Annotated in this window: 104 protein-coding genes, 4 tRNA genes, 1 pseudogene and 1 riboswitch (2 of these 110 running past the window's edge); of the genes and pseudogenes, 39 read left to right on the top strand and 70 right to left on the bottom strand. The window is 49.2% G+C overall.

What is annotated here, in order from left to right:
* Both H8K38_RS12510 and H8K38_RS12505 read right to left on the bottom strand, forming a co-directional pair.
* A protein-coding gene (locus H8K38_RS12510; protein ID WP_186885159.1) for a TonB-dependent siderophore receptor crosses the window boundary here: on the bottom strand, positions 1-1,100 show its 5' portion. 1,591 nt of this gene lie to the left of the window's left edge; only the first 1,100 of its 2,691 coding nucleotides appear in the window; it begins with the start codon at positions 1,098-1,100; its stop codon lies beyond the left edge, outside the window.
* A gap of 212 nt (positions 1,101-1,312) precedes the next feature.
* Positions 1,313-2,017, bottom strand: a complete 705-nt coding sequence (locus H8K38_RS12505; protein ID WP_186885158.1) for a FadR/GntR family transcriptional regulator — start codon at positions 2,015-2,017, stop codon at positions 1,313-1,315.
* A 378-nt stretch (positions 2,018-2,395) separates the two neighbouring features.
* Between H8K38_RS12505 and garD the strand changes: the two genes are divergently transcribed.
* From garD to H8K38_RS12460, 9 genes are all read left to right on the top strand, one after another.
* Entirely contained in the window at positions 2,396-3,949 is a 1,554-nt protein-coding gene (gene garD / locus H8K38_RS12500) for a galactarate dehydratase (protein WP_186885157.1), read from the top strand.
* A gap of 164 nt (positions 3,950-4,113) precedes the next feature.
* Positions 4,114-4,938, top strand: a complete 825-nt coding sequence (locus H8K38_RS12495) for an NAD(P)-dependent oxidoreductase (RefSeq protein ID WP_186885156.1) — start codon at positions 4,114-4,116, stop codon at positions 4,936-4,938.
* A 110-nt stretch (positions 4,939-5,048) separates the two neighbouring features.
* Positions 5,049-6,614: an ATP-binding protein gene (locus H8K38_RS12490; RefSeq protein ID WP_186885155.1), complete on the top strand. Its 1,566-nt coding sequence runs from the start codon at positions 5,049-5,051 to the stop codon at positions 6,612-6,614.
* Positions 6,611-7,297 carry a response regulator gene (locus tag H8K38_RS12485; RefSeq protein WP_186885154.1) on the top strand — a complete coding sequence of 229 codons (687 nt, stop codon included), beginning with the start codon at positions 6,611-6,613 and terminating at the stop codon, positions 7,295-7,297. The genes H8K38_RS12490 and H8K38_RS12485 overlap by 4 nt, the downstream gene beginning before the upstream one ends.
* Positions 7,298-7,681: 384 nt before the next feature.
* The gene (locus H8K38_RS12480) at positions 7,682-8,632 is read left to right on the top strand and encodes a toll/interleukin-1 receptor domain-containing protein (protein ID WP_186885153.1); all 951 of its coding nucleotides are present in this window, start codon (positions 7,682-7,684) and stop codon (positions 8,630-8,632) included.
* 129 nt (positions 8,633-8,761) lie between these two features.
* The gene (locus tag H8K38_RS12475) at positions 8,762-9,286 is read left to right on the top strand and encodes a hypothetical protein (protein ID WP_186885152.1); all 525 of its coding nucleotides are present in this window, start codon (positions 8,762-8,764) and stop codon (positions 9,284-9,286) included.
* A 441-nt stretch (positions 9,287-9,727) separates the two neighbouring features.
* Positions 9,728-10,189 carry an RDD family protein gene (locus H8K38_RS12470; protein ID WP_186885151.1) on the top strand — a complete coding sequence of 154 codons (462 nt, stop codon included), beginning with the start codon at positions 9,728-9,730 and terminating at the stop codon, positions 10,187-10,189.
* Between the two features lie 79 nt (positions 10,190-10,268).
* Entirely contained in the window at positions 10,269-10,556 is a 288-nt protein-coding gene (locus tag H8K38_RS12465; RefSeq protein WP_186885150.1) for a hypothetical protein, read from the top strand.
* Between the two features lie 366 nt (positions 10,557-10,922).
* Complete coding sequence (locus tag H8K38_RS12460) at positions 10,923-12,800, top strand: potassium transporter Kup (RefSeq protein WP_186885149.1); 1,878 nt, start codon at positions 10,923-10,925, stop codon at positions 12,798-12,800.
* A gap of 72 nt (positions 12,801-12,872) precedes the next feature.
* Here the strand turns inward: H8K38_RS12460 and H8K38_RS12455 are convergent, their stop codons facing one another.
* Positions 12,873-13,733: an SDR family oxidoreductase gene (locus H8K38_RS12455; protein ID WP_186885148.1), complete on the bottom strand. Its 861-nt coding sequence runs from the start codon at positions 13,731-13,733 to the stop codon at positions 12,873-12,875.
* Positions 13,734-13,820: 87 nt separating this feature from the next.
* On the opposite strand from H8K38_RS12455, the gene H8K38_RS12450 reads away from it, so the two are divergent.
* Positions 13,821-14,228 (top strand): helix-turn-helix domain-containing protein, encoded by a 408-nt coding sequence (locus H8K38_RS12450; RefSeq protein ID WP_255422949.1) that lies wholly within the window; start codon positions 13,821-13,823, stop codon positions 14,226-14,228.
* 1,633 nt (positions 14,229-15,861) lie between these two features.
* Positions 15,862-16,212 (top strand): annotated as a pseudogene (locus H8K38_RS18705) (methyl-accepting chemotaxis protein); the annotation flags it as partial.
* A gap of 364 nt (positions 16,213-16,576) precedes the next feature.
* Here H8K38_RS18705 and H8K38_RS12440 read toward each other — a convergent pair.
* From H8K38_RS12440 to H8K38_RS12385, 12 genes are all read right to left on the bottom strand, one after another.
* Positions 16,577-16,948 carry a MerR family transcriptional regulator gene (locus tag H8K38_RS12440; protein ID WP_186885146.1) on the bottom strand — a complete coding sequence of 124 codons (372 nt, stop codon included), beginning with the start codon at positions 16,946-16,948 and terminating at the stop codon, positions 16,577-16,579.
* Between the two features lie 9 nt (positions 16,949-16,957).
* Positions 16,958-17,371: an integration host factor subunit alpha gene (locus H8K38_RS12435; protein WP_186885145.1), complete on the bottom strand. Its 414-nt coding sequence runs from the start codon at positions 17,369-17,371 to the stop codon at positions 16,958-16,960.
* 41 nt (positions 17,372-17,412) lie between these two features.
* A complete protein-coding gene (gene pheT, locus H8K38_RS12430; protein ID WP_186885144.1) occupies positions 17,413-19,839 on the bottom strand; it encodes a phenylalanine--tRNA ligase subunit beta in 2,427 nt (808 codons plus the stop codon).
* Between the two features lie 48 nt (positions 19,840-19,887).
* A complete protein-coding gene (gene pheS / locus H8K38_RS12425; RefSeq protein WP_186885143.1) occupies positions 19,888-20,904 on the bottom strand; it encodes a phenylalanine--tRNA ligase subunit alpha in 1,017 nt (338 codons plus the stop codon).
* 126 nt (positions 20,905-21,030) lie between these two features.
* Positions 21,031-21,390 carry a 50S ribosomal protein L20 gene (gene rplT / locus H8K38_RS12420; RefSeq protein ID WP_186885142.1) on the bottom strand — a complete coding sequence of 120 codons (360 nt, stop codon included), beginning with the start codon at positions 21,388-21,390 and terminating at the stop codon, positions 21,031-21,033.
* A 29-nt stretch (positions 21,391-21,419) separates the two neighbouring features.
* On the bottom strand, positions 21,420-21,617 hold the full coding sequence (gene rpmI, locus H8K38_RS12415) for a 50S ribosomal protein L35 (RefSeq protein WP_038493025.1): 198 nt from the start codon (positions 21,615-21,617) through the stop codon (positions 21,420-21,422).
* 156 nt (positions 21,618-21,773) lie between these two features.
* The gene (gene infC / locus H8K38_RS12410) at positions 21,774-22,295 is read right to left on the bottom strand and encodes a translation initiation factor IF-3 (protein WP_186885293.1); all 522 of its coding nucleotides are present in this window, start codon (positions 22,293-22,295) and stop codon (positions 21,774-21,776) included.
* 71 nt (positions 22,296-22,366) lie between these two features.
* The gene (gene thrS / locus H8K38_RS12405; RefSeq protein WP_186885141.1) at positions 22,367-24,277 is read right to left on the bottom strand and encodes a threonine--tRNA ligase; all 1,911 of its coding nucleotides are present in this window, start codon (positions 24,275-24,277) and stop codon (positions 22,367-22,369) included.
* 215 nt (positions 24,278-24,492) lie between these two features.
* Positions 24,493-24,569, bottom strand: a tRNA-Val gene (locus H8K38_RS12400).
* 154 nt (positions 24,570-24,723) lie between these two features.
* Entirely contained in the window at positions 24,724-26,958 is a 2,235-nt protein-coding gene (locus H8K38_RS12395) for a bifunctional (p)ppGpp synthetase/guanosine-3',5'-bis(diphosphate) 3'-pyrophosphohydrolase (protein WP_186885140.1), read from the bottom strand.
* Between the two features lie 8 nt (positions 26,959-26,966).
* Positions 26,967-27,317, bottom strand: a complete 351-nt coding sequence (locus H8K38_RS12390) for a RidA family protein (RefSeq protein WP_186885139.1) — start codon at positions 27,315-27,317, stop codon at positions 26,967-26,969.
* Between the two features lie 8 nt (positions 27,318-27,325).
* Positions 27,326-28,141 (bottom strand): alpha/beta fold hydrolase, encoded by an 816-nt coding sequence (locus H8K38_RS12385; protein WP_255422948.1) that lies wholly within the window; start codon positions 28,139-28,141, stop codon positions 27,326-27,328.
* Between the two features lie 183 nt (positions 28,142-28,324).
* Between H8K38_RS12385 and H8K38_RS12380 the strand changes: the two genes are divergently transcribed.
* The gene (locus H8K38_RS12380) at positions 28,325-29,119 is read left to right on the top strand and encodes a 3-hydroxybutyrate dehydrogenase (protein WP_186885137.1); all 795 of its coding nucleotides are present in this window, start codon (positions 28,325-28,327) and stop codon (positions 29,117-29,119) included.
* A gap of 61 nt (positions 29,120-29,180) precedes the next feature.
* Here the strand turns inward: H8K38_RS12380 and H8K38_RS12375 are convergent, their stop codons facing one another.
* Complete coding sequence (locus tag H8K38_RS12375; protein ID WP_186885292.1) at positions 29,181-30,809, bottom strand: electron transfer flavoprotein-ubiquinone oxidoreductase; 1,629 nt, start codon at positions 30,807-30,809, stop codon at positions 29,181-29,183.
* A gap of 363 nt (positions 30,810-31,172) precedes the next feature.
* Here H8K38_RS12375 and H8K38_RS12370 point away from each other — a divergent pair, with 363 nt between their 5' ends.
* Positions 31,173-31,949, top strand: coding sequence for an SDR family oxidoreductase (locus H8K38_RS12370; RefSeq protein WP_186885136.1), 777 nt, complete (start codon positions 31,173-31,175; stop codon positions 31,947-31,949).
* A 250-nt stretch (positions 31,950-32,199) separates the two neighbouring features.
* On the opposite strand, the gene H8K38_RS12365 is transcribed toward H8K38_RS12370, so the two are convergent.
* Positions 32,200-32,760 (bottom strand): LuxR C-terminal-related transcriptional regulator, encoded by a 561-nt coding sequence (locus H8K38_RS12365; RefSeq protein ID WP_186885135.1) that lies wholly within the window; start codon positions 32,758-32,760, stop codon positions 32,200-32,202.
* Positions 32,761-32,944: 184 nt separating this feature from the next.
* Here H8K38_RS12365 and H8K38_RS12360 point away from each other — a divergent pair, with 184 nt between their 5' ends.
* Together H8K38_RS12360 and H8K38_RS12355 are read left to right on the top strand one after the other, a co-directional pair.
* A complete protein-coding gene (locus H8K38_RS12360; RefSeq protein ID WP_186885134.1) occupies positions 32,945-33,646 on the top strand; it encodes a CoA transferase subunit A in 702 nt (233 codons plus the stop codon).
* A gap of 18 nt (positions 33,647-33,664) precedes the next feature.
* On the top strand, positions 33,665-34,306 hold the full coding sequence (locus H8K38_RS12355; protein WP_186885133.1) for a CoA transferase subunit B: 642 nt from the start codon (positions 33,665-33,667) through the stop codon (positions 34,304-34,306).
* Between the two features lie 74 nt (positions 34,307-34,380).
* Here H8K38_RS12355 and H8K38_RS12350 read toward each other — a convergent pair whose 3' ends face one another.
* The 28 genes from H8K38_RS12350 to H8K38_RS12215 all read right to left on the bottom strand — a co-directional run bounded on the left by H8K38_RS12350 (position 34,381) and on the right by H8K38_RS12215 (position 62,767).
* Positions 34,381-34,947 carry an NUDIX hydrolase gene (locus H8K38_RS12350; RefSeq protein ID WP_186885132.1) on the bottom strand — a complete coding sequence of 189 codons (567 nt, stop codon included), beginning with the start codon at positions 34,945-34,947 and terminating at the stop codon, positions 34,381-34,383.
* The gene (locus H8K38_RS12345; RefSeq protein ID WP_370587096.1) at positions 34,940-35,251 is read right to left on the bottom strand and encodes a DUF2818 family protein; all 312 of its coding nucleotides are present in this window, start codon (positions 35,249-35,251) and stop codon (positions 34,940-34,942) included. The genes H8K38_RS12350 and H8K38_RS12345 overlap by 8 nt, the downstream gene beginning before the upstream one ends.
* Positions 35,252-35,263: 12 nt before the next feature.
* A complete protein-coding gene (gene nuoN / locus H8K38_RS12340; RefSeq protein WP_370587095.1) occupies positions 35,264-36,739 on the bottom strand; it encodes an NADH-quinone oxidoreductase subunit NuoN in 1,476 nt (491 codons plus the stop codon).
* Between the two features lie 86 nt (positions 36,740-36,825).
* Positions 36,826-38,319, bottom strand: coding sequence for an NADH-quinone oxidoreductase subunit M (locus H8K38_RS12335; RefSeq protein ID WP_186885131.1), 1,494 nt, complete (start codon positions 38,317-38,319; stop codon positions 36,826-36,828).
* Positions 38,320-38,345: 26 nt separating this feature from the next.
* The gene (gene nuoL / locus H8K38_RS12330; RefSeq protein ID WP_186885130.1) at positions 38,346-40,391 is read right to left on the bottom strand and encodes an NADH-quinone oxidoreductase subunit L; all 2,046 of its coding nucleotides are present in this window, start codon (positions 40,389-40,391) and stop codon (positions 38,346-38,348) included.
* 82 nt (positions 40,392-40,473) lie between these two features.
* On the bottom strand, positions 40,474-40,782 hold the full coding sequence (gene nuoK / locus H8K38_RS12325; RefSeq protein ID WP_186885129.1) for an NADH-quinone oxidoreductase subunit NuoK: 309 nt from the start codon (positions 40,780-40,782) through the stop codon (positions 40,474-40,476).
* Between the two features lies 1 nt (position 40,783).
* On the bottom strand, positions 40,784-41,416 hold the full coding sequence (locus H8K38_RS12320; RefSeq protein ID WP_186885128.1) for an NADH-quinone oxidoreductase subunit J: 633 nt from the start codon (positions 41,414-41,416) through the stop codon (positions 40,784-40,786).
* 16 nt (positions 41,417-41,432) lie between these two features.
* Complete coding sequence (gene nuoI, locus H8K38_RS12315) at positions 41,433-41,921, bottom strand: NADH-quinone oxidoreductase subunit NuoI (RefSeq protein WP_186885127.1); 489 nt, start codon at positions 41,919-41,921, stop codon at positions 41,433-41,435.
* A 12-nt stretch (positions 41,922-41,933) separates the two neighbouring features.
* Positions 41,934-43,004 carry an NADH-quinone oxidoreductase subunit NuoH gene (gene nuoH / locus H8K38_RS12310; RefSeq protein WP_186885126.1) on the bottom strand — a complete coding sequence of 357 codons (1,071 nt, stop codon included), beginning with the start codon at positions 43,002-43,004 and terminating at the stop codon, positions 41,934-41,936.
* The gene (gene nuoG / locus H8K38_RS12305; RefSeq protein WP_186885125.1) at positions 43,004-45,310 is read right to left on the bottom strand and encodes an NADH-quinone oxidoreductase subunit NuoG; all 2,307 of its coding nucleotides are present in this window, start codon (positions 45,308-45,310) and stop codon (positions 43,004-43,006) included. Before nuoG ends, nuoH begins: the two co-directional genes overlap by 1 nt.
* 32 nt (positions 45,311-45,342) lie before the next feature.
* Positions 45,343-46,638 (bottom strand): NADH-quinone oxidoreductase subunit NuoF, encoded by a 1,296-nt coding sequence (gene nuoF / locus H8K38_RS12300; protein WP_186885124.1) that lies wholly within the window; start codon positions 46,636-46,638, stop codon positions 45,343-45,345.
* Positions 46,638-47,126 carry an NADH-quinone oxidoreductase subunit NuoE gene (gene nuoE, locus H8K38_RS12295; protein ID WP_186885123.1) on the bottom strand — a complete coding sequence of 163 codons (489 nt, stop codon included), beginning with the start codon at positions 47,124-47,126 and terminating at the stop codon, positions 46,638-46,640. Before nuoE ends, nuoF begins: the two co-directional genes overlap by 1 nt.
* Before the next feature lie 34 nt (positions 47,127-47,160).
* A complete protein-coding gene (locus tag H8K38_RS12290) occupies positions 47,161-48,414 on the bottom strand; it encodes an NADH-quinone oxidoreductase subunit D (protein WP_186885122.1) in 1,254 nt (417 codons plus the stop codon).
* On the bottom strand, positions 48,414-49,010 hold the full coding sequence (locus H8K38_RS12285) for an NADH-quinone oxidoreductase subunit C (RefSeq protein ID WP_186885121.1): 597 nt from the start codon (positions 49,008-49,010) through the stop codon (positions 48,414-48,416). The genes H8K38_RS12290 and H8K38_RS12285 overlap by 1 nt, the downstream gene beginning before the upstream one ends.
* 29 nt (positions 49,011-49,039) lie before the next feature.
* Positions 49,040-49,516 carry an NADH-quinone oxidoreductase subunit B family protein gene (locus tag H8K38_RS12280; RefSeq protein WP_186885120.1) on the bottom strand — a complete coding sequence of 159 codons (477 nt, stop codon included), beginning with the start codon at positions 49,514-49,516 and terminating at the stop codon, positions 49,040-49,042.
* 6 nt (positions 49,517-49,522) lie between these two features.
* Positions 49,523-49,882, bottom strand: coding sequence for an NADH-quinone oxidoreductase subunit A (locus tag H8K38_RS12275; protein WP_186885119.1), 360 nt, complete (start codon positions 49,880-49,882; stop codon positions 49,523-49,525).
* 112 nt (positions 49,883-49,994) lie between these two features.
* Positions 49,995-50,079 (bottom strand) — tRNA-Leu (locus tag H8K38_RS12270).
* An 85-nt stretch (positions 50,080-50,164) separates the two neighbouring features.
* Positions 50,165-50,530 carry a preprotein translocase subunit SecG gene (gene secG / locus H8K38_RS12265; RefSeq protein WP_186885118.1) on the bottom strand — a complete coding sequence of 122 codons (366 nt, stop codon included), beginning with the start codon at positions 50,528-50,530 and terminating at the stop codon, positions 50,165-50,167.
* Positions 50,531-50,588: 58 nt separating this feature from the next.
* Complete coding sequence (gene tpiA / locus H8K38_RS12260) at positions 50,589-51,338, bottom strand: triose-phosphate isomerase (protein WP_186885117.1); 750 nt, start codon at positions 51,336-51,338, stop codon at positions 50,589-50,591.
* Positions 51,339-51,528: 190 nt separating this feature from the next.
* The gene (locus H8K38_RS12255; RefSeq protein ID WP_186885116.1) at positions 51,529-52,509 is read right to left on the bottom strand and encodes an NAD(P)H-quinone oxidoreductase; all 981 of its coding nucleotides are present in this window, start codon (positions 52,507-52,509) and stop codon (positions 51,529-51,531) included.
* 97 nt (positions 52,510-52,606) lie between these two features.
* Positions 52,607-54,751: a polyribonucleotide nucleotidyltransferase gene (gene pnp / locus H8K38_RS12250; protein WP_186885115.1), complete on the bottom strand. Its 2,145-nt coding sequence runs from the start codon at positions 54,749-54,751 to the stop codon at positions 52,607-52,609.
* A 218-nt stretch (positions 54,752-54,969) separates the two neighbouring features.
* Positions 54,970-55,239 carry a 30S ribosomal protein S15 gene (rpsO, locus tag H8K38_RS12245; protein WP_186885114.1) on the bottom strand — a complete coding sequence of 90 codons (270 nt, stop codon included), beginning with the start codon at positions 55,237-55,239 and terminating at the stop codon, positions 54,970-54,972.
* Positions 55,240-55,357: 118 nt separating this feature from the next.
* A complete protein-coding gene (locus H8K38_RS12240; RefSeq protein WP_186885113.1) occupies positions 55,358-56,896 on the bottom strand; it encodes a 2-isopropylmalate synthase in 1,539 nt (512 codons plus the stop codon).
* Between the two features lie 356 nt (positions 56,897-57,252).
* Positions 57,253-58,119 (bottom strand): CDP-diacylglycerol--serine O-phosphatidyltransferase, encoded by an 867-nt coding sequence (gene pssA / locus H8K38_RS12235; RefSeq protein WP_186885112.1) that lies wholly within the window; start codon positions 58,117-58,119, stop codon positions 57,253-57,255.
* Positions 58,120-58,232: 113 nt separating this feature from the next.
* Positions 58,233-58,961, bottom strand: coding sequence for an SIMPL domain-containing protein (locus H8K38_RS12230; protein ID WP_186885111.1), 729 nt, complete (start codon positions 58,959-58,961; stop codon positions 58,233-58,235).
* Positions 58,962-59,484: 523 nt separating this feature from the next.
* Positions 59,485-60,501, bottom strand: a complete 1,017-nt coding sequence (gene ilvC, locus H8K38_RS12225; RefSeq protein WP_186885110.1) for a ketol-acid reductoisomerase — start codon at positions 60,499-60,501, stop codon at positions 59,485-59,487.
* A 57-nt stretch (positions 60,502-60,558) separates the two neighbouring features.
* The gene (ilvN, locus tag H8K38_RS12220; protein ID WP_186885109.1) at positions 60,559-61,050 is read right to left on the bottom strand and encodes an acetolactate synthase small subunit; all 492 of its coding nucleotides are present in this window, start codon (positions 61,048-61,050) and stop codon (positions 60,559-60,561) included.
* A gap of 1 nt (position 61,051) precedes the next feature.
* The gene (locus tag H8K38_RS12215; RefSeq protein ID WP_186885108.1) at positions 61,052-62,767 is read right to left on the bottom strand and encodes an acetolactate synthase 3 catalytic subunit; all 1,716 of its coding nucleotides are present in this window, start codon (positions 62,765-62,767) and stop codon (positions 61,052-61,054) included.
* Positions 62,768-63,294: 527 nt separating this feature from the next.
* On the opposite strand from H8K38_RS12215, the gene H8K38_RS12210 reads away from it, so the two are divergent.
* From H8K38_RS12210 to H8K38_RS12150, 13 genes are all read left to right on the top strand, one after another.
* Positions 63,295-63,867, top strand: a complete 573-nt coding sequence (locus H8K38_RS12210) for an RNA polymerase sigma factor (protein WP_186885107.1) — start codon at positions 63,295-63,297, stop codon at positions 63,865-63,867.
* Complete coding sequence (locus H8K38_RS12205) at positions 63,864-64,280, top strand: DUF3619 family protein (protein ID WP_186885106.1); 417 nt, start codon at positions 63,864-63,866, stop codon at positions 64,278-64,280. The genes H8K38_RS12210 and H8K38_RS12205 overlap by 4 nt, the downstream gene beginning before the upstream one ends.
* A gap of 2 nt (positions 64,281-64,282) precedes the next feature.
* Entirely contained in the window at positions 64,283-64,999 is a 717-nt protein-coding gene (locus tag H8K38_RS12200; protein WP_370587094.1) for a DUF3106 domain-containing protein, read from the top strand.
* A gap of 3 nt (positions 65,000-65,002) precedes the next feature.
* A complete protein-coding gene (locus H8K38_RS12195) occupies positions 65,003-65,515 on the top strand; it encodes an RDD family protein (protein WP_370587093.1) in 513 nt (170 codons plus the stop codon).
* Between the two features lie 65 nt (positions 65,516-65,580).
* Positions 65,581-66,252, top strand: a complete 672-nt coding sequence (locus tag H8K38_RS12190; RefSeq protein ID WP_186885105.1) for a TetR/AcrR family transcriptional regulator — start codon at positions 65,581-65,583, stop codon at positions 66,250-66,252.
* Positions 66,249-66,830, top strand: coding sequence for a TIGR00730 family Rossman fold protein (locus H8K38_RS12185; RefSeq protein ID WP_186885104.1), 582 nt, complete (start codon positions 66,249-66,251; stop codon positions 66,828-66,830). The genes H8K38_RS12190 and H8K38_RS12185 overlap by 4 nt, the downstream gene beginning before the upstream one ends.
* A 146-nt stretch (positions 66,831-66,976) precedes the next feature.
* On the top strand, positions 66,977-67,186 hold the full coding sequence (locus H8K38_RS12180) for a DUF3460 family protein (RefSeq protein WP_186885103.1): 210 nt from the start codon (positions 66,977-66,979) through the stop codon (positions 67,184-67,186).
* A gap of 99 nt (positions 67,187-67,285) precedes the next feature.
* Entirely contained in the window at positions 67,286-68,062 is a 777-nt protein-coding gene (locus H8K38_RS12175; RefSeq protein WP_186885287.1) for a ScpA family protein, read from the top strand.
* A 34-nt stretch (positions 68,063-68,096) separates the two neighbouring features.
* Positions 68,097-68,936, top strand: coding sequence for a pantoate--beta-alanine ligase (gene panC / locus H8K38_RS12170; protein WP_186885102.1), 840 nt, complete (start codon positions 68,097-68,099; stop codon positions 68,934-68,936).
* Positions 68,936-69,823, top strand: coding sequence for a cobalamin-binding protein (locus H8K38_RS12165; RefSeq protein ID WP_255422946.1), 888 nt, complete (start codon positions 68,936-68,938; stop codon positions 69,821-69,823). Before panC ends, H8K38_RS12165 begins: the two co-directional genes overlap by 1 nt.
* 160 nt (positions 69,824-69,983) lie before the next feature.
* Positions 69,984-70,868 (top strand): EamA family transporter RarD, encoded by an 885-nt coding sequence (gene rarD / locus H8K38_RS12160; protein WP_186885101.1) that lies wholly within the window; start codon positions 69,984-69,986, stop codon positions 70,866-70,868.
* A gap of 127 nt (positions 70,869-70,995) precedes the next feature.
* Positions 70,996-71,093, top strand: a riboswitch (TPP riboswitch).
* A 58-nt stretch (positions 71,094-71,151) separates the two neighbouring features.
* Positions 71,152-73,287, top strand: coding sequence for a TonB-dependent siderophore receptor (locus tag H8K38_RS12155; RefSeq protein ID WP_186885100.1), 2,136 nt, complete (start codon positions 71,152-71,154; stop codon positions 73,285-73,287).
* A 669-nt stretch (positions 73,288-73,956) separates the two neighbouring features.
* Positions 73,957-75,702, top strand: coding sequence for a methyl-accepting chemotaxis protein (locus H8K38_RS12150; protein WP_186885099.1), 1,746 nt, complete (start codon positions 73,957-73,959; stop codon positions 75,700-75,702).
* Between the two features lie 126 nt (positions 75,703-75,828).
* On the opposite strand, the gene H8K38_RS12145 is transcribed toward H8K38_RS12150, so the two are convergent.
* The 10 genes from H8K38_RS12145 to pepN all read right to left on the bottom strand — a co-directional run bounded on the left by H8K38_RS12145 (position 75,829) and on the right by pepN (position 86,468).
* Positions 75,829-77,286, bottom strand: a complete 1,458-nt coding sequence (locus tag H8K38_RS12145) for a Ppx/GppA phosphatase family protein (protein WP_186885098.1) — start codon at positions 77,284-77,286, stop codon at positions 75,829-75,831.
* Between the two features lie 98 nt (positions 77,287-77,384).
* On the bottom strand, positions 77,385-78,293 hold the full coding sequence (locus tag H8K38_RS12140; protein WP_186885097.1) for an SAM-dependent methyltransferase: 909 nt from the start codon (positions 78,291-78,293) through the stop codon (positions 77,385-77,387).
* A gap of 155 nt (positions 78,294-78,448) precedes the next feature.
* Positions 78,449-78,524: transfer RNA gene (locus H8K38_RS12135), tRNA-Lys, on the bottom strand.
* Positions 78,525-78,577: 53 nt separating this feature from the next.
* A tRNA-Lys gene (locus H8K38_RS12130) sits at positions 78,578-78,653 on the bottom strand.
* Positions 78,654-78,724: 71 nt separating this feature from the next.
* Positions 78,725-79,498, bottom strand: coding sequence for a tol-pal system protein YbgF (ybgF, locus tag H8K38_RS12125; protein WP_186885096.1), 774 nt, complete (start codon positions 79,496-79,498; stop codon positions 78,725-78,727).
* Positions 79,499-79,601: 103 nt separating this feature from the next.
* Positions 79,602-80,138 (bottom strand): peptidoglycan-associated lipoprotein Pal, encoded by a 537-nt coding sequence (gene pal, locus H8K38_RS12120; RefSeq protein WP_186885095.1) that lies wholly within the window; start codon positions 80,136-80,138, stop codon positions 79,602-79,604.
* 33 nt (positions 80,139-80,171) lie between these two features.
* Positions 80,172-81,398, bottom strand: a complete 1,227-nt coding sequence (gene tolB / locus H8K38_RS12115; RefSeq protein ID WP_223827021.1) for a Tol-Pal system beta propeller repeat protein TolB — start codon at positions 81,396-81,398, stop codon at positions 80,172-80,174.
* Between the two features lie 66 nt (positions 81,399-81,464).
* Positions 81,465-82,433 (bottom strand): cell envelope integrity protein TolA, encoded by a 969-nt coding sequence (gene tolA, locus H8K38_RS12110; protein WP_186885093.1) that lies wholly within the window; start codon positions 82,431-82,433, stop codon positions 81,465-81,467.
* A 230-nt stretch (positions 82,434-82,663) separates the two neighbouring features.
* Positions 82,664-83,665 carry a class 1 fructose-bisphosphatase gene (locus H8K38_RS12105; RefSeq protein ID WP_186885092.1) on the bottom strand — a complete coding sequence of 334 codons (1,002 nt, stop codon included), beginning with the start codon at positions 83,663-83,665 and terminating at the stop codon, positions 82,664-82,666.
* A 124-nt stretch (positions 83,666-83,789) separates the two neighbouring features.
* Positions 83,790-86,468 (bottom strand): aminopeptidase N, encoded by a 2,679-nt coding sequence (pepN, locus tag H8K38_RS12100; RefSeq protein ID WP_186885091.1) that lies wholly within the window; start codon positions 86,466-86,468, stop codon positions 83,790-83,792.
* A gap of 298 nt (positions 86,469-86,766) precedes the next feature.
* Between pepN and H8K38_RS12095 the strand changes: the two genes are divergently transcribed.
* The gene (locus H8K38_RS12095) at positions 86,767-87,396 is read left to right on the top strand and encodes a DUF4136 domain-containing protein (protein ID WP_186885090.1); all 630 of its coding nucleotides are present in this window, start codon (positions 86,767-86,769) and stop codon (positions 87,394-87,396) included.
* A 10-nt stretch (positions 87,397-87,406) separates the two neighbouring features.
* Here H8K38_RS12095 and H8K38_RS12090 read toward each other — a convergent pair whose 3' ends face one another.
* The 4 genes from H8K38_RS12090 to H8K38_RS12075 form a co-directional block, all read right to left on the bottom strand.
* Entirely contained in the window at positions 87,407-89,584 is a 2,178-nt protein-coding gene (locus tag H8K38_RS12090; protein ID WP_186885089.1) for a DUF1631 family protein, read from the bottom strand.
* Positions 89,585-89,666: 82 nt separating this feature from the next.
* A complete protein-coding gene (locus tag H8K38_RS12085) occupies positions 89,667-89,804 on the bottom strand; it encodes a hypothetical protein (protein WP_186885088.1) in 138 nt (45 codons plus the stop codon).
* A gap of 11 nt (positions 89,805-89,815) precedes the next feature.
* The gene (locus tag H8K38_RS12080; RefSeq protein WP_186885087.1) at positions 89,816-90,790 is read right to left on the bottom strand and encodes a quinone oxidoreductase; all 975 of its coding nucleotides are present in this window, start codon (positions 90,788-90,790) and stop codon (positions 89,816-89,818) included.
* Between the two features lie 8 nt (positions 90,791-90,798).
* Entirely contained in the window at positions 90,799-91,710 is a 912-nt protein-coding gene (locus H8K38_RS12075) for a DMT family transporter (RefSeq protein ID WP_186885086.1), read from the bottom strand.
* Between the two features lie 509 nt (positions 91,711-92,219).
* Between H8K38_RS12075 and H8K38_RS12070 the strand changes: the two genes are divergently transcribed.
* The 9 genes from H8K38_RS12070 to H8K38_RS12030 all read left to right on the top strand — a co-directional run bounded on the left by H8K38_RS12070 (position 92,220) and on the right by H8K38_RS12030 (position 100,327).
* On the top strand, positions 92,220-92,945 hold the full coding sequence (locus tag H8K38_RS12070; RefSeq protein WP_186885085.1) for a YebC/PmpR family DNA-binding transcriptional regulator: 726 nt from the start codon (positions 92,220-92,222) through the stop codon (positions 92,943-92,945).
* A gap of 1 nt (position 92,946) precedes the next feature.
* Positions 92,947-94,221: a phosphoribosylamine--glycine ligase gene (gene purD / locus H8K38_RS12065; RefSeq protein ID WP_186885084.1), complete on the top strand. Its 1,275-nt coding sequence runs from the start codon at positions 92,947-92,949 to the stop codon at positions 94,219-94,221.
* A 95-nt stretch (positions 94,222-94,316) separates the two neighbouring features.
* On the top strand, positions 94,317-95,216 hold the full coding sequence (hemF, locus tag H8K38_RS12060; protein ID WP_186885083.1) for an oxygen-dependent coproporphyrinogen oxidase: 900 nt from the start codon (positions 94,317-94,319) through the stop codon (positions 95,214-95,216).
* Positions 95,207-95,893 (top strand): nicotinate (nicotinamide) nucleotide adenylyltransferase, encoded by a 687-nt coding sequence (gene nadD / locus H8K38_RS12055; protein WP_186885082.1) that lies wholly within the window; start codon positions 95,207-95,209, stop codon positions 95,891-95,893. Before hemF ends, nadD begins: the two co-directional genes overlap by 10 nt.
* Complete coding sequence (gene rsfS, locus H8K38_RS12050) at positions 95,883-96,587, top strand: ribosome silencing factor (RefSeq protein WP_186885081.1); 705 nt, start codon at positions 95,883-95,885, stop codon at positions 96,585-96,587. The genes nadD and rsfS overlap by 11 nt, the downstream gene beginning before the upstream one ends.
* A 90-nt stretch (positions 96,588-96,677) precedes the next feature.
* Positions 96,678-97,148: a 23S rRNA (pseudouridine(1915)-N(3))-methyltransferase RlmH gene (gene rlmH / locus H8K38_RS12045; protein WP_186885080.1), complete on the top strand. Its 471-nt coding sequence runs from the start codon at positions 96,678-96,680 to the stop codon at positions 97,146-97,148.
* Between the two features lie 23 nt (positions 97,149-97,171).
* Positions 97,172-97,789, top strand: coding sequence for a nucleoside triphosphate pyrophosphatase (locus tag H8K38_RS12040; RefSeq protein ID WP_186885079.1), 618 nt, complete (start codon positions 97,172-97,174; stop codon positions 97,787-97,789).
* 12 nt (positions 97,790-97,801) lie between these two features.
* Positions 97,802-99,268 carry a ribonuclease G gene (gene rng / locus H8K38_RS12035; RefSeq protein WP_186885078.1) on the top strand — a complete coding sequence of 489 codons (1,467 nt, stop codon included), beginning with the start codon at positions 97,802-97,804 and terminating at the stop codon, positions 99,266-99,268.
* Positions 99,269-99,289: 21 nt separating this feature from the next.
* A complete protein-coding gene (locus H8K38_RS12030) occupies positions 99,290-100,327 on the top strand; it encodes an acyltransferase family protein (RefSeq protein WP_186885077.1) in 1,038 nt (345 codons plus the stop codon).
* Here H8K38_RS12030 and H8K38_RS12025 read toward each other — a convergent pair.
* The 8 genes from H8K38_RS12025 to H8K38_RS11990 form a co-directional block, all read right to left on the bottom strand.
* A complete protein-coding gene (locus tag H8K38_RS12025) occupies positions 100,313-101,521 on the bottom strand; it encodes an acetate/propionate family kinase (RefSeq protein WP_222610838.1) in 1,209 nt (402 codons plus the stop codon). The two genes, H8K38_RS12030 and H8K38_RS12025, sit on opposite strands and share 15 nt — an antisense overlap.
* A complete protein-coding gene (locus H8K38_RS12020) occupies positions 101,518-102,942 on the bottom strand; it encodes a bifunctional enoyl-CoA hydratase/phosphate acetyltransferase (protein WP_223827001.1) in 1,425 nt (474 codons plus the stop codon). Before H8K38_RS12020 ends, H8K38_RS12025 begins: the two co-directional genes overlap by 4 nt.
* Before the next feature lie 62 nt (positions 102,943-103,004).
* On the bottom strand, positions 103,005-103,784 hold the full coding sequence (gene fabI / locus H8K38_RS12015) for an enoyl-ACP reductase FabI (RefSeq protein WP_186885076.1): 780 nt from the start codon (positions 103,782-103,784) through the stop codon (positions 103,005-103,007).
* A gap of 81 nt (positions 103,785-103,865) precedes the next feature.
* Positions 103,866-105,023 carry an ABC transporter permease gene (locus tag H8K38_RS12010; RefSeq protein WP_186885075.1) on the bottom strand — a complete coding sequence of 386 codons (1,158 nt, stop codon included), beginning with the start codon at positions 105,021-105,023 and terminating at the stop codon, positions 103,866-103,868.
* Positions 105,024-105,040: 17 nt separating this feature from the next.
* Positions 105,041-106,195, bottom strand: a complete 1,155-nt coding sequence (locus H8K38_RS12005) for an ABC transporter permease (protein WP_186885074.1) — start codon at positions 106,193-106,195, stop codon at positions 105,041-105,043.
* The gene (locus H8K38_RS12000; RefSeq protein ID WP_186885073.1) at positions 106,192-108,204 is read right to left on the bottom strand and encodes an ATP-binding cassette domain-containing protein; all 2,013 of its coding nucleotides are present in this window, start codon (positions 108,202-108,204) and stop codon (positions 106,192-106,194) included. Before H8K38_RS12000 ends, H8K38_RS12005 begins: the two co-directional genes overlap by 4 nt.
* A gap of 14 nt (positions 108,205-108,218) precedes the next feature.
* Positions 108,219-109,331, bottom strand: a complete 1,113-nt coding sequence (locus H8K38_RS11995; RefSeq protein WP_186885072.1) for an HlyD family secretion protein — start codon at positions 109,329-109,331, stop codon at positions 108,219-108,221.
* Between the two features lie 119 nt (positions 109,332-109,450).
* Positions 109,451-110,782 (bottom strand): TolC family protein, encoded by a 1,332-nt coding sequence (locus tag H8K38_RS11990; RefSeq protein WP_186885071.1) that lies wholly within the window; start codon positions 110,780-110,782, stop codon positions 109,451-109,453.
* Between the two features lie 187 nt (positions 110,783-110,969).
* Between H8K38_RS11990 and H8K38_RS11985 the strand changes: the two genes are divergently transcribed.
* On the top strand, positions 110,970-112,835 hold the full coding sequence (locus H8K38_RS11985) for an alpha/beta hydrolase (protein ID WP_186885070.1): 1,866 nt from the start codon (positions 110,970-110,972) through the stop codon (positions 112,833-112,835).
* A 108-nt stretch (positions 112,836-112,943) separates the two neighbouring features.
* Here H8K38_RS11985 and H8K38_RS11980 read toward each other — a convergent pair whose 3' ends face one another.
* From H8K38_RS11980 to waaF, 3 genes are all read right to left on the bottom strand, one after another.
* Positions 112,944-113,903 (bottom strand): DUF808 domain-containing protein, encoded by a 960-nt coding sequence (locus H8K38_RS11980; RefSeq protein WP_186885069.1) that lies wholly within the window; start codon positions 113,901-113,903, stop codon positions 112,944-112,946.
* Positions 113,904-114,006: 103 nt separating this feature from the next.
* Entirely contained in the window at positions 114,007-114,600 is a 594-nt protein-coding gene (locus H8K38_RS11975; protein WP_186885068.1) for a Crp/Fnr family transcriptional regulator, read from the bottom strand.
* Positions 114,593-115,343, bottom strand: the 3' portion of a protein-coding gene (waaF, locus tag H8K38_RS11970; RefSeq protein WP_186885067.1) for a lipopolysaccharide heptosyltransferase II. It continues 305 nt past the right edge of the window; the window shows 751 of its 1,056 coding nt (coding positions 306-1,056); its start codon lies off the right edge, out of view — the gene reads right to left on this strand; it ends in the stop codon at positions 114,593-114,595. Before waaF ends, H8K38_RS11975 begins: the two co-directional genes overlap by 8 nt.

Below are 115,343 nucleotides of genomic sequence, written 5' to 3'. Positions count from 1 at the left end.
GTCAGAGGTTCGCCCTTCAGACCAGCAACTGCAGGTACACCACCGCTACCGCCCGGATACCATTTGCTGCTTGACGGTAATTGCGCCGTCACACCATTCGCAGCCAGACTTGTTGTTGGATTTTTAGTGCCCAGGATGTATTCCTGTCCGCGCATGTAATCCACCGTCAAGGTGTGATCTTCATTGAAGCGTTTTGTGAATTTGGTGTAGAACGTCACCTGCTCATTGCCGTACAAAGCACTACCGTACGCAGCATCGTTCAAAATACAAGTATTTTTTGCACCTTGTATCGAATATGGTGATTGGCAACCTGAAGCGTAGTAAGGATTTTGTGCGTTTTTATTTGTTGCGGTCGTGAAGTTGGCAGGCATCGAATAACCGCCACTACCCAATGCGGGTGCACGACCAATACTCGTCAGAATATCATTTGTACTTAATTCGGCGCGATCTGATGCCGCCAGACGACTGCGACGATGTGCGTCAACAGTGGCATACCAGTTCCAGCCATCTTGTGCCAGGTTGCCGAAACCGACAGTTCCGCTGATACGCTGCTCATCTGCACCGCCATTTTTTTGTGGCTGTACCAATTGCGCAGATATCGTTTTACCTTCAAATGTGCGTTTGGTGATGAAGTTAACTACGCCACCGATCGCATCCGAACCGTAAATCGAGGAAGCACCATCACGCAATATCTCTACGCGTGCAATCGCACTCATAGGAATCACATCCAGATTGGCATAGCCATCGGCAATCGCTTCGTTCGCCAGACGACGGCCATTCAACAACACCAGCGTGCGGTTAACACCCAAACCACGCAGATTGATGTTTGTACCTGAGCCTGCATTTGAAGGTGCCAGCGATGCTGATTCCGGCAATGCCATCATCAGATCGGCAAGTGTGGTCATACCACGTTTTTCCAGCTCTTCACCAGTCACCATCGTGACAGGCAACGATGCCTCGGTAGCCAGACGACGGATAGAAGACCCCGTGACTTCTACCTTTTGTATTTCTTCTGCCTGCACCTGATTGACCAGCGTCAGAACAGCAATACTGACGCTGCTCAGCATAAATGCGGAACGGCTCGTTACTTTCTTTTTCATTCTAATGTCTCCTCAAACTCCTATTTTTCATCAACGATGTCACTCCCGGTTTTGGTGGTGAGTGACTTGTCTGGAGCACCTCGCGTACTCCGTGCCGCTGCGACGAAGATGAGTACACAAAATATCAGTGTCTCACCGGGGTCTCAGCCGGTCGAAAAATCGGTAGTCTCTACCGCTAAAACTGGCAAATGTGTCTTTGCCTTATCAGTGTTTCAGCCGCGAGAAAAAGTTCTGGTTACACGTTCCAGATGCGCCCGCATCGCTTTGCGGGCAGCCGCCGGATCATGTGAGGCAATCGCCTCCAGAATGTTTCTATGGTCCGTCAATGTTTCATGACGTAATTCCTCTGTCTGAAAATGCTCCTTCAATTTGTGCCATAAGCGGCCACGTTGATTCCATAAATACTCGACAGCACCGACTAACGCGCTATTACCTGTTGCTCTGGCGATGGACAGATGAAAATTCCTGTCCGCACTTTCATTACTGGCGTAATTCGCGTGATGCGCCTCCATCTCCAGTACCGCTTTTAAAATGTCGTCAATCGCCGAATCAGTCGCCACACGTGCCGCAATCGCTGCGACTTCTGATTCAATCAAACGCCGTGCCGATAACACTTCAAATGGCCCGGCACCGACTTCAGGCAAATGCGCCTCTGATTCAACCACCTGACTGACATACACACCAGAACCACCACGTACTTCAACAGTACCGCTCAGCTCAAGTGCAATCAGTGCTTCACGTAAGGACGCGCGTGATACGCTGAGCTTTGTTGCCAGATCTCGCTCAGATGGAAGACGCTCACCAGGTTTGATTTCTTCTTCAGCAATCAATCCCTTAATCTTGTCTGCCACGACGCGATACAGGCGCGGCTCATGAGAAATTGCCTCGTTTTGTCCCGCATTATTTTTTTTATTCATTTTTTGACGACCTTATCAACATAACAGCCAGTCATTTTTTGTTCGGTCAGGCCATTCTAATTTGGTCTGACCAAAACATCAATCTGGACTAGCCAAAAATTTATCATAGTGGCATACTCACCACAAATTCGGCACCAAAGATTATAGCGAAACGGCCGCAGCACTCCCAGAAAAAATGCGATAAACCATTGAATTTAAATGAAATTAACTCTAAAAATTCAACTAATCTACAAAATTACGCATACCTGATCCAATAAAAATATTTTGTGACATCGGCGCATTTCGGTCTATCCAGTTATCATCTGGCCTGACCAATTTTTTAAAATTTTGCGCTAGTCAAAAAATAACACCAACGCAAAACCAGGCAAAGGATATTTCATGCAGCTTACTTCCGAGCAAAAACCCTTGTATATCAAGATGCACGACGATGACAACGTCGCCATCGTCGTCAATGATGGCGGGCTGCCGGCACATACCGTGTTCCCCTGCGCTCTGGAACTTGTTGATCATGTTCCTCAGGGACATAAAGTTGCGTTAACGGATTTACCCGAAGGCAGCGCCATCCGGCGTTATAACGTGACGATTGGCTATACCAACACTGATGTAAAACGCGGTCAGTGGCTCAATGAAACATTGATACGCATGCCGGATGCCCGCGTACTCGACAATCTGCCGATTGCGACCGTATCGCCAACACCGTTGCCGCCGCTTGAAGGCCATACGTTTATGGGCTACCGGAATGACGATGGCAGCGTAGGAACGCGTAATATCCTCGCTATCACCACGACGGTGCAATGCGTATCAGGTGTGGTCGAACATGCAGTCAAACGCATCAAAGCAGAATTACTGCCGGATTTTCCAAACGTTGATGACGTTATTGGGATTGAACACACCTATGGCTGCGGTGTTGCGATTGATGCGCCGGGTGCAGAAATCCCGATTCGCACCATCAGAAATATCGCCCGCAACCCGAATTTCGGCGGACAGGCAATGGTCGTCAGCCTCGGTTGTGAGAAATTACAACCAGCCAAACTATTCCCTGCCGGTAGTTTCCCGATTAAGAATGAAGCGCAGCCTCCCGTTGTTTGCCTGCAAGACGCTGCGCACGTTGGCTTTCAATCGATGATTCAATCCATCATGGAACAGGCCAAAGCGCAGTTGACGATACTGAATCAGCGTCAGCGCGTGGTATGCCCTGCTTCTGATCTGGTCGTCGGTGTGCAATGCGGTGGCAGCGATGCTTTTTCCGGCGTGACCGCCAACCCCGCAGTCGGTTTTGCCACCGACTTATTAGTCCGTGCTGGTGCCAGCGTGATGTTTTCCGAAGTGACAGAAGTGCGCGACGGCATCGATCAACTCACTTCACGCGCCACGAGCCCGGAAGTCGCCAACGCCATGATCAGGGAAATGCAATGGTATGACGATTATCTGAAACGTGGCGGTGCAGACCGCAGCGCCAACACGACGCCGGGAAACAAAAAAGGCGGGCTCTCCAACATCGTTGAAAAAGCGATGGGTTCCATCGTCAAATCAGGCTCATCGCCAATTTCAGGTGTGTTATCGCCCGGCGAAAAACTTCAGCAGCGCGGCCTGATTTACGCAGCAACACCTGCCAGTGATTTTATTTGCGGCACCTTGCAAGTCGCAGCCGGAATGAATCTGCATATCTTCACCACAGGCCGCGGCACGCCTTATGGTCTTGCACCAGTACCAGTAATTAAAGTAGCGACACGCGATGATCTGGCGCGACGCTGGCATGATCTGATGGATATTAATGCCGGTAAGATTGCGACTGGCAACGCCACCATAGAAGATATAGGCTGGGAACTTTTCCATATGATGCTCGATGTCGCCAGCGGTAAAAAAACCTGGGCTGAACATTGGAAACTCCATAACGCTCTGGTCTTGTTCAACCCGGCACCAATTACCTGATTGTTGATCGCTGATCGCAATCTATGCTGCTGACAGACCGATTTCAATGCGCTGTCAGCAGAAATTACAGCGGCGGCTCAGGTCAATTAAACGCATCACAAACACATCATTGACTGACACTATTCATTACACAAAACATTACACAAAATAAAAAAGAGGAAACTATGGACAAGCAAGTTGTAGCAAAACCCTTTCACCGCATCTTACTGACCGGTGCCGCTGGCGGTCTGGGAAAAATTCTGCGCGAAAAACTGAAAGACTGGACGGAGATTTTACGTGTCAGCGATCTGGCTGATCTGGGTGCTGCGCAAGAAGGCGAAGAAGTCGTGCAATGCGATCTCGCCGACAAAGCAGCGGTAATGGATCTGGTGAAAGATGTAGAACTGATTCTGCATTTCGGCGGCATCTCTGTTGAAGCCAGTTTTGAAGACATCATGCGTGCCAATATTCAAGGCACCTACAACATCTACGAAGCAGCGCATCACCATAAAGTACGCCGCGTGATTTTCGCCAGCTCTAACCACACGATCGGTTTTTACAAAACCACTGATTTCATTGATGCGACAATGCCACCGCGTCCTGATGGCATCTATGGTGTCAGCAAATGTTTTGGTGAAAGCCTGTCCCGCTATTATTACGACCGTGTTGGTATCGAAACCGTGTGCGTACGCATAGGCTCCGCCTTCCCTGCACCGGCCAATCGCCGCATGCTGACGACCTACCTGAGCTACGACGATTTAGTTGAATTACTGCGTTGCGCAGCCTTCACTCCACGCGTCGGCTACACCATCGTATTCGGTGTCTCCGACAATCGTGAAAAATGGTGGAGTAATCACGCGGCATCGCATCTGGGCTACGAACCAAAAGACAGCTCAGATAAATTTGCGCATTTATTCCCGGATACAGGTCGCTATCCGGATGCCGATGATGTCGGCAGCACGTATCAGGGCGGCGGCTTCATTCTGAGCGGCCCACAATACAAACCATAAGCTGCAACAACAGCGCCAGCTGTGCGATCAACTGGCGCTGACATTTCCGCGATTGAATCAGTCAGAAAATCCTGATGCGTTCTTAATATCGTCTATGGTACGCTGCTCAGATGAACAAAATCACTGAGCTCCTGCAGCGACCGCACTCTCCGTTAAGAGATAGCTTTTCTATCTTTTTACTGCTGGCATCAGCCAGCGGCGTCAACGCATTGATTGACCCTTATGTGTCACTCACCAGTCAATCTATGATTTATGTGCTGGCGGTCGTTATCGCTGCATACAGTCTAAGCTGGATTTACTCTGTCACCTGCGCCCTCGCCGCGGTGGCCGCGCTGAATTTCTTTTTTGTCCCGCCCCGTTGGACGTTCAGAATAGATCAATCGGAACATTTCATTGCACTGATCACGATGCTGGTGCTGGCCCTGGTGATTCATCGCCTGACATCCGGTTTGCGCCGCGAAACTGAGATCGCGCATCTGAATGAGCAACGTGCACGACAATTACAACATCTGGCGGTACGACTCGCCGCATGCAATACCGCTGACGATATTTCCGGTTTAGGCCAACAAGCGTTCGACGATTCTTTTTCCGGCGTCAACCTACTTGGTCTGAACGACGCCAGCGGAAAACTACATTGCCGCAATGAGCTGCCCGCAACCATACGCGATGGCATGGCATGCTGTATGAAAGAAGGTACCGTCATCGGCGCAGGCACCAATCGCTGGTCTGATCTTGACGCATGGTATTTACCCATAGCAGATAGTCATCCGCATGGACAAATGCTGGGTGCCGTATGCATACAATCCGTTTCGGCAAATGACAGTAGCGGCCGCCAGCACGCCGAAGCGCTTTGTACGATACTGGCGCAGGCGCTCTTGCGATTAAGCCTGAACGCCAGCATTCTGGCTGCGCAACGCGAAACAGAGCGCCAGCAATTACAGGGCATATTTTTAGCGGCGGTCTCACATGATTTACGAACGCCGTTAGCCGTCGTCGTCGGTGCCGCATCCGCGCTGCAACTTCAGCATGCCAAACTCAGCGTGGCTGAACAAGAACACCTGCTCGACAGCATCATCAAAGAAGCCGGATATTTATCGGCACTGACAGAAAACACCTTACAACTAGTGCGTCTGGAAAACACGCCGCAATCACTGGTGCGGGATTGGGAATCGATAGAAGAAATCATCGGCAGCGTGCTGGCGCGGGTGCGTCAACATGACACTGACAAACGCATTCAGCTCGAGCTTCCGAAAGGCCTGCCATTGGTCAGAGTCGATCCGGTTTTGATTTCGCAACTGCTGGCGAATTTGCTGGAAAACGCCCTGAAATACACCGATGGCGACATACAACTGCGCGTCAGCATTCAGGGCGCACAAGGTTCTGATGAACACAACGCCGATCAGCATCAGCAATGGATGCTGATCTCGGTGAAAGACAGCGGCAAAGGCATACCGGAACACGAACAACTCAGCATTTTTGAACCCTATGTGCGCGGCGATCACACCGATCGCAGCAGCCAGCGCGGCTCCGGACTCGGGCTCGCCGTTTGCAAGGCCATCGCAACCGTGCATGGCGGCAATCTGGTGCTGAACCAGCCGCAGGAAGGCGGCAGCGAATTCAGCTTGCAGTTGCCATTAGATGCGCAACCACCCGCAGTAGCAGGAGAGTTGTCATGAGCATCCGCGTGTTAGTGGTGGAAGACGACAAAGAGATACGCTCACTGATACAAGCGTCGTTGTCTGTCGAAGGTTTTACTGTGCAAACCGCTGTCTCTATCAGCGAGGCCAGCGCCATCTTAAAACATGCGCTGCCAGACGTCGTCGTGCTTGATCTTGGCCTGCCCGACGGCAATGGCGCAGACCTGGTGCGCCATGTGCGCAAGCAAAGCAATCTGCCGATTCTGATTGTTTCAGCCAGACATCAGGAAACCGAAAAAATTGCCCTGCTGGATGCAGGCGCAGACGATTATCTGACGAAACCATTCAGCGTCGGCGAAATGCTGGCGCGCATCCGGGTCGCCTTGCGCCACCGGGGAACCAACGTGCCCGCCGCCACGACCGAATACACGCTGGATGGCTTACACATCGATCTGAGCACCCGCCTGGTCGAACGCCACGGCCAGGTTCTGCATCTGACCAAAACCGAATTCAGCTTACTCGCACGCCTGGTGCGCAGCAGCGGCAAAGTCGTCACGCACCGCCAGCTACTGGTGGATGTCTGGGGCGAAGAATTCATCGACCACACGCATTACCTGCGACTCTACATGGCACAACTGCGCGCCAAAATCGAAGACAACCCGACCGAACCCCGCTACCTGCTGACAGAAACCGGCGTCGGCTATCGCCTGGCCGCCATCTAGCACTCGCATCGCTGACTGACGCAAGCCACTCAAAACACCCAAAATATACTCCACGGGGTATGTTTACAAGCCCAATGTTTCTGCAGGGATTAAGGGTGTTTTATTAAAAACAGGGGGGAGTATGCAGAATGAGAGCATTTTCCCCACAGATTTTGGCGCATGCGTCTGTGCGCCTAACTGATGTGATACCCCGAAATATTTGAGCATGCGACGAACGCGGGCAAGTTCCTGTTGTTACACTGTATTTTTAATCAGTAAAACGAAAAAAAACTAGACCAGATAAGGCCTTGCGACACATTGGAACTTGTTGCTTATTTTTCATTCATCTGTTATTTTGCCATTTTGCACTTTAAAACAAGTTAGACCTCGCATATACAGATCATCATGTCCACCGTCTTTCTCTCATTTTCGAATCAGGATCGCGGCTTTGCTCAGCCACTAAGGCATGCGCTGACGAGTCTTGGTCACAAGGTGTGGTCATTTGATGAACAAGTCGCGCCCGGCGATCGCTGGCAAGATGCAATCTTCGACCGGCTAAAAGAAGTCGATGCGGTTGCAGTCATAGTTTCAGAAGCCTCATCCACGAGCGGATGGATACATCATGAGCTAGGAGCTGCTGTTGCATACGCGCGAGAACGTGGGCGCCCGGTCATTATTCCTATCGTCCTTGGAGACGTGCAATTGCCCGCGAACTTGGCGCAGTTCCAGGGCATCTTCGTCCGAGGTGACAGTGCGGATGACGTAGCTTTAAAAATCGCGGAAGGCCTTGAGCGCATTTCTGGGATCGAGCTCGCGAAGGAAGAGAAGAGAAAGGAAGTCAGCAAGCACGTCGAATCAAGTGCAGCCGACTTCATCCAGAAGTCGCTTGAAGAATTGCGGGGACGGGAGAGAACATACCAACGCTGGGCATACATTTGGTACGGTCTAGCCTACGTCACGTTACTAGCAACGGTTGCCTTCGGAGTATGGCGAGTACTGGTCAAAGGCCCATCAACAACAGATTGGCCAGCACTTGTTGAGTTGATGGTTACTGGTGTCGTAGTTGTCGGCCTGCTGATTGCCCTTGCGAAGTACGCCTTCTCACTCGGCAAATCATTCATGGTGGAAGCTTTACGCAACGCAGATCGACGGCACGCGATCTCCTTTGGCGAGTTCTACCTACGGGCTCATGGCTCTGCCGTCGACTGGACGGAGGTGAAGGATGCATTTCAGCATTGGAACATCGACAAAGGCTCTCAGTTCATTGGGCAGCAAGCAACTGATCTCGATCCACAAATCTTCGCTATGGCCGTCGAAGTCGCAAAAGCAGTGCTGTCACGCGAAAAAGGCAAATAGCTCGGCTATGTCTAACTGGTCGTTCAACACGGACGCCACGGCAGGGCATGCCTTCGGCATTCTCATGGCCTGCCGCGGTGCCCTCCGCGCTTCGCGCTCCGGCGCCGGTTAACTATGGCGTTAATACTCATGAATGCAGAAGATACTGAGAAGTCGTTTCGCAAGCTGCTGAAAGAATCTGGAAAAACGCTAAGGGCTCTTTCTCCAGCCGACTTACTTTTTGTAGTCGGTGATTTTTGGCTCTCAACAACGCCAGAAGGTTTGCGTGAAGAAAATGGCGATGGTTTGGTTGCGTATTTTGAGTTAACAAGTAGAGGGAAAGGCATACAGTATGAATTTGGTGTAAACCGAATCATGTGTTTTCCTCCTGCCCCAGAACAATACTCCGCATGGTTGCCCGCATTGAAGCTGCGTTGTTCGCTAGGATATAAAGCGACTGCGGAAATTTTCCAATTAAAAGCGCCAGTTAGTACCTTTGGTTGTTGGGATAAAACCAAGTCGAAAGATTTTTTCGATTCAGTTACCAACTCACCCCAGTTTCAGCTAATTAAATCTTATACTCACTTTTCGTCAGGTGTTGCACTATCAGAGTGCGATGCTCCTTGGGGAAATCCCGAACATTCAACTAAAGGATTTGAATGGGCAAAGACATGAAGAGTATTAACTCAACAATCGACTCGGACGCTTTGCGCCAGTCATCTCAGCGTTGAACAGCAATGCGACGACTGCTCGACCACGAACTTCCTTTGACCCAGCACCTGCTTGCCGTAGGCGCCAGACTTGAGCGTGCGGAGCAGTTGCTGGTCGAACCTCTCGGGAAGTTTGCGGATCGGAGGCGTGTCGGCTGATCGGGAGCTAGGTCGGAAAGTAGCCGAAGTGCACTTCTCCGATGCCGATGGGACTGCTGTCATCGCTGCGCTGAACGTGGACGTCGACGACCAACTCTTTGAGATCGACATTTGGAAAGTCGATTTTTCGGCATTGCAGAGGTGGCCCTCGCAGCACGAGGTATCGCAAATGCTGTTCAACCCTTCGCTCTAGCGGACGGCTTCGCCGCCCGCTGAGCTGTGACGTTAGCTATCAAAGGAGAGTTGTGTGTATCAAGAAGAAGAACTTGAATATGTCGGATTTTGGGCTCGTGTTGGAGCAGCACTGATTGACACAGTTTTAGTTGGAGCCATTACTTGGCCTGTTTTAACTTGGTTTTATGGTGAGTCATACTGGACTGGCGGTGAATTGATCAAAGGGCCGATGGATTTTTTCCTTTCGTGGGTAGCGCCGGCAGTTGCCGTTGTTTTGTTCTGGGTGTCAAAACAAGCGACACCGGGGAAAATGGTGATTTCCGCAAGGATCGTTGATTCAAAAACTGGAGAGGCACCAACACCCGGGCAGTACATCGGTCGATACCTCTCGTATTACGTTTCTATTATTCCTGCATTCCTTGGCTTAATCTGGGTTGGAATTGATCACAAAAAACAAGGGTGGCACGACAAGCTCGCTGGCACCGTCGTCGTCAGAAAGAAACGCGCCTCCCAACCAGTGTCATTCGATGACTAAGCATTTTGCCGAGAGGTGCAGCCCACAAGCTACGCTGGGGGCTTCACTTCATGGCTTTGCAGTCAAACCGTAGGCACAAATGACTATCGCATTCGCCGCCATTCTTGCCATCATCATCGCAGGCATCGCTTATGTGCGTGGGCTGCGTTCTCATCCGGACGCGAAGCGCTCTAACGCCGGCTGGTATGGGCTTGGTGTGCTGGCTTTGCTGTTTGCTGGGCTATGGGCTTCAGGCAACGCTGGCAATGAAAGCGAAGCATACGGCTTTGGCATTGCCATTTTTCTGGCTGTTCCTGTCATGCTTTTGATCGGTGTCGCCTCGGCTATCGGAAAAGCGATACGCAAGCGCAAAGACCGAAAACAATGAATCACGGCCTTCACACCTGCCTCTGACAACTGGTAAATGCCCCGTCAAGGTACAAGAAATTAATCAATCGTGCTGGCGCGGGGAACCCGCCTGCAGTCATGTATCCGGCATCTGAGGTGGAATCTGTTGTGTTCGTTGCCGACATAGAATTTGACTGATTATTGCGCCGCTCGCTGGTGTAAGAAAGACTGGCAGGCGCAAACCTGCGCACCTCGCCAGAAGCTGCGCCAGTGCGAGGTGTGGGCTGTGTTGTTGGAAAAGCGCACGACTGACACAGTTACTAATGCATTCCTGATTATTTCCTTATGCTTTCCTGATGCCTGCCGCGGCATAGTGCATTTCTGTTCATTGAATTTCGGGATTTGTATGAGTCAACATTCTGGCCGCGAAAGCATTGCTGCCCTCACCCTCGGTGCGCTGGGCGTGGTCTATGGCGATATCGGCACCAGCCCTTTGTACACCATGAAAGAGGTATTCAGCCCCGCGACGGGCGTGCCTTTGGATACCACGCATCTGATCGGTGCGGTGTCGGTTATCTTCTGGGGGCTGATGATGGTGGTGACGCTGAAGTATGTTCTGCTGATCTTACGTGCCGATAACCGCGGCGAAGGCGGCATCATGGCGCTCACCGCATTAGCTGCGAAAGCGGCTGGTGATACGGGGCAGCGGCGTTTAATTCTGTTGCTGACCGGTGTCTTCGGTGCGTCTTTATTTTATGGCGACAGCATTATCACGCCAGCCATTTCTGTACTGAGTGCGGTCGAGGGTTTAGAGGTGGTGTCGCTGGGATTTAAGCCCTATGTCTTACCGATCTCTATCGGCGTATTGATAGCCTTATTCGCCGTGCAGCGCTACGGCACATCCGTGGTCGGTAAATTGTTTGGCCCTGTGATTGTGATCTGGTTTGCTGTGTTAGCCGTCGCGGGCATCAGTGAAATCATTGTGCAACCGGCGATTCTTGCTGCACTGAATCCCTTGAACGCGATTCGTTTTTTAAGCTCACAGGGTTGGCATATTTTTATTGTGATCGGTGCGATCGTGCTCGCGTTTACGGGGGCCGAAGCGCTGTATGCAGACATGGGGCACTTTGGAAAACGCCCTATCCAATTAGCCTGGACTGGCATGGTTTTACCTGCGCTGGCGATCAACTACATGGGACAGGGCGCTTTGCTGATGCGCGATCCGTCGGCGATTGAAAACCCGTTTTTCCGCTTATTCCCAGAGCATTTTTTAATACCCGCCGTGGTGCTGGCAACGATCGCCACTGTCATCGCTTCGCAAGCGGTTATTTCAGGTGCGTATTCGATGACCAAGCAGGCGGTTCAGTTAGGGCTGCTGCCGCGTATGCAGGTGAACTTCACTTCGGCGAAAGAGATGGGGCAAATTTATATGCCCGGCGTGAACTGGTTGCTGCTCGTTGGCGTATTGCTTGCCGTTGTCGGCTTTGGCAGCTCCTCCGCGATGGCGGCTGCCTACGGGATTGCCGTGACGGTGACGATGATGATTACGACTATCTTAACTTTTTTCGTGATTCATCACGGCTGGAAAATGCCGTTTGCTTTGGCAATCACAGCGACCGGCGTATTTTTAACCTTGGATGTTTTGCTGGTCGTCGCGTGTTCGCTGAAATTTTTGCAGGGTGGATGGTTTCCTCTGGCGATGGGCGTTGCGATCTTTCTGGTGATGGCGACCTGGAGACGTGGCCGCGAATTATTGATCGACAGCATACGCAAAGGCGACCCTGAGTTATTGCCGTTCGTGACCGCCTTATCCGGTGACAACACGCCGCGCGCATCGCGGACTGCGGTGTATGCAGTCGCGAACCCTGATACGGTGCCACAAGCCTTATTACATAATCTGAAGCACAATCAGGTGCTGCATGAACGCAATATTATTTTGACGGTGAAGTTTCATGATGTGCCGTGGGTGCCATTTGAAGAGCGGGTACAAGTCGAAGCCTTAGCTCCTGGTTTCTGGAAAGTGAAACTGAACTATGGCTTTAAAAATACGCCGGATATTCCGAAAGCGCTGGAGTTGTGCAAGGCACATGGCCTGACCTTGAATATGTTTGAGATTTCGTATTTCCTTAGCCGCGAAATCGTTGTGCCAACCAAAGGAACAGGGATGGCGCACTGGCGGGAAATTTTATTCGCGCTGATGTCGCGTAACTCACTGAGTGTCGTCGATTATTTCCATCTGCCGAATAATTGCGTGATCGAACTTGGTACCCGGGTGCAGATTTAAGTCAAAAAGTATTTTCAGCAGAATGCAGCCAGCCGTCGATAAACATGATGATGACTGGCTGCATTCCTATTTTCAGGATGCCGACGCGACAACCGCTTTGACCAATACTGGCAATGCCGTAGTTGGGCGTGCGATCAGTTTGCTCAATTGATGGCTATCATCAAACAGACCCCCCTTCGATGCACCGACATCAGACTCGGCCAGCAACACTGCCACCGGTTCAGGCAGACCCGCACTCAGCAAGGCCTCTTTGTAAGCGCTTTCCGGCAAATTCTGATAAGCCACTGTTTTAGCTGATTGCCGCGCGATTTCTTGCGCCAGCTCTTGCAGAGAATACGAGTCATCCCCTGCCAACTCATAAATCCGCCCGGCCTGATTTTCACTGGTCAGCACGACTGCCGCGGCCTCTGCATAATCAGCGCGGGCAGCTGATGAAATGCGACCGTCTCCGGCACTTCCCAGCAAGACACCGTACTGTAAAGCCGCTGGCACGCTGGCGAGATAGTTCTCGGTATACCAGCCATTTCTTAACAGAACGACTGGCAAACCAGAAGCCTGCAGCAGTTGCTCGGTTTCCTTGTGTTCGGCAGCCAGCGGCAATGGGGAAGAATCTGCATGCAAAAGACTGGTATAGGCGATCAGCTCAACACCGGCGTTTTTCGCCGCATCGATCACGGCTTTATGCTGAGCAACGCGCTGCCCGATTTCACTGCTGGAGATGAGCAGTAATTTCTCACCTTTTTTGAATGCACTGGTCAGCGTTTCAGGGCGACTGTAATCGATCTGCCGCACCTGTACGCCGCGCCCGGCCAAATCACTGACGCTGTCTGGCTTACGTACCGCCGCAACGATCTCACCGGCTGGAATTTTTTTCAATAAGGCTTCTATCACTAAACGACCAAGCTGGCCGGAAGCACCTGTGACGACTATCATGGCAAATCCCTTTGTAAATTGAGTAGGAGCAGGCATAATAGCGCCTTAGCTAACTAAAAGTAAGTACGCACAAAAAGGTAAGTAAGAATGAAAATGAAAGCGGTCGAAATACCTTTTGCACCGAGCCTGGCAGACAGAATGCAGCGCGGCGATCTGTTCACCGAGAAATGTCCGTCCAGAGAGATTCTTAAACACGTCACCAGTCGTTGGGGCGTATTGCTTCTGGTGGCGCTGTTAAGCGGAACGCAACGCTTCAGCGATTTACGGCGCAAGGTCAATGGCATCAGTGAAAAAATGCTGGCGCAAACCTTACAGTGGCTGGAAGCGGATGGCTTCGTTGAGCGGATTTCTTATCCTGTCGTGCCGCCGCATGTGGAATACACGCTGACGCAATCCGGCACCGAAATCGCAAAAAAAGTAGAAGCGCTGGCAGATTGGATAGAGTTGAACCTGCCGGAAATTATCGCGGCACAAAATCAAAAAAGTGAGCAATAGGCAAATCTGCTAGCGGCTCATACCAATCGCATTTTTCACTTCACTCAAAACGGGTCTGGCCTGAGTGCCCTCCCCGTTTGATTCGCGCGGCATCAGTCCGCTGATCTGGCGCCGATTCACACTCCGCAGTGAGTCCGCCGGACAATTCAAGGCGCGTCTGAACACGCTTCCCTAAGGTCATAACGAAGTCATATTTAAGAACTATTCTCACGTTAAATATGTTTCCTCCATGCATTTTTCCTTTAAGAAAATCGTGCTCAAATTCCTCTCTCCCGCCATTCGTCTGACGCAAGGTTTTCGCATCGGGCATAAGGTCGCGTTCATCGCCGCGGCGTTTTCTATTCCTCTCTTCATTGTTCTGACGCTGCTCTTCATAGAAATGCGGACAGAGGTCGGTATTAGCAAAGAAAAGCAATTCGCCATACAGCAGATACACGGATATCAGGATCTGGAAACCCTGATACGGAAACAAAGGGCATTGCAGCATCTGCAGCTCAATGGCAATAAACAAGTTGCCGATGCGATCAGCTCAAATCAAAAGCAAATTGCCGATAGCCTGAAAAAGCCGGACGTTAACGACGACATAAAAAAACGCTGGCAAGATCTGATTGGCCAGCAAGCCAGCTTAAAGTCTGCCGTCAGTTTTACCGAATACACCAAATTATCAGAGCGCTTGAATCAGCAAATTCAGGAGCGTGCTTATGCTTCCAAGCTCGCCCTCGACAGCGATTTCGTCACTCATGAACTGGCGAATATCTATCTGAGCGGCATTCCCTCCATCGCAGAGAAAATCGCAGTGATGTCCGCCCGTGGCGCAGCATATATCGACACTGGCTTATTTGAAGGTGGCGAAGATGTGATGCTCAATTCGTTGCAACTGATGGCGAAATACGAGTTAGTGCAGTTGCGACAAAGAGTGGATTCACTGGAAAAAAGCAATCCCGATTATCAAACGGAATTCCGCTCGCTTAAAACAGCGATCGGCGTTTCGGAACAATATCTGGAAAGAGCCAAAGATGAAGTTCTGTCTTCAGTCAATCAAAGCTCAGGAAACGCATTTTTAAAAGCCGGCGATGAAACGCTGGTAAATCTGAACGCTGCGAGTAACACCGTATCCACGCTGATTGATCAGCGCCTGACGCGTCACGCGCAACAATTGAATCAGAAAATAGCCAAAATGTTTTCTGCACTCATGTTACTGGTGCTGATCGCCAGCTATTTTTTGCTCGGAATCTATTTCGCACTGTCGAGAGATATCAAAACACTGACTGAAAATATCGAAAAAACAGCATCGGGAGATTTAATTCAGATGCCTGAACGCAGCGGGCAAGATGAGCTGGCGCAATTGATTAACGCGGTCACAAAAATGAATCAGGGCTTGAGTCACCTGGTACAAAATATCCGTACTGGCGCTGAAAACGTCAACAACATTGCCCATCATATCCATAATGAAAATGCAGAGCTTGCCAACCGTACTGAAACGCAGGCTGGCTCTCTGCAACAAACAGCAACCTCAGTCGAAGAACTGACCAGCACAGTAAAAGAGAATGCCGGCAATCTGGCGCAGGCAAGCAGCCTCGCCAATACATCCGCAGAGCACGTGCAACAAGGCTTGCAGGTTATGGATAAGGCCATTGTATCGATGCAATCAGTCACATCCGGTACGCGCAAAATTGCGGAAATTATCGGTGTGATGGATGGCATTGCATTCCAGACCAATATCCTTGCACTCAACGCGGCAGTTGAAGCAGCCAGAGCCGGACAGGAAGGGCGTGGCTTTGCAGTAGTCGCCAGCGAAGTCAGAAATCTCGCGCAGCGCAGCGCGAATGCCGCCAAGGAAATCAAGTCCTTAATCAACACATCAAGCGAAGCAGTACAACACGGTAACAACATGATAGATTCGGCAGGAAAAACGATGCAGGAAATCGCCGAAAATATCGCCCAAGTGACCGATCTGATCCGGCATGTGGCAGATGTGAGCCGGGAACAAAGCATGGGCATTTCCAGCGTCAATGAAGCAATCGCCGCCATTGACGAGATCACACAACATAATGTCAGCCTCGCAGATGAGGGAGCGAAATCAACCGCGAGCCTGGAGGATCAGGCATCAGCACTGATTGATGCAGTCAGTGTATTTAAAATCTACCAAAGCGACATTCATGTGGAACATGAAGAACAAGGTCAATTGCTGAGATTAAAACAACAGAAAAGGAAAATTGAATTGAAAACGGCAGAAACTCAAACTGAATCTGCCGTAGTACGATTGCGTACAATCAAGAGGTAATAATAAGGAAGTAAAGCATCAGGAAGTAAAACATCCGAGGGCAATCACTCTGCCCTTCGGTTTTTTACGGGGTGAGCAGATTCAGTATGGAACGTAGCTCATCACGGATGTAGTGCAGATCCACCGGAGTTTCCACCACTTCGTCAGTTTCCTGGATACGCCCGGCGGCGCTGCCGAGTTTATTGCGGGCACCGTTAATCGTGAAGCCCTGCTCATACAAAAGTTCGCGGATACGACGTATCAGAAGCACTTCATGATGCTGGTAATAACGACGGTTGCCCCGGCGTTTTACCGGCTTCAGTTGCGAAAATTCCTGCTCCCAATAACGCAAAACGTGTGGCTTAACGCCACACAATTCGCTTACTTCTCCAATCGTGAAATAACGCTTGGCCGGAATCGGTGGCAAGGTCACTGTTTCGATTTTAATTTCAGTCATGAGAATCTTTTAAGCAGCATGAGCCAATGGTTGACCGCTGATGTCATCCACCATACCCTTCAATTTCTGGCTGGCATGGAAGGTGACAACACGACGGGCAGTAATCGCAATTTCTTCGCCCGTCTTAGGATTGCGCCCGGGACGCTGTGGTTTGTCTCTTAACTGAAAATTACCGAAGCCGGACAACTTCACCGCTTCGCCACGTTCCAGTGCATCACGAATTTCATCGAAAAAGGTTTCCACCATATCTTTAGCTTCGCGTTTGTTGAGGCCGACCTGCTCAAACAACAGCTCGGCTAACTCAGCTTTAGTTAAAGTGGGTAACTCTTTTTCCGCTTGAGAACGCGCCCTGGCCTCCAGCATCGCACGATTTAAATCGGCATCCAGCACCGATTGAAATTCAGCGGAATTTACGTCATTCATTATCAAACTCATCTAGTCTATACGGGCGTAAGCCAATCATCTTAGCGCAGCTTGGCAGCAAACTTCAAGCCTGCGGCCTGAGTCAATGCGGTCATTGCGGCTTCAACCTTGTCATCTTGCAATGTAGCTTGAGTATCTTGTAAGCTAAAGCGGAAAGCAAGACTTTTCTCATCTGCCTCCAAGCCCTTACCACGATATTCATCAAACAAAACAATAGCTTGCACAATTTTACAGGCTTCGTTCCGGCCTATTTCAGCGCTAAACACATCGATCATCTCCTGCACGGAAACGGATTGTTTAACCACAAGAGCAAGATCCCGCTTCACAGCCTGGAATTTCGATATTTCCTGATAAACCGGAACATTGACGGATTGCAAAGCTGCTGTATCGATTTCAAAGACAACCGGCGCCAGCGGCAAATCGTATTTTTGTTGCAAGCGTGGATGCAGTTCACCGATAAAGCCAACAATCTTGCCGTCACATTCAATGCTGGCACTACGGCCCGGATGCAAGGCAACGTGTTCATTTTTGATGAAACGCACAGCTTTTGGCGCAAACAAAGCCTCGACATCCGCTTTCACATCAAAGAAATCAACATTACGCGTTGCCACACCCCATTGTTCTTCAACGACAGGGCCATAAGCGAGTCCGGTCAGATGCTTAGGTTGGCGATAACCCGCGACTTCCAGCGGACCGTCCTGTACGGAGGAGTCGGGCAAGTAAACAGCACCGATTTCAAAAACACGGATACGGCTGACTTTACGATTCAGGTTATAGCGGGCATTCGCTACCAGGCTGCCGATCAGATTGGTACGCATCACACTCATCTGACTGGCGATAGGATTCAATAACTTCACAGGCTGATCGTTACCGGCAAAGTCTTTTTCCCAGGCTTCTTCAACGAAGCTGTAGTTAACCACTTCCTGATAATCCATATCAGCGACCAGAGAGCGCAAATCAAACAGCGAGCGTTGATTTTCCGGCGCGATCAGCATGGCGTTCGCGGCAACCGGAGGTAAAGCCGGAATATTCTCAAAACCGTAAACGCGCGCGACTTCCTCAATCAGATCTTCTTCGATTTCGATATCGAAACGATAGGACGGCGGCGTCACCAGGAATTCACCTGTCTGCTGCGTAAATTGCAATCCCAGACGTTTGAAAATATCGGCGATGACCTCATCAGTCAACGGCACGCCGATGACTTTTTGTGCCCGTGCGGTACGTAATTTCACCGGCAAACGTTGCGGCAAATTAATAATCTGATCATCAACCGGACCCAGTTTTACCTGTTCACGGCCACCACAAATCTCAACGATCAAAGCACTGATACGTTCGATATGTTCGACGATATTTTCAAAATCGACGCCACGTTCAAAGCGATGTCCGGCATCGGTAGAGAAATTAAAACGACGGCCCCTGCCCTGGATTGCCTGTGGCCACCAGAAAGCAGCTTCGAGGTAAATGTTTTGCGTATCCAGAGAAACAGCGGTCGAATCGCCACCCATGATGCCGGCCAGAGATTCGATTTCTTTTTCATCCGCAATCACGCCGACCCATTCATCGACCTCAACTGTATTGCCATTCAGCAGCTTCAGTGATTCACCTGCTTTACCCCAGCGCACATTGAGTCCGCCATGGATTTTATCGAGATCAAAAACATGCGATGGACGCCCCAGTTCAAGCATCACATAATTGGAAATATCAACAAGCGCAGAGATAGGGCGCTGTCCGCTGCGCTCAAGGCGTTGTTTCATCCAGTCTGGGGTCGGTGCTTTCGCATTGACGCCACGAATCACGCGACCGCAGAAACGGCCACACAGATCAGACGCGGAAACTTTCACCGGCAACACTTCCTGCAAGGATGGCGCAATGACATCCGTCACAGGCATCTGCAAAGGCGTTCCGGTCAGGGCAGACACTTCTCTTGCAACACCTAAGACGGATAAGCAGTCAGCCTTGTTCGGTGTGAGCTTGATCGTAAACTTCAGATCATTCAACTCATAATAATCACGGAAATTCTGGCCCACTGGCGCGTCTGACGGCAATTCCATCAAGCCGCCATGGTCTTCAGACAATTTCAATTCGCGTGCAGAACACAACATGCCTTGCGATTCAACGCCGCGCAACTTGCCTACCTTAATCACGAACGGCTTACCGTCAGCCCCCGGAGGCAAAACCGCGCCAGCTGTTGCACAAGGCACACGCATGCCAACGCGGACATTCGGCGCTCCGCAAACGATATTCAACAATGTGCCGGTGCCTACATCAACCTGGCACACATTTAAACGATCAGCATCGGGATGCTTGACGATTTCACGAATCTCCGCAACCACGACATTGTTGAAAGGAGGAGCAACAGGCTCCACTTCTTCGACTTCCAAACCTGACATGGTCAACAGATGAGACAATTCATCCGAAGTCATCTTCGGATTGACCATGGTGCGGAGCCAGTTTTCAGAAAATTGCATAATTCAGCCGTCTATTGTTAGATGCTTGAGCTCAGATTGCTCAAAAAATTAGTTGAATTGCTTCAGGAAGCGCAAATCGCCCTCATAGAACAAGCGCAGATCGTTGACGCCGTAACGCAGCATCGTCAGGCGCTCAAGGCCGGAACCAAACGCAAAGCCTATGTATTTTTCAGGATCGAGTCCCATGTTGCGGATCACAGCAGGATGCACCTGACCAGAACCCGATACTTCGAGCCAGCGACCTTTTAAAGGCCCGCTGCCGAAAGCGATATCAATTTCGGCTGATGGCTCGGTAAATGGAAAATAGGAAGGTCGGAAGCGTACCTGCAAATCGTCTGTTTCAAAAAACGCTTTTACAAAATTCAGATAGACACCTTTCAGATCCGCGAAGCTGATATCTTCAGCAATCCATAAGCCCTCAACCTGATGGAACATCGGGGAGTGTGTCGCGTCGCTGTCAACACGATAAGTGCGGCCAGGTGCAATAATTTTGATTGGTGGTTTGCTCATGCGCGCATATCGCACCTGCATAGGGCTGGTATGCGTACGCAGCAGCAATTGCTTACCCTGACTATCCTTACCATCAATATAGAAAGTGTCCTGCATAGAGCGGGCAGGATGATTTTCAGGACTATTCAAAGCAGTAAAATTGGTCCAGTCGGTTTCGATCTCAGGGCCGTCAGCGACGTCAAAACCAATTGAACGGAAAATTTCTTCAACGCGCTTCCAGGTGCGCATCACAGGATGAATGCCACCGATACCACGGCCGCGTCCGGGGAGTGTCACGTCAATCGCTTCGGCATTTAAACGCGTCTGCAATTGCGCGTCTGCCAAAGCATCGCGACGCTCAGTTAAAGCATTTTCGATTTTGACTTTAGCAGCATTAATCACCGCACCCTGCACTTTGCGCTCATCCGGAGACAATTTCCCCAGACTCTTCATCTGTTCGGTAATCTGGCCACTTTTGCCCAGGTACAATGCCTTAGCATTTTCAAGTGCGGCGGCATCCGGTGCCGCGAGAAAATCAGCACATGCCTGGCTGACGATTTGATCTAAAGGGTTCATGCGTTGTTCCCGCTTACTGTGAAGCTGAAATAATGAGCTGAAAACAAAACGGGGCATAGGATTCAACCTCTGCCCCGCTTGATATAGCGATGTTTAACACATCGCAACGACTACAAATTACTTTGATTACGCAGCCAGGTTGGCTTTAACTTGATTAACAATCGCAGCAAACGCTGGTTTGTCCATCACAGCCATGTCAGCCAGTACTTTACGGTCGAGTTCAATGGAGGCTTTTTTCAAGCCGTTCATGAACACGCTGTAAGTCATACCGTGTTGACGGGTTGCTGCGTTAATACGAGTGATCCACAATGCGCGGAATACGCGTTTTTTATTGCGGCGATCGCGGTATGCGTATTGACCTGCACGCATAACTGCTTGCTTAGCAATACGGAATACTTTACTACGACGACCACGGTAACCTTTAGCAAGGTTCAGAACTTTCTTATGACGGGCACGAGCGGTAACCCCACGTTTTACTCTAGGCATAATAACTCCTTAAAATAGTGAGTATGAGGTTAAGCGGTAGGCATCATGCGCATGACTGATGTCACGTCGGACGCATTGATGTTACGTGTACCACGTAATTGACGTTTGTTCTTTGTGGTCTTTTTAGTCAAGATATGGCGCTTGAAAGCGTGACCACTCTTTACTGTTCCACCTGGACGTACACGAAAGCGCTTCTTAGCAGAGCTCTTTGTTTTCATTTTTGGCATAACACTATCTGTCGTTGACGACAGCTCCGGTTTTATATGATGGTAGGTGGCAGCAATAAACGCTACTCTTGGATGCCTACTTCTCACTTATTGTGATCTGTTCCTGACGAAACAGATCTATCGTAATACCCGTACCAAACAAGTACTACAAAATACTTATTTCTTTTTCTTAGGTGCCAGAATCATGACCATCTGGCGCCCTTCCATTTTTGGAAACTGCTCTACCTGGCCGTAAGGCTCTAAATCAAGCTTCAGGCGCTCAAGTACACGCATACCGATTTCCTGATGCGCCATTTCACGACCACGAAAACGCAAAGTAATCTTTGTTTTATCGCCGTCATCCAGAAACTTGACCAGATTACGCAGCTTGATGTTGTAATCACCATCATCTGTACCAGGACGGAACTTCACTTCTTTCACCAAAATGACTTTTTGTTTCAGTTTGGCTTCGTGAGCTTTTTTCTGTTCCTGGTATTTAAACTTGCCGTAATCCATCAAACGACAAACAGGAGGCTGGGCAGTGGGTGCAATTTCCACCAAATCCACATTAGCCTCTTCGGCCAAACGGAATGCCTCACTCAGTTTAACGATACCCAGAGGTTCATTATCAACGCCGGACAAGCGCACTTCAAGCGCGGTAACTTCCCCGTTGATACGATGTGTTCTTTCGGTAGCTATTGCAGTTTCCTTTAAAAAATTAAATCTTTACCGTGCCAATCTCGCTTAAAGCAAGATTGCGGACTGATCTGTTAAACCTTAGTGTCTGCTTCGTTTTTTAAACGAGCTATGAAGGCATCAAGAGGCATTACCCCCAGATCCAGATTGCCACGCGTACGCACAGCGACTGTGTTTGCATCTCGTTCTTTATCACCTATTACTACTATGTAAGGCATTTTTTGAATAGAGTGCTCGCGTATTTTATAGGTAATTTTCTCATTACGCAAATCCGTGTTAACTCTAAACCCTTGTTTCTTCAGGATTTCAGCAACAGATTTTGCGTATTCTGCTTGCGACTCCGAGATATTTAACACGGAAACTTGCACTGGAGATAACCACAAAGGCAAAGCGCCGGCATGGTTTTCAATCAAAATTCCGATGAAGCGCTCCATAGAGCCAACAATAGCGCGATGCAGCATTACCGGCACTTTGCGACTGTTATCATCAGCCACATATTCAGCACCCAGGCGACCCGGCATAAAAAAGTCGACCTGCATAGTACCGACTTGCCAAGGACGACCCAAGCTATCTTTCAGGTGGTATTCGATTTTCGGACCGTAAAATGCGCCCTCACCCGGCAACTCTTCCCAATCAGTCACACCGCAAGCGCGCAAGCCAGCGCGCAGCGTTTCTTCAGCGGTATCCCAGACTTCGTCACTGCCAATGCGATTTTCTGGCCGCAAGGCGAGTTTGATTGCAATATTTTTAAAGCCAAAGTCGTCATAGACCTTCATTGCCTGAGGGTGAAAAGCAATTACCTCATCCTGAATTTGTGCCTCTGTACAGAAAATATGTCCATCATCCTGAGTAAAGCCGCGCACACGCATAATTCCGTGTAAAGCACCGGACGGCTCGTTGCGATGACACTGACCGAATTCACCGAACCGCAATGGCAGATCACGATAACTCTTCATTCCAGAATTGAAAATCTGCACATGTCCAGGGCAATTCATCGGCTTCAACGCATAAGAGCGATTTTCCGACTCTGTGATAAACATATTGTCTTTATAGTTATCCCAGTGCCCGGTTTTACCCCACAGACTACTGTCGAGAATCTGCGGACCTTTCACTTCCTGGTAACCACAATCCTGATAAACCTTGCGCATGTATTGCTCTACTTGCTGCCAGATAGTCCAGCCTTTCGCATGCCAGAACACCAGGCCCGGAGCCTCATCCTGAAAATGGAATAAATCCAGCGACTTACCCAGCTTGCGGTGATCGCGCTTTTCAGCCTCTTCCAGCATGTGCAGGTATTGCTCCTGATCTTCTTTTTTTGCAAACGCAGTACCGTAAATACGCTGCAACATTTCATTCTTAGAATCGCCACGCCAGTAAGCACCTGCAAGCTTCATCAATTTAAAGACTTTCAGCTTGCCAGTGGATGGCACGTGCGGCCCACGACACAAATCAGTAAAAGTACCCTCGGTGTAAAGAGAGACATCCTGATCAACAGGAATCGACTCAATAATTTCTGCCTTATACGCTTCACCGATCGATTTAAAGTAAGCAACAGCCTCATCTCGCGGCAACACCTTGCGGACAACTTGCTCATCTTTTTTAGCGAGCTCAGTCATTTTCTTTTCTATCGCGAGCAAATCCTCAGGAGTAAATGGACGCTTATAAGAAAAGTCGTAATAAAACCCGTTTTCGATCACAGGACCAATTGTCACCTGCGCATCGGGAAATAATTCTTTTACCGCGTAAGCCAGCAAATGCGCTGTCGAATGACGAATCACATCCAATCCATCCGCATCTTTGTCGGTCACAATTGCCAACTCAGCATATCGCTCAATCAGGAATGAGGTATCCACCAATACGCCATCAACTCTGCCAGCGAGCGCCGCCTTTGCCAGGCCAGCACCAATACTGGCAGCAACTTGCGCCACGGTTACAGGCGCATCAAATTGACGTTGCGAACCATCAGGAAGTTTTACTGAGACCATGTCACTCTCCATAGTGGCAGAAGTTTGCCGAAATTTGCAATTAGAAAATAAAGACGAAAAAAAAGCACGGCTAGCCGTGCTTTTTCAAATTTGATACAGACGAAAAAGATCCTCGACTAGAGTCGCTCCCAAACCATTTGCGTGGTAGTTCGCGGTGTCATAACCAGGATGCCTTTCTCGCTCTTATCTAAAATACTTATATTTTTTGAATTCATTGGTAGACACGATTGGACTCGAACCAACGACCCCTACCATGTCAAGGTAGTGCTCTAACCAGCTGAGCTACGCGTCTAAAGAAACCGAAGTATAGCAGAGACCCGCGAACAATTACTAGCCCTGAACCGAACTTTTTCTAAGAACCGGACAAGTACTTGTATTTTTCTCCGTATGTATTCCAGCGCCGGTAGCAACACTTTGAGGGCAACCGCATTCGCCCCCCACTTGCATTATTGCCTCCGAACCTCAAGCACTCCACTTACTTCACGTATTGTCGTCAATGCTTTCTGCAATTGCGAAGTGCCGCCGATTTCAGCAGTAAACGACATCCGAGCCTGCGATTTTGCACTCTGTGTATTTACGCCAACCACATTAATTTTTTCCTTAGAAAAAACCTCAGAAATATCGCGCAACAATCCCTGCCTGTCCTGCGCCAATACAAAAATATCGACAGGATAAACCGTATCCTTACCGTGCTCACCCCAAGTCGTCTGTATCACCCGTTCGGGTGCTTTATTACGCATTTCTGCGAAGTTTTTGCAGGTAAGCCGGTGAATGGAAACGCCCTTACCTCGGGTGACAAACCCAACGATATCGTCCGGCGGTGCGGGCTTACAACAACGCGCCAACTGCGTCATCAATCCATCAGTTCCGACAACCAGTACGCCAGATTTCGCACCTTGCGTAACACTTGATGCGCGACTCTTATTGGTGATATTCAGATCATCAGGTATTTCGACCGGGCTATCCCTGAGCACTGTTTCTATCTGTCTGAGACTGAATTCCTCTTTACCGACAGACAGCAACAAATCATCCAATGCGGCAAAGCCCAGCTTCCGCGCCAACTCCTCAAGATTAACGGCAGTCTTACCTTCACGCTGCAAAGTTTTTTCGACCAGAGCCCGCCCCGATGCCAGGGTTTCCTGCTGATCAATAACATTAAACCACGCACGAATTTTGCTACGGGTACGGGTACTGACCGAATACTCGGAATGAAGCCAGTCTCTCGATGGGCCAGACTGCGCAGATCCTGCCTTCAGCGTAATGATTTCAACGGTCTGCCCATTCTGCAGACGCGTGTTTAACGGCACCATCACGCCATCGACTCGGGCACCGCGACAACGATGACCAACGTCTGTATGCAACTGATAAGCAAAGTCAACCGGTGTCGCCTCTCGCGGCAATTCGATCACTCTTGCCTGCGGCGTCAGAACATAAATCCGCTCATCCAGACTTGCAGACTTCAGCTTTTCCACCCACTCTCTTTGTATGTCTTCGTGCTCAACAACCGCATCAGCAACCTCACTTTTCCAGGCAAGTAACTGTCGCAGCCAGGCAATTTTTTCGTCATATTCTTGTGCCGTGAAGTTAGAGCCGCCACTCTCTTTATAACGCCAATGCGCAGCGACTCCATATTCCGCGAACTGATGCATTTCTTTCGTACGAATCTGTACCTCAAGTGGCCGGCCATCCTCAACAACAACGACTGTATGCAGAGATTTATAGCCATTCGATTTTGGGCGGGAAATGTAATCGTCAAATTCTTTAGGAATCGGTGCCCAGACGTTGTGCACAAGTCCAAGTACGGTATAACAATCCTTAATATCATCAACCACGACTCGGAACGCGCGCACATCATAGAGTTCGTCAAAATTAACTGACTTACCCTTCATCTTTTTCCAGATACTGTAAATATGCTTAGGACGGCCAGACACCTCGCCTTTGATACCTGCGTTTTTCAATTCAGAGGTTAAACGTGCCAATGCCGTTGCAACGAAACTCTCGCGCTCCACACGCTTTTCTTCCAGCATTTTGGCTATGCGCTTGTATTGTGCAGGTTCAAGAAAGCGGAAGGATAAATCCTCAAGCTCCCACTTCAGTTGCCAGACGCCCAGCCTGTTTGCTAGCGGCGCATACAGGTTCATCGTCTCGCTGGCATATTGCTGTGTAGCGCTGTCTTCGCGCTTGCACTCGGCAAAATAGCGCAAAGTAGTCACCCGTGACGCCAACCTGATCAACACCACCCGCATATCGGTTGCCATTGCCAGCATCATTTTGCGCAACGTTTCCATCTGCGCTGCAGCTTTCTCGGCCGCATCCTTGCCATGACCGACATCATGATGGGTTAACGCGGTCTCCCGGAGTTTCATCAGGCGCCGGATGCCGCTGACCAGATCTGCAATCTCTTGTCCGTAACGGGCTTCGATTTGCTCGGCCGCGATCGGGCTTAATTCAGGCAATTCGAACAATAAAGCAGCAATACGTGAGTCTATATCAGTGCGCAACATCGCCAGTGTGGAAGCCACTCCACGCACAAACTGCAACGCATTCTGTCCGGTAATTACGTCTTTTTCCGCATAAAACGGCGTAACAAATTCGAGTGCAGAAATGAGTCTATCTTTCTCTGCTTCTGAAAGACCTTCCAATAACTGTGATTCTGATGCGGCAACTGATGTCGATACCATACAATTCTTTATTTTTGCGCTGCTGTTACAACGATTTCTATCAACCAATCAGGATTGGCAAGTCGGGCTTCTACGGTCGCACGTGGCGGTGAATTATTTTCTGCAACCCACTCATCCCAGACAGTATTCATCTCGCCAATTTGACTGATGTCAGTCAAAAAAATCTGACAAGAGAGTATCCGAGATTTATCACTCCCTGCCTCCGACAACAGGCGATCGACATGACCGAGTACCTCTTTAGTCTGGCCAGCAATGCCCTGACTCACATCTTCCGGGATCTGCCCCGCCAGATAAACAATGCCATTACATATCGCCACTTCAGATAAGCGCTTACCAACGTGCAATCTCTTTATTTCCATCACTCACTCTATTTTTCATTTAACAAAAAATTACGCACCAGTTTAATTTGCTCTTCACTGACAAAAGTTGGGGCATGCCCGACGTGGGGCACCTCTATCAACTGCGCACATGGGCCGCGCTTCGTCATTGCAAGCGCAGTATCTGCTGTCAGCAAATCAGATTCAGCACCGCGCACCAGCAAAGTTTCACAACGAATCGCATCGTAAGCAGCCCAGAGCATCGCCTGCCCTGCAGCGATCATTTCAGGCGTCGTCGCCATAAACACTTCCGCCAATGACAGATCATAATGCTTGCGCCAATGACCATCGGAAGTCTGGCGCAAGACATCATGTGCCAATTTACTCCACTGAGCCTCAGTATGCTCACCAAATGAAAGCGAAATCGTCTTAATGTACGCGGCAGCCTCTTCGAAAGTACGGAACTGTAAATCCTCACCAATGTAAGTGCCGATTCGTAACAAAGCCTCAGGATTCAGCGCCGGCCCTACATCATTCAAGATCAGCTTACGTATCGGGTTACCTTCCAACGAAGCAATTCCCATTCCTATGAGCCCGCCCATCGAGGTACCGAGCCAATCGACAGTTGTTGCTTGCAAACGGGCCAGCAAGGTCACCATGTCACTGACGTATTGCGGCAACTGATAGTGCAAGGGATTGCGCAGTCGGCCAGAATAGCCGCGACCGACAACATCTGGACAGACAACCCGGTAATGCGAAGACAAAGATAGCGCGACAGCATCAAAATCGTCGGCAACCCGCGTCACACCATGCACGCAGATCAGTACATCGGTATTAGCAGGATCCCCCCACTCTTTGTAGGACATGGTATGCAGTCCCGATGGAGACAAGCATTGAACGGTATTGCGCCTTGGATGCATGAGGCATTCCTCTGAGATAGTATTTTTACTACTGCTAGTAACTCACATTTTACCGATCGTTACGCTTAAAATCATTCACATTCGCTTTGTTACGCATGCTTTTTTATATAACTAATGTCAGGAGTCAACATGCAAGCATCTTTTTTACGTGGAAAAACAGCACTGGTAACGGGCTCAACCTCAGGAATCGGCTTGGGTATTGCGCATTCGCTCGCTGCCGCGGGCGCAAACATTGTATTTAACGGCTTTGGTGATCCGAATGAGATTCAGGCAATTCAGAAAGCCACTGAAGAAAAATTCAGCGTCAAAACGGCTTATCACAATGCCGATATGAGTAAAGCCAGCGAGATTACCGCCTTGATGGCATTTGCCAGCACAACATTTGGTTGTGTCGACATACTGGTGAATAATGCCGGCATTCAATATGTTGCCAATATTGAGGATTTTCCGGTCGAAAAATGGGATGCCATTATTGCGATTAATCTGACCTCCTGCTTCCATACGACAAGGCTGGCATTACCGTATATGAAGAAAAAAAACTGGGGGCGCATCATTAACCTGGCGTCGGTGCACGGGTTGGTCGCGTCAGCACAGAAGTCTGCGTATGTTGCCGCTAAACATGGCCTCATCGGGCTGACAAAAACAACGGCGCTCGAAAACGCGCAAACGGGAATTACCTGTAACGCGATTTGCCCGGGATGGGTACTGACGCCATTAGTACAAAAACAGGTTGATGCCCGCGCCGAGCGAGACAACATCAGCAATGAAGTGGCAAAAAAAGCGCTGCTCGCGGAAAAGCAGCCTTCAGGAGAATTCGTGACTCCGGAACAACTGGGGGCTCTGGCAGTGTTTTTCTGCAGCGATGCAGGAAGTCAGATCAGAGGTGTCGCCTGGAATATGGATGGCGGCTGGGCAGCACAATAACTTTATCGCTTGTGTTCTTTATAAAAAAAGCCGCTGTTTGCTAACAGCGGCTTTTTCAGTTTTACATATTCGGGTAGTTAGGCCCACCACCACCTTCTGGGGTAACCCATACGATGTTTTGCGTCGGATCTTTAATATCACAAGTCTTACAATGAACACAGTTTTGTGAATTGATCTGCAAGCGATCCTTACCATCATCTGTCTTCGTAAATTCGTAGACACCTGCTGGGCAGTAACGCGCTTCTGGCCCCGCATATTTCGCCAGATTCACGTCAACCGGAACGTTACTATTTTTCAAAGTCAGATGAATAGGTTGATCTTCAGCATGATTCGTATTGGAGATAAACACAGAAGATAAACGATCAAACGTCAGCTTGCCATCAGGCTTCGGATAATTGATTGGCTGAAACTCAGAAGCTGGACGCAAACACTCGTGATCGGCATGCGTATGTCTCAAGGTCCACGGTGCTTTGCCACCAAAAACGACCTGATCAATTCCGACCATTAATGTGCCGAGTACTAAGCCTTTACTCATGGATGGTTTGAAATTACGTGCTTTATGCAATTCCTCATGCAACCAAGATGCCTCAAAAGCTGCACTGTATGCAGTCACTTCATCGTATTGGCGATTTTCACCTAAAGCATCAAACACCGCATTTGCAGCTAACATCCCTGTCTTGATCGCAGCGTGACTACCTTTGATGCGGCTGGCGTTCAGGAAACCGGCATCACAACCGATTAATGCACCGCCTGGGAAAGTCAGCTTAGGCAATGACTGCAAGCCACCCGCTGTAATCGCACGCGCACCGTACGCAATCCGCTTCCCCCCTTCAAAGAACTGACGGATTTCCGGATGGGTTTTATAACGCTGAAATTCTTCATACGGCGAGAGATACGGATTTTCATATCCAAGACCGACCACATAACCGACTGCGACCTGGTTATTTTCCAGGTGATACAGGAAAGAACCGCCATAGGTAGCATTGTCCAGCGGCCACCCGGCCGTGTGAATTACCAGACCAGGCTTATGCTTAGCCGGGTCAATTTCCCACAATTCTTTAATACCGATGCCATAAGTCTGAGGGTCTTTACCTGCATCCAGCGCATATTTTGCGATCAGTTGCTTACCAAGATGTCCACGTGCACCTTCAGCAAACAAAGTATATTTTGCATGCAACTCCATACCAAGCTGGAATGCCGGTCCTGGTTCACCTTCACGATTTACGCCCATATTGCCGGTCGCAACTCCTTTTACCGAGCCATCGTCGTTATACAGGATTTCTGCAGCCGGAAAGCCGGGGAAAATCTCCACACCCAATGCTTCAGCCTGCTGCCCAAGCCAACGCACGACGTTGGCCAGCGAAATTACATAGTTTCCATGATTTTGGAAACAGGCAGGCAACATCCAGTTTGGTGTTTTATAAGCCTTGGTTTCAGATAAAAATAAAAAACGGTCTTCAGTCACTTCTGTGTTCAGAGGGGCGCCAAGCTCTTTCCAGTCAGGAAAAAGCTCGCTCAGCGCCTCTGGATCCATTACCGCCCCGGAAAGAATATGCGCACCAAGCTCGCCGCCTTTTTCCAGCACGCATACGGAAACTTCATTTCCTTTTTCCACTGCGAGTTGCTTGAGTTTGATCGCAGCAGACAAGCCTGCAGGACCGCCGCCGACAATAACGACATCGTACTCCATCGCATCGCGGGGACCGTACTGTTCAAGAATGTTTTGGGTCATGACTGTAATCGCTTTAAAATATTTTTCGAACGAACGTGCTAAATTAATCAACGCATGTTAGCTGTTGATCTGCCATTGCGCAAGCAGCCGATTAGATGAAGACATCCATTGCGGAAAGCTGGTACTGAGTGTTGGCGAAAGATAATTATCGCAGAGCAGTGTTTAGCATGCATCAATTAAAGCGATGAATCTCTCCGAACTATCAATGAAAAGACGGAGCGTGCTAAATTCTGGGTAACACAGAAAGACGCTGTATGTCATGATCATGATAGTGCATTAAACAGAATACTGAGTTTATCCAAATTTTTGCAGGAGATACTGATGGGAATAGAAATTAATTTTGAAGGAAAAGTTGCACTGATAACCGGTGCATCGAGTGGCCTAGGTGCTCGTTTTGCGAAAGTGCTGGCAAAAGCTGGCGCACAGGTGGTACTTGCCTCACGACGCGTTGACAGACTGAAAGAATTACGCGCAGAAATTGAAGCCGATGGTGGTGCGGCCCACGTCGTTGCGCTGGATGTGACAGACTATGCGAGCATCAAATCAGCGATAGCCCATGCTGAAACGGAAGCTGGCCCTATCGATATTCTGATCAATAACTCAGGTGTATCAACGACGCAACGTCTGGTCGACGTTACCCCCGATGATTACAACTATGTAATGGACACCAATCAACGAGGTTCATTCTTTGTTGCGCAGGAAACAGCAAAACGGATGATCGCCAGATATAAAGGCGACCAACGAAAACAACACCGCATTATCAACATCGCCTCAGTCGCGGGTCTGCGCGTGTTGCCACAAATTGGTATCTATTGCATGAGCAAAGCCGCCGTCATACACATGACGAAAGCAATGGCAGTGGAATGGGGTAAATACGGCATCAACGTCAATGCGATTTGCCCCGGATATATTTCGACAGAAATCAATCAGGAATATTTCGACACCGAGCAAGGACAGAAACTGATAGAAATGCTGCCCCGCAAGCGTGTCGGCACACCAGAAGACCTTGATGGTCTGTTGTTATTGTTGGCAGCAGAAGAATCCCGCTTCCTGAACGGCGCAATCGTAACGGCAGATGATGGAATGAGTGTGCAGTAACTGATTTCATTGATCTCGTGTGAGTAAGGTCAACACCCCTAACTCATACGAGTCAAAAAATAGCCACTGATTCTGCAATAGTAAAAATTTTTGTTTGCGATACGGCCCAGCCCTTAAGTCACGAAACCGATCAACAGATTATCTGCCAGCACAACCGTGGAAGTATCTCTCGATTATCATCTGTGTTCTGATACAACCGAACATGCCGCGTTCCCCTAAGCAGATATTGATCCATCGGCCGAAAAACGGGTTAACGCATAATTCCCAACAACTTGTGCACAAGCTCGCTTGATGTTGCTGCAGAAAATTTCTTCATCAGCTTCGCTCTGTGCATTTCAACGGTTCTTGGACTTAATGAAATCTGTCTGGCGATCAATTTACTGGTCTTACCCTCGACTAGCAGGGCTGCAATCTCCCTCTCTCTCGGCGTGAGCTCAGCGCTCACGGGGCGCTTTGCGCTCAGGTCTTCAAATGTCCATATACCGGCCGCGTGCGGCTCATTTTTTCGCAACCCTCGTCCCGTAACATGGCACCAGAATAACTCTTGATTCGCCCTTTTCATGATGCGCTCATCAGAATAGGAGCCCTTCGCATTCATGATAGGCGTGATGCGAGCGCCCGTACGCTCGAACTCATCAGGGCTTGGATACAGTATCTGGAAAGATTGCCCGATCAGATCTTCTTTTTTATAGTTAAACATCTGCGCCAGATCGTCATTACAGGCATAAATAATACGGTTTTGAGAGACACACATTCCTATCGGTGCTTGTTGGAAAATAACTTCAAAATCAATAGTGTGCATCTCTATCATATGGCTGTTCTTGTGCAGATGGATAAGGTAAATTTATTCAGGTAGTTTTACGGTATTGCGGAGTATAGCTCAGCATCTTATGCTGAGCCCTATTCTGAAAAAAGTAATGCGCTATCAACCGATATTCGTGTTGCTGCGAAAAAAACAAACAAGTATTTCCCTGAATATCTATGAGGAGACGACGATGAATAAGGAATACCCGGACGCAAAGGCCGCGTTGGCTAATGTAGTCAAAGATGGGCAGACAATAGCGGTCGGTGGTTTTGGTTTATGTGGAATACCTGAAGCGTTGATTGCCGCGTTGCGTGACTCTGGTGTCAAAGAATTGACTGCCATTTCTAATAATGCGGGCGTAGATGGTTTTGGGCTGGGCCAATTATTGACGACACGTCAGATCAAAAAAATGGTTTCTTCCTATGTCGGTGAAAATAAAGAATTCGAGCGTCAGTATCTGGCTGGCGAATTGGAATTGGAATTCACACCACAAGGAACACTGGCAGAAAAACTTCGCGCCGGTGGTGCTGGCATTCCAGCATTTTTCACGAAAACAGGTGTAGGTACTATCGTCGCAGAAGGTAAGGAAATTCGCGAATTTGATGGTCAGAAATATGTCATGGAAAAAGCCCTGGTCGCCGATGTCTCGCTGGTAAAAGCGTGGAAAGCAGATAAGGCGGGAAATTTGGTCTATCGGAAAACGGCACGTAATTTCAATCCCAATGTGGCTATGGCAGGAAAAGTCACTATTGCAGAAGTTGAAGTGCTGGTAGAAACAGGTGATCTCGATCCGGATGAAATTCATACCCCCGGTATTTTCGTGCATCGCATCGTCGTCAATACGCAACCCGAAAAACGTATTGAGCAACGCACTGTGCGTCCGACTAAATAAGATACCAGGAGAAATAATATGGCATGGAATCGCGATGAAATGGCTGCACGCGCAGCATCAGAATTGCAAGACGGATTTTACGTTAATCTCGGAATAGGTCTGCCTACACTGGTGGCTAACCATGTGCCTGCCGGCATGGAAGTCTGGCTACAATCAGAAAATGGGCTGCTGGGGATTGGCCCCTTTCCGACCGAAGATGAAGTTGACCCGGATTTAATTAATGCAGGAAAACAGACGGTGACTACCCTGCCCGGCTCCTCAATTTTCAGCTCGGCCGATTCTTTCGCAATGATACGTGGTGGAAAAATCAATCTTGCCATTTTAGGGGCAATGCAGGTCAGTGAAAATGGCGATCTCGCTAACTGGATGATTCCGGGCAAGATGGTCAAGGGTATGGGTGGCGCAATGGATCTGGTCGCGGGGGTAGGACGTGTCGTCGTGCTAATGGAGCATGTCGCGAAAGATAATGCGCACAAACTTCTTAAATCCTGCAATCTACCGTTAACCGGGGTTGGCGTTGTCAACCGCATCATTACCGACCTGGGTGTGATTGATGTCACTCCGGACGGTTTTAAGTTAATTGAACTCGCTCATGGCATCAGCGTGGAAGAGGTTGTCGCAAAAACAGAAGCAAAGATTGATACAAGCGCATTTGCATAAACAACGCTGCTAATTGAAAAGGCCGACGTAATTTATACGTCGGCCTTTTTTTATTTTACCTTCTGGCTCTCAACTTACCATTTCTCTGTCAATATTTTTTCCAGCCAGAATGAACCTATCACGGTTTTTACATCAGTAATCTTGCCTTCTCTTACCCAATCTGACATCTCCGTTGAAGTGGCTGTGAATGTCTCTAAAAACTCTTCGTCATCTAAAGAAGCCGGTCCTGCTGTTAAACCACGGGCAACGTAAATCTCCAGCCTTTCGTCGGAATAAGCGATGGCGTTATGAATCGTGCAGAGATGTCGCCAATCTGTTGCCGTATAACCGGTCTCTTCGCGTAACTCTCTTTGAGCACAAATCAATGGATCTTCACCGGCGTCAATTTTCCCTGCTGGAAATTCAATAAAAACACGATTCAGCGGATAGCGAAATTGACGTTCAAGCAAAACTTTGTCATCGTCAAATATCGGAATAATGACGACAGCCCCCGGATGGCGTATAAACTCTCTGGTGGCGATATGGCCATTTGGCAAAGAAACGCTATCCTTTTGAACCTTCAGAAAATCACCCTCGTAGACCAGGTCGCTACTGATCTTTTCCTCACGTAAGTGCGCGTCGCCAGAAAAACGATCAGTCACGACGCCGCCTCAGGTAACGAAAGACAAATCCGGGAAAAGCTAAAACCAGAAATAAAAAAACGGTGATAGCAAAAAATTCCCATCCTTGCGGAAAACGATTGCCGCTTGAACTCTCAAGGAAAACACCTGTAGCACCAATCACAAAATACAAGATGATCAGCTCAATCAAACGCAACCAAAATGGTTTGATAAAAGAAAAACGCCGTAGCGCAAAAACTGCGAAACAGCGTTCATTAACAAATGGCAGGTTGGCAGCAATAACTGCCAACACGACGATCAGCCAGACGGAAGTCAAACTAGTCAAAAGAGATGACCCTTACGACGCTAAAGTTTTTACAACCGCGTTCAAACATGCAGTCATCAAACCACCAGGGACCACGCCAAGAATTAAAACGGCCAATCCATTCAGGCTCAAGACCACGCGAACGTCAACACTAGGAGTAATCAAAGCGTTGTCTGAGGCTTCATCAAAGTACATCAGTTTAACAACGCGAAGATAATAAAACGCGCCAATCAAGGAGAACAGCACGGCCACTAATGATAACCATACTTGTCCGGTTGCCATTACCGACTGTAACACTGACAACTTGGCATAAAAGCCCATCAACGGTGGGATGCCTGCCAGAGAGAACATCAACAGCAACATGACCAATGCAAACCAAGGCGAGCGTTTGTTCAGACCTTTCAGATCATCCAGATTTTCAGCTTCAAAACCGGAACGTGCCAACAACATAATTACGCCGAAAGTGCCTAAAGTGGTTAACACATACGTGATGCTATAAAACATCGCGGCACTGTACGCATCTGCGGCAAGAGCAGTATTACCGTGAGCAACGCCAGACAACAGACCCAACAGCAAAAAGCCCATATGAGAAATAGTCGAATATGCAAGCATACGTTTCAGATTGGTCTGGGCGATAGCTGTAAGATTACCGATTGCCATCGACAGCACAGCCAGCACGACCAACATTTGTTGCCAATCTACCGCCTGAGAGAACAATCCTTCAACCAACAATCTGAATGTCATAGCAAAAGCTGCTAATTTCGGCGCACCACCCAGTAACAACGTCACTGCTGTAGGGGCGCCCTGATATACATCGGGTACCCACATGTGGAAAGGAACAACACCTAACTTGAACGCAAGCCCCGCCACCAGAAATACAATACCAAACACCAGAATAGTTTTATTTGCAGTTGGAGAACTCGCTACCTTGGCAACTTCCGCCAACTCCAAAGAACCAGTGGCACCGTACAACATAGAAATACCGTAGAGCATAAAACCGGATGCCAGCGCACCCAGAATAAAGTATTTCATCGATGCTTCGGTAGACTGAGTGTGTTCACGGCGCAAAGCAACCAGTGCATACAAAGACAAAGACATCAATTCCAGACCAAGATAGATAATCAGGAAATTATTCCCTGAAATCATGATCATCTGACCTAACAGAGAAAACAACGCTAAGACATAAAACTCACCGCCCGACTTGCCATTCGTCATACCGCGATCTGTCACGTATTGACGTGAATAGATGAAAGTCATACCCACCGCAAGGTAAGAACACAGTTTGAGCAGGGTCGACATCGGATCCGAAACAAACATGTTATTGCTGACATAAGTTGACCCGTCACTATTCGAAGTCGCGATAGTCAGCGCACCACAAACAAACAAAGCAAGTATGCTCATGACATAAGTCAGATTACGTTTGCTGTCAGGCAAAAACATGTCAACCAGCAAAATAGTACAGATTGCCAGCAGCAAAAATATTTCAGGATAAAGTGGTGTGAAGTTCATATTATTCAGTTCTACTAGCATTAATCTGCTGTCACACAATTAGCGCAACGAAAATTGTCGACGGGCTTACTTGTCTATATCTTCAATCAGAGCGGTAACTTGGACGTCGCCACATGCTTCAAAAGATCAGTCACGGAAACTTGCATCGCGTCGGTAAAAGGTGCTGGATACAATCCCATTACAATCACAGCGATCGCCAAAACGCCCAACATAAAAAATTCACGTGCGTTAATGTCACTCAGATGAGCAACATGCTCATTCGTAATTTTGCCGAAAACAACCCGCTTGACCATCCACAAAGAATACGCCGCGCCGAAAATCAACGCTGTTGCGGCGAGCATACCAATCCAGAAGTTAAACTGTACTGCACCGAGAATCACCATGAACTCACCGACAAAGCCCGAAGTGGCTGGCAAACCGCAGTTAGCCATCGAGAACAATACAAACAATGCTGCAAATTTAGGCATCTTATTCACTACACCACCGTAGTCTACGATCTGACGTGAATGCACGCGGTCATACAAAACGCCGATACACAGGAACATCGCACCAGAGATAAAACCATGAGAAATCATTTGCACAATCGCACCCTGCACAGACATGTCGTTAAACATGAAAAACCCGAGTGTAACAAAACCCATATGCGCAATAGATGAGTATGCGACCAGCTTCTTCATATCAGCCTGCACAAGCGCGACCAGACCAATATAAATCACAGCAACCAGAGACAAAGTGATCATGAAACCAGCCATATAGTGACTAGCGTCTGGAGCGATAGGTAAAGAGAAGCGCAAGAACCCGTAAGCACCAAGCTTCAGCATAATCGCGGCCAAAACAACAGAACCACCAGTAGGAGCTTCAACGTGAGCGTCAGGCAGCCATGTATGCACTGGCCACATCGGTACCTTAACAGCAAATGCCATGAGGAATGCGCAGAAAATAGCAATCTGTGTTGACATCGGAAGCGGCAGTTTGTGCCAGACTAAAATGTCAAACGAATGACCAGCCTGAATATAAAGATAAATGATGGCAACTAAAGTCAGCAAAGAGCCGAGCAAGGTGTACAGGAAAAACTTGAATGCAGCATAAACCCTGTTTGGACCGCCCCAGATACCAACGATGATATACATCGGTATCAAAGTCGCTTCAAAGAACACATAAAACAACATGCCATCCAAAGCGCAGAAAACACCAATCATCAGACCGGACAGAATCAGGAAAGCGCCCATGTACTGAGCTACTTGCTTCTCAACCACTTCCCAAGCAGCGATAACGACAATCACTGTAATAAATGCGGTCAGCGGCACCAGCCAAAGAGAGATACCGTCAATACCAAGTGAGTAAAAAATGTTGAATTTTTCTATCCAGGAGAATTTCTCAACAAATTGCATCCTATGCGCTGAATTATCAAAATTCGAAATCAATGGCAAGGTTACGAGAAAACTCGTTAAAGAACCAAGCAGAGACACGCCGCGAACTAAACCACGGTTATGATCACGGCCAAAAGCCAGAACAAAAATACCAAATGCGATTGGGCACCAGATCGCCAGGCTGAGTAAGGAGGAAGTTGACTGCATCATGATTATATTTTTTTAGCCGAGGTCACTTATTTAGCAAAAGGGAATGGCATGAAATACACGAGGAATGCCAACACGCCCAAAATCATTACAAAAGCATAGTGATAGATGTACCCGCTCTGGAATAAGCGAACAATCCTTGAAACCCATCCCACCAGTTTTGCACTACCGTTAACGACCAGTCCGTCAATCAAACCTTTATCGCCAACATTCCACAGTCCCTGCCCGAGCAAACGTGCACCACCTGCAAAAACGATTTCGTTAAAACGATCCATGTAGTACTTATTGTCAAGCAAAGTGTAGACGGCACTTGCATTTTTCTTGATGGCAGCAGGTATTGCCGGCTTAACCATATAGAAGAAATAGGAAGTTGCCACACCTGCAAATGCTAACCAGAACGGTGCCGTTGTCAGTGCATGCGTTGCCATGGCGATAGGGCTATGGAATTCATGCTTTAACTCTTCCATTGCATGATGAGCTTCATTGACAAAAATAACGTCCTTAAAGAAGCTACCGAACAGCATAGGTTCGATCGCGATAAAACCGATCAATACCGATGGAATCGCCAACATCACCAGCGGAAACCAGACGACGAACGGAGACTCATGCGGTTTTTGGCCTGGTGCCAATCCGTGATGATGTTCATCATGATCATCCGCTGCATGGTGCGCATCATGGTGATCATGGGCATGCCCAAAATTTTCTTTGCCGTGGAACACCAAAAAGTACATACGGAAAGAATAAAACGCTGTGACAAATACACCGGCTAAGACAGCAAACTGAGCAAAGCCAGAGCCAGCAATGTGAGACGCCTGTACAGCCTCGATAATACTGTCTTTGGAGTAAAAACCAGAGAAGAATGGCGTACCAATTAATGCTAAAGAACCTAACAGAGAAGTCAACCAGGTGATGGGCATGTATTTACGGAGCCCGCCCATGTTCCGGATGTCCTGATCATGGTGCATACCGATGATGACCGAGCCGGCAGCAAGGAACAACAGCGCCTTAAAGAACGCGTGTGTCATCAGATGAAACACTGCAACCGAGTACGCAGAAGCGCCCAGGGCGACTGTCATATAACCCAGCTGCGACAGCGTGGAGTAAGCAACAACGCGTTTGATATCGTTCTGGATGATCCCCAGGAAACCCATAAACAAGGCGGTAATCGAACCGATAACGAGAATAAAGGACAAGGCGGTATCAGACAACTCAAACAACGGCGACATACGCGATACCATGAAGATACCGGCCGTAACCATCGTCGCCGCATGAATCAGCGCAGAAATCGGAGTTGGACCTTCCATCGAATCCGGCAACCAGACATGCAGCGGAAACTGTGCAGATTTACCCATGGCACCGATAAACAAGCAGATACAGGCGACCGTAATCAGCATCCAGTCAGTTCCCGGGAAAATCAGTTTAGCCAGCTCTTCTTTTTTCGCGAAGACTTCCATGTAGTTCATCGAACCCGCATAAGCGAGTAACAAACCGATACCAAGTATGAAGCCAAAGTCACCCACACGGTTAACCAGAAAAGCTTTCATGTTGGCGTAAATAGCAGTCGGTTTGGTGTACCAGAAACCAATCAGCAAATAAGACACCAGACCCACAGCTTCCCAACCGAAAAACAATTGCAGGAAGTTATTGCTCATTACGAGCATCAGCATGGAGAACGTGAACAGCGAGATATATGAGAAAAAGCGGTTATAACCTTCATCTTCAGCCATGTAGCCGACAGTGTAAATATGCACCATCAGTGAGACAAAGGTCACCACACACATCATCATTGCGGTCAGGTTATCCACCAGAAAACCAACTTCCAGTTTCAAACCGGCTACCTGCATCCACTGATACAACGTTGCGTTGTAGACCGGTGCACCATTCATCAAAGCATTAAGAGTCATGCACGAAATAATGAACGCAACCAGCACACCGAGTATGGTCGCGGTGTGTGAAACTTTACGCCCTACGACGTTACCAAAAAATTTGGTGCCCAGTAAACCGGCGATGGCAGATCCTGCCAATGGAGCCAGAGGTACTGCCAATAGTAGTTGTGGGTTAAGTTGCCCCGCCATGATGACCCTTTTTTAGCTTATTACTTTTTTAAATCGCCAGCGAATGATGGGGAGAAGCACACTGCATTCGCCCCATGAAACATTATCCTTTGAGTGCGTCCAGATCTTCGACATTAATCGTGTCCAGATTACGGAACAAGACAACGAGAATGGCCAGACCAATTGCAGATTCTGCAGCAGCGACCGTCAGAATGAAAAATACAAAAATCTGCCCGGCGGCATCACCCAGATAATGAGAGAACGCAATGAAATTCATATTCACTGCCAGCAAATTCAGTTCAATCGCCATGAGCAAAACAATAATATTTTTCCGATTCAGAAAAATACCAACGATAGAAATCGCAAACAGAATAGCGCCAAGTATCAGATAGTGTGTCAGTGTCAAAGCCATATCAGCCCTCTTGCTTTTCTGTCGATGAAGTTAAAGTACGTTCGGATTCTGCTTTCATTTTTACGATGCGAACACGATCAGTACTCTTCACTTTGACAGCTTTTGCCGGATCAAAATATTTACTGTCTTTGCGACGACGCAACGTTAATGCAACGGCCGCAACGATGGCGAGTAACAAAATTGCCGCAGCAATTTCAAATGCCAATGTATAACGAGTAAAAATTTCTATACCAAGATTTTTTGTATTCCCTATCGTATCAGCAGCGGCCGGAACGTGATTATCCGGACGTAAAAACCCGCGCCATAACACTGCAGACATCTCAAGAACAATCACGACACCAACAGTCGCAGCCAATGGTAGATGTCCCCAGAATCCTGCTCGCAATTTATCAATGTCGATGTCCAGCATCATCACAACGAACAAAAACAGGACCATGACCGCGCCGACATATACCAACACTAAAACAATGGCCAGAAACTCCGCCTTCAACAATAACCAAATCGCGGCTGCAGAGAAAAACGACAGCACTAAGAACAACGCGGCATGCACCGGATTACGAGCGGTAATCACCTGCGTCGCAGCGAGCACAAGGATCGCTGCGAAAACATAAAATAATGCGGTAGTAAATTCCATAATGAAACCGTTCTAATTAGCGATATGCAGCGTCAGCAGCACGAGCAGCTGCAATTTGTGGTTCGTAGCGATCACCGACTGCCAATAACATCTCTTTAGTAAAATAAAGATCGCCGCGCTTCTCACCGTGGTATTCAAATACATGCGTTTCAACGATGGAATCAACGGGACAGGATTCTTCGCAGAAGCCGCAGAAAATGCATTTGGTCAGATCGATGTCGTAACGCGTCGTACGGCGGCTACCATCTTCACGCTGATCCGATTCAATCGTAATCGCCATCGCAGGGCAAACTGCTTCACACAATTTACAGGCGATACAACGCTCCTCACCATTAGGATAACGACGCAGCGCATGCAAACCACGGAAACGTGGTGATTGCGGCGTTTTCTCTTCCGGGAATTGGACAGTAATTTTGCGGGCGAACATATAGCGACCAGTCAATGCCAGTCCCTTTATCAGTTCGCGCAGCATCAGGCTGCCAAAAAAATCTTTGATTGCTTCCATCTTTTCAGCCTCTTACTTCCAAATATTCCATGACGTTTGTATCCATGCAGCGACAAACACCAGATACACCAGAGTTAAAGGGATAAATACTTTCCAACCCAAACGCATGATCTGATCGTAACGGTATCTAGGGAAAGACGCACGAGCCCAGATAAACATGGAAACCACAACAAATGTTTTCAGACCCAGCCAAATCCAACCCGGTACCCAGTTAAATACGATGGAATTCAAAGGAGCATCCCAACCACCCAGGAACATCAATGATGCCATTGTCGAGATCAGGATCATATTCGCGTACTCCGCCAAATAAAACATAGCGAAAGACATACCCGAGTATTCGACCATATGACCAGCGACGATCTCAGATTCGCCCTCAACCACGTCGAATGGATGACGGTTTGTTTCTGCAATCCCAGAAATAACATAAACAACGAACATCGGCAGCAACGGCAACCAGTTCCATGACAGGAAATTCAGTCCCATCGATGCAAAGTAACCTTTTGTCTGTGCATTAACGATATCCGACAAATTCAGACTTCCTGAAACCATCAGTACAATGACTAATACGAAACCCATTGCAATTTCATAAGAAATCATCTGCGCAGAAGCACGCATGGCACCTAAAAACGCATACTTAGAATTAGATGCCCAGCCTGCGATGATAATGCCGTAGACCTCAACCGAAGTGATTGCCATAATCAGCAATAAGCCAGCATTGACGTTCGCGAGCACAACTTCAGGGCCGAATGGAATAACAGACCATGCCGCCAGCGCAGGCATAATCGTCATAATCGGTGCGAGTATGAAAAGAACTTTATTTGCTTTTGCAGGAACAACAATTTCCTTCAGCAATAGCTTCACAGCATCAGCGATAGGCTGCAAAAGACCTGCAGGTCCGACACGGTTAGGGCCAAGGCGAATGTGCATCCAACCTATCATCTTACGTTCCCACAAAGTGAGATAGGCAACCAAGCCCATGATAGGAGCAACAACGCAGACAATTTTGATCAGATTCCAGACCAGAGGCCAGAAATAGCCAAATACGCCCTGACCAAAAGTTTGAACAGTGAGCAGCCAATTCATTATGCACGCTCCACATTAATAGCACCGAACATGCCGTCCAGCTTACTAGTCAAGACCGAACCGGTAGCAACCCGAACTACATTTTCAGGTAAAGATCCATCGATACCGACATTCAACAGGATTGATCCGCCTTTAGTGACTTTGACCATGTCACCTTCGGAGACACCGATTTTTTCTGCGTATCCAGTACTGATCCAAGCCTGCGGTGCACGTGCATCTGCAGTTTTTTGTAACGATTCAGCTCTTCTGACGATCGCATCTGTGCTGTAAATAGCAACATCTGCAACCCGCTCCAAGCCTGCCTCGGATACAGACTCAAGAACAGGTTTTAAAGCAGCGATGTTATTCAGTTTCGCGATAACATCATTACCACCTAAAACTTCATCGCGAATGGCTTCGGATGTTTCGTAATTGAAATTATCCAGACCTAACAAATTCCCCAGAACACGCAATACCTTCCATGCAGGACGTGTATCGCCAAGCGGTTTAACAACGCCATGGAAACTCTGAACACGTCCTTCGCAACTGACAAATGTACCGGCAGTTTCCGTAAATGGCGAAACAGGTAATAAAACGTCTGCATATTCAGCGCCGTGCTTAAACGGAGACATAACAACAACCATGTCAGCTTCCGCTAAGGCTTTTTCCGCCCGGGCTGGATTTGCAGTATCTAATGCAGGCTCGGCATGAAGCACAACATACGCTTTCTTACCTTCAGCAAACACAGGCTTAGCATTATTGGCAGGAATTGCATTCGCAAGATAACCACCAACCGTGTTTGCAGCCTCAGTCAGATAACCGAAATCTGCACTTGTTTGTTCTGCAATCCATTGTGCAAGTGCATGCAAACGAGACGCTTCAGGATGATATGACGCGGTGTTGCCTAAAAATACGCCTGCGTCGCCTGATAACAGTGTTGCCGCGATGTTTTGAGCCAACAACCCAGCGTCAACGGATTCCAGACCAGCCGGTTTAGCAATTTCTTTTTTAACTGCAACGGCAACCGCTACCTCGACCAGGAACTGCGCCCATAACGAAGGTGCGAGGACTGCCTTATTCGCCAATTTAATCAGCAGATCATCATCAGTTGCATTGAGCACACTGAGCTTTGTACCAGATTTGACGGACTGACGCAGGCGTGCTGCCAACAAAGGATGGTCTTTCCGCAAGAATGAACCGATGACAAAAACGTTCTTCAGTTGCGCGAACTTGGTAATGGATGTACCCAGCCAAGGTTTGACACTTCCATTCAGAGAAAAATCAGACTGGCGCAAGCGGAAATCAACATTATCTGAACCGATGCCGCGGATTATCCGCTGAAGCAAGAATAATTCTTCGAGAGTCGAATTAGGTGCAGCAACAGCAGCGACAGAATCAGCGCCGTGTTCGTGACGAATATTACGCATAGCATGCGCTACGTATTCTAACGCTGTCTGCCAATCTGTCTCTTGCCATTGACCACCTTGCTTGATCATCGGCTTAGTCAGACGCTCAGCGCTGTTCACGCCTTCGTAAGAGAAACGGTCCTTGTCAGAAATCCAGCATTCATTGATCTCTTCGTTTTCGAAAGGAACAACACGCATTACTTTGTTATTTTTAACCTGAACAATCAGATTCGAACCTAAACCATCATGTGCACTGACAGATTTACGACGGGACAATTCCCATGTACGCGCAGAATAGCGGAACGGCTTGGAGGTCAATGCACCCACAGGGCACAGATCAATCATGTTGCCGGACAATTCAGAGTCGACAGTTTTACCAACGAAAGAGGTAATTTCGGAATGTTCGCCACGATTGAGCATACCCAATTCCATCACACCTGCAATTTCCTGACCAAAGCGAACACAGCGTGTACAGTGAATACAACGGCTCATCTCTTCCATCGACACCAGCGGACCGACATCTTTGTGGAAAACAACGCGCTTTTCTTCTTCGTAGCGAGAAGTAGTACCGCCATAACCAACCGCCAGATCCTGCAGCTGACATTCGCCACCCTGATCACAAATCGGGCAATCCAGAGGGTGGTTAATCAACAGAAATTCCATTACTGCTTTTTGTGCTTTCACAGCCTTATCGCTGTGAGAACGCACTATCATGCCAGGCGTAACAGGGGTCGCGCAGGCAGGCAATGGCTTAGGTGCTTTTTCAACCTCTACCAGACACATGCGGCAATTCGCCGCAATAGATAATTTTTTGTGGTAACAAAAATGCGGGATATACGTGCCAAGTTTATTGGCAGCGTCCATCACCATACTGCCTTCTTGGACTTCGACTTTTTTGCCGTCTATTTCGATTTCAACCATGGTCTACTCTAAGTGTGCTAACCGAAGCTGGCTTACAGGTAAGTGGGAACCAAGCAATGCTTATGCTCGATATGATATTCAAACTCTGTGCGGAAATTTTTTACGAATGCGCGAACCGGCATCGCTGCTGCATCACCTAACGCACAAATCGTTTTACCCTGAATATTGTCTGCGATGGAATTCAGCATATCCAGATCTTCAGGGCGACCTAATCCATTTTCAATCCGATGAACAAGGCGATACAACCAGCCTGTACCTTCGCGACAAGGCGTACACTGCCCGCACGACTCTTCAAAATAAAAATACGACAGACGTTCCAGCGATTTGACCATGCAACGGGTTTCATCCATGACGATGACGGCTCCGGATCCAAGCATGGAACCCGCCTTGGAAATCGAATCGTAATCAAGATCCGTATTCATCATCACATCACCAACAATTACCGGTGCGGAAGAGCCGCCAGGAATGACTGCTTTGATTTTTTTTCCGCCACGCATGCCACCAGCCAACTCAAGCAAAGTAGCAAATGGAGTACCTAATGGAATTTCGTAATTACCAGGCCGCTCAACGTCACCTGAAATAGAGAATATCTTTGTACCGCCGTTATTTGGCTTACCAAGAGCGGCATAATTTTCACCACCCATCGCAAAAATGAACGGAACGGCAGCAAATGTTTCAGTGTTGTTGATGGTTGTCGGCTTTCCGTACAGACCAAAGCTGGCCGGGAACGGAGGTTTGAAGCGCGGCTGGCCTTTTTTGCCTTCCAGTGACTCCAACAATGCCGTTTCTTCACCGCAAATATAGGCACCGTAACCGTGGAACGCATGCAATTGAAAACTAAATTCGGAGCCTGCGATATTATTACCAAGCATCCCCGCCGCGCGCGCCTCTTCAATCGCTTCTTCGAAACGATCATAGTCCGCAAAAATTTCGCCGTGGATGTAGTTATAACCGACAGTAATACCCATGGCATACGCACCGATGGCCATACCTTCGATCAGCGCGTGCGGGTTATAGCGAATGATATCGCGATCTTTAAATGTACCAGGCTCGCCCTCGTCGGTATTACAGACCAGATATTTCTGCCCAGGAAACTGACGTGGCATGAAACTCCATTTCAGGCCAGTCGGGAAACCAGCTCCGCCACGACCGCGCAAAGACGACGCTTTGAGCTCAGCAATAACCTGCTCAGGTGGAATTTTTTCTGAAAGAATACGTTTCAAGGATGCATAGCCACCACGAGCAACGTAATCTTGTAAGTGCCAGTTTTTACCATCCAGACCCGCGAGAATGAGGGGCTTAATATGGCGATTGTGCAGACTCGTCATTATTTACCCGCCTCTTTCAGTTCATTCACAAGTCCGTCGATTTTTTCGTTCGACATAAAGCTGCACATGCGTTTATTGTTGACCAACATGACAGGTGCATCACCACATGCCCCCATGCATTCACCTTCAACCAAGGTGAATTGCCCATCGCCAGTGGTTTCTTTGTAATCAATACCCAGCTTCTGCTTCAGATGGTGCGCCGCGCGCTCGCCACCTGATAAAGCACAAGGCAAATTAGTACAAACGGTAATTTTGAATTTACCGACTGGCTTCGTGTTGTACATATTGTAGAAAGTAGCCACTTCCTGTACAGCAACGGCAGGCATACCAATATAGTCAGCCAAAGTCTGCATTACTTCAGGAGAGATCCAACCAGTTTCATCCTGCGCAATAGCCAAAGCGGCCATCACAGCGGACTGGCGCTGCTCAGCCGGGAACTTTGCCAGTTCACGATCAATTTTTTTAAATGCCTGCTCTGATAACACCATAGCTAATGCCTCAAATAAACGTCAGATGACGTTTTTATCTGTCAATCTCACCAAAAACAATGTCCTGAGTACCAATAATAGTTACAGCATCGGCAATCATATGTCCCTTCGCCATTTCATCCAGACCTTGCAGGTGCGGGAAGCCTGGAGCGCGAATTTTCAAGCGATACGGTTTATTAGCACCATCGGACATCAAGTAAATACCAAATTCACCCTTTGGATGCTCAACTGCAGCATAAGCCTCGCCAGCAGGAACATGGAAGCCTTCTGTGAACAACTTGAAATGATGAATCAAATCTTCCATATTTGACTTCATGTCGACACGATGTGGTGGCGTAACCTTGTGATTATCTGAAATCACAGGCCCCTGATTATTTCTGAGCCACTCTACGCATTGTTTAATAATGCGGTTAGATTGACGCATCTCTTCTACGCGAACAAGATAGCGATCATAACAATCACCATTGACACCAACAGCAATATCAAAGTCGAGCAAATCATAAACTTCGTATGGTTGTTTTTTACGCAGATCCCATTCAACACCAGATCCACGCAACATCGCACCGGTAAAGCCCATCGCTTTCGCACGCTCAGGCGATACAACACCGACACCGACCAAACGCTGCTTCCAGATACGATTATCCGTCAACAAGGTTTCATACTCATCGACATATTTCGGGAAGCGATTTGTAAAATCCTCGATAAAATCAAGCAAAGAACCTTGGCGGTTTTCATTAAGAAAACGCATCGACTTTTCGTTCTTCAGCAAAGATGCTTTATGCTTAGGCATTTCGTCAGGCAAATCACGATAGACACCACCAGGACGATAGTAAGCCGCATGCATACGCGCACCGGAAACCGCCTCATAGCAATCCATCAAATCTTCCCGCTCACGGAACGCATACAACATCACAGCCATTGCACCGACGTCAAGCGCATGTGCGCCTATCCACAGCAAGTGGTTCAACAAACGAGTAATTTCATCGAACATCACGCGTATGTATTGCGCACGCAGGGGCACTTCCAAACCGAGCATCTTCTCAATCGCCATAACGTAGGCATGCTCATTCGCCATCATCGAGACGTAATCGAGCCTATCCATGTACGGAACAGATTGCAAAAATGTTTTTTGTTCTGCCAATTTTTCAGTTGCACGATGCAACAAGCCGATATGAGGATCGGCACGCTGAATAACTTCACCATCCAATTCCAGCACCAAGCGCAATACACCATGCGCAGCAGGATGCTGAGGACCAAAGTTGAGTGTGTAATTCTTAATCTCAGCCATTATTTCATCCCGTAATTTTCTTCGCGAATAATACGCGGGGTATTTTCGCGCGGCTCAATAGTCACAGGTTGATAGACTACGCGTTTTTGATCCGCATCGTAACGCATCTCCACATAACCAGACACAGGGAAATCTTTGCGGAATGGGTGACCAATAAAACCATAATCAGTCAGAATACGACGCAAGTCGTTATGACCGTCAAACAATATGCCATACAAATCAAAGGCTTCGCGCTCGTACCAATTAGCAGCATTCCAGACATCAGTCAAAGAAGATACAAGCGGCATGTCATCATCCGGCGCAAAAACACGAACCCGAAGACGCCAGTTATTTTTAATCGACAACAAGTGCGTTACGACTGCATACCGGGAACCATCCCAGGCACCATCAGCGTAGGTAGAATAATCAACACCACAAAGGTCAATCAATTCTTCAAAACACGTATCTGAGTGATCACGCAAATCGCGCATCACCTGCAAATATTCAGCTGCCGACACAACAATCGTCAACTCACCGAGAGCATTTTTCAGCTCAAGAATACGCTCACCCAAGACTGCTTTTAATGCCTGCTCGAGTTTTTCTAATTTGATCGTCATAGTTAAAGGCTGCCTCAGCAATCGCGCGATCAGCGCGCGATAGTGTTTGTACGTTTAATCTTGTTTTGCAGCTGAATGACACCGTACAGCAATGCTTCTGCCGTCGGCGGACAACCAGGCACATAAATATCAACTGGAACAATGCGATCACAGCCGCGCACAACGGAATATGAATAGTGATAATAACCACCACCATTAGCGCAAGAACCCATGGAAATAACCCAGCGAGGCTCCGCCATCTGATCGTAGACTTTTCGCAACGCAGGCGCCATCTTGTTACACAAGGTACCCGCGACGATCATCACATCCGAATGACGTGGAGATGGGCGAAACACAACACCAAAACGATCCAGATCATAACGGGACGCACCAGCATGCATCATTTCAACCGCACAACAAGCCAGACCGAACGTCATCGGCCACATAGAACCCGTACGTGTCCAGTTAATCAGCTTATCGGCTGTTGTCGTAACAAAGCCTTCGTTCAACACACCTTCAATAGCCATTTTCCATCACTCCCAATCCAGAGCGCCTTTTTTCCAGATGTACCAAAACCCGACAGCAAATTCGAGCACAAAGCCAAGCATAATCAAGAAACCAGCCCATCCCAGATCGCGCATAGCAACGCCCCACGGGAAGAAAAATGCAGTTTCAAGATCAAAGAGAATGAAGAGGATTGCGATCAAATAATATCGCACATCAAATTTCATACGCGCGTCTTCAAACGCCTCGAAGCCACACTCGTATGCTGATGTTTTTTGAGAATCCGGCTTATACGGGCCGAGAACACGCCCCAAAACCTGAGGCAATACACCGACTCCGATACCAACCAGAATAAAGAGAAGAACTGGGAAATAATTTTCGAGGTTCACGTTAGGCTACCTGTATTTGAACGCCATATTGAAGCAAGCCATTTTTGAAGGACTTCATCAAAAAATAGCCACTTCCTCGACAAAATCAGAAAAGAAAACTGATTTGTTTTTTTGGTGCCGACGACGAGACTCGAACTCGTACAGCTTTCGCCACTACCCCCTCAAGATAGCGTGTCTACCAATTTCACCACGTCGGCATAAGCCCAGCATTCTACCCTGAATGACCTCATTGTTCAACGCACAATCGAGGAAATTCAAGTTTTTTTGCCGGGAAATATAAATTTATTTTGGAATCTGATTCGGTTGCGCAGACGAAGCCGCAGCAGCAGAAGCTGGTGCGGGTGTTTGCACAACTGCAGGCGCTACTTTTGTCACTGGCAGATTATCCATCACACCGCCAGCTGGCTTACGCTCACCACCAAAAACACCCAAGGCCAATGTTGCAGCAAAAAATATTGCAGCCGCAATGCCTGTGGAGCGCGACAAGAAATTGGAGGAACCTGTTGCACCAAACAGACTACCGGAAGCACCCGAACCAAAGGAAGCCCCCATATCCGCACCTTTACCATGCTGCAGCAAAACGAGCGCAATAATTGCCAATGCAGAGATAACCTGAACGACCACTACCAATGTAAAAAAAGTTTGCATTCAAAACACCTAAAAAAATTAATCTTCAATCTTCAATCTTCAATCTTCAGCAATACAATCAAGCCGCAGCAGCAATAGCAAGAAAATCAGCGGACTTCAACGCAGCACCACCGATCAAACCACCATCAATATCTGCCATTGCCAGTAAGTCCTTTGCATTTTCGGGCTTCATACTACCACCATAAAGTATTTGCACCGAAGCAGCTGCGGCAACATCTTTCAAAGCAATTTGCTGACGCAAAAAGGCATGTACATCCTGCGCCATTTGTGGCGTCGCCGTTTTACCGGTACCAATTGCCCACACTGGCTCATAAGCGACAACAAGCTGAGTAATTTGCGCAACGTCAACAACATCCAACACCGCCTGCAATTGCGCAGCAACAACTTCTTCTGTCTGACCGCTTTCACGCTGCGCCAAGGTTTCCCCCACGCATACAATAGGGATCAAGTTCTCGGACAACGCACGCAAAGTTTTTCTTGCGACAACCGCATTCGATTCAGCATGATATGCGCGTCGTTCAGAATGCCCGACGATCACATATCGACAACCGCAATCAACCAGCATCGATGCGGCAACCTCACCGGTAAATGCACCTTGCGCATGCTCAGAAACATCTTGCGCACCCCATTTCACAAGGCTCGCTGTCAGCAACTCAGCACATTGAGTCAGGTACGGCGCTGGCGCACATACCAAAACATCACAATCCGAAGATACGGGCAATCCGGCTACGATTTCAGATAACAACGAACGATTGGCCGCGAAGCTGCCGTTCATTTTCCAGTTACCCGCAATTAGTGTACGTCGCATAAGAGATCAGAATATAAATAACCGTCTATTGTATCCCGCTGACAATACCCGGTCAAACAAAGCCAGCACAAAACAAACACGACCTACAGCCCAAGCCAACACATGTCTGCCCTGCACATCTGGGCCATTCATTTCTCGACACACTGCGATCTGGCCTTCGATATCTTGAAAAATAAGAACCCTGACAGGATTACACCAACTGCAGCATAATTTTGCCTATGTGGCGACCATCCTCCATCCAAGCGTGCGCTTGATCTGCCTGAGTCAAAGGGAACACCTGATGAATAACCGGCCTGATTTTTCCTGCCTCAAGTAACGGCCAGACATGTTGCTGCAATTGTGAAGAAATCTGCCTCTTAAACTCAACAGAACGTGGACGCAAGGTTGACCCGGTTATCGTCAGTCGCCGACGTAAGACTTGCCCAAAATCGACATCTCCGCGATTACCGCCTAACAAGGCAATGATCGCAATCCGGCCATCATCTGCGAGACTATCGATCTCCATTGGAATATAACTTCCTGCGACCATATCAAGAATCACATCCACCCCCTTACCAGCAGTCAGTGATTTGACAACCTCGGGAAATTTTTCAGTTTTATAGTTAATAGCACGCTCTGCTCCCAATCCCTCAGCAGCACGGCATTTTTCATCTGTTCCCGCCGTAGCAAAAACCCGGTGCCCGAGAGCGCTTGCGATCTGAATCGCAGCAACACCAATTCCTGATGTGCCGCCCTGTACCAGTAAAGTCTCACCAGCACTCAATCTGGCGCGATCAAAGACATTACTCCAGACGGTGAAATAAGTTTCTGGCAACGAGGCTGCCTCTACCATGCTTAAACCCTTGGGGACGGGAAGACACTGCGCAGCAGGCGCAACACAATATTCAGCGTATCCACCACCCTGCACCAGCGCGCAGACGAAATCACCCATCTGAAAATCAGTCGTCGATAAGTCTCCACCAACAATTTCTCCGGCAACCTCCAACCCTGGCAAATCTGAAGCCCCCTGAGGAACAGGGTAGTAGCCAAGCCGCTGTAGCACGTCTGGGCGATTCACGCCTGCAGCATGCACCTTAATCAAAACCTCACCAGTCTGCGCTTGCGGAATCTCGCGCTCACACAATTGCAAAACCTCGGGCGCCCCATATTTTGTAATTTCAATTGCACGCATAAAACTCACCGAATAAATAAAAAAATCATTGTAAGTCAATAAAAAAACGCCCGTTTAAACGGGCGTTTTTTTCAACAATTCATGACAAACAGCACAATTACTGGGCTGCCTGCGGCTCTTGTGACTGAGCATGCGCATCACCTTCAACAGCAGCTGCTTTCATGGACAACTTGAAGCGACCACGATCATCGGTTTCCAACACTTTGACGCGTACTTGCTGACCTTCTTTGAGATAGTCAGCAACTGCATTGACGCGTTCGTTGGCGATCTGACTGATGTGCAGCAGACCATCTTTACCTGGCATGATTTGCACAATCGCACCGAAGTCCAGCAACTTCAACACAGTACCTTCGTAGATTTTGCCGACTTCAACTTCCGCGGTCAGCTCTTCGATACGACGCTTGGCTTCTTGACCAGCCGCCGCATCGACAGAAGCGATAGTAACAACGCCTTCGTCGCTGATGTCGATCTGCGTACCTGTCTCTTCAGTCAGCGCACGGATCACCGCACCACCTTTACCGATCACATCACGGATTTTCTCAGGATTGATCTTGATTGTGATCAGACGTGGTGCGAAATCGGACAACTCGGTATTACCAACCGGAACTGCCTCTTGCATTTTGCCCAGAATATGGACGCGACCTTCTTTAGCTTGCGCCAAAGCGACTTGCATAATTTCTTTAGTAATGCCCTGGATTTTGATATCCATTTGCAATGCAGTGATACCTTCGGCAGTGCCGGCAACTTTAAAGTCCATATCACCGAGGTGATCTTCATCACCCAGAATATCGGTCAGAACAGCAAACTTGTTACCTTCTTTGATCAGACCCATGGCGATACCTGCAACATGCGCTTTCATCGGCACACCTGCATCCATCAGAGCCAGACAGCCACCACAAACAGACGCCATCGAAGAAGAACCATTGGATTCAGTAATTTCAGAAACCAGACGTACGGAGTAGCTGAAATCTTCCGGATCAGGCAATGCAGCCTGCAATGCACGCTTAGCTAAACGGCCATGACCGATTTCACGGCGCTTAGGCGTACCAACGCGACCAGTTTCACCTGTAGCAAATGGAGGCATGTTGTAATGCAACATGAAGCGGTCAGAGTATTCACCCATCAACGCATCGATTTTTTGTTCGTCACGTGCAGTACCCAAAGTTGCAATCACCAAAGCCTGTGTTTCACCACGGGTGAACAAAGCGGTACCATGCGTACGTGGCAAAATACCAGTGCGGATAGTAATAGGACGTACAGTGCGAGTGTCGCGACCATCAATACGCGGCTCACCTTCGAGAATTTGGGAGCGAACGATTTTCGCTTCCAGATCAAACAGAATATTACCGACGTCTGCGGAGTCAGGAGCTACCTCACCTTTGGCGGCAGCTTGTTCAGCCAGTGCAGCAGCAACGGTAGACGTCGCGGCCTTCAATTGCTCAGTACGGGCTTGCTTTTCTTTGGTTTGATATGCAGCGCGCAGCAGCGGTTCTGCAACTGCAGTGACCGCAGCGATCAGCGGCTCATTTTTTGCTGCAGGCGCCCATTGCACTTCAGGTTTGCCGCCGTCGCGTACCAATTCGTGGATCGCGTCAATAACAGCTTTCATTTGCTCGTGACCGAACACAACCGCACCCAGCATGACTTCTTCAGACAATTGCTGCGCTTCGGATTCCACCATCAATACAGCTTGTTCAGTACCCGCAACAACCAGATCCAGTTTGGAAGATTTCAACTGCGTCGCAGTTGGATTCAATACATATTGACCGTCAATATAACCAACGCGCGCGGCACCAACAGGGCCACTGAAAGGAATGCCAGCAACAGAAATCGCAGCAGAAGCACCGATCATCGCAGCGATATCGGGATCAATCTCAGGATTGACGGACAATACATGCACAATCACCTGAACTTCATTCAGATAACCCTCAGGAAACAATGGGCGAATCGGGCGATCGATCAAACGTGAAGTTAATGTTTCTTTTTCTGATGGACGACCTTCACGCTTGAAGAAACCGCCAGGAATGCGGCCAGCAGCGTAAGTTTTTTCCATGTAATCCACGGTCAAAGGAAAGAAATCCTGACCAGGTTTTGCATCTTTTTTTGCAACGACAGTTGCCAGCACGACAGTGTCTTCGATCGAGACCATCACTGCGCCAGAGGCCTGACGTGCGATTTCACCAGTCTCCAATGTCACCTGATGTTGACCGTATTGGAAAGTTTTCGTAATTTTGTTAAACACAATGTGTCCTTTCTATTTTGCCGACAGATTTTCAGGCGCTGTCGTTCACCTCACCACGTGCAATCCGTCAGGACTGCCTTTTGCCAGTTTTTTGCTTATTTCTAACAAATTTTGCTAAAAATTTCGCACAAAACCAAAACACCAGATAAACAAAAAGCCTGCGACAGTCAACTGACGCAGGCTTTTTGCTATAAATTTTTTGCTAAATTCAGCAAGAATTACTTACGCAAGCCGAGTTTTTCGATCAGAGCGCGATAGCGATTCAGGTCTTTACCTTTCAGGTAAGACAACAGGCTTTTACGACGGTTAACCATCATAATCAGACCGCGACGAGAATGGTGATCTTTACCGTGGGCTTTGAAGTGACCGTTCAAATCATTGATACGGGCTGTCAGCAAAGCAACCTGAACTTCTGGAGAACCTGTGTCATTTTGACCACGGGCGTTATCCGCTACGATAGCGGCTTTTGCACTTTTTTCGATAGACATAATTTTTCCTTTACATGCGATAACAAGAGTCGTTTGATGACAAAACCGTCGTTATCGTGAAATAAACTCCCGCCAAAATGACGGGAGCCGAGACTATAGCACACAAATAATCAATGAATCAAACTTGTGGATTCAGCTTTTCTGACTTTGACTCGAGTTTATTCAGCGCTGACAAGTAGGCTTTCGCAGACGCCACGACGATATCAGGATCTGCCCCCACGCCATTGACGATACGTCCGGCTTTTTGCAGCCGCATCGTCACTTCGCCCTGAGACTGGGTGCCAGTCGTAATTGCATTGACTGAAAACAGCAGCAATTCAGCACCACTGTTCACTTCAGACTCAATCGCATTCACAATCGCGTCCACAGGGCCGTTTCCTTTTGCTTCGCAAGTCACTTCTTTACCGGCAAAAGCAAACACCACTTTTGCTTTTGGTGATTCGCCGGTTTCAGAGTGCTGGGCCAGCGAAACAAAGTGGTAAGCCTCTTTGTCATTGGCCTGCTCTTCATCTGAAACCAACGCCAAAATATCTTCATCAAAAATCTCAGATTTGCGGTCAGCCAGTTCTTTGAAACGGGCAAATGCCGCATTTACTTCCGCTTCAGATTCCAGCGTAATGCCCAGCTCTTCGAGGCGCTGCTTAAATGCATTCCGGCCAGAGAGCTTACCGAGAACAATTTTATTTGCACTCCAGCCCACGTCTTCGGCGCGCATAATCTCATAGGTATCGCGGGCTTTCAGAATGCCATCCTGATGAATGCCGGAAGCATGTGCAAACGCGTTCGCACCAACCACGGCTTTATTTGGCTGCACTGCAAAGCCAGTAATTTGCGACACCAGCTTCGATGCGGGAACAATCTGGGTCGTATCAATACCCAGATCGAGATTAAAGTAATCTTTACGCGTACGCACTGCCATCACGATCTCTTCAAGTGCAGTATTGCCGGCGCGCTCACCAAGTCCGTTAATCGTACATTCGACCTGACGTGCACCACCAATCATGACACCCGCAAGCGAGTTCGCCACGGCCATTCCCAGATCGTTATGACAATGCACAGACCAGATCGCTTTATCAGAATTCGGGATACGCTCACGCAACGTTTTCAGCATATTGCCGTATAACTCCGGCACACCATAACCGACCGTGTCGGCGAAATTAATTGTGGTTGCGCCCTCTTTAATGACGGCCTCAATTACGCGACACAGGAAATCCATTTCGGAGCGGCTGCCATCTTCCGGGCTAAATTCAACGTCATCAGTAAAATTACGCGCAAAACGTACGGCCTGAATCGCTTGCTCCAACACCTGATCCGGACTCATACGCAATTTCTTCTCCATGTGCAAAGGAGAGGTCGCAATAAAGGTATGAATACGCTTGCGTTGAGCAGCAGCCAAGGCTTCTGCGGCACGGGAAATATCGCGGTCATTGGCGCGCGACAAAGAACAAATGATGGAATCTTTGATCGTCGCGGAAATCGCCTTGATCGATTCAAAATCGCCAGGAGACGCGGCCGCAAAACCCGCTTCAATGACATCAACTTTCAATCGTTCCAGTTGTTTTGCAATACGCAGCTTTTCATCCTTTGTCATCGACGCGCCCGGGGATTGCTCGCCATCGCGCAAAGTGGTGTCAAATATGATGAGTTTGTCTGCCATGATTTTCTCCTGAAAAGAATGTTTGAGATTGAAAATGAATCGATAAAAACGCTGAATATTCTCTGCCCCACCCTTGCAACGCACACAGGGGTAAGAGATTACACAAATTGTGGGTATAGGGGATTTAGCGCGTTACCGCACTAGTAGAAATGCAAATAGCGATAGCAGACGGGAGGCGTCTGCTAAAGTTTTTAATGTGAGGGATGTGACTGAAAAGTTCATGCATTCGACTATAAGCGTGAACACAGAAAAGTGCAAGAATTTATAGCAGCCTATTTCTAATTTAATTAATCCGAAAAGAAAAAAAGCCACAATGCATTTTGTACATTGTGGCGATTCCGCTTTAAAACAAAATTTTATTTATCGTCGTGGGTTTCCACGCTGGTCTGAATAATGCTGATAGGACGACCTTTGCGCCAGCGCCACAACAAGACGACGTAACCAGATAAACCATACAACACAAACAAACCAAATAACACTTTAGGCGGATCACTGACCACCACCACATACACCAGTAACACTAACAAAGGCGCAATAAAAGGAACGCTTTTTTTCAGGTTCACATCTTTGAAACTGTAAAACGGCACATTCGTCACCATGGTCAATCCGGCAAACAAGGTGATGCCCCACGCGATCCAACGAAGGTCGCCACCGACAAAGTGCAAATCATCCATCAGCAGCACGAAACCAGCAACCAGCGCCGCCGCCGCCGGGCTTGGTAAGCCCTGAAAATAACGTTTATCAACGATGCTGATATTCGTGTTAAAGCGTGCCAGTCGCAACGCTGCGCCAGCGCAATAGACAAAAGCGGCAAGCCAGCCTAGTTTATCCATGCCGCGCAGCGACCATTCATACACGACCAGCGCTGGCGCTGCGCCAAAGGAAATCATGTCTGACAGGCTGTCGTACTGCGCGCCGAATTCACTCTGTGTATTCGTCATCCGCGCAACCCGACCATCCAGACTATCCAGCACCATCGCAACAAAAATCGCGAGTGCCGCCTGATAAAAACGCTGATCCATCGCCATGACGATCGCGTAAAAACCGCAGAACAGCGCAGCCGTCGTAAACGCATTCGGCAACAGATAAATGCCACGTCCGCGCGCCGTCGCTTTTACCGGTAAGACGATACCGTCAGCATCTGTTCTTTGCTGCGTTTTACGTACGCCTTTGGGGAAAAGTTTGAAGTTACCTTTGGGTTTGCGTCGATTAAAAGATGGCATGTGAATCTAAAGAAATAAAATAGCCCGAACATGTCGGGCGGAACCTGGCACTTTGCGCTGGCAGTATAACCCTGTTTATCGGTCAGGCAAACCCGCAAGCACGAGTGTATGGTCTATTTCAGTCGCAGTTTTCCAGTGATTTTTATATTCAATGAAGTAAATCCTGGCTCGAAGCTGGGTTCCGTTGTGGCTGCGTCGGCTCTGGCCGCTTTGAGCATCATCGGTGCCGCTTCAAACTGACGCAATTCACTGCCGGCGTTATCGAAATCGAGAGACTCGATCACAATATCATCCGGCTTTTTACCCAGCGTCGATGCAATCATTTTTACTTTGTCAGAGAACTGGTGGTAACCAGCCTCAACCCGTGCGGCCTCGAATTTTTTAATCGCTGCATCAGATAAGCCAAAATTGACACCGTTCAGCGCCAACACTTTCTGCCCTGCTGCTGCCGTCGACGACAACTGCGCAATGTTCGTGGTTTTCACCTCCAGATACTGACCTGAACGCCACCCGATGATCTGGCGCTTGACAGGCTGCACGGCCGCATTGGCTGGGGTTTCAGCATAGATGGGGTAAGAATAATAAGACCGCGTCCGCAGCTCTGCCTGCGGGTCTTCTTTCCTGATCAACTCAGTACCGGATTTCATTTTCTGATTCACCCGCGACGCTGCCGCAGTCTTGTCTTTGTCCTGCTCTTCGATATAAAAATTGAGCACGGCCTGATCATTGTCCGCCTTCACGTCCGCCGATCCTGAGACCGTAATGACGGTGCCAGTGAGCGTCTGCGCGACAACCGGCAATGCCAGCAAACAAGCAGCAGTCAAGCCAAGTAGTTTTTTCATGATCATTCCCCAGAAATGTTGGTATTGTTAATTCAGACAAGTCTTCTTGATTCAAGTTGCAAAGATACCTCTTTTTCAATGATCACACCCATCTACGATTCAATTAATGACTTCACTGGGAATCGAATTTCAGAGTTAACCCTGGGAATTAACCCGTTTCAAGCCTTAAATATACTCCCCCCAGTATATTTAAAACCCCTATATTTCATTAAGACATATACGCGAAAATGAAACATACTCCCCTATTTTTCAAATTTCACGGGTAAAACAAGGGATATTTGAAGGCAAAAAAAATCGCCCGTTGGACGACTTTCAGCTTTCGGGCTGCGCGCACCTGTAAGCGCACGCCGGATGACGCCCGACGATCTGAAGAATTAGTTCTTCGATTGATCAACTAGTTTGTTTTTCGCAATCCAAGCACACTCGTAGGCGTAAAAAAAAGTCGTCCCAGTGGACGACTTTTAGACTTCAAGCTGCGTGCGCCTGCCAGCGCATGCTGGATGATGCCCGGCGATCTCAGCAATTAGTTTTTGCTTTGATCAACCAGTTTGTTTTTAGCGATCCATGGCATCATCGCACGCAATTTTGCACCGACTTCTTCGATCTGATGTTCTGCAGTCAGACGACGACGGGAAATCAAGGTAGGCGCGCCTGCTTTGTTTTCCAGGATGAAGCTCTTCGCGTATTCACCAGTCTGAATATCTTTCAGGCATTGGCGCATCGCATTTTTGGTGTCTTCCGTCACAACGCGTGGACCTGTCACGTATTCACCGTACTCGGCATTGTTAGAGATCGAGTAGTTCATGTTAGCGATACCGCCTTCATAGATCAGATCAACGATCAGTTTCAATTCATGCAGACATTCGAAGTACGCCATTTCCGGAGCATAACCAGCTTCGACCAGAGTTTCGAAACCCGCTTTGATCAGTTCAACAGCACCGCCGCACAACACAGCTTGTTCACCGAACAAATCTGTTTCTGTTTCTTCGCGGAAGTTCGTTTCGATGATACCGGCACGGCCGCCGCCATTCGCCATTGCATACGACAAAGCGATATCACGGGCAGAGCCGGATTTATCCTGATAAACAGCGATCAGGTGTGGCACGCCGCCACCTTGCGAATAAGTGCCGCGTACGGTGTGGCCTGGTGCTTTCGGGGCGATCATGATGACGTCCAGATCAGCACGTGGCACAACCTGACCGTAGTGCACATTGAAGCCGTGTGCAAACGCGAGTACCGCACCTTGCTTGGCGTAAGGTGCAACGTTTTCGTTGTAGACCTGAGCGATGTTTTCATCCGGCAGCAAAATCATGATGACATCAGCAGCTTTCACCGCGTCGTTCACTTCTGCGACCTTGAGGCCAGCGCCTTCTGCTTTAGACCATGATGCGCCGCCTTTACGCAAAGCGACCGTCACGTTACAACCGGAGTCGTTCAGATTTTGCGCGTGTGCATGACCTTGTGAACCATAACCGATGATGGCAACGTTTTTACCTTTGATCAGGGACAGATCACAATCTTTATCGTAGAAAACTTTCATTTTTTATCCTATTTAATTTGAATGATTTTTATATGCCAGAGGCAGATGAATACTTACTTATACCTTGAGGATGCGTTCGCCACGTCCTATACCTGAGCCACCCGTTCTGACTGTCTCCAGAATTGACGCACGGTCGATGGAATCAATGAATGCATCCAATTTACCTTTGTTGCCCGTCAATTCTATGGTGTAGGTTTTTTCGGTCACGTCAATGATGCGGCCGCGGAAAATATCCGCTGTACGCTTCATTTCTTCGCGCTCTTTACCTACCGCTCTGACCTTGATCAGCATCAGCTCGCGCTCAATATGCGCGCCTTCGGTCAGATCAACCACTTTCACCACTTCAATCAGACGATTCAGGTGTTTCGTGATCTGTTCGATGATGTCATCGGAACCGCTGGTGACGATGGTCATGCGGGACAAGGTCGGGTCTTCGGTCGGCGCAACCGTCAGCGTTTCAATATTGTAGCCACGGGCAGAAAACAATCCGACCACGCGGGACAATGCACCGGCTTCATTTTCCAGCAGGATGGAGATAATGTGTCTCATATCACAGATCCTCCGAGCCAAGCAGCATTTCAGTCAGGCCCTGACCCGCCTTCACCATAGGCCAGACATTTTCTGTCTGATCGGTAATGAAGTTCATGAATACCAGTCTGTCTTTCATTGCAAAGGCCTCACGTACTGCGCCATCAACGTCTGCAGGATTTTCAATTTTCATGCCGACGTGACCATAAGCTTCCACCAGTTTGGTGAAGTCCGGCAGTGAATCCATATAGGACTCGGAATAGCGTGAACCATAATCAATTTGCTGCCACTGTCTGACCATGCCGAGGAAGCGGTTGTTCAACAGAATAATCTTGGGTGTCAGGTGATATTGCTTGCAAGTCGCCAATTCCTGGATACACATTTGTATCGAGGCTTCGCCGGTAATGCAGGCAACGGTCGCATCAGGATTTGCCATCTGCACGCCCATCGCGTATGGCAGGCCAACGCCCATCGTGCCCAGACCACCGGAGTTAATCCAGCGACGCGGTTTATCGAAACGGTAGTATTGCGCCGCCCACATCTGATGTTGTCCTACGTCGGAAGTCACAAAAGCATCGCCATTGGTCACTTCCCACACTTTTTCAACCACCGATTGCGGCTTGATGAGCTCAGACGAAGTGGCATATTTCAGGCATTCCTTGCCGCGCCACTCGTTGATCTGTTTCCACCATGCGGCCAGCGGTTTCGGATCAGGACGGGTTTCAACTGCGCTTAACTGCGACAACATCTCTTGCAATACGTCTTTGACATTACCAACAATAGGAATGTCCACTTTCACGCGCTTGGATATTGAGGAAGGGTCAATGTCTATATGAATAATCTTGCGCGTATTCGACGCAAAATGCTTAGGATTGCCAATCACGCGGTCATCGAAACGTGCACCGATCGCAATCAGCACATCACAGTGCTGCATCGCCATATTGGCTTCGTACGTCCCATGCATACCGGGCATACCGACGAATTTTTCGTCGCTGGCACGATAAGCGCCAAGACCCATCAGCGTGTTTGTGCAAGGAAATCCCAGCTCATCCACCAGCTTGTTCAATTCAGCAGAAGCGTGCGCCAGAATAACGCCGCCACCGGTGTAGATCATCGGCCGCTCTGCCTGCAGCAATAGCTGAACCGCTTTACGAATCTGACCAGCATGTCCTTTATCGACAGGCTTATAAGAACGCATCTCAACTTCACGCGGATAGCTGTAGGTGGTTTTGTGCATGCTGATATCCTTAGGAATATCAACCAGCACAGGACCAGGGCGTCCGGTTGTTGCGATGAAAAATGCTTTTTTGATCGTCTCTGCCAGATCCCGTACATCTTTGACCAGGAAATTATGTTTCACGCAAGGACGGGTAATACCTACCGTGTCACACTCCTGGAAAGCATCCTGGCCAATAACGGCACTGGAAACCTGACCCGAGATGATCACCATAGGAATCGAATCCATGTAAGCAGTTGCCAGACCGGTCACCGCATTGGTAACGCCAGGTCCGGATGTGACCAGAGCCACACCTACTTTATTGGAAGAACGGGAGTAAGCATCAGCAGCATGAATTGCAGCCTGTTCGTGACGAACGAGGATATGCTGAAACTTATCTTGTTTGTAGATTGCATCGTAGATATAAAGTACTGCGCCGCCCGGATATCCGAAAACATGCTCAATACCTTCTTCGGCAAGACACTTGACCAGTATCTCTGCGCCTGTAAATTCTGAACTCATTATGTTGTCCTTTCAAGGTCCATAGGAAATTGATCGGATGTTCTTTCCTGGCGAAATCGACATGTAAATCCGGTGAGCTGATATTCCTTTTTGTACCGCGACATTTTCTTTTACACCCCCGTTGGGCGTGGTACCGGAAAATGCTTAAGGCACTCGTTCAATCAGTGTTAAGGCTTTACAACGACAAATTTCTCACGCTTGTGGCATGGGTCAGAACAAACAGCTTCATTAAAGCGCACTTGCGGGCAATAACATTGTGGGTTATTCCAGCCAAGTATTTGATACCCCGAGATTTTGAGGTGGACTCATACGGTAATGCGTTGCAGCATTTTGGTCAAGCAGAATTATTCTTTTCTCTTTTTATCAATGACTTATTTGATCCGGGAAAATTCGCCGCAAGACAAAACTTGGGACACGTAAGGCTATTTTTGCTAGGATATGCGCAATTTTAAAAGCAGGCAGCTTTTTAGCGCATAGCGCCACTATTGACAAGTAAATGCACCATCACTATATGAATATCGCCAACAATGGCTACTGATAAAGAATTATCGAATTTCCTGGAAAATGTGGAAAGGCGTGCGTTCAAGCATGCTGTCTATACGGTCAGGAACGAGGAATCAGCGCTGGACATTGTCCAGGAAGCAATGATTAAACTCTCTGAAAAGTATGGCGACAAGCCGGCAAATGAATTGCCCATGCTGTTTCAGAGAATATTGCAAAACACCATTCTGGATTTTTTCCGGCGTGAGAAAGTGCGGAATACCTGGGTCAGCCTGTTTTCCAGCATTACGCCCGGCAATAATCAGGAAGATGATAACTTTGACTTGCTAGAAAGTTACGCTGCGGAAGAAGGAACAGAAGCAGCAGAATCGACTGCGGATAAGTTAGAACGCGAACAGGTTCTGAATATTATTGATGATGAAATAAAAAAGCTGCCTGCACGTCAACGGGAAGCCTTCCTCATGCGTTATTGGGAAGACATGGATGTCGCAGAGACAGCCGCAGCAATGGGCTGCTCAGAAGGCAGCGTCAAAACGCATTGCTCTCGTGCAACCCACGCACTGGCCGCCAACCTCAAGGCTAAAGGAATACAGTTATGAACTACTCAAAAGAATCGCAGGATCTTGATTTTGCCTACAAGGTAAAACGTGCTCTGAACGAATCAGCAGAAAATATCCCATCTCCGGCACTGGAGAGACTGGCGCAAGCCCGCAAGCTTGCTCTTGCCCGCAAGAAGCAGGAAGCCCCTGTCAGCGTACTGGCAATCAAAAACGTCTTCGCCGGGGTAAATGGTTTTGCGTCTCAAGGCATGGGCTCTTGGTTTGGCAAAGTGAGTTTATTGCTCCCTATGCTGGCGCTGGTTGCCGGATTGTTTGGTATTTATGAGTACGAACAGCAACAAAACATCAGCGAGTTAGCTGATATTGATGCCGCTGTCCTCGTTGATGAATTACCGCCCGCAGCTTATGTCGATACCGGCTTTACCGCTTATCTGAATAAAGCGGAGGAGTAAACGTGGCGTTTTCCAATTTACGTCATTACGTATTTTTCCTGCTTTTCAGTGCTGGCCTGCCATTTGCGCTGGCGGGCGGCACTAATACTGTGCCGGCTTCAAAACCGGCAGCCACACCTGCAATTCCAGCACCTGCCACACTGGTAAGGCCATTGTGGTCGGAGCTGAGTGCTATGCAAAAACAGGCATTGGCGCCACTGGCAGGAGAATGGGATAAGTTCCCCGAAGGCCGCAAGAAAAAATGGCTGGAAATAGTCACACGCTACGCAAAAATGAAGCCGGAAGAGCAAGTTCGCGTGCAAGAAAGAATGCGCGAATGGATTAAGCTCACACCGGAACAACGCATGGCAGCGCGTGAAAATTTCGCGAAAAGCTCGCTGGTGAAACCTGAGCAAAAATCAGCGCAGTGGCAGCAATATCAGCAACTCAGCGCCGAAGAAAAACAACGTCTCGCGCAGGAGCACGCAAAGAAAAAAAGCGTGACCAATTTATCGCCGGATCTGGTGAAAAATCCGCAAATACTGGCACCGATTAAGCTGGGCCCTAAACCACCGGCAAAACCAGCGTTAGCAGCGCCGATCGCGCCAATAACACCGGCGCCAGCATCGGCAGCAGCATTAGTGGCCGCACCTGCGCCAGCTTCCGGCAGTCTGCCTGCCGTCAGTGAACCTGCCGTCGCTCCGGCAGCGGGTTCTGCATCCCAAGCCGTATCGAAATAATCTGTGAACAGCGTTTTAGCCACACCCACTTTACGTCGCCGTTTAATTTGCATGGTCTATGAGGCCTTGCTCTTATTCGGCATCGTCTTTGTTGCCGGTTTTTTGTTTGATGTCATCACGCAAAGCAAGCACGCACTGACCTTGCGACATGTACGGCAAGTATGGCTGTTTATCGTCATCGGTATTTATTTTGTGTTTTGCTGGACCCGTAGTGGACAAACGCTTGCGATGCAAACCTGGCGCATCCGCGTGGCAGATACCGACGGCAAAAAACTTCCGTTGGTGAAGGCGATCGTCCGCTATTGCCTTGCCTGGATGTGGTTTATTCCAGCAATGGCCATCAATTATCAGCTCGGACTTAAAGAGTGGCCGATGGTAATCGTTCTCGGTATCGGCATCGCAGGCTGGGCGATGACATCACATCTCGACGAACATGGTCAATTTTTACACGATAAGCTCGCTAAAACACGCTTATTTCACGTTTCTTCTGAGAACGAGAAAATTGCCACAATGTAGCGAGAGGTTTTGCTGTTGAACAGAACGATGTTATTCTAATGAAATAATTTTTCGAGAAGAATCACATGCAACACAAAGCTCCTCGCCGCACCCGGGAACGCATCCTCGAACTTTCCCTCCGCTTGTTTAATGAATTTGGTGAGCCAAACATCACAACAACGGTGATTGCCGAAGAAATGAATATTTCGCCCGGCAATCTGTATTACCATTTCCGTAATAAAGACGATATCGTCAACTCCATTTTTACCCAGTTTGAGGCGGAAATTAATAAAAAGCTCGCCTTTCCGCAGGGTAGAAAAGCAAATATTCAGGATATCTGGACCTATCTGCATCTGACTTTTGAGCTGGTCTGGCGCTATCGCTTTTTCTACCGCGATCTGAGTGATTTACTGTCTCGCAACCGTAAGCTGGAACTCAACTTCAAAGAAATCCTGTCGCATAAAATCAAAGTCGCCACCGATCTCTGCCACGACTTGCGTGCCGACGGTGAATTCGAAGCAACCGATATGGATATAGATGCACTCGCAACCAATATGGTGGTAGTCGCCACTTACTGGCTGTCGTATGAATATGTGCGTAATCCGCGTAAATATTCAGAGCTGCAAACCATGTCGGAATCACTGGCGCGCGGCTGCTATCAGGTCATCGTACTGATCAGCCCGTATTTACGCGGTGAAACCAAACAAGTGTTTGAAAAAATGTCGCAGAATTATCTGCAAAAAATGAATCACTCATGAAAGCAATCTGCGTTTATTGCGGCTCAGCGGCAGGTATCCTGCCCGCCTATGCGGCTGGCGCCAGACAACTGGCAGCAAATCTGGTCGAACAACAGCTGGGGCTGGTCTATGGCGGCGGCAACGTCGGCCTGATGGGTATCATTGCAGATGAAGTCATGCGACTTGGCGGAAACGTCACCGGCATTATCCCCAAAGCCCTGATGGATAAAGAAGTCGGTCATCGCGGCCTGAGCGAGCTGCATATCGTCAAAAATATGCATGAGCGCAAAGCCATGATGGCGGAATTATCCGATGGTTTTATCGCTATGCCAGGCGGCATAGGCACACTCGAAGAATTATTCGAGGTCATGACCTGGGCACAACTGGGTTTTCATGACAAACCGATAGGCTTACTGAATGTCGAAGGCTTCTACGACGGTCTGTTGCAATTTCTGAAGAATACCCAGCAACAAGGTTTCTTGCGCTCAGCGCATTTGGAACTACTCTATTCCAGTAGCAATCCGGCAGAGTTATTACAGCACTTCGCGACCTATCAACCTGTACACATACGTAAATGGGTAGATAAGCCTGACTTGTAATCTGTCATTACTCTGCCACAGACGCGTCGCTGGGAAGCGCCTGTGCCTGCGAATACTTTCCATCCATATCTGGACGAATGCGGTTTTCCCGGAAATACAGAGTAAAATGCCGCTTCATCCGTTCTTTACGTGTTTATTTCAATACTATGAAATTCTCCAAGCAATTTTCTCTGTACGAATCCGAAGCAACTGGCTTTCTCAAAAGTTTAAAAACTGCGAACCCTAAGCTGGAGCAAAGCCAGCGTGACGGTCGCGCGCTGTTATGGGACAAAACTCCGGTTGATCTGGAAACGCAAAAAAACAATCTGGAATCCCGCGTGCCTCAACAAGCTTACGTTTACCAAAACAAAGGCTGATCCTGTCAGAGCGCCCTGCTTGTGACTACTTCTGAACTTCCCTCGTCAGAGTTACCTCTGGTCGGTGCCGTTGATAGCACGCCCGATGTCGTTGACGGCATGGCGTTTGCGCGACTGTACGGCGAGCCATTGTTCAAGCTGCCGAATGATTTATACATTCCGCCAGATGCGCTGGAAGTTTTTCTGGAGGCATTCGAAGGGCCGCTGGATTTATTGCTGTATCTGATCCGCAAACAGAATTTCAATATTCTCGACATTCCGATGGCGCAAGTAACCTTGCAATATCTGAAGTATGTCGATCAGATTCGCGAACATAATCTGGAACTTGCCGCAGAATATCTGCTGATGGCTGCCATGCTGATCGAGATTAAATCGCGCATGTTGCTGCCATCCACCAAAAGCAATGCCGAAGACGAGGCTGAAGACCCGCGTGCGGAATTGGTACGACGCCTGCTCGAATATGAGCAAATGAAACTGGCTGCTTACGATTTAAATGCGATACCGCAATTAGGCCGTGATTTTTTGCATGCGCAGGTATTCGTCGAGCAAAACACGGTATTGCACTGGCCGCACGTGGAAATCGCCGATATACAAGCCGCCTGGGCCGACATCATGAAGCGGGCAACGCTGGTGGCGCATCACAAAATCAGCCGCGAAGAATTATCGGTACGCGAACACATGTCCGGTATTTTACGCAAGCTGCAATCGACTAAATTTGTCGAATTCTCCGAACTGTTCGATCCTTCCCGTGGCGCGCCGGTACTGGTCGTGAATTTTGTCGCCTTGCTCGAACTGGCGAAAGAAACGCTGATAGAAATCACGCAGGCCGAAGCCTTCGCGCCCATCTACGTCAGACTCGCCTATTCGCCAGTCTGAGTATCATTGATAACCGAAACATCACACATTCATTATGAAAATCATTTCATCCATTGAAGAATTACGCGACCATCTGAGCGGTCAGTTACGCACGGCATTTGTGCCAACCATGGGCAATCTGCACGAAGGCCATCTGTCGCTGATGCGACTGGCAAAAAAGCATGGTGACCCGGTGGTCGCCTCGATTTTTGTCAATCGTCTGCAATTCGGACCGAACGAAGATTTCGACAAATATCCGCGTACTTTCCAGGCTGACGTAGAAAAGCTGGAAAAAGAAGGCGTCTATATTTTGTTCGCGCCGACAGAAAAAGATCTGTATCCGGAGCCGCAGGAATTCCGCGTCCGTCCGCCAGACGATCTCGGCAATATTCTCGAAGGCGAATTCCGCCCCGGCTTTTTCACTGGCGTAACCACGGTGGTGTTGAAATTATTCTCTTGCGTACAACCGCGCGTTGCCGTGTTCGGTAAGAAAGACTATCAACAGCTGATGATCGTCAGAAATATGAGCAAGCAATTTGCCTTGCCAACCGAAATCATCGCCGCCGACACTTTCCGTGCTGATGACGGCCTCGCCTTATCGTCGCGCAATATGTATCTCTCTGCCGAAGAGCGGACCGAAGCACCGGCGCTGTATCAGGCATTGAATCAGGTTGCAGAAGAAGTCCGTGGCGGTCATCTGGATATGTTTGAACTCGAACGCAAAGCCATGGCCAGCCTCACAAATCGTCACTGGAAACCGGATTACATTGCGATCCGCAAACGTGCCGACCTGCAACCGCCATCTGCTGGCGATATCGCGCAAGGCGCGCCGCTGGTGGTGCTGGCAGCCGCGAAGCTCGGCAATACCCGTCTGATCGACAATCTGGAAATCTGATGACATCCCTGCGCATGCTGATTGGCAGCGTCTGCATACTGCCTGCACTGCTGGTCAGCGCCAGCAGTGTGGCGGCGGTCAGTGTCAAAGACGATGCGCAGCGTACGATTACGCTGGATAAACCAGCGCAAAGAATCATCAGTCTGGCGCCGCATGCGACCGAATTATTATTTGCAGCTGGTGCCGCAAAAAGTATCGTTGCCGTCAGTGATTACAGCGATTTCCCCGCCGCTGCAAAGGCCTTGCCATCGGTCGGCAATGTCTTTGCCTTAGATCTGGAAAAACTGCTGGCCTTAAAACCTGACCTCGTAGTGGTGTGGGGCACAGGTAGCGGCAAATTACTGGTTAACAAATTACGCGACAATCACATCACCGTTTTTGAGAGTGAGCCTCGCGATTACGAGATGGTGGCCTCCTCGCTGGAACGACTGGCGATACTGGCTGGCACGCCAGCCGCTGGTAAAGCGGCCGCAGAGCAATTCCGTTTGCGGCTCGCCAACCTTCAGAAACAATATCAGAGCGCACGCGACAAACCCATCAGTGTCTTTTATCAAGTCAATCGCAAGCCGCTGATGACGCTGAATGATACGCACATGGTCTCGGCGGCGATACGCTTATGTGGCGGAAAAAACGTCTTTGGTGCACTGAAAGAAATCAGCCCCACCGTGTCAGTGGAAGCTTTGCTGGCGGCGAATCCGGATGCCATTATCACTGGAGGCAGCAACACCGATAGCCTGAATGAGTGGCGACAGTTTTCAGTGCTGACTGCAGCAAAGAAAAATCATCTGTACGCAGTGAATGGCGATTGGCTGAACCGCGCCGGGCCACGCATACTCGATGGCACCGAAGCACTCTGCAAGCAAATTGCTGCGGCCAGAGAAAAGTAAAACGGGCTTACGCCCCCAAGTCATCTCCTCTATCGGCCCACTATCCGCCCACTATCCGCACAATTCAACGCAACAAATAGTTACCCCTCAAGCATGATTCTGTCTTTACGAGGATAATTCATGCCTCAGCCGCTGTGCGGCTTTTTTCTGGATATGATACATGCGTAAAGGCATCTTCCTGGCAGGCTCCGCTTACATCGTCTGGGGTCTGTTTCCACTGTATTTCAAAGCACTGCAAAGCGTTCCCTCCTTAGAAATACTGATCCATCGTATGTTATGGTCGCTGCTGTTTTTAGCCGGCGTGCTCGCCTGGCGTCAGCAATGGTCATGGCTGAGCGCTGTCCGTCGCCAGCCGAAAGTGATTGCCGGTTTTACGCTCAGCGCCCTGCTCTTGTCGAGCAACTGGTTTATCTACATCTGGGCGGTCAACGATGGTCATGTCGTCGATGCGAGTCTGGGTTATTTCATTACACCGCTGGTGAATATTCTGATCGGCTCGGCGGTGTTGCGGGAAAGGCTGCGTCCGGGTCAATGGCTGGCCGTCGCCTTTGCGGCGCTTGGTGTCGCCTGGCTGACCTGGCAAACCGGCCATCTGCCCTGGGTGGCCTTAGCGCTCGCGATCACCTTCGGCACTTACGGTCTGTTGCGTAAAACATCCTCACTGGGCGCGTTGGAAGGCTTGTCGCTGGAAACGATACTGCTGTTTCCCTTCGCTTTCGCTTATCTGGCGTGGCTGACTTTGCATGGGCAAAATGCGTTTCTTGTACAAGACAGCCACATGCAGATATTGCTCGCACTCAGCGGCCCGATCACGGCGATACCGCTGTTACTGTTCGCCGCCGGTGCCCGCCGGATTCCGATGACGACACTCGGTTTACTGCAATACATCGCGCCCAGCGTGCAACTTTTACTCGGCATCTGGGTGTTTCACGAAGCGTTTGATCAGCATAAATTGCTCGGCTTCATTGCGATCTGGGCGGCGCTGCTGGTGTATTCCATGGAAGGCATGTGGATCAGCTTCGCAGCCAAAAAACAGGGAGTATAAGCCTGATTGCACCAAATCTCAGCGTATTTGCTGGGGGTTTTAAGATACTCCCCCCAGTATATTTGAGGCAAAAAAGCACACCAGGTGTGCTTTTTTTTATTGAGCTAAACGATTCATGTTAAAGTGGCGCCTTCGCTAGGGGTCCTGGAAATGTTTTTCCGGGTGAGAGAGTCCCTTATACCTGATCTGGATAATGCCAGCGAAGGGAAGCGCAAAGTTCATGCCTCTGCCACGTCCTTTTGTGTACTCCCGCGCTGTACTTCACCGCAACCGAGAGTACAACATGAAAAACCCATCTGCACATCATCTTCATCCACGCCGTTTATCGTTGATCGCGATTGCTGTCGCACAGGCATTTGCATGGAACGCGGCGCACGCGCAATCCGTTGAAAAAGACTTACCTGAAGTCGTCGTCAGCGGCAACCGGCTCAGCGATGCCAAAGCCGAACGCACCAAAGCCGCCGGTTTTCTGGATACCGCACTGATCGAGACACCGTTTTCGGTCACCGCGTGGACGACGCTGCAAATGCAGGATTTGCGCATACGCCAGACCACCGATGCGATGAAATTCGATGCCAGCGTGAATGACGCCTATAACGCGATCGGCTATGCCGAGCAATTCTCGATTCGCGGTTTTGCGCTGGATAATTCCAGCAGCTATCGCAAAGATGGTTTTGCGATTCCGGGCGATGCCTCGATTCCGCTGGAAAATAAAGAACGCGTTGAAATCCTCAAAGGTATTTCCGGATTCCAGTCTGGCTTTGCCACGCCGGGCGGCATACTGAATTATGTGACCAAGCGCCCGACCACATCCGCACTGCGCAGCATCACCACTGAAATGTCAGAACGCGGCACTTTGTATGGCAGTGCCGATCTGGGCGGCATGAGCGCCGACCGCCAATTCGGTTATCGCATCAATGCCGCAGGCGAACGCCTGCGCTCGTATGTCAAAGGGGCGAATGGTGAGCGCCAGTTTATTTCCGGCGCGTTCGACTGGCATTTGTCGTCGCAGGCTTTGCTGCAACTCGATCTCGATTATCAGCACAAATCACAGCTCTCAGTGCCGGGCTTCCAGCTCACGAATGGCACCGATCTGCCACGCAATATCAGCGCCGATATGATGCTGAATCAACAGCCGTGGGCGAAACCGGTCGATACCCGCAACACCAATGTGGGCGTGCGTTTTGAATACAAAATCAACGCCGACTGGAACGCCAGCTTTGCGGCAAATCAGCATGAATTCAAACGCGACGATTACACCGCGTTTCCGTATGGCTGCAGTTCTGCCAATCTGGCCCCGGGCTATTGCGCGAATGGCGATTACGATGTGTATGATTATCGCAGCCTGAATGAGTCGAAATCGATGACCGGCACCCAGGCGCTGCTCAGCGGTAAATTTAACACCTTCGTATTCGCCCATACGTTTGCAGCAGGTTTATCCACTTCCCGCCGCAAAGATTATTTTGGCGATTACATTTACGATTACGCTGGTACCAGCAATTTGTATAACCCGGTTGCCGTTGCACCATCGCCAAATCAGCCGGGAGCGGCCAGCTTACGTCGCACCGATAAAGAATGGTCGGTATTTGCTCAAGACATCATCAGCCTCAGCGATGCCTGGAAACTGCACGCCGGCGTGCGCCATCTGCATATAGAGCGCACCCAACTCGATAATCCCGGCTATGACCGCAATGCCTGGGTGTCGAATGCTGCGCTGGTCTATCAACCTGTGCAATCCATGTCTTTGTACGGTTCGTTTGCGCAAGGGTTGGAACATGGCGGCATCTCCCCTTTCGGCACCAGCAATCAGAATGTCATGCTGAATCCGGCACGCTCGAAACAACTGGAGTTCGGTATCAAGAGCGATCTGAACCGTGATCTGAGCATCACTGCGGCTGTTTTCCGCATTCAGAAACCACTCGAATATACCAACAGCGCCAACGTTTATGTACAGAATGGCGAAGCGCAACATACCGGGCTGGAGCTCGCAGCACAGGGCAAATTAAGTTCGCAACTGTACCTCGGCGCCAGCATCACCGCGCTGGAAGCGAAACAGCAAGACACCGGAAATGCCGCGCTCGATGGCAAACGCGTGTTGAACGTACCTAAGCTGAAATCCAGCATCTATGCCGACTACGCTGTGGCGCAAGTCAAAGGGCTGAATCTGAATGCGAGCTGGCAGTATTCCGGCAATAAAGCCTATTCGCCGGATAACGCGGTGATTGTGCCCGGCTATCAGGTCGTGAATCTGGGTGCGCGTTACGTGACCAGCATTGCCGGCACCGCGACGACCTTGCGCTTTAATATCGACAATGCATTCGATAAATTCTACTGGCGCGATGTCACGCAATCCCTCGGCGGCTACTTGCTGCCGGGCGCCTCACGGATTTACAAACTGTCTGCACAGTTTGATTTCTGATTCTGCCGGTCTCTGATCTGAGCTGAAACTTAGCAACAATCCTCAGAAATCTCACAGAAGAAAAACGACGATACGCGATGGCGATCGTCGTTTTTTTATTGCTGGATTGTTTACCAGATTGATAGTCAGTCTGACTGCTATTTGATGGCAGCAGGTCAATTTAACGAAAAATATACTGGGGGGAGTATTTTCTAACACCCAATAGATTCAAAGAGATTTAAGCGAAAATTGAACATACTCCCTACTTTTACCAAAAAACACGAACCCAGAACACGTTTTACAAATCCAAAGCAGAGCAGAATGCTGAATGGCGAGAGGTATCAATCAAAAAACAAACGTGTTTCAACACACCATGCCAGCAGATCAAGCAAAAGATCGAAATTAACTGGATTTTGTTGTTATTGCCGCAATGTTGATATAAATCAACGTTTCTATATTAACATAGTGCTTTATATAGAATTGATCGCTTTGATTGCCTAAATCGGTTTCGATAAAGTTACCCGATCTTTATCTGCCAGCGTCCGGCCGGGCTGAATTAATCTGAATCGGACAGTGACTGCAAACCGTGAACGATGAGGTGTTTTTTACCCCTGCCTCATATCACAAAAAAATATGCCACATTTGTACCCCCCCTAAGAAAAAATTTTCTTTAACAAGACAGGAAGAGACATGAAACTCAGCTTTCGCAGCAAACTTTATTTACCACTCATCATCAGTTGGCTTTGCCTGCTCGGTATCAGCACGGTGAATGTATTGCAAAATAAAGCACAACGCTTTGAAGAGCGACAGATTGCATTGCGCTTTGCGACGGACGTCGGTATGTCAACAGTGAAAGAGTACGCGGCGCTGGTCAGTTCTGGCGCGATGCCGCTGGAAGAAGCCCAGAAACAAGCGCTGGCGCGCCTCAAGGCCATGCGCTACGGCAAAGATGGTTACTACACCGTGATCAACTCTCACCCGACTGTGGTGATGCATCCGATCAAAGCCGAACTCATCGGTAAAGATGTCAGTGACTTCAAAGACCCGGGCGGCCAGTTTTTCTATCGGAATGTCGCAACCATTGCCAAAGGTGCAGGTGAAGGCTGGGTAGAGTACGTCTGGACCAAACCGGGCAATGCAGATCCTAAGCAGGTATTTCCCAAAGGCGCCTACGTTCTGACCTATAAGCCGTGGGACTGGACCTTCATCACCGGCTTATACCTCGACGACCTGACGGATGCCTTCATCAAAGATCTGTGGAATGCCATCTTTTTGCTGGCAGGTATCGGCATCATCTTGAGTGCGATCATCGTGATCGTGGCGCGCAATATTGAGCGCGCCATCGGCGGCGAACCGGAATATGCGGCCGACATCGCGAAAGGCATTGCCGCCGGCGATCTGACGATAGATGTCCACACCCGTGAAAACGATCAGGACAGCCTGCTGTTCGCGATGAAGAGCATGCGCCAGAGTCTCGCCAAAGTGGTTGGCGAGGTACGTCAGAGCACCGATATGATCGCAACCGCCTCCAGCGAAATTGCCTCAGGCAATCTGGATTTATCAGCGCGTACCGAAGAACAGGCTGGCTCGCTCGAAGAAACAGCAGCTTCCATGGAAGAGCTGACATCGACCGTCAAACAAAATGCGGAAAATGCCCGCCAGGCTAATCAGTTGGTATTATCCACCGCCGATGTGGCTGCCAAGGGTTCCGTGGCGGGCACAACGGTGGTCAATACGATGGAAGCCATTAACGGCTCCTCGAAGAAAATTGTCGACATCATCAGTGTGATTGATGGCATCGCTTTTCAGACCAATATTCTCGCTCTGAATGCGGCAGTGGAAGCAGCGCGCGCCGGTGAACAGGGACGCGGATTTGCGGTCGTCGCGTCAGAAGTCCGCAATCTGGCACAGCGTTCCGCCGCAGCCGCGAAAGAAATCAAAACACTGATTGATGATTCGGTTGAAAAGGTAGGGCTGGGTTCACAACAAGTAGGTGAAGCGGGCCTCGCGTTGCAGGAAATTGTCACCGGCGTCAATCGCATCACAGATGTGATGAGCGAAATCACGGCGGCCAGCCATGAACAGCAGTCTGGCATAGAACAAGTGAATCAGGCCATCATCCAGATGGATCAGGTCACGCAACAAAATGCCGCCTTGGTAGAACAAGCGGCCGCGGCTTCAGCCGCGATGCAAGACCAGGCCAGAAATCTGGCGAACGTGGTCAGCATGTTCAAGCTGGACGCGTCACAAACAACGATCAGCGCGTCATCGCCGCACACAACACGTGCGACACATACGACACCAGTAAAAGCATCGCCACGGATCGCCAGCCAGCGTCAGGCGCAGCCGTTGAAAAAAATTGCGAGTACAACGAAACGTGCGAGCACAACAAAACCAGCAACAACGAAAGAAAACTCAGACTGGGAAGAATTTTAAACGTATCAGCACGAACTGCTGTGACGAAGGATCTGGTGCAGGTTGATAAAAAAAGCTCATAAAAAAGCTCATAAAAAAGGCTCGCATGTTGCGAGCCTTTTTTTTATCAATCTGTTTTCTATGACTTCAGACATTTGCCCGCACCAGAAAATCCATGCCAACCTCACGCCAGCATTCGGTTTCTTTTTGCAACCAGTAAGCCACCGTCGGATGCAGAGAAACCCAGTCGCGGCGCATGTCGAGTTCGATATTCTTTTTCATTTTGAGACGAATATCTTCATAGTCAATTTCTGCGCGTGAATGCATCAGCATCACGGCCAGACGCAATGCCAGCACCGCTTTGGCAAAATCCATTTCAGTCAGGCCTTCACTGATTTTGCGCAAATTACCTTTCTGACTGAGGATCAGCTTACTCATGATCCTTTGCTCGCTGGTGGTAAACCCCGCCATGTCGGCATTTTCTATCATGTAGGCGCCATGCTTATGGTAACCAGTGTGAGAAACGACCATGCCTACTTCATGCAACATCGCACTCCAGTACAACAAGCGCAAATAGGTATCGGATGCCGGTTTGAGTTGCTGATAAATCGATTTCACCATATCTGCAACGCGATTGGCACGTGACATGTCGATATGGAAAAGCTGGGTAATTTTCTGCACCGAGACTTCGCGCCGGTCGCGTTTGGTCGCACGTAAATACAAGTCCCACATGACGCCCATGCGCAGACCAGCTTCAACCGGCAACAATACTTCGATGTTAAATTCCAGCATCAGCCCGATCAGAATCGCCAGCCCACCGATCACCATAGCGACGCGCTCGGGTTTGATGCCGTTCAATTCAAGTTCGCTGAGTTGTCCGCAGCGGATGCAGTATTGTTTCAGTGCATTCAGACTTTTTAAAGTCAGTTTGCCATCGCCCAGACCATTGTTGACGATCGCATCGGCAATCGCCCGCATCGTGCCAGATGAACCGTAAGCCTTGCGCCAGTGCTGCGGCTGATATGGTGGCGCAGCATCTTCAAACATCGATCTTGCGGAAAGAATAGCCGCTTCAAAAGCCGCTTCCGTCAGACGTCCATCCGGAAAAAAACTGGCGCTATGCTTGACGGTGCCTATGCTGAACGATTCCACCTTGATGATCTCGTGCCCACGTCCGAGTATCACTTCCGTCGAGCCACCGCCGATGTCCATCACCAGACGGCGCTCATCGGGCACAGGAATCGCATTCGATACGCCCATGTAAATCAGGCGACCCTCTTCTTCACCGGAAATTACGTCAATCGGATGACCAATCGCTGCTTCGGCTCGCGGCAGAATGGCGGCAGAATTTTTAGCGATACGTATCGTATTCGTCGCGACAACACGAACACTGTCAATCGGATAGGCATTCAGAATTTCACGGAAGCGCGCCAGGCAATCAACCGCATTTTGTATCGCCTGCGGCGTCAGATTACCATCCGCATCGAGCCCGGCCGCCAGACGGATAGGCTCACGCGCACTTTTAACGACACGAATCGCATCACCTTCATGACGGGCGATGTGCAAACGAAAACTGTTGGAACCAAGGTCAACGGCAGCCAGCATGTTTTCTATCCTTTACTATCAATACCATGAGAGAGATACAGCACGTCAGAGTGAAAATGATATTAATCATTTTTTATGACCTGCAAGTGACGACAAATTTACGGTGTGACAAAAAAACGTCGCTGCATAGTTTCCAGCCCCGTCGTCTTCAGCACTTCCGCCAGCCGCTCTGCCGGACGTTTCGCAGGCAGACCTTTGTATTCAGCAATGATCAATTCATTTTTCATCGAATGCTCCCATCCTACCAGCTCAGTGACGCGAACCTGATAGCCATGCGCCTCTAACTGCAGGCAACGCAACACGTTGGTAATCTGGCTGCCAAACTCGCGCGTATGTATAGGATGACGCCACATTTCAGATAAAGGATTATTGCGCACCGCATCGCTTTTATTTTTGCGCAATTCAGCGGCAACTTCAGCCTGGCAGCAAGGTACCAACACCATAAATTTAGCCTTCTTTTTCAAGGCAAACTGTATCGCATCATCCGTCGCTGTATCACATGCATGCAAAGCGGTGACGATATCAATCTGGTCTGGCAACTGGTCTGAGGTAATCGACTCTGCCACGGATAAAGTCAGGAAAGACATACCGGGAAAATCGAGACGCCGGGCAAGTTCTGTCGATCGCTGCACCAGTTCATCGCGGGTTTCAATCCCATAGATATGCGCTTTGCTTTGCGACTGGCCGACTTTAAAGAAGAGGTCATACAAAATAAAGCCGAGATAGGACTTCCCTGCCCCATGATCGACCAGACTGATATCGGCATGGTCTTTTTGCAGGGTTTCCAGCAAAGGCTCGATGAATTGATATAAGTGATAGACCTGCTTGAGCTTGCGGCGGCTATCCTGATTCAGTTTGCCATCGCGCGTGAGGATATGCAGCTCTTTGAGTAACTCCAGCGACTGGCCGGGGCGGATTTCATGCTTTTCATTGTGATCTGCCGCATCCTGCCCGCTTTGCCCGTCTGATTTGTTTTGTTTGTTTTTTTTGACTACAGGCTTTTTCATGATGGACTGTCCGCTAAGCTAATCAGGAATGATAATTCCAATTCACAGGCGATGGGAGAACAATACAAAAGTTTGCATTGTGCCGGTCACGGCTTCTCTCGTCATGATTGGAAAAACAAAAAAGGACTCAGGCATACACCTGAGTCCTTTTGTTTTGGTAGGCCGTGCGGGATTCGAACCTGCGACCAACGGATTAAAAGTCCGCTGCTCTACCAGCTGAGCTAACGACCCAAAACTTGCTAAAAAAATTAAAGACTTACATGACATAAGTCTTTTTGTATTCGTGGTAGGCCGTGCGGGATTCGAACCTGCGACCAACGGATTAAAAGTCCGCTGCTCTACCAGCTGAGCTAACGACCCGAAAGACCGAAATTATATGGTGTTTTCAGGCCGCTGTCAATGGCATGAACAGGATTAAATCCTTGTCAGACTTACTTCGCCGATGTCATACGGTTCTTCGCTGCATGCGCCGCTTCGCTTTCCGGATATTGCGCAATCAGGCTTTCCAGCGTCTTCTTAGCCGCGTTTTTATCTTTCATCTCAGTCTGGCAACCAGCAATATTTAACAACGCATCAGGCGCCTTGGGGTGATCCGGATACACTTTCACCAGTTGTTGCATAGCCACAATCGTGTTCTTACAATCACGCTGTGCATAGTATGAATTGCCCATCCAGTACTGAGCCGAACCAGCAAAGGCTGACTGCGGATACGCCACCAGAAAACTGCTGAACGATGTCACTGAATTTTTATAATCACCGGCCTTAAATAAACTGAGCGCATTGTCGTAAGCGCGCTGTTCATTTGGCTCTACCGTTGCCTCTTTGCCGTCGACCGTCAGGCGCTTAGGCTCAATCTTACGCAGGCGATTATCCAGATCGACATAAAAATCCTGCTGGCGACGCTGGGTATTGGCGATGTCATTCGCCAACACTTCCACCTGTCCGCGCAACTTAGCTATCTCAGCACGCAGCTGTTCATTTTCATTAGCCAGATCCAGCGCTGTACCTTTGTCCGCTTTGGTATCGAGTTTATTATCCAGACGAAGATTTACTGCATCTACTTTAGAGCGTAAATCCAGAATCGCTTTACGCGCTTCATCGTCATCAAAAATTCCTGCCGATGCCAGCGAAGGGATCAGGGCAGTGGAAAAAGCCGCTGACAGAGCAGCCATGGCAAAAGAACGACGAATAGAGGTCAATTTCATAGCAATCAAAAATAGAATGAAAGACGCCGGATATCCTGAGTGAGGAATCCGGCGTCAAATAAGCTCAAAAGACCGCCAAGGGCACTTTTAAACTACGCTGCTATTACTGATAAACGATATCAGCACGGCGGTTTTCTGCCCAAGCTGCTTCATCGTGGCCTTCTGCTTTTGGTTTTTCTTTACCCAAAGACACTGCCTCGATTTGCGCTTCAGAAACACCCAACAGACTCATAGATTTACGAACAGCTTCAGCACGTTTCTGACCCAGAGCCAGATTGTATTCGCTGCCGCCACGTTCATCGGTATTACCCTGGATCAGGATCTTACGGCCTTTGTTTGTGCTCAGATATTTGGAGTGCGCTTCAACCACAGATTTGTAATCATCTTTAACGACATAGCTATCGAAGTCGAAATAAACGCTACGTTTCGCCAATACACCTTTTGGATCGTTCAAAGGATCGACAGAACCAGTATCAACTGTTTTAACAGCATTTGGGTCAGCCGGAGTCTGAGTTGTTGCAACTGGTTTTTCTTCGATTTTTGCTTTGTCTTCGAGTGGTACTTTAGAAGCACAAGCAGTCATCAGAACAACGCTGGAAACCAGCATAGCCAGAGTTTTGGATTGGGATGTGAAGCGCATTTTCTCTCCTGATTAAAAAAAAGTGATTACAACTTATTTCATGAAAGGACCCCAGGTGGGCTCCCGAATATCTCCGGCTTGCACCGTCAATTTTTGCTTAACTTTACCATCGACAGAAACCACTGCCAAAGCACCACGTCGCCCAGATTCGGTTGCGTACATGATGTAGCGACCATTTGGCGAAAAACTTGGGGATTCGTCTTTACTTGTATCTGACAGTCTTTGTTCCTGACCACTGACTAAATCAAGCGCATACAACTGAAACTTACCTTCGCGGCGCGAGATATAAGCTAAAGTGCGACCATCCGGTGAGATCCGCGGCGTTATATTATAACTCCCGCTGAAAGTCACGCGCTTGGCTTCTCCACCGTTACTGTTCATACGATAGATCTGCGGGCCGCCGCTGCGGTCACTCAGGAAATAAATTGACTGTCCATCGGCTGAAAACTGTGGCTCGGTATCAATGCCACTACTACTGGTCAGACGTTGCAAACCAGACCCGTCCGCATTGACGGAATATATCTGCGTCAAACCATCACGTGACAATGCAATTGCTAACTTTGAGCCATCCGGGGACCATGCTGGTGCCGAATTGCTGCCTTTGTAATTCGCAATCACCTTACGTTCACCGGTCATCAGATTCTGCACCCAGATCACAGGTTTTTTCGCTTCAAACGACACATAGGCGACCTTGGTGCCATCCGCCGACCATGATGGTGAAATAATCGGTTCATTGGAACGCAATGCCACACGGACACCTTCGCCGTCAGCATCAGCAACTTCAAGTCGATACTCGCGCCCGGCCTTGGTCACATAGGCAATACGCGTCGAGAATGCACCACGCACGCCGGTCAGCTTTTCATAAATATCGTCCGCAATCTTATGTGCGGTCTTGCGTGTATTTTCAGGTGTTGCCGCAACAGAGAAGCCGGATAAGGAGGCCGATTTCATCGTATCGAGCAACTTGTAGCGGACATCAAAACGACCATCTGCAAGACGCTGCACACTGCCGACCACCAGCGCTTCGGCGCCGCGCTTTTTCCACTCATCAAAATTAACCGGACTGGTTTCAGTGATGACCGCACCAGCCTCGATAATTTTGAAATAACCGCTGCGATTCAGATCGTCTTTAATGATGCTGGTGATTTGCTGCGGCGTCATAGCCTCATCCGCAAATGCGGCAATCGCCACCGGAATCTGACTCGATCCCACACCCGCAATTTCAATACGCAACTGCGCACTGGCTGGCGCAATCAACATGCTGCCAGTCGCGGAGGCGAGCGCGACACGAACAATAATTTTTTTCAAAAAAGACATCATTAACTATCACTCTTCCTTCATTTTGTATGCAAAATCCAGGGTTCCGGGCACCTGACCATTTTTATCTTTAGGAAAAGGAGCCGATTTTTCTATTCCTTTTGCTACCGCATCGTCAAACGCCAGATTACCTGACGACTTCAGTTTTTTAATCGCGCCGCGCAGAGAGCCATCGGGAATCAGCTCAATTCTATACTCAACTGTCGGATTACCAGCAACTGCATCAACACCACTGTAAATGGTATTTGAGCGAACTTTAGCGGCAATTTTCGCCATATAGCTTGGATCACCCCGGTTATTTCCGGTTGATTTTGCGGCAGTACCTGTTCCACCGCTACCAGTCACACCCGCTTGTGCTGACAAACGTTGCATATTTTCTTTAAACAGCTTGTCGCTGGCGGCTTTGTCTTTCGCCTGTTGCGCTTTTTGATCCGCTAATTTTTGTTTCTCTGCTTTTTCTTTGTCGCGTTCTTTTTCTTTGTCTTTTTCTTTCTGACGCTCTTTTTCCTGTTCGCGCTCTTTTTCGCGTAATTTTTCACGCTCTTTGTCTTTTTTCGCCTGCAACTCCTGCTCTGCCTGACGTTTTTCCTCAGCCAACGCGCGCTGATGTTCTTCGGCTTTTTTCTTTTCTGCGAGCAGGCGTTTTTTCTCTTGCTGCAAAGCGATCTCAGGATCTTCCTTTAGCAAGTCGGCTTTTACTACGGGAGGTGGTGGGGGAATGTCTTTTAATTTGACAGGTTCTGGCTCTGGCGGTGGTGCCGGGGGGATTTCTACAGCAACCGGTGCGGCTTCGCGCGTCGTCATGTCCCAGACTTCAGCTTCGACTGCTGTTGACTCTTTATTTTGCCAACTCACACCGATCCACAAAAAACCTAACAACAAAACATGGACCAGCGCCGCCAGAACGACCGGACGCCAGTTACCTGCCTGAGATTGGTGAAGGTTGCCTGGATAAGCTGAAATAGAAACTTGATTCATAACCTTTTATGATTCGCCTGCAACGGATTAGTTCCGATGAGCCCGAAATTTTGGTGGCGAAAGATTAATTTGATACAGCACATAGTGAAATTATAAACCCCTCCATGAAATTCGCCGTATTTTTTGCAAAATTCAGTAATTTTCAAAGAAATACAGGCATTCTGTGACAGCGCCATGTAAAAAAGCGAAGCATCTCGCTCCGCTTTTTTTATTTTCTATGGTCAGGCTCATCACTCCTGATGATAACGGGTCACGCGTTCAACTTCGTTTTTAGAACCCAGGAAAACAGCGACACGCTGATGTAAAGCTGTCGGCTGAACGTCAAGCATCCGCTGTTTACCATCCGTCGAGGCTCCACCGGCTTGTTCAACGATAAATGACATAGGATTCGCTTCGTACATCAGGCGCAACTTACCTGGCTTCTCGGTATCGCGTTTATCGGCCGGATACATGAAAATGCCACCGCGACACAAGATGCGATGCACATCGGTCACCATAGAAGCAATCCAGCGCATATTGAAATCTTTTTCACGCGGACCAGTCACACCTGCCAGCATTTCATCGACATAGCGCGTAACTGGCGGATACCAGTGACGTGAATTCGATGTGTTAATGGCGAATTCCTTGGTATCCGCAGGAATCTGCATATTCCTTTGTGTCAGCACCCAGGAACCCATTTCACGATCCAGCGTGAAGCAATTAACACCATTTCCAGTTGTCAGCACCAGCACGGTCTGCGGGCCATATACCGCATATCCGGCTGCAACCTGCTTGCTGCCCGGTTGCAGAAAATCCTGCTCGGTTGGTGCGGCCATTCCTTCCGGTGCCTTCAGGACTGAAAAAATCGTACCGATAGAAACATTCACATCGATATTGCTGGAGCCATCAAGCGGATCGAATAACAGCATGTATTCGCCCATAGGATAACGATTCGGAATCGGGTGTATGGTTTCCATTTCTTCGGATGCCATTGCGGCCAGATGGCCACCCCACTCATTTGCTTCGAGCAAAATCTCGTTAGATAAAATATCCAGTTTCTTTTGTACTTCACCTTGAATGTTCTCGCTGCCGGCGCTGCCCAAAACCTCACCGAGCGCACCTTTACCGACCGCATGACTGATGGTTTTACAGGCGCGGGCGACGACTTCAATCAGTAAGCGTAACTCTGCGGGAATAGAATTATTCAGACGCTGCTCTTCAACCAGATACTGGGTCAGACTGACACGTTTCATGATGTTCCTTATGTTAAAAACTTAAATTCAATAATCAAATGGCTAAGCAAACATGCGGGTGTTGGCTGCTTTCTGGCCCGCGACCCGCAGATTGCCTATGTGGCGGCAAATACCAAAGACAAACTTATACAGCGAGCGCTTTGCTGACGACTTCAGCGACATCCTTGGATAATTTCTTCGTCGCCGACACTTTTTGCAAAGCTGCTTTCATCTGTGCTTGCAAACCAATCGGATATTTTTTCCATCTGTCGAGGCTACGTGCAAGACGGGCAGCCACCTGTGGATTAATCTTATTCAGCGCGATCACCAATTCAGCCCACAACGCATAGCCACTGCCATCTGGCGCGTGGAACTGCGATGGGTTTGCGTTGCAGAAGTTAAATACCAGACTGCGCGTGCGATTCGGATTCGTTAAGGTGAAAGCCGGATGCTGCATTAATTCTCTTACTTTTTCTACGCCCGTTGTATGTGCCGTTGCCTGCAGCATGAACCACTTATCGATCACCAGATCTTCTTTCTTGAAATCTTTGAAGAAGCGTCGCAGCGCTTTCTCTGATTTTTTCTTCTGCTTTTCAGTACCATTGAAGTTTGTCAGTGCTGCCAATGCCGCCAGGCGATCCGTCATGTTTGCAGCTTCTTTGAATTGCACATACCCCAGATCGAAAGTGCTTTCATCTGCCCATTCGAGTAAGTATGAAAGTGCCAAATTTTTCAGACTACGTTTCGCCATCGATACAGCATCAGGACGGTATTTACCCGGTGTCTGATGGGTTTCATAGGCATGCAGTAAATCTGCTTTCAAATGACGGGTGATCGTCGCACGGACAAACTGACGAGCGGTATGTATCGCTTGTGGATCGACCACATCAAATGCTTCTGCAATCATCGCTTCGGATGGCAACGTCAGCATGAGCTCACGGAATGCCGGATCGAGAGACTCGTCGTTCAGTGTGTTGCGCAATGCATTGATGAACCAGTCATCGAGCGAGAGTTCTTCACCTGCCTGCAGCGCTTTCGTCAATTTAACCAGACGGCGGGTGGCAAGGCGCTGCCCTGCTTCCCAGCGGTTGAACGGATCACTGTCATTCGCCAACAACAATCCCAGCTCTTCATCGGTGTAATCAATATCCAGTACAACTGGCGCCGAGAAGTTACGCAACAAGGATGGCACAGGCTCGCTGGCGACTTTATTAAACCGGAAGGTTTGCGATGCCGCAGTCAGTTCGATGACCAGATTCGTAGCACCCGCCTGGGCCGGGTAGTCATCGCAATACAAGGGAATATCTTTTCCCTCTGCGTCAAGCAAACCCATCGCAACAGGAATATGAAACGGTAATTTTTTTTCCTGACCCGGAGTGGCCGGACAAGACTGCGTCAGCTTGATATCGTAAGTCTGTGCTTCGGCATCATAAGCCGTCACCACGCTGACACGTGGAGTACCGGCTTGACTGTACCAACGCTCAAACTGAGTCAGATCACGCCCGCTGGAATCTGCCATCGCGGCACGGAAATCATCGCACTCAACCGCCTGACCATCGTGGCGTTCAAAGTACAGATCCATTCCTTTACGGAAGCCATCATGCCCGAGCAAGGTGTAGTACATACGAACAACTTCGGCACCTTTTTCGTAAATCGTCACCGTATAAAAATTATTGATCTCAACGAAGGAATCTGGTCGTACCGGATGCGCCATAGGGCCAGCGTCTTCGGAGAACTGCACCTGCCGCAGCACACGTACATCCTCGATACGTTTAACAGCGCGCCCGGTCGTCGTGCCGACCAGATCGGCAGAGAATTCCTGATCACGGAACACAGTCAGACCTTCTTTTAAAGACAACTGGAACCAGTCGCGGCAAGTCACCCGGTTACCGGTCCAGTTGTGGAAATATTCATGTCCCACCACGGATTCGATACCCGCATAATCAATGTCGGTGGCGATGCTGGAATTCGCTAATACATATTTTGTATTAAAAATATTCAGCCCCTTGTTTTCCATCGCGCCCATATTGAAATCACCAGTGGCGACGATCATAAAACGGTCTAGATCGAGTTCCAGCCCGAAACGTTCTTCGTCCCAGCGTATGCTCTTTTTCAACGAGTCCATGGCGTGCTGGGTTTTGTCGAGGTTACCTTCTTCCACCCAGACTTGCAGTAATGCTTTGCGTCCCGATTTCAGCTTGAATTTTTCTTCCTGACAAACCAGGGTTCCGGCAACCAAAGCAAACAGATACGAAGGTTTTTTAAACGGATCTTCCCACTTCGCAAAATGACGTCCGTCATCAAGATCGCCTTCATCAATCAGATTGCCATTACTCAGTAATACCGGGAATTTCTTTTTATCAGCGCGCAGCATGACCGTATATTTCGCCATGACATCAGGACGATCAGGGAACCAGGTAATTTTGCGAAAACCTTCGGCCTCACACTGTGTAATGAGATTTCCTTTGGATGCGTACAAACCAGACAGGGAAGTATTTTTCGAAGGTTGTATCTGCGTTGTGATTTCCAGTGTCACCTCATCCGGTGCATTTGGAATGCGCAACGTCTCACCATCAATCTGATAATCAGCTTTCTTCAGCTTCACGCCGTTCAAACGCAACTGCACCAATTTCAGGGACTCGCCGGACAGCACCAGATCTTTTTCCATACTCGCGTGATTGCGGCGCATGACCATACGGTTAGCGACTAGGGTAGATTTGAGGTCCAGATCAAAACCCATTTCTACAGTATCAACCCAGTAACCCGGGGCAACGTAGTCTTGACGAAGTATGGCTTGAGGAGTGATGACGGTATCGTTACGCATGGCCTTGGAATCTCGCGAAAATAGTATAAATCAAAGTCTTATGAACTTTGTGAGACCACCATTTTACCAAGACAAAAAGCGCAACACCTTAAACCAGAGAAAGATAGTGCAATAAATACAGAATGACATCTGCTTATTGCCTGTCTTGAACGCATCAAATTATTGAAAACCTTGGATCTGAATTGCCGTTATCAGTTGCCTGAGCGCGGCGCTTTCATATACAAATCAATACAAAAATTTCTGCAACGATGCTGAATGATCGCTATCATGAAACTATCTTAAGATTTGGAGTAAAGCCATGAAAAGTTTCTTATCCTGGACCATCATCTTCATCAGTACATTGCTGGCAGGGTGTGCCAGCACGTTCACCAGCCAGGTCAGTGTGTTTCACGAATGGCCGGGAAATAAACAAGCGACCTCGTATATCGTCGAAAGATCGCCGTCTCAGGAAAACAATCCAGAATACAAATTGTATGAAGAGGAACTCAGACAACAACTAGGTTTGCACGGTTTTCAGGAAATCACCGCGGGAGTAACGCCTGCATTAAAAATCGGCATGCAGTACGGAACGAGCCTGGGTGAAATTCAGGTGTCTGCGCCATGGGCTCCGGCAATGTATGACCCATTCTGGCAAATGCATTTCAGTCGCGGCTATCGCTTTTCGCCTTACTCGCCGTATTATTTCGGCAGCCCGTACTACATGAGCAGAAACCTTGATTTCAGTGTCCGGCGTTACTATCTGCATCAACTGGAAATCAACATCAGCGACTTTCAAAGCGGAAAAAAACTGGCGGACATTAAAGTCAGCACGGAACAATTGAATCAGCAAATCTCTGAACAGATGCCTTATCTGATAGAAAGTGCCTTGCAGGGTTTTCCGGGTATCAATGGCAGCACAAGAACTGTAGAACTGCCATTAAAAAAATAAGCGCATCAGTTTAATTCGGTGGATCGCGCAAAGCCTCAACCAGTGCACGATCCACGATTGATTCAGCGGAAACAATCGTGGCATCACCATTCCGCAACTGCGCCAGCAATTCTTCGCGAGATATAGAAAACGAATCGTGTCCCTGACGGTTTGTAAAAATATAGCGGGTCCGTTTCGGACTCACCCATGCCAGTTTGAAGCGATTCGTAACACCTGCAGTGGTCGTGAAATCAAACCAGACACCACGCTCCAATCCCTCGACCATTTTCCCCCACTCGTCCACTTCCTGTTCATTCTGATCGACGAAATGACGGTTCAGTCTTTTTTCGCTCGCACGTTGCGCAATATTGACGGCGATTTCCAGTTGACGGCGTGGTGACAACTCTAACGGAGCCCGGGCAATGGCAGCATGGCGCTCGGCCAATTTGGAAAAAAATAAAACCCGATCAGGCTCATCCCATTTGATCGCATTCAACCAGGCGTTCAGCAAAGTCAGCATTGCAGGAAGCTTACTGACCAACTCTTTGCGTTCTTCGGATGTATTTTTCGGTTTCAGACTCCAGATCAGATCATCCATCGTCCGCAACGCATTTTCGAGCGCGTTTGGCTTTTCTTCTTTTACATTGTGTGCAATGGTCAGAATCCGTATCCACTGCTTACGCAAAAATTCTTCAACAAATCCGGCAACTTCTCCAGTGTCGGTACGAATCGCGACGTCATTTTCGGCAAACTCGCGCGCCAGACGCATTTTTTCCTGCTTCAGCGCTTGTTCTACCGGCTCCGAAATTGCCTGTTCGGTCTGCGCCTCTTCACTTTTAAGAAATGCCTCCAGATCAGCAACCACATCAGAAAACAACTCGATCTGCTGATCAAAATCCTGCTGAACCCGATCAACGATGCCTTCTATCATCTGATACAAAGGATCTTCACTGGTTGCATCATTCCCCAGCAGTACGCTGGATTTTGCGAGGGTATCAATCAATACTCTCGCAGGGTGATTTTCTTTAAAAAAGAAATCTTTATCGAGCAAAGCAACCTTCAGAGTCGGTATCTGCAGCTGTCCGATCAGGCTTTTAATTTCTTCCGGAATACTGTCGTCACTGAACACATAATCAAAGATTCTGGCCAGCAGTTCTATCGTATTCTGATCAATATGGGTTAATTCGCCCGCAGAAGCTTCTTGTGTTAAACGACGCAGGTGCGATCGGTCTTCCGGCTGCGCCAACTGGTTTTGCTGAATCTGCTTTTGCATCCCAGTCAGATAATCAAAGAACTGACGATCTATCGTTACCGTATCCACCGCCCCACCAGCGCCCGCAGGCAACCATGACTGAAGGGGGCCTGACTGACCCGCACCATCTTGCGCAACCGCACCAACACCGCCTGACTGATTTCGCTCTTTAGACGCCTGAGGATAGAAAATATTTCTTAATTTATTTTGCAGATAAGGATCGCGTGAATCAAGATCCTCACTCTTCAGCGGGGCATGCCGTTTTTTGTTTTCCCGCTTCACGGCATCCGTATCGACGACGATACCGCGCTCAGCCAACGCATCATTCAATCCCTGATAAACAGAACTTAAATTCAGAAATAAATCCGGTTGCATGATCCGTATAATCAGATGCGGCGTCACTGTCGTTGATTCCAGCTCCATCCAGGCCTGCAACACCGCATTGACAAAGATCTCTGGGCGAAAAGGATTTTGCGACACAGTAATTGGCGTGCGCTTCATCACCAGGCCGATACGGCAATTCAGCTCCACCAATTTTTCTGCGCTGTTTACCTCCAGCGATTTCGTCAGATTATTGGTCAGAACTTTATTTTCCATTTCCTCGAAAGTGACGAGAGAAATATCCTTGATATCGTGATTGTCTTTGAGCCGTTTGCGCGTATTAATCGCGCCGACTTCTTTCATCAGCATCGTTGAAATCTGCGATGCCAACAAACGGTAAAAAGTGGTCTGGTTGCGCTTCAGTAACTGACAAGCCTGAAAACTGTTTGCTGCCTCTTCCGGCTGTAATGTCTGGTCAGAAATTTTAAACAAGGCATCCGTTAATCGCGATGTAAATGCCTCTAGTTGCGACGAAACAAGATTGGTGGCAACAGGTACCAGACTTTGCAACATCAGCAAACGACTCGAACTCGAAAACTCACTGACTTTGGCGGTGTTTAAAGGAACAGTATCCATAATTCGAGACTCGGTGTATGAAAAGATCGAAACGTCATTCAGGTAAGCAAGCGGTTCATCATGAAGAGATTTTCCGGTGCACTTAATTCGTGTAGTAAGCCTCAGTCGCCAGCGTAATCAGCACGATCAACATGACGGCAGCAAACAAAACCAGCAGCAGACGTCCAAACTTCGGACGCCCATCATCTGCCGATGGTCTTTCTGTTTCTTTCGGAAGCATAGTTAATCGCCTTATGGAATCAATAAACTCGACCCTGTTGTTCTGCGTGCCTCCAGATCCTGATGTGCACGGGCAACTTCACTCAAGGGATAACGCTGGCGGATGTCGATTTTAACTTTTCCGCTTTCAACCATCGTAAACAAATGTGACGCCATCTGTTCCAGATCAACTCTGTTTGCAGTGTAATTCATCAAACTCGGCCGGGTAATGAACAAAGAGCCACGTGAGGCAAGCTCACTCAGCGAAAACGCAGGGACAGGGCCCGAAGCATTGCCAAAACTGACCATCATTCCAAGCGGAGCAAGACAATCCAGAGAGCCGGTGAACGTATCCTTGCCGATAGAATCATAAACGACCGAGACACCTTTGCCTTCCGTAATTTCCCTTACGCGTTCGACAAAGTTTTCCTTATTGTAATTAATAACATGAGCACATCCATGCGCTTTTGCCAGCGCCGCTTTTTCGTCTGACCCTACGGTTCCTATCATATTGACACCAATTGCGCGCGCCCACTGACAGGCAATCAAGCCCACTCCCCCGGCGGCGGCATGAAAGAGTATGGTTTCTCCGCCCTTAAGTGGATAGGTACGGTGAAACAGGTACTGTACCGTCAGTCCCTGCAACATCATTGCCGCTGCAGTCTCAAACGAAATACTGTCAGGCAGGCGAACCAATTGTGCAGCCGGCATGACCCGCGCCTCTGAATATGCGCCTAAAGGCCGGCCTGCATACGCAACCCTGTCGCCGACAACAACATGAAGCACACCATCGCCGACCGCTTCAACGACGCCAGCGGCTTCCATACCTAAGCCTGCGGGAAGAGCTTGAGGATATAAACCGGTACGAAAATAAACATCGATATAGTTGAGGCCACATGCCTTATGCCGGATAAGCACTTCGCCCGGCCCCGGCTTACCTAACTCAACATCCACGTATTCCATTACTTCGGGACCACCTACACTGCGCATCCTGATTGCTTTGACCATATTTGCTCCTACATTTTTTTTCTGGTTAACAAATACATCCCGCCCATCACTAACACCGTACCAGCTATCTGCCAGCCGGTAATCGGCTCAGCGAGAAAAAAAGCGCCCAGGAACAAGGTGGAGACCGGACCTATCATCCCCGCTTGTGAGGCAGTCGCCGCACCTATACGCTGCACTGCAATCATGGTCAGAAATACGGGCAATACCGTACAAAATATCGCATTAATGACCGATAAAAAGTAAACCGGAGCTGGCTGCAGTAACATGGAAGCTGGACGCAACGCAAAGAACTGGCCTATGCAGGCAACGCTGGATACGCACATCGCATAAGAAACCAGCCGCAAAGAACCCAGTTGACGCACCATTTGCCCGGACTGAATCAGATAAACAGCATAAGAAACGGCTGCTCCCAGTACCATCGCCGAGCCCAGCAAGACGTCTTTTCCACCAAACTCAAGATCGTGTAAAAACACCAGGACGATACCAAAATAACTGACAACCAAAGCCGCCCATTCCAGCATCGAGACTTTCCGTCGATACCATACCGCCGACATCAGCAGAACAAATGAAGGGGTGAGAAACAGTATCAAACGCTCCAACCCGGCAGTGATGTACTGCAAGCCCAGAAAATCTAAAAATGAGGAAAGGTAATAGCCAACCAATCCCAACCCAACCAAGCGCCACCGGTCTGAAACAGACAAAGGTGACGAATTCCTCATTTGCCAGACGGCGATCGCCGCAAAAATCGGCAACGAGAAAGCCATGCGAAAAGTAATCAGAGTGACTGCGTCAACCTGATACCGGTATATGAGCTTGGCAACGATGGCTTTGGTTGAAAACAGAATGGCGCCGGCAATGGCTATGGCGAGTCCACCAAGATAATGCTGCCGCGTATGAGAGTTCGGTTGTTGTGAATGCATACCGGAATTGTAAGGCCATCTGACGAAATAAGAGGAAAACTGAGAAATGAGAACACCTCATTTACTGCAGAACAGACTGGAATAGCCGCAATCGCAAATAATTAGTACACGTTTTTTGTAGGCAACTTGCAACATCCGACCCAAAACGCAATGCGCGGGTGGCATCATTTTTTTGCAAACGCGTCAGCAAAATGGCGAAAAAGCGAGGTCATGCATCGCATGCGGAAGACATATCCGGAAACCGCGACAACACAACAACGGGCGAAAAACCTCAGGCCAACAAGGCAGTGCGTACACAAGGTTCAACGTCACCACTTCTTGCCATAACGGGGCTGCTTTGAAGGATTATTCAGACGGATGATTAGTGTGTCTATAAGCCTATCGGACTGTTGATTTCGCCATTTTCCACCATGCCAGTATGATAAAATGCGCGTCTTCAATATCAAACTAAGCTAGGCAAAACCGCTGACCAGATGGCTCAGCAATTGCTAATTCAGGAAAGAGCGACCATGGCAGGACATAGTAAATGGGCCAATATCAAGCATAAAAAAGCGGCTACCGATGCAAAACGCGGCAAAGTCTGGACGCGTCTGATTAAAGAAATTACCGTGGCAGCGCGTATGGGCGGAGAAGACGTCGATTCCAACCCACGTCTGCGCCTTGCCGTTGATAAAGCTGCAGATGCCAATATGCCGAAAGAAAACGTCACGCGCGCGATACAACGCGGTGCTGGGACTCTGGAAGGCGCAAACTATGAAGAAGTTCGTTACGAAGGCTACGGCATTGGTGGTGCAGCACTGATCGTTGACTGTATGACCGACAACCGCGTCCGCACAGTTGCCGAGGTACGTCATGCGTTCAATAAATACGGCGGTAACATGGGCACGGAAGGTTCTGTTGCTTTCATGTTTAAACACTGCGGCCAGATGTTATTTGCGCCGGGGACAAACGAAGATGCGTTGATGGAAGCCGCGCTTGAGGCAGGTGCAGATGATGTGGTTACCGATGAAGAAGGTGGTATCGAAGTATTATGCGCGCCATTTGATCTGTCAGATATACGCGCAGCACTCGAAGCTGCTGGTTTCAAACCGGAAGTTGCCGAAGTCACGATGAAACCTGCGACAGAAACAGTCTTTACCGGTGAAGATGCGGCCAAAATGCAGAAACTGCTGGATGCACTTGAAAATCTGGACGACGTACAAGAAGTTTATACCAACGCCATCGTAGAAGAATAATATGAAAATTCTGGTTGTCGGCTCTGGTGGCCGCGAACACGCTCTTGCCTGGAAACTTGCTCAATCTGAGCGGGTACAGACAATTTTCGTTGCCCCTGGTAACGGTGGAACTGCAACGGACATTCGTCTCAAAAATATCGACATCACTGATCCCTCCGCACTTGCTGATTTTGTTCAGCAAGAGCAGATTGAACTGACCGTCGTTGGCCCGGAAGTTCCGCTGGCAGCAGGCATCGTCAATATTTTCCGCGACCGTGGTCTGAAGATTTTTGGTCCATCGAAAGAAGCTGCGCAACTGGAAAGTTCCAAGGACTTTGCCAAAGCATTTATGCATCGTCATCAGATTCCAACCGCCGAATATCAGACGTTCTCTGACGTTCAGGCAGCGCACGATTACATCTCTACCAAAGGCGCTCCTATCGTCATTAAGGCGGATGGTCTCGCTGCGGGAAAAGGTGTTGTGGTGGCGATGAGTCTGGATGAAGCACATGCGGCCGTTGACATGATGCTGTCCGACAACAAGCTCGGTGACGCAGGCGCACGCGTTGTCATTGAAGAATTTTTAGCCGGTGAAGAAGCCAGTTTCATCGTCATGGTGGACGGTAAAAATATTTTGCCGTTGGCAACCAGCCAGGATCATAAACGCTTACTGGATAACGATGAAGGCCCGAATACCGGCGGTATGGGTGCATACTCTCCAGCACCGATTGTCACTCCACAGTTACATGCCCGCGTGATGCGCGAGATCATTGTGCCGACAGTACAGGGCATGGCAAAAGACGGCATCGTATTCACCGGCTTTCTGTACGCTGGGTTGATGATTGATGAGCACGGCACACCGAAGACACTGGAATTTAATTGCCGCATGGGTGACCCTGAAACTCAGCCTATCATGGCGCGCTTGAAAACCGATCTGGTCAGTGTGATGGAACATGCTGTCAACGGCACGCTGGACACCGTAGAACTTGAGTGGGACAGACGCACAGCGATGGGTGTCGTGATGGCCGCGGCCGGTTACCCCGATGCACCACGTAAAGGTGACAAAATTACGGGTATTCCAACAGAAACGCCTGACAGTGTTACATTTCATGCTGGCACCGTGCTGAACGACAAGGTACTCAGTACCAATGGCGGCAGGGTTTTGTGCGTGGTCGGCCTTGGCGACACAGTCAAACTTGCGCAAAAACATGCCTACGATGTTGTTGAAAAAATTCATTTTGACGGTGCTCAATACCGTCGCGATATCGGCTGGCGCGCACTGAACCGCAAGCACTGACAATGCTCCCGGGGAGTATTCCCAGCGCAACAACGAATGGGTTGGACTATGTCCAACCCGTCTTGCTTTTTGAAGACCACCCTGTTCAACATATAATGACCGATATACAAGCCGTTAAAAATTATTTACTTTCGTTGCAAGCAAATATTGTTGCCGCGCTTGAGGCTACCGATGGCCATCAGTTTATCAGCGACAGTTGGGAACGCCCCGATGGTGGTGGCGGCATTTCCCGCGTGATCGAGGAAGGCCTTGTCTTTGAACGGGGTGGGGTAAATTTTTCCCATGTCATGGGCAACAATTTACCGCCGTCAGCAGCAGCCAGCCGCCCGGAACTGGCTGGCAGAAAATGGGAAGCAATGGGTGTCTCACTCGTATTACATCCACGCAATCCCTATGCGCCAACTGTACACATGAATGTACGTTTTTTCACCACCCATGCGGAAGGTAAAGAAGCCGTCTGGTGGTTTGGCGGCGGCATGGATTTGACACCGTATTACGGTTTCGAAGAGGATGCGCGCCATTTTCATCAAACCTGCAAAGACGCACTGAGCCCGTTTGGCAGTGATTTGCATCCGCGCTTCAAAAAATGGTGTGATGAGTATTTCTATTTAAAACACCGCAAGGAAGCGCGCGGTGTCGGCGGCATTTTTTACGATGATTTCAACGAATTAGATTTTGCGCAGAGTTTTGCGATGACCAGAGCAGTCGGTGACGCTTTCATTCCTGCCTACCTGCCAATTCTTGAAAAACGCAAAGAACTCTCCTACAGTGAGCGGGAGCGGGATTTCCAAGCATATCGTCGTGGGCGCTATGTGGAGTTTAATCTCGTGTTTGATCGTGGCACACATTTTGGTCTGCAATCAGGAGGGCGGACGGAATCCATTCTGATGTCTATGCCCCCTGTCGTAAAATGGCGCTACAACTGGGCTCCAGAAACTGACAGTGCAGAGGCTCAATTAACAAATTATTTTCTGGTGCACAGGGAATGGGTTTAAGCAGTAAAAATCCTTATTGCGCCTTGGTTCTGGGTGGTAGTTTTGATCCAGTCCATACTGCTCATATCGCGCTGGCAAAGCATCTGTGCGATGTACTTAAACCGGATGAATTACGCATTATCCCGGCCGGACAACCGTGGCAAAAATCCGCTCTGACGGCTACATCAGAGCAAAGAGTCAGTATGCTGAAGCTGGCTTTTGACGAATGGTCAGACTGCAAGCTGATCATTGATGAGCAGGAAATACGACGCGCGGAAGCCCATGTCGCCAGTTACACCATAGAAACGCTGCGCGAACTGCGAACAGAACTGGGGGCGCAAGCCTCTATCTGTTTTGCCATGGGAGCAGATCAATTGCTGAATCTGCACACATGGCATCAGTGGAAAGACTTATTCGGCGTCGCGCATTTATGTGCCGCAAGTCGGCCCGGATTCGATATCAGCCTCGCCTGCCCTGAAGTGACAAAAGAGTGGCAGGAAAGAATGATAAGCCCAGAAGAAATGCGTGCCAGTGCTGCCGGAGGAACTTATCTGGACTCAAGTCTGGCCATTGATGTATCCGCGACCCAACTGCGTAAAGAATTAAAACAGCATAACCCGACAATCAGATTGCTAGTCACTCACAAGGTGCTAGACTACATACAACAACATTCAATTTATCAAAATAATGGATATTAAAAAATTACAAACACTGGTCATTGATGCTCTCGAAGATGTGAAAGCACAAGACATACAATTGTTTGACACCATGCACCTGACCAGTCTGTTTGACCGTGTTCTGGTTGCATCAGGAACGTCGAATCGTCAGACCAAGGCATTGGCCGCATCCGTCCGCGATAAGGTCAAAGAAAATGGCGGCACGGTCATCAGCGTCGAAGGTGAAACCACTGGTGAATGGGTACTGGTCGATCTGGGCGATATGGTTGTGCACATCATGCAACCAGCGATCCGCGCTTACTATCGTCTGGAAGAAATCTGGGGCGACAAACCTGTCAAACTCGGCGCAGCAAAACGTACAACAAAAGCGGTAGCACCGGCAAGCACTACTGTCGATGCAGAAAAACCAAAACGTACACGCAAAACAGCAGGTAAAGCAGCGCCTCTGGAAGTAACGCACGACATGATGGCGATTCAGACCACGATCGACGATGAGAAAAAACCAGCGCGCAAACCACGCGTAGCGAAAACAGTGGATGGTGAAGCGAAACCTGCACGCAAACCAGCAACCCGCAAAGCAGCCGATGGCAGCACAGTGAAAGCACCAAAAGTTCCGACTGGTGGCCGTATTAAAGTCGCCGCAACAAAAACAGCAGTGGCATCAGCAAAAGAAGCTGCGGCCAAACGTCCTGCCCGTAAAAAAACAGCCGAGTAATCTGCGCTGTTCTGAATTACCAAATGGCTGCCTTGCGCAGCCATTTGTTTGCGCCAGACCTTTAGCTCATTTCAGTTTTTAAAAAATATTATGCAACTCATCATCGCCGCAGTTGGTCATAAAATGCCAGACTGGATAGAAACGGCCTTTCAGGAATACACTAAACGGATGCCACCTGAATGCCGGATACACTTGAAAGAAATCAAGCCCGTTGAACGTTCTGGCAGCAAAACGGCGGAAACGGTCATGGCACTCGAGCGCACAAAAATCGAAGCCGTCATTCCCAAGAATGCGCGCATCATCGCATTAGATGAACGCGGTAAAGACTGGACCAGCGTCGCCCTTTCTCAGAATCTGAGCCTATGGCAACAGGATGGGCGGGATGTGGTTTTTGTCATCGGTGGTGCAGATGGTCTGGATGCAGAATTCAAAGCAAAAGCGGACACGCTGATCAGAATTTCCAGTCTGACGTTGCCACATGGCATGGTCAGGGTCGTGTTGGCAGAACAGCTGTATCGCGCCTGGTCCATCACACAAAATCACCCTTATCACCGCGTATAAATTGAGTAAGATAAAGCATAAAAATGCAACGTGAAAATAAAATCTACCTCGCATCAAAAAGTCCGCGCCGCCGCGAGTTACTCACCCAGGTCGGCATCGAATATGAATTACTCCTGCTCCGAGATATACCGCCGCGTGGTCCGGACGTGACAGAAATTGTATTCCCCGGAGAGTTACCGCACGACTACGTCAGCCGTGTGACCAAAGAAAAAGCTGAAATGGCATGGAAAGTGATGCACATGCGCAAACTGCCGGTGCGTCCCGTGCTGGCAGCAGATACCACCGTTGTGATTGATCAGAAAATACTTGGAAAACCGGCCAGCCGCGACGAAGCGGTATCGATGCTCACGCTGCTGGCAGGAAACACCCACGAAGTGTTGACCAGTATCGCGGTACAACACGAACATGGTCTTCTCGCGGCAACACAAGTATCAAAAGTCAGTTTTGCGGCATTAACTGCACAGCAAATTCAGGATTATTGTGACACGCCAGAACCCTACGATAAAGCTGGTGGCTACGGTATACAAGGTGCTGCAGCACGTTTTATTTCCCACATCAATGGCAGTTATTCTGGCATCATGGGATTACCGTTATTTGAGACTTGTCAGGTGTTACGTCAGTCTGGAATTTTTATCCCTTAATTTCTGAACTTCATGAGCGAAAATCTCCTCATTAATATTACGCCACAAGAAACCCGCGTTGCTCTGATTTTTCAGGGAGCAGTGCAAGAATTGCACATAGAAAGAACCCTATCCCGCGGCCTTGTCGGCAATATTTATCTCGGCAAAGTCGTGCGCGTCTTACCTGGCATGCAGTCGGCTTTCATTGATATTGGGCTTGAGCGGGCGGCTTTTTTACACGTTGCCGATATCTGGGATGCACGCCCTCAGGAGGGTAGTTCGAATGCACCACTGACGCCGATAGAAAAGCTGCTGTTTGACGGCCAGGCCATCATCGTTCAGGTCATTAAAGACCCGATAGGAACGAAAGGTGCACGCCTGTCCACCCAGATCTCGATTGCCGGACGCATGCTGGTGTTTCTGCCGCAGGACACCCATATCGGCATCTCTCAGAAAATTGAAAATGAAGCAGAGCGCGAAGCATTGCGCAGCAAAGTACAGAGTCTGCAACAGGCAGATGAAAAAGGCGGATTCATTGTCAGGACGATGGCGGAAGATGCATCTGATGAAGATTTGAAAGCTGACGTCGATTACCTGCGCCGCACCTGGTCTACGATCACCCAGCTTGGCAAAACCAAGCCGCCAACGACCTTGCTGTATCAGGATCTGAATCTGGCACAAAGAGTCTTACGCGATTTCGTCAATGAAGAAACAGAAAATATTCAAGTCGATTCGCGCGAGAATTATCTGATGCTGCAAGAATTCGGCAGGCATTATATGCCTTCCGTATTACCCAAGCTGCAACACTATACGGGCGAACGTCCGCTGTTTGATTTGTATGGCGTGGAAGAAGAGATTGAACGCGCCTTAGGCCGCCGTGTTGATCTGAAATCTGGCGGCTATCTGATTGTCGATCAGACTGAAGCGATGACGACGATTGATGTGAACACCGGAAGCTTTGTCGCTGGTCGCAATTTTGACGACACGATCTTCAAAACTAACCTAGAAGCAGCGCACGCAATCGCCAGACAACTGAGATTGCGTAATCTGGGTGGCATCATTATTCTCGATATCATTGATATGGAGAATGAAGAACACAAAGCTGCCGTGCTGTCTGAGTTGAACAAGGCATTGTCACGTGACCGCACCAAACTGTCTGTGTCTGGTTTTTCCGCACTGGGGTTGGTTGAAGTCACGCGCAAACGCACCCGTGAATCGCTGGCACATGTATTGTGTGAAACCTGCCCTGCCTGCAATGGTAAAGGTCAGGTAAAAACTGCCCGCACTATTTGCTACGAAATTTTGCGTGAATTATTACGTGAAGCGAAACAATTTAATCCGCGTGAATTCCGCATCATGGCGTCGCAGGTCGTGGTCGATATGTTCCTGGAAGAAGAATCACAACATCTGGCCATGCTCGGTGACTTCATTGGAAAACCGATTTCACTGCAGGTTGAAAACGTGTTTCATCAGGAACAATACGACATCATCCTGATGTAATTTTTCTGCTTATTTTATTTCATGCAAAACCGCGATCACTGGGTTGATTACGCCAAAGGCCTGGGCATACTGTTAGTGGTGTACGGTCACGTGAGTCGCGGTGCATTCAATGCTGGCATCAAGGTCGATGCGGAACTGTTCAAGCTGGTTGACAGTGTCATTTACAGCTTTCACATGCCTTTGTTCTTCTTTTTGTCGGGACTGTTTTTTTTACCATCCTTGCAAAAATATGGTCGCACCGGATTAATCACCGACAAAGTTGACAGCGTGCTGTACCCCTATATTCTCTGGTCATTGCTACAGGGTTTTATCGAGGTTTTTTTATCCGGATATACCACTTCTTCGACAACGACTGGCGAAGTGTTATCACTGTTCTGGCAGCCACGGGCGCAGTTCTGGTTTCTGTATGTGTTATTTGCCATTTTCGTTATGATGGCAATGCTGTATCGCGAACGTCAGTCTTTACCCGAATGGGCATTACCTCTGGCAGCGCTCGCCGCCTGGTTTTTACAGATGTTTGTGCAACTACCTTTTCCTCTGGATTTTATTGGCAGCTATCTGATTTTCTTTGTATTGGGAATGAGTGCCTTGCGCTGGAAAGACGTACTGAAAACGCAGGCACTCACAGCAACACTATGCGCTGTCGCAATTTTCACCGGACTGGAATATTTATTCCATGCCCAACTGCATCTGGTCTATACCGATAAGTCTGTGCTGAATCTGGCGTTGGCAATCGCAGGAATTGCATTGATCTGCAGCGCAGCAGTGTTGCTGGCGCAATGGAATCAACAGTGGACGACATGGCTGGCGATGCTGGGATACTGCTCTATGCCGATTTATCTGATGCATATCCTGACCGGCAGCGGCGTCAGGATAGTGTTGAGCAAATTACTGCATATACAAAGCGCCGCCCCACATTTAATCATCGGCAGCCTGGCAGGATTACTGATACCGGTGGCCGTGTATCAGCTGTCAAAAAATGCAGGATTGCACGGCTTACGTTATTTATTCATGCCACCAGCGGGCTTATCTTTGAAAGTGCGTTTAGCCCGGAAATAGCAAATCAAAAGCATCCATAGCGGCAATGCGCCCTTCATCCGTAGGAACAACCCAAATTTCAACCCGACTATCACTCGCATGAATTGCGCAGATTTCATCGCCTCGCGCAGCAATATTTTTATCCCGATCTATCCTGACACCAAGATATTCCAGCCCTGCACCGACCTGTTCTCGTAAGATCGCATCGTGCTCACCGATACCTCCGGTAAACGCAAATACATCGACGCCGTTCAGGCATGCGGTTAATGCGCCAGCTTCACGGATGACGCGATACGTAAATAAGTCGATTGCAGCTTGTGCCTGCGCTTGCCCGCTGCTGCGCAAGGTTCGCATATCTGCCGAAATACCAGAAACGCCTAACAGCCCGGATTCCTTGTACAGGGTTTTTTCCAGTTGTTTCGCATTCCATCCTGCCTGCAATAAATGCAGGATGACACCGGGATCAAGTGCGCCACAACGGGTTCCCATCATCAGTCCGTCTAATGCAGAAAAGCCCATCGTCGTCGCGACACTACGTCCCTCTTTCATCGCGCAAACACTGGCACCATTACCCAGATGCGCCATCAATACGCGTTGGTCAGCTTTGTCTGAATTCTGCCGTAGACGACCAGCCACATAACGGTAAGACAGCCCGTGAAAACCGTAACGGCAAATGCCCTCTTCACGTAAGCTTTGTGGCAAAGCTATCGTACGTTCAGTCACAGGCATCTGTGCATGAAAACCCGTATCAAAACAGGCAATCTGCGGCACTTCGGGATAGGCTTTCTGAAAAGCCAGCACACCATCCAGATTGTGCGGTTGATGCAGCGGAGCAAGCGTATTCAGCGTCCGCAGATAAGTCATGGTGTCATCATCGATCAACACTGACTCGGCATAGCGCGCACCGCCATGCACTATCCGGTGTGCAACTCCGGCAATACGTATGCCTGCACTATGCTGGCCGATTAATTTCCGCAAGGCTTTGAGTACGGCAGCAAACGAGTCACCATTCGCATCGAGTTCCAGATCTTCCAGAACAAACTGCTGCCTGATGTCACCGGCGTCCAGACGTATGCAAGGCTGTCCACCAGGTTCCAGCCCTTCCACGATGCCGGACATACTGGCGGCGTCTACCTGGCGATCATGCAGAGGGTAAAGCGCAAACTTAATGGTTGATGAACCAGAATTCACCGATAAAATCGCACTCATTTTCATGGCGTATTTTTTCTGTATTCATGCGCCAATAATTTGACCAGCGCTGCAGAAGCAACCCGCGCCGCTGGCCCATCGGCACGACTGGTCAGAGCAATCGGCACCCGCGCACCGAGTACCACGCCACACGTCGATGCACCGGCAAGATATTCAAACTGTTTCGCCAGCATGTTCCCGGATTCAAGATCAGGAACCATCAGAATATCTGCGTGACCAGCGACCACAGACGTAATACCTTTGATCCTCGCCGCCTCTGCAGAAATCGCATTATCAAATGCCAGTGGCCCATCAACAATCGCACCGGTAATCTGCCGGCGATCCACCATTTTGCACAAGGCTGCCGCGTCGAGCGTCGAAGCGATTTTCGGATTCACTGTTTCGACTGCCGATAAGATCGCCACTTTAGGTTCAGCCGTTCCCAGTGCATGCGCGAGATGAATCACGTTTTGCAGAATATCGGCCTTTTCCAGCAGATCAGGTGCAATATTCAAGGCAGCATCGGTTAGTAACAACACCTTGTGATACATGGGAACATCAAGGTGAAAAACATGAGAAAGTCGGCGCTTGGTACGCAATGCAGGGCAATGGACGACAGCACCCATCAATTCATCGGTATGCAGGCTGCCTTTCATTAAGGCTTCCACCTCACCCGCAGCTGCCATCGCAACCGCTTTTTCTGCCGCCGCATGGCTATGTGGCACATCAATCACTTCGATGCCAGAAATATCCAGTTGCGCGAGTTGTGCTACTTCATTCAGTTTGGCCAACGGTGCCACCAGCACAGGCACGATCAGTCCTTGTTTCGCCGCATCCAGTGCGCCAGCCAGAGAATCAGCATCACACGGATGAACCACCGCGCAACGTACTGCGGCCAGACTGCGTACACTATCCAATAATTTTTGCTGACGGGCACCCAGATCGAACATGGTGACAGTAGGCAAATGCGCACGCGGGCGACTGACCCGCTCAACAGGTGCAATCACTAGCGCGTTCCCGAACACCACTCGCGCACCGTGCTGATTCACGATTTCACAACTCAGCGTAACGCGTTTTTTTTCATCATCTTTTGCGGCTACCGTCACCGTCGTCGTCAGCGTATCGCCGATGCGCACAGGTTTTACAAAATGCAGATCCTGCTCGAGATATATCGTACCGGGTCCCGGCAACTGCGTGCCGAGCACACTGGAAATCAGCGCCCCGCCCCACATACCATGTGCAATCACTCCGTGAAATAAAGTTTTGCCGGCATACTCCGGATCGAGATGCGCAGGATTTACATCGCCAGAAATCGCTGCAAATGCCTGTATGTCTTCATTACTCAAAGTCTTGATATCACTGGCAGTCTGACCGATCTGCAATTCGTCATAGATCACATTGACTATCATGTCAGGCACATTGGTATCGCTATTCATGCGGTCATTCATAGTGGTATTCCAGAAAGAGATAAAACGTGGGAACGGAAAAAACAGAAGGATGCAAGAAATGATTAATTCACAATATGATAACCAGCATCGACATATAAAGTCTGCCCAGTCATTCCGGAAGAGGCGTCACTGACGAGAAATGCGGCAAGCTGCCCGATTTCATCCAGACTCACCAAACGCCGCAACGGGGAACGTGCCACGGCTTTGGACATCAGCGCGTCAAAATCCTGTAATCCTGATGCAGCACGGGTTGGTACCGGGCCTGGCGACATCGCATGGACACGATGGCCGTTCTGCCCCATTTCCATCGCCAGATATCGCACCAGAGATTCCAGTGCTGCTTTGACCGGCCCCATCAACCCGTAGTGCGCGACGGCTTCATCTGCGCCCAGATAACTCATTGTGATCAGGCTTGCACTCTGGCTTAAATGCGGTTCGCATAAACGCGCCAAGCGGGCGAAAGAGTGACAGGAAATATTCATAGCCTGCAAAAACCCGGCAGCAGAACTATCTATCACCCTGCCCTGTAAATCTTCTTTCGGTGCCCAGGCAATGGAATGAATAAGAAAATCGATCTGTCCGAGATGGCTGACGCTGGCACTCACCAGAAATTCGAGCGCATCGTCCTGTTCAACATTACAGACAATCAGGGGCGCTTCAAGCTCTGCCGCCAGAGGCGCAACATAAGTCTGCGCTTTCTCATTGACACAGGAAACAACCAGCGAGGCGCCCATTTTTTTTAACACCGCCGCGCAGCCATAAGCAATGCTGTGCTCGTTGGCGAGGCCGATAATCAAGCCCCGCTTTCCTGCCAGTGAAAAACTGCCGCCTGTATTTATCATCTTAATTCCTGTTCTTATTCACAAGTTTTCAATCTGCGATTCAATTCAGAACTCAACTCACCCCGATTGATGAAATGAGTTCTAACCAAACTGTTTTTTGAAACGTAATATGGTCGCGCCGCTGACGATACAACCGATAACAAGAATGCCTGCGAATAGAGGCCACAATATGCTGATGCCTGCACCTTTCATCAAAATGCCATAACTGGCATTGATGTAGTAATACAGTGGCGACACATACATTCCCCAGCGCATCAGCGTTGGCATCGCTTCGGGCGGCGTCCAGGCACCGGATAAAAACATCATCGGTGCCAGTATCAGGATCACCATCATACCGGCCTGCGCCATATTGTTCGTCAACGTTGCAATCCAGATACCGATGCCAGCCAGTGTACTCACGTACAAGGTAGTTAACGCAAAAAATAACAGCAGGCTACCGCTGACCGGAATAGAAAAGATCGGGACTAAGATGCCAAACAAACCCAATGCTGTTCCTCCCAGTAGCACCGCCACCATCGCCACAATTTTAGGAATCATAATCTGCAAAGGTGACAACGGTGAGACAAGCAATTGCTCTATCGTACCGCGTTCTTTCTCCCTGACCATCGCCGCTGCCGGCAGCAACATAGAAAATAAGGTCACCACGTTGAGCAATTCTGAAATACCCATGAACCAGGCGTCGTTCTGATTCGGATTAAACCAGACCCGGCTGTTATTGTTGATAACCGGGGCATCCAGCGCAGATAAATCAGAACTAAAACCGAGATTGCCTGCCGCCTGTTCCAGCCCATAGCGAGCCACAATCTGGGTCGCGTCAACGGCAGCTAAAAAACCCAGCACAGAATTCGACGCATCAATCTGCAATTGCACAGAGGTGTTATCGCCGCGCGTCAAAGCCGCACCGAAGCCCGGAGGAATATCCAGCACTGCCATCGCTTTGCCATCGTCAAGCAACTGCTGCCCTTGCTTTGCATGATCGATCGCACCTGCCCAGCGAAACTCAGGGGGCATAAAGCGTCCGGCGAGTTCGCGTGATGCAGCGCTGCGATCAAGATCAAACAACACCAATGCCGCATTATTCAACTGAAACGAGACGCCGGAAGCCGCGTTATAAATATCCGCCGAGAATGCATACAGCACAAACACCAGCAATACAGGATCACGTAAGAGTTGCAATAACTCTTTCCAGATCATCGCCTGCAAACGACTCCACCAGACCCGGTCAAACAGAAATATCATGTCAGTTTCCTCATCGCTCAATTATCCGGACGTTTGTGAAACGCCAGAAATCCGGCGGTAAATAAGGCTGCTGCATAGAGAGTCAGTATCAGTAAATCCATCCACAAAGCGGCAAAACCAACGCCTTTCAGAAAACTGCCTATCGTGATTTCAGCGTAATACATACCGGGTAAAAGATGTGCAATCACCGCGGCAATGGCCGATAACGATGGAATCGGAATAATCATTCCCGAGTACAGTACCGCTGGTACCACGGTCACGATAGCAGTCCCCACCATCGCCGCCACCTGCGTATTCACCATCACCGATACCAACAAACCAATACCCGTCGTGCAGATCACATACAGTATCGTGGAGATAAGGAAGAACAAGGGGTCGCCTTTAAATGGCGCGCCAAATAACAGCAGCGCAAATCCGCTCAGTGCACAGGCATTGACGATAGAAATACCTACATACGGCAACAATTTGCCGATCAGATATTCGCCACGCGATAAGGTGGAGGAATAGACGTTATAGATGGCTCCGGACTCTTTTTCCCTGACCACCCCCAGCGCAGTCAGAAATGGCGGTGATAGCATCAGAATCACCATGATTAATTTCGGTGCAACCGACCAGATGCTTTTGACTTCCTGATTGTAGAGGTAACGTGTTTCCAGTTTGACCGGTTGCAAACTGCTGCGTATTTTTTCCTGACTGATACCGGTCATTGCAGAAAAATGTGCGGATAAGTTTTCCACATTGATCGCCGCGTTGATTGCCGTCACATAGCCTTTGGTGGTCAAAGCGCGGAACGGAAACGTACCGTCGATCCAGGTCTGCACTTCCGCAGAGCGCCCCGCTTTCAGATTTTGTCCGAACTGCGGTGGAATCACGATCACCGCCCGCAAGGTATTATCGATGACGAGTTTTTCCACCTCTTTCTCATGTCTGGCATAACCTTGAAATGAGAAATAACGGGAATCTGTAAAGCGATGTGCATAGTCTCGCGAAGTGACAGACTGATCGTAATCGACTATCGCCAGTGGAATATTTTCCACATCTAGCGACAAGCCATAACCGAACAAGAGCATCAGCAGAGACGGTACAAAAAAAGCTAATGCAAAAAACAGCCGGTCACGAACGATTTCGCGCCACTCTTTAAATGCAACCACCCGGATACGGCGCAGATTCATATTTTTTCTCCTCTGGCTTTCGCATCTTCCGCTTCAAGACGAGTCACGATATGCACGAACACGTCTTCCATCGCCAGGCGTTTCGGTGACACTTTCAGCACTCCTGTATCCGCAATCACATCCGCCATCTGACGCAACGCCTGTTCATCGTCAGGCATCAGCACATGGACTCGCGAACCAAACAACGCAGCACTTGAATAACCCGCGGCCTGCAAACGATCCAAAGCCGCCTGCGCATCACCGGTCTGAATTTCATAGAGTTTACCAGCCTCTTTTTCTACATCGGCTTTTAACTGATCGGGTGAGGCATCGGCAACGATACGCCCGGCATACATCAACGCCAGGTGATCACAATGTTCGGCTTCCGACATGTAATGCGTGGTCACCAGTATCGTCACGTTCTCTTCCCGCGAGAGGCGGAACAGCACATCCCAGAATGCGCGTCGTCCCATAGGATCAACGCCCGAGGTTGGTTCATCCAGAAACAATACTTGTGGCCGGTGTATCAGCGCGCATCCCAGCGCCAGCCGTTGCCGCAAGCCCATGGGCAAACTGGCGGCCAGTGCTTTACCAAACGGGCGCAAACCAGCCATGTCGAGTATCCAATCCATGCGCGCTGCTGTTTGTTGCCGGGTCAGGCCATAAATACCGGCATATAAGCGAATGTTTTCGAGTACTGATAAATCCAGATACAGCGAGAATGCCTGCGACATATAGCCAATGCGCTCACGTATCTGGCGTCCTGCCGTGCGCATGTCTGCACCGGCAACCCGTCCTTTGCCATCGGTCTGACTCAGTATTCCCGTCAGCATTTTAATGACGGTGCTTTTCCCTGCACCATTCGCGCCCAGCAAACCAAATATCTCGCCTTGCGGTACCTGAAAGCTGACCTGATCAACGGCTTTAAATTCACCAAAAGTCCGACTCAGATTCACTGCTTCAATTGCCAGGCCATTGTCTGGATGTCGTTGCGCTGCGGGTTGTGCAGTAGTGTTTTTTTCGTCTTTCCCGGCCAGATCTTTTTTCCTCAGCAAAGCGATGAAAACGTCTTCCAACTCAGGTTCCAGCACCTCTACCCGCTGCTGCGGTATGCCTTGCAGGCAAGACTCCACTTCAGCTTTTGCTGACGCAGGATCTGGCTGGTCGACAAAAATCCGCATGTCTTGCCCGAGCACTTCCAACTGTGGGAACGTCTGCGTCAGACGATGTACCGCCGCCACCTGTTGCGAAGCATCAGCGCAGACACTGCTGACGATCGAGCCTTGCGCAAGCATCCTGATCTTTTCTGGCTCACCTGATGCCAGAATTTTTCCGGCATACATCAAAGAAACGCGATGAAAACGGCTGGCCTCATCCATGTATGCCGTCGATACCAGCGCGGTAATTCCTTTTTCCTTCAGCAAGCGCGAGAGTATGCTCCAGAATTCACGTCGGGATACTGGATCAACTCCTGTCGTTGGTTCATCCAGAATAACCAGTTTAGGTTCATGTATCAGTGTGCAGACCAGACCCAGCTTTTGTTTCATGCCACCAGAAAGATTCTTCATCGGGCGGTCACGGAAACGCTCAAGCCGGGTGCTGCGTAACAATGCTTCCTTGCGTGTACGCAGTTCTTCACGGCTCAGCAGACGCAAGCCGCCAAAGTAATCGATATTTTCTTCTACCGATAAATCGCCATATAAATTCTGTCCCAGCCCTTGCGGCATCAGACCAATGCGGTCTTTGATCTGCTCGCTGGATTTTTCGGAATTGATCAGACAGCCGAATACCCGTAAGTCACCGCCGTCATGGGCAAGCACGCCGGCAACGGCTTTGAGTAAACTGCTTTTACCCGCACCATCCGGCCCTATCAGACCGTAAATTTCGCCTGCCTGTACCTGCAGACTGATGCCATCCATGGCAACGGTATCGCCATACCGTTTAGTGAGTTCGCGCGCATCCACCACCGGTGCGGACGATGCAGACGGCGCAGCAACGCTATCCGCGTCTGACTGTTGATCAGGTTTCATTGCCGCAGACAAGTTCATTTCCAACGTGGTTTTTGCCAGGTGACATTCTCTTTCCAGCGTATAACAGCATCGGCTGGAATTCCTGGCATCAACTTATGATCAGGATTTTTTGCAATCGCCAGTTTGACGGCATACACCAGTTTCACGCGCTCATCCGTGGTCTGCACTTCTTTCGGGGTGAATTCAGCACGTGAGGAAATATAACTGACGGTTGCTTCATAAAACTGATCTGGTTGCGCGTCCGTGTAGATACGCACTGGCAAGCCCAGACGCAACTGGCCGATTTTTGATTCTGGCACATAGACTTTTAAATGCAACTGATCCAGATTCACCATTTCAACGACTGCGCCACCCGGCAAAACCACTTCGCCCGGTTCCCGCAAACGCGTCAATACGATACCGCTTGCCGGCGACTTGATCACCAGATCGCCAAGCACAGAATCGGCTTCCGCCACTGCAGCGGCCGCTCTGTCGCGTTGCGCCCGTAAGGCTTCAACTTCCTGTTGTCTGGCTTTGACTTTATCGTTTCCCAAACCTGCCTGAGATAAGCCTTGTTGCGCGCGTTTCACTGCTTCCTGTGAGGCTTTCACATCCGATTGCGCAACCTGCCATGCGAGATCAGCCTGCTCATACCGGTGACGTTCGATGACACCACGCTCAAACAATTCTTTGTGTCTTTGTGCATCGCGCCGCGCCTGCTGTTCAACCGCGCTGGCCTTAGCGAGCGTCGCCTGTGCCTGACTGACGCCAGCATCAGCAACACTGACGCCCATCGGCACTTCCCGTTGTGCAATATCTAAATTCGCTTGTGCTGCTTTCAATTGCGCATCGGTCGCATTCAGTGCCTGCCTGGCCTGCTCAGCTTTCGCCTGAAAACTGGTGTCTTCCAGTTGCGCGACAACCGTACCAGCCGCCACGGTGTCACCTTCTCTGGCGAATATTTTATTGATGCGGCCCGGATATTTTGCGGCAGCGACGATACGATCACCTTCAATGCGGCCGCTGGCAGCGATCAGCCCTTCAGGTAGTTTCCGGCTGCTGGCAAGATAATAAAAAAATCCAACGCCAATCACGATGGCGGCAACGCCCAACAATGCAGGGCCGATAAACTTACGATTTTTTTCCATCTGTATTCTCACATTGATAAAGGGGGACGCAAGGCAGAAACAAGCCAGCGTACGCTTGATGTGGACGGCGACTGCTCGCGATCAGGTGCTGAGTGAACGGTGACTGATGTGTAGTCATATCAAAGCTGTCCGGCAGCATGTTGTAATTGCAGACGCGCAAAGGCTCTGTCGTACAAGGCATTATCCCGGTTCGAGTAAGCTTGCAAACGACGGGTTTCTGCATCCAGCACATCGCTGTTCGGCGCAAGGCCGGAGCGATAACGTTCACGCGCCAGCAGTAAGGTTTCATCGGCCTGTTCGACTGCTTTTGAAACCAGCTGCATGCGGGCGTTCGCCTCTTGCTGAGACAACCAGGACTGGCGCACCTGCAAGGCGATCTTCTCCCGGACATCAAGTTCAGCTTCGCGAACTGCCTGTGCGTTGACCGCGAGTTGTGATGCCTGATTCCGGATCAGTCCGCCGTCAAACAACTCCCATTTCATCACAACGCCAACCCACCATGCTTTATCTTCGGCCAGATAGCGATTTTCCAGTTTGCTATAGCCTGCACTGACGCCGATTTGCGGCAAATGCCCGGCACGTACACTGGCAGCCTGATTTTGCAATGCCGAACTTTGCATCGTCAGTTCCTGCAATTCTTTACGCTGGGTATTGGCGGTCTGTAATAAGGTATTCAGATCACTTTCAGCAGGCGTCTGACCTGCCAGACCAATATCGACCAACTCCACCGTCTGATCGTATGGGCGCCCCATCCAGCGGTTGTACGCGGCACGCGACAGTTCCAGCGCATTCGCTGCCTGCAAGCCGAGTTGCTGCGCATTTGCAAGGGCAACCTGAGAAGCCAGTAAATCATGTTTAGCCACGTAACCTTGCTGGAACAATTCCTGCACGTCGCTGACATGCTTACTCACCGCGCTGATATGGCTTTTCGCAACCTCGTTCGCATGTTCCGCCCGCAGCACGGCAATATACGACTGCGCTATCGCCAGTTTTAACTCGCTACGGGTCAGCTTGGTGCGGGCTTCGCTGGCATCTGCCTGCGCCCGCGCGGCAGCCACCCCAGATGAAATTTTCCCGCTGGTGTACAGCGGTGCGGAGACCGTCACACCACCAAAATAGGCAGAATCCTGTGCAAATGGCAGACTGGCGCCTTTCAGCATCGGCAAAGCAGGAATATTAATCTTGGCCGCAGGCTCCGATTCTGTTCTTAAATAACCAGCTTCGACAGCGAGCTTAGGCAAGTAATTCGCCTGCGCGGAGCTGAGCTGATGTTGTGCTGCCTGCTCTTTGTATTGCGCGGAGGCCAGCACATGATCACGCTTGAGAGCGATATCCCATGCTTGCTCCAGCGATTCTGCGGCGTATGCCGTGCCACTCAGAGTCAACAAATGCAGGCAAAACAAACTGACGGGTAACCATAGGATTTTTCGAGGGTGACTGTTTTTTTTCACGCCGCCTTGTTTTAGCGGGCAAGTGCATAATGGCAGTCGATGAAGATTGAAAACAAAGTTTTTCATATTAGCACCAGACATTAGTCATCGCAGTGTATTGATAATGTTGCACAATCGAATTGATTCGCATCAATTCACCCCCTTTTGAAGTTTGTGACAATCGGAACTACCGCTAAAGGAAAGTCAGATGAGTACAAATAAGCCCCTTCAGGATACGATAACATCCCTGCCCGCAAATAAGGAACATCACGACCAGATTTGTTATCTGACCGGAGAAGAAGCCCCCGTCAATCCTATGGATATGGCGCTGCAAAATCACATCGCGAAACTGACAGGCGGGATTTCGCCTGCCAGTGTCAATCTGGCGTGGGCTGACTGGGCTATGCATCTGGCGACCACGCCGGGCAAGCAAATGGAACTGGTCGGACTGCTGCAAAAGCAAGCAGCCGAATGGCCCGCATTTATGCGTGCAGCAACGCTCAGTCCTAACGCAGCAACACCGGCAACTAGCACGGCGGAGGCGATAAAGTACAGCGTCCCGGCCAGTACATCGGACACACGCTTTTCCCATACCGGCTGGACGCAGTGGCCATTTAACGCAATGTCGAAAGCGTTTCTGCAAACACAGGATTTTTGGAATACCGCGACGACCGGTATACGTGGCGTCACTGCGCATCATGAAGACGTCGTCAACTTCATGGCCAGACAGCTATTGGATATGAGCTCACCCTCGAATATTCCCTGGGTTAATCCGGAAGTTCTGGAAGCAACGCAGCAGAGCGGCGGTAAAAATATCCTGTCCGGGTTCACGCACTGGTTGGAAGACGTTGGCGTCAGACTGCCGACCAATGAAGATAAAGAAAACGATGAGGAGCAAGCTCCATTCAAACCGGGACGGGACGTCGCCGTCACACCGGGCAAAGTCGTGTTCCGCAACCACCTGATTGAACTGATTCAGTATTCTCCGCAAACGCCAAAGGTTTATGCAGAACCCATTTTCATTGTTCCCTCCTGGATCATGAAATATTACATTCTGGATCTGTCACCACATAATTCCATGGTGCGCTTCCTGGTTGAGCAGGGTCATACCGTCTTCATGATTTCCTGGCGTAACCCCGGTCGTGAAGACCGCGATCTCGGTATGGATGATTATCTCGACAGCGGTTTATTTGCGGCATTAAAAGAAGTTCACAGCATTTGCAAAAAGCCGTTGCACGCGGTCGGTTACTGTCTCGGTGGCACCTTGCTGGCAATCGGTGCTGCCGCGATGGCCGGGCAAAAAATTCATGGCGAAAAGCCATTCGCCAACTTGGTCAGCAGCATTACTTTGCTCGCGGCACAGACCGATTTCAGCGAACCAGGCGAACTCGGATTATTTATCGATGAAAGCCAGTTAGCCATGCTGGACGCCCTGATGTGGAAACAAGGCTACCTCGATGGCAAACAAATGGCTGGTTCGTTCCAGTTGTTGAATTCCCGCGATCTGATCTGGTCAAAAATTATGCGCGACTATCAGTTAGGGCTGCGCAATAAGCCAAATGATCTGATGTCATGGAATGCTGATACAACCCGTATGCCCTACCGTATGCACAGCGAATACCTAAAACACCTGTTCCTGCATAATGATCTGGCAAAGGGGCATTACGAAGTGCACCAACATGCTGTCGCACTGAAAGACATACAAATACCGATGTTTGTCGTGGGAACAGTGAAAGACCATGTTTCACCTTGGCGCTCTGTTTACAAAATTCATGTGCTGACCGATACCAGCATCGACTTTGTACTTGCCTCGGGCGGTCATAATGCGGGCATTGTTTCAGAGCCGGGTCATGCCCATCGCAGCTATCAGTTTATGCCAAGCAAGGGACATGGCGCCAGCTATGAAGATCCTGATGTCTGGCTGAAGGAAGCTAAAACAGAACAAGGCTCGTGGTGGACTTACTGGCAGCAATGGCTGGCCAGACATTCATCGGCAACGCAAATCAAAGCCCTGCAGCCGCGCAACAATGCGGATCTGGGAGCGGCACCGGGACAATATATTTTTGAAACCTGAAAACGACGGAGTCGCCGTCAGATAACTCCCGATAAAAAAAAGAGGCAGGTAAAACCTGCCTCTTTTTTCGATCAACGAGCACAATTATTCGTGTACAGCCGTCATTGCTTATGCGGCATTACGTCTGAATAGATGCCTGAGCTTTTCGGCTACATTCACAACCACCAAAACGAGCGCACCGGCAACAATACCAAACAGCATATCAAGTACCGAAGGGACAACCGCTGCTATCGCACCGCCCACCAGCGGCAAATCTGCACCTGCTTGCGCGACATTCTGTATCAGATCATGCATCACATGAATGCCATGCGTGAGTATGCCGCCGCCAACCATGAACATGGCGATAGTGCCGATCACCGTCAGAGATTTCATCAGACGTGGCGCAAATACCAATAAGCCATTTCCAGTCACTTGCAGCAAACTCCGCACGATGCCAGTTGCATTTCTGCGCTTCAGATATAAACCGACATCATCCAGTTTCACTATCGCGGCCACCAGACCATAAACACCGATCGTCATGATCACTGCAATCATGGCTAATACGGTCACTTGCGAGGAAAACGGAGCAGACGCTACGGTTCCCAGAGTAATGATGATGATTTCGGCACTCAGAACAAAATCCGTGCGAACAGCACCTTTGATTTTTTCTTTTTCAAACGCCATGATGCTTGCGTCATCATGGGCGACGGCCGCCAGTAACTGTTCGTGTTCGCTGCTGACTTCTTCTACACTGTGCAGATACTTATGCGCCAGCTTTTCAAATCCCTCAAAACATAAATACGCACCACCCAGCATTAACAAAGGTGTCACAGCCCAAGGGGCGAGCGCATTCAGCAATAGCGCTAGTGGCACCAGTATCACTTTATTTTTCATAGAGCCAAGCGCGACCGCCCAGACCACCGGCAATTCACGATTCGCGCGCACCCCTGCGACCTGCTCAGCATTCAGGGCAAGATCGTCTCCCAGTACACCGGTAGTCTTTTTTGCGGCGATTTTGGTCATCGCCGCCACATCATCCAGCACCGTCGCAATATCATCAAACAGTGCGAGTAAACTTCCTCCGGCCATAACGCTCTTCCTCTTAAATTTAATTCAAACAACCACGGCAGCGCGGGATTTCAGTACCACACAAATACTATTGCCGGCAATCCGTATATGCAGCAACATCCGATCAGGTTTGGATACGCTTACGGATGCGGCTCAATGCTTCCGGCGTCACCCCCAGATAATGGGCAACATCGCGCAACTGTATGCGGGATGCAATCGCAGGATAGTTTTTTAAAAACGACTGATAACGCTCTTCCGGTGCCATCGTCAAAAGTTCACGCTCGCGCTGCTCTTTACGCACGATATGCCATTCCAGTAACTGACGTACCGCCCGCTGCCAGTCTGGATGCAGCGCGATCAGCTTATTGATTTCCGAATAATCGACCTGCTCAATCTCGCATTGCTCAACCGCAGTCGCAAAGTAATCCGTACGCAAACCAGCCAGCAACACATTCGGGCAGGCAAAAAAGTCCGCCTCGCCGATAAACGACTTTATCCACTCCTGGCCGCCTTCACTGAGATAAGTCAGCTTCACAATGCCGGAACGGACAACATAAACATAAGGTTGCCACTCTCCGGCGCCAAAGATATTTTCGCCTTTGCTGAACTGACGTAACTGATACGACGAACGTAACACGTCCCAGTCCGGCAAAGGCTTGCCAGCGGCACGTTCGAGTAAATCCGTAATTTGCTGCATCTCGCCCGAGCCCTTAAACACGACCTGAGGTCGCCTTCATAATCGAATGTAAATGCGGCCAGACCAGATCAGGACTTAATTTTTGCATGCAATCATGATGTCCCAACGGGCATTCGCGCTGCTTGCAGGGGGCGCATTTGAGACGCAGAGAAAACGAATGCGCAATATCTGAAAATGGCGGCGCATGATCGGGATCGGTCGGCCCATAAATGGCCAGAGCCGGGCGATTCAGTGCCGAGGCGATATGTAAAAGTCCTGAATCGTTGCCCACCATCGCGACAGCCGTTGACATCAGCGCCACCGCATCATCCAGACAGGTTTTACCTGCCAGGTGATGCACTTGTGGACAAGCTGCCACGATCTCATCGCAGACCAATGCATCTTTAGGTGATCCCAATAACACGACTTGCGCTTGCGGATAACTGGCAAGCACTAATTTCGCCAGCGTCGCAAAATGGCTGGCTGGCCATCGTTTTGCGGAACCAAATTCCGCGCCGGGGGCGAAGCAGATCACAGGCTTTTCATCGGATAAACCGGCCTTTTGCAACGCTGCGGCGCGTTGAGCAGCACTGACTGTCAGTGTTGGTCTTGGCAATTTCAACGGTGCCTGCGGTGACGGAGAAAAAGCCAGTGCTGCATAAAACGTCACCATAGGTCGGGGATGCGCTTTATCGTCAAAGTGCATCACATTGATCAGACCGTAACGACTTTCGCCTTTATAGCCGACACGCTTTTTTATTCCAGCCATCCAGGGCAGCAGTGCG

It is taken from the genome of Undibacterium sp. FT79W, from assembly GCF_014284215.1.
Taxonomy (GTDB): Bacteria; Pseudomonadota; Gammaproteobacteria; order Burkholderiales; family Burkholderiaceae_D; genus Undibacterium; species Undibacterium aquatile.
Note: the sequence above shows the minus strand (reverse complement) of the source record. Positions and strands in the feature narration are given on the sequence as shown.

Coding starts and splice junctions, on each gene's coding strand:
- H8K38_RS12365 (WP_186885135.1), bottom strand. CDS start 32,760: ATGATAGAGATGCACACTATTGATTTTGAAGTTATTTTCCAACAAGCA.
- nuoE (WP_186885123.1), bottom strand. CDS start 47,126: ATGGTGTTATCAGAGCAGGCATTTAAAAAAATTGATCGTGAACTGGCA.
- H8K38_RS12255 (WP_186885116.1), bottom strand. CDS start 52,509: ATGCGTGCAATTGAAATTACAAAATATGGGGCGCCCGAGGTTTTGCAA.
- H8K38_RS12190 (WP_186885105.1), top strand. CDS start 65,581: ATGCAACACAAAGCTCCTCGCCGCACCCGGGAACGCATCCTCGAACTT.
- H8K38_RS12030 (WP_186885077.1), top strand. CDS start 99,290: ATGCAAAACCGCGATCACTGGGTTGATTACGCCAAAGGCCTGGGCATA.
- H8K38_RS12240 (WP_186885113.1), bottom strand. CDS start 56,896: ATGGCAGACAAACTCATCATATTTGACACCACTTTGCGCGATGGCGAG.
- rplT (WP_186885142.1), bottom strand. CDS start 21,390: ATGCCTAGAGTAAAACGTGGGGTTACCGCTCGTGCCCGTCATAAGAAA.
- panC (WP_186885102.1), top strand. CDS start 68,097: ATGAAAATCATTTCATCCATTGAAGAATTACGCGACCATCTGAGCGGT.
- H8K38_RS12090 (WP_186885089.1), bottom strand. CDS start 89,584: ATGGATACTGTTCCTTTAAACACCGCCAAAGTCAGTGAGTTTTCGAGT.
- H8K38_RS12175 (WP_186885287.1), top strand. CDS start 67,286: ATGGCGTTTGCGCGACTGTACGGCGAGCCATTGTTCAAGCTGCCGAAT.
- H8K38_RS12040 (WP_186885079.1), top strand. CDS start 97,172: ATGCAACGTGAAAATAAAATCTACCTCGCATCAAAAAGTCCGCGCCGC.
- rpsO (WP_186885114.1), bottom strand. CDS start 55,239: ATGTCTATCGAAAAAAGTGCAAAAGCCGCTATCGTAGCGGATAACGCC.
- pssA (WP_186885112.1), bottom strand. CDS start 58,119: ATGCCATCTTTTAATCGACGCAAACCCAAAGGTAACTTCAAACTTTTC.
- tpiA (WP_186885117.1), bottom strand. CDS start 51,338: ATGCGACGTACACTAATTGCGGGTAACTGGAAAATGAACGGCAGCTTC.
- H8K38_RS12475 (WP_186885152.1), top strand. CDS start 8,762: ATGAATGCAGAAGATACTGAGAAGTCGTTTCGCAAGCTGCTGAAAGAA.
- H8K38_RS12435 (WP_186885145.1), bottom strand. CDS start 17,371: ATGAATGACGTAAATTCCGCTGAATTTCAATCGGTGCTGGATGCCGAT.
- H8K38_RS12280 (WP_186885120.1), bottom strand. CDS start 49,516: ATGGCTATTGAAGGTGTGTTGAACGAAGGCTTTGTTACGACAACAGCC.
- ybgF (WP_186885096.1), bottom strand. CDS start 79,498: ATGAAATTGACCTCTATTCGTCGTTCTTTTGCCATGGCTGCTCTGTCA.
- rsfS (WP_186885081.1), top strand. CDS start 95,883: ATGGATATTAAAAAATTACAAACACTGGTCATTGATGCTCTCGAAGAT.
- H8K38_RS12440 (WP_186885146.1), bottom strand. CDS start 16,948: ATGACTGAAATTAAAATCGAAACAGTGACCTTGCCACCGATTCCGGCC.
- H8K38_RS12095 (WP_186885090.1), top strand. CDS start 86,767: ATGAAAAGTTTCTTATCCTGGACCATCATCTTCATCAGTACATTGCTG.
- H8K38_RS12450 (WP_255422949.1), top strand. CDS start 13,821: ATGAAAATGAAAGCGGTCGAAATACCTTTTGCACCGAGCCTGGCAGAC.
- H8K38_RS12150 (WP_186885099.1), top strand. CDS start 73,957: ATGAAACTCAGCTTTCGCAGCAAACTTTATTTACCACTCATCATCAGT.
- H8K38_RS12105 (WP_186885092.1), bottom strand. CDS start 83,665: ATGAAACGTGTCAGTCTGACCCAGTATCTGGTTGAAGAGCAGCGTCTG.
- ilvC (WP_186885110.1), bottom strand. CDS start 60,501: ATGAAAGTTTTCTACGATAAAGATTGTGATCTGTCCCTGATCAAAGGT.
- nuoK (WP_186885129.1), bottom strand. CDS start 40,782: ATGGCTTTGACACTGACACACTATCTGATACTTGGCGCTATTCTGTTT.
- purD (WP_186885084.1), top strand. CDS start 92,947: ATGAAAATTCTGGTTGTCGGCTCTGGTGGCCGCGAACACGCTCTTGCC.
- H8K38_RS12465 (WP_186885150.1), top strand. CDS start 10,269: ATGACTATCGCATTCGCCGCCATTCTTGCCATCATCATCGCAGGCATC.
- rlmH (WP_186885080.1), top strand. CDS start 96,678: ATGCAACTCATCATCGCCGCAGTTGGTCATAAAATGCCAGACTGGATA.
- H8K38_RS12490 (WP_186885155.1), top strand. CDS start 5,049: ATGAACAAAATCACTGAGCTCCTGCAGCGACCGCACTCTCCGTTAAGA.
- H8K38_RS12180 (WP_186885103.1), top strand. CDS start 66,977: ATGAAATTCTCCAAGCAATTTTCTCTGTACGAATCCGAAGCAACTGGC.
- nuoI (WP_186885127.1), bottom strand. CDS start 41,921: ATGGAAGCAATCAAAGATTTTTTTGGCAGCCTGATGCTGCGCGAACTG.
- H8K38_RS12380 (WP_186885137.1), top strand. CDS start 28,325: ATGCAAGCATCTTTTTTACGTGGAAAAACAGCACTGGTAACGGGCTCA.
- H8K38_RS12320 (WP_186885128.1), bottom strand. CDS start 41,416: ATGGAATTTACTACCGCATTATTTTATGTTTTCGCAGCGATCCTTGTG.
- pal (WP_186885095.1), bottom strand. CDS start 80,138: ATGCGCTTCACATCCCAATCCAAAACTCTGGCTATGCTGGTTTCCAGC.
- H8K38_RS11980 (WP_186885069.1), bottom strand. CDS start 113,903: ATGGCCGGAGGAAGTTTACTCGCACTGTTTGATGATATTGCGACGGTG.
- H8K38_RS12385 (WP_255422948.1), bottom strand. CDS start 28,141: ATGTCCTACAAAGAGTGGGGGGATCCTGCTAATACCGATGTACTGATC.
- H8K38_RS11995 (WP_186885072.1), bottom strand. CDS start 109,331: ATGGAAAAAAATCGTAAGTTTATCGGCCCTGCATTGTTGGGCGTTGCC.
- pheT (WP_186885144.1), bottom strand. CDS start 19,839: ATGCAATTTTCTGAAAACTGGCTCCGCACCATGGTCAATCCGAAGATG.
- nuoG (WP_186885125.1), bottom strand. CDS start 45,310: ATGGTTGAAATCGAAATAGACGGCAAAAAAGTCGAAGTCCAAGAAGGC.
- H8K38_RS12185 (WP_186885104.1), top strand. CDS start 66,249: ATGAAAGCAATCTGCGTTTATTGCGGCTCAGCGGCAGGTATCCTGCCC.
- nuoH (WP_186885126.1), bottom strand. CDS start 43,004: ATGAATTGGCTGCTCACTGTTCAAACTTTTGGTCAGGGCGTATTTGGC.
- H8K38_RS12290 (WP_186885122.1), bottom strand. CDS start 48,414: ATGGCTGAGATTAAGAATTACACACTCAACTTTGGTCCTCAGCATCCT.
- H8K38_RS12390 (WP_186885139.1), bottom strand. CDS start 27,317: ATGGAAATAAAGAGATTGCACGTTGGTAAGCGCTTATCTGAAGTGGCG.
- H8K38_RS12460 (WP_186885149.1), top strand. CDS start 10,923: ATGAGTCAACATTCTGGCCGCGAAAGCATTGCTGCCCTCACCCTCGGT.
- H8K38_RS12145 (WP_186885098.1), bottom strand. CDS start 77,286: ATGCTGGCTGCCGTTGACCTTGGTTCCAACAGTTTTCGTTTGCACATC.
- pheS (WP_186885143.1), bottom strand. CDS start 20,904: ATGAACCCTTTAGATCAAATCGTCAGCCAGGCATGTGCTGATTTTCTC.
- nuoL (WP_186885130.1), bottom strand. CDS start 40,391: ATGGCGGGGCAACTTAACCCACAACTACTATTGGCAGTACCTCTGGCT.
- tolB (WP_223827021.1), bottom strand. CDS start 81,398: ATGTTGATTGCGCCAGCCAGTGCGCAGTTGCGTATTGAAATTGCGGGT.
- H8K38_RS12085 (WP_186885088.1), bottom strand. CDS start 89,804: ATGCTTCCGAAAGAAACAGAAAGACCATCGGCAGATGATGGGCGTCCG.
- H8K38_RS12215 (WP_186885108.1), bottom strand. CDS start 62,767: ATGAGTTCAGAATTTACAGGCGCAGAGATACTGGTCAAGTGTCTTGCC.
- H8K38_RS12205 (WP_186885106.1), top strand. CDS start 63,864: ATGAACTACTCAAAAGAATCGCAGGATCTTGATTTTGCCTACAAGGTA.
- H8K38_RS12375 (WP_186885292.1), bottom strand. CDS start 30,809: ATGGAGTACGATGTCGTTATTGTCGGCGGCGGTCCTGCAGGCTTGTCT.
- H8K38_RS12070 (WP_186885085.1), top strand. CDS start 92,220: ATGGCAGGACATAGTAAATGGGCCAATATCAAGCATAAAAAAGCGGCT.
- H8K38_RS12080 (WP_186885087.1), bottom strand. CDS start 90,790: ATGGTCAAAGCAATCAGGATGCGCAGTGTAGGTGGTCCCGAAGTAATG.
- H8K38_RS12495 (WP_186885156.1), top strand. CDS start 4,114: ATGGACAAGCAAGTTGTAGCAAAACCCTTTCACCGCATCTTACTGACC.
- H8K38_RS12480 (WP_186885153.1), top strand. CDS start 7,682: ATGTCCACCGTCTTTCTCTCATTTTCGAATCAGGATCGCGGCTTTGCT.
- H8K38_RS12165 (WP_255422946.1), top strand. CDS start 68,936: ATGACATCCCTGCGCATGCTGATTGGCAGCGTCTGCATACTGCCTGCA.
- hemF (WP_186885083.1), top strand. CDS start 94,317: ATGACCGATATACAAGCCGTTAAAAATTATTTACTTTCGTTGCAAGCA.
- H8K38_RS12355 (WP_186885133.1), top strand. CDS start 33,665: ATGGCATGGAATCGCGATGAAATGGCTGCACGCGCAGCATCAGAATTG.
- tolA (WP_186885093.1), bottom strand. CDS start 82,433: ATGAATCAAGTTTCTATTTCAGCTTATCCAGGCAACCTTCACCAATCT.
- H8K38_RS12335 (WP_186885131.1), bottom strand. CDS start 38,319: ATGATGCAGTCAACTTCCTCCTTACTCAGCCTGGCGATCTGGTGCCCA.
- rng (WP_186885078.1), top strand. CDS start 97,802: ATGAGCGAAAATCTCCTCATTAATATTACGCCACAAGAAACCCGCGTT.
- H8K38_RS12395 (WP_186885140.1), bottom strand. CDS start 26,958: ATGGTATCGACATCAGTTGCCGCATCAGAATCACAGTTATTGGAAGGT.
- H8K38_RS12210 (WP_186885107.1), top strand. CDS start 63,295: ATGGCTACTGATAAAGAATTATCGAATTTCCTGGAAAATGTGGAAAGG.
- H8K38_RS12140 (WP_186885097.1), bottom strand. CDS start 78,293: ATGAAAAAGCCTGTAGTCAAAAAAAACAAACAAAACAAATCAGACGGG.
- secG (WP_186885118.1), bottom strand. CDS start 50,530: ATGCAAACTTTTTTTACATTGGTAGTGGTCGTTCAGGTTATCTCTGCA.
- nadD (WP_186885082.1), top strand. CDS start 95,207: ATGGGTTTAAGCAGTAAAAATCCTTATTGCGCCTTGGTTCTGGGTGGT.
- H8K38_RS12155 (WP_186885100.1), top strand. CDS start 71,152: ATGAAAAACCCATCTGCACATCATCTTCATCCACGCCGTTTATCGTTG.
- H8K38_RS12285 (WP_186885121.1), bottom strand. CDS start 49,010: ATGACGATCAAATTAGAAAAACTCGAGCAGGCATTAAAAGCAGTCTTG.
- rarD (WP_186885101.1), top strand. CDS start 69,984: ATGCGTAAAGGCATCTTCCTGGCAGGCTCCGCTTACATCGTCTGGGGT.
- fabI (WP_186885076.1), bottom strand. CDS start 103,784: ATGATAAATACAGGCGGCAGTTTTTCACTGGCAGGAAAGCGGGGCTTG.
- H8K38_RS12075 (WP_186885086.1), bottom strand. CDS start 91,710: ATGCATTCACAACAACCGAACTCTCATACGCGGCAGCATTATCTTGGT.
- H8K38_RS12010 (WP_186885075.1), bottom strand. CDS start 105,023: ATGATATTTCTGTTTGACCGGGTCTGGTGGAGTCGTTTGCAGGCGATG.
- H8K38_RS12025 (WP_222610838.1), bottom strand. CDS start 101,521: ATGAAAATGAGTGCGATTTTATCGGTGAATTCTGGTTCATCAACCATT.
- rpmI (WP_038493025.1), bottom strand. CDS start 21,617: ATGCCAAAAATGAAAACAAAGAGCTCTGCTAAGAAGCGCTTTCGTGTA.
- H8K38_RS12485 (WP_186885154.1), top strand. CDS start 6,611: ATGAGCATCCGCGTGTTAGTGGTGGAAGACGACAAAGAGATACGCTCA.
- thrS (WP_186885141.1), bottom strand. CDS start 24,277: ATGGTCTCAGTAAAACTTCCTGATGGTTCGCAACGTCAATTTGATGCG.
- H8K38_RS12455 (WP_186885148.1), bottom strand. CDS start 13,733: ATGATAGTCGTCACAGGTGCTTCCGGCCAGCTTGGTCGTTTAGTGATA.
- H8K38_RS12000 (WP_186885073.1), bottom strand. CDS start 108,204: ATGAAACCTGATCAACAGTCAGACGCGGATAGCGTTGCTGCGCCGTCT.
- H8K38_RS12370 (WP_186885136.1), top strand. CDS start 31,173: ATGGGAATAGAAATTAATTTTGAAGGAAAAGTTGCACTGATAACCGGT.
- nuoF (WP_186885124.1), bottom strand. CDS start 46,638: ATGACGAGTCTGCACAATCGCCATATTAAGCCCCTCATTCTCGCGGGT.
- H8K38_RS12005 (WP_186885074.1), bottom strand. CDS start 106,195: ATGAATCTGCGCCGTATCCGGGTGGTTGCATTTAAAGAGTGGCGCGAA.
- H8K38_RS12230 (WP_186885111.1), bottom strand. CDS start 58,961: ATGAAAAAACTACTTGGCTTGACTGCTGCTTGTTTGCTGGCATTGCCG.
- H8K38_RS12505 (WP_186885158.1), bottom strand. CDS start 2,017: ATGAATAAAAAAAATAATGCGGGACAAAACGAGGCAATTTCTCATGAG.
- nuoN (WP_370587095.1), bottom strand. CDS start 36,739: ATGAACTTCACACCACTTTATCCTGAAATATTTTTGCTGCTGGCAATC.
- pepN (WP_186885091.1), bottom strand. CDS start 86,468: ATGCGTAACGATACCGTCATCACTCCTCAAGCCATACTTCGTCAAGAC.
- ilvN (WP_186885109.1), bottom strand. CDS start 61,050: ATGAGACACATTATCTCCATCCTGCTGGAAAATGAAGCCGGTGCATTG.
- H8K38_RS11985 (WP_186885070.1), top strand. CDS start 110,970: ATGAGTACAAATAAGCCCCTTCAGGATACGATAACATCCCTGCCCGCA.
- garD (WP_186885157.1), top strand. CDS start 2,396: ATGCAGCTTACTTCCGAGCAAAAACCCTTGTATATCAAGATGCACGAC.
- H8K38_RS12360 (WP_186885134.1), top strand. CDS start 32,945: ATGAATAAGGAATACCCGGACGCAAAGGCCGCGTTGGCTAATGTAGTC.
- H8K38_RS12020 (WP_223827001.1), bottom strand. CDS start 102,942: ATGAATGACCGCATGAATAGCGATACCAATGTGCCTGACATGATAGTC.